Source organism: Rhodococcus sp. NPDC057529, from assembly GCF_042802055.1.
Classification (GTDB): domain Bacteria; phylum Actinomycetota; class Actinomycetes; order Mycobacteriales; family Mycobacteriaceae; genus Rhodococcus_F.
Genome location: NZ_JBHVEY010000032.1, coordinates 1 through 92,192, shown reverse-complemented (window position 1 = coordinate 92,192; position 92,192 = coordinate 1). Strand labels below are relative to the sequence as shown.

General features: G+C 67.7%; 78 protein-coding genes. 43 read left to right on the top strand and 35 right to left on the bottom strand.

The features are described from left to right. Positions 1-89: 89 nt before the first annotated feature. Entirely contained in the window at positions 90-833 is a 744-nt protein-coding gene (locus tag ACFU5V_RS38860) for a DUF429 domain-containing protein (RefSeq protein ID WP_378706220.1), read from the bottom strand. A 126-nt stretch (positions 834-959) separates the two neighbouring features. On the opposite strand from ACFU5V_RS38860, the gene ACFU5V_RS38855 reads away from it, so the two are divergent. After that, positions 960-1,373 carry a VOC family protein gene (locus ACFU5V_RS38855; protein ID WP_378441994.1) on the top strand — a complete coding sequence of 138 codons (414 nt, stop codon included), beginning with the start codon at positions 960-962 and terminating at the stop codon, positions 1,371-1,373. Here ACFU5V_RS38855 and ACFU5V_RS38850 read toward each other — a convergent pair. The 5 genes from ACFU5V_RS38850 to ACFU5V_RS38830 are packed head-to-tail and all read right to left on the bottom strand — an operon-like array spanning position 1,370 to position 5,679. Then, a complete protein-coding gene (locus ACFU5V_RS38850) occupies positions 1,370-2,527 on the bottom strand; it encodes a M20 family metallopeptidase (protein WP_378706218.1) in 1,158 nt (385 codons plus the stop codon). The two genes, ACFU5V_RS38855 and ACFU5V_RS38850, sit on opposite strands and share 4 nt — an antisense overlap. Next, positions 2,524-3,195: a DUF1028 domain-containing protein gene (locus ACFU5V_RS38845; RefSeq protein ID WP_378706215.1), complete on the bottom strand. Its 672-nt coding sequence runs from the start codon at positions 3,193-3,195 to the stop codon at positions 2,524-2,526. The genes ACFU5V_RS38850 and ACFU5V_RS38845 overlap by 4 nt, the downstream gene beginning before the upstream one ends. After that, positions 3,192-3,605: a RidA family protein gene (locus tag ACFU5V_RS38840; protein WP_378706213.1), complete on the bottom strand. Its 414-nt coding sequence runs from the start codon at positions 3,603-3,605 to the stop codon at positions 3,192-3,194. Before ACFU5V_RS38840 ends, ACFU5V_RS38845 begins: the two co-directional genes overlap by 4 nt. Beyond that, the gene (locus ACFU5V_RS38835) at positions 3,602-5,062 is read right to left on the bottom strand and encodes a 4-hydroxyphenylacetate 3-hydroxylase family protein (protein ID WP_378706211.1); all 1,461 of its coding nucleotides are present in this window, start codon (positions 5,060-5,062) and stop codon (positions 3,602-3,604) included. The genes ACFU5V_RS38840 and ACFU5V_RS38835 overlap by 4 nt, the downstream gene beginning before the upstream one ends. Beyond that, entirely contained in the window at positions 5,059-5,679 is a 621-nt protein-coding gene (locus ACFU5V_RS38830; RefSeq protein WP_378706209.1) for a flavin reductase family protein, read from the bottom strand. Before ACFU5V_RS38830 ends, ACFU5V_RS38835 begins: the two co-directional genes overlap by 4 nt. A gap of 192 nt (positions 5,680-5,871) precedes the next feature. On the opposite strand from ACFU5V_RS38830, the gene ACFU5V_RS38825 reads away from it, so the two are divergent. Then, positions 5,872-6,780, top strand: a complete 909-nt coding sequence (locus tag ACFU5V_RS38825) for a dienelactone hydrolase family protein (protein WP_378435701.1) — start codon at positions 5,872-5,874, stop codon at positions 6,778-6,780. Here the strand turns inward: ACFU5V_RS38825 and ACFU5V_RS38820 are convergent. Beyond that, positions 6,738-7,415, bottom strand: a complete 678-nt coding sequence (locus ACFU5V_RS38820; protein WP_378435703.1) for a hypothetical protein — start codon at positions 7,413-7,415, stop codon at positions 6,738-6,740. The two genes, ACFU5V_RS38825 and ACFU5V_RS38820, sit on opposite strands and share 43 nt — an antisense overlap. 119 nt (positions 7,416-7,534) lie before the next feature. On the opposite strand from ACFU5V_RS38820, the gene ACFU5V_RS38815 reads away from it, so the two are divergent. Further along, positions 7,535-8,740 carry an enhanced intracellular survival protein Eis gene (locus ACFU5V_RS38815; RefSeq protein ID WP_378706207.1) on the top strand — a complete coding sequence of 402 codons (1,206 nt, stop codon included), beginning with the start codon at positions 7,535-7,537 and terminating at the stop codon, positions 8,738-8,740. On the opposite strand, the gene ACFU5V_RS38810 is transcribed toward ACFU5V_RS38815, so the two are convergent. The 3 genes from ACFU5V_RS38810 to ACFU5V_RS38800 form a co-directional block, all read right to left on the bottom strand. Beyond that, positions 8,737-9,663 (bottom strand): LysR family transcriptional regulator, encoded by a 927-nt coding sequence (locus tag ACFU5V_RS38810; RefSeq protein ID WP_378435707.1) that lies wholly within the window; start codon positions 9,661-9,663, stop codon positions 8,737-8,739. The two genes, ACFU5V_RS38815 and ACFU5V_RS38810, sit on opposite strands and share 4 nt — an antisense overlap. A gap of 85 nt (positions 9,664-9,748) precedes the next feature. Next, on the bottom strand, positions 9,749-11,290 hold the full coding sequence (locus ACFU5V_RS38805) for an APC family permease (RefSeq protein ID WP_378706205.1): 1,542 nt from the start codon (positions 11,288-11,290) through the stop codon (positions 9,749-9,751). A gap of 200 nt (positions 11,291-11,490) precedes the next feature. Further along, complete coding sequence (locus ACFU5V_RS38800; RefSeq protein WP_378706203.1) at positions 11,491-12,108, bottom strand: TetR/AcrR family transcriptional regulator; 618 nt, start codon at positions 12,106-12,108, stop codon at positions 11,491-11,493. Between the two features lie 209 nt (positions 12,109-12,317). Between ACFU5V_RS38800 and ACFU5V_RS38795 the strand changes: the two genes are divergently transcribed. The 9 genes from ACFU5V_RS38795 (at position 12,318) to ACFU5V_RS38755 (ending at position 27,613) form a co-directional block, all read left to right on the top strand. Continuing rightward, positions 12,318-14,435: an FAD-dependent oxidoreductase gene (locus ACFU5V_RS38795; RefSeq protein WP_378706201.1), complete on the top strand. Its 2,118-nt coding sequence runs from the start codon at positions 12,318-12,320 to the stop codon at positions 14,433-14,435. 11 nt (positions 14,436-14,446) lie between these two features. After that, positions 14,447-14,812: a cupin domain-containing protein gene (locus ACFU5V_RS38790; protein ID WP_378706199.1), complete on the top strand. Its 366-nt coding sequence runs from the start codon at positions 14,447-14,449 to the stop codon at positions 14,810-14,812. Between the two features lie 27 nt (positions 14,813-14,839). After that, entirely contained in the window at positions 14,840-16,336 is a 1,497-nt protein-coding gene (locus ACFU5V_RS38785; RefSeq protein WP_378706197.1) for an aldehyde dehydrogenase, read from the top strand. Positions 16,337-16,469: 133 nt separating this feature from the next. Beyond that, positions 16,470-17,456 (top strand): isopenicillin N synthase family dioxygenase, encoded by a 987-nt coding sequence (locus ACFU5V_RS38780; RefSeq protein WP_378706195.1) that lies wholly within the window; start codon positions 16,470-16,472, stop codon positions 17,454-17,456. Positions 17,457-17,647: 191 nt separating this feature from the next. After that, the gene (locus tag ACFU5V_RS38775; RefSeq protein ID WP_378706193.1) at positions 17,648-19,030 is read left to right on the top strand and encodes a dicarboxylate/amino acid:cation symporter; all 1,383 of its coding nucleotides are present in this window, start codon (positions 17,648-17,650) and stop codon (positions 19,028-19,030) included. Between the two features lie 43 nt (positions 19,031-19,073). Next, complete coding sequence (locus ACFU5V_RS38770) at positions 19,074-19,469, top strand: nitroreductase/quinone reductase family protein (RefSeq protein ID WP_378435725.1); 396 nt, start codon at positions 19,074-19,076, stop codon at positions 19,467-19,469. Positions 19,470-19,870: 401 nt separating this feature from the next. Continuing rightward, on the top strand, positions 19,871-25,363 hold the full coding sequence (locus ACFU5V_RS38765; protein WP_378706191.1) for a glutamate synthase-related protein: 5,493 nt from the start codon (positions 19,871-19,873) through the stop codon (positions 25,361-25,363). Beyond that, positions 25,360-27,129 carry a sulfite reductase subunit alpha gene (locus tag ACFU5V_RS38760; RefSeq protein WP_378434602.1) on the top strand — a complete coding sequence of 590 codons (1,770 nt, stop codon included), beginning with the start codon at positions 25,360-25,362 and terminating at the stop codon, positions 27,127-27,129. The genes ACFU5V_RS38765 and ACFU5V_RS38760 overlap by 4 nt, the downstream gene beginning before the upstream one ends. 34 nt (positions 27,130-27,163) lie before the next feature. Then, positions 27,164-27,613 (top strand): flavodoxin domain-containing protein, encoded by a 450-nt coding sequence (locus ACFU5V_RS38755; protein WP_378434604.1) that lies wholly within the window; start codon positions 27,164-27,166, stop codon positions 27,611-27,613. Positions 27,614-27,617: 4 nt separating this feature from the next. On the opposite strand, the gene ACFU5V_RS38750 is transcribed toward ACFU5V_RS38755, so the two are convergent. The 7 genes from ACFU5V_RS38750 to ACFU5V_RS38720 all read right to left on the bottom strand — a co-directional run bounded on the left by ACFU5V_RS38750 (position 27,618) and on the right by ACFU5V_RS38720 (position 35,513). Beyond that, positions 27,618-28,481: a PaaX family transcriptional regulator C-terminal domain-containing protein gene (locus ACFU5V_RS38750; protein WP_378706189.1), complete on the bottom strand. Its 864-nt coding sequence runs from the start codon at positions 28,479-28,481 to the stop codon at positions 27,618-27,620. Beyond that, positions 28,465-29,700 (bottom strand): kynureninase, encoded by a 1,236-nt coding sequence (locus ACFU5V_RS38745; protein ID WP_378434608.1) that lies wholly within the window; start codon positions 29,698-29,700, stop codon positions 28,465-28,467. Before ACFU5V_RS38745 ends, ACFU5V_RS38750 begins: the two co-directional genes overlap by 17 nt. Beyond that, positions 29,697-30,551: a tryptophan 2,3-dioxygenase gene (locus tag ACFU5V_RS38740; RefSeq protein WP_378706187.1), complete on the bottom strand. Its 855-nt coding sequence runs from the start codon at positions 30,549-30,551 to the stop codon at positions 29,697-29,699. Before ACFU5V_RS38740 ends, ACFU5V_RS38745 begins: the two co-directional genes overlap by 4 nt. Positions 30,552-30,680: 129 nt before the next feature. Continuing rightward, a complete protein-coding gene (locus ACFU5V_RS38735; protein WP_378706186.1) occupies positions 30,681-31,901 on the bottom strand; it encodes an MFS transporter in 1,221 nt (406 codons plus the stop codon). 37 nt (positions 31,902-31,938) lie between these two features. Then, positions 31,939-32,892: an NADP-dependent oxidoreductase gene (locus ACFU5V_RS38730; RefSeq protein WP_378706184.1), complete on the bottom strand. Its 954-nt coding sequence runs from the start codon at positions 32,890-32,892 to the stop codon at positions 31,939-31,941. A gap of 193 nt (positions 32,893-33,085) precedes the next feature. Further along, positions 33,086-34,510, bottom strand: coding sequence for a PLP-dependent aminotransferase family protein (locus tag ACFU5V_RS38725; RefSeq protein WP_378706222.1), 1,425 nt, complete (start codon positions 34,508-34,510; stop codon positions 33,086-33,088). A 91-nt stretch (positions 34,511-34,601) separates the two neighbouring features. Further along, positions 34,602-35,513 carry an AraC family transcriptional regulator gene (locus ACFU5V_RS38720; RefSeq protein ID WP_378434637.1) on the bottom strand — a complete coding sequence of 304 codons (912 nt, stop codon included), beginning with the start codon at positions 35,511-35,513 and terminating at the stop codon, positions 34,602-34,604. 278 nt (positions 35,514-35,791) lie between these two features. Between ACFU5V_RS38720 and ACFU5V_RS38715 the strand changes: the two genes are divergently transcribed. From ACFU5V_RS38715 to ACFU5V_RS38675, 9 genes are all read left to right on the top strand, one after another. Then, entirely contained in the window at positions 35,792-38,113 is a 2,322-nt protein-coding gene (locus ACFU5V_RS38715) for an ATP-binding protein (protein WP_378706182.1), read from the top strand. A 294-nt stretch (positions 38,114-38,407) separates the two neighbouring features. Further along, the gene (locus tag ACFU5V_RS38710; RefSeq protein WP_378434617.1) at positions 38,408-39,424 is read left to right on the top strand and encodes a PDR/VanB family oxidoreductase; all 1,017 of its coding nucleotides are present in this window, start codon (positions 38,408-38,410) and stop codon (positions 39,422-39,424) included. A 24-nt stretch (positions 39,425-39,448) separates the two neighbouring features. Continuing rightward, complete coding sequence (locus tag ACFU5V_RS38705; RefSeq protein WP_378706180.1) at positions 39,449-40,711, top strand: cytochrome P450; 1,263 nt, start codon at positions 39,449-39,451, stop codon at positions 40,709-40,711. Between the two features lie 63 nt (positions 40,712-40,774). After that, complete coding sequence (locus tag ACFU5V_RS38700; protein ID WP_378706178.1) at positions 40,775-41,596, top strand: MoaF C-terminal domain-containing protein; 822 nt, start codon at positions 40,775-40,777, stop codon at positions 41,594-41,596. Between the two features lie 12 nt (positions 41,597-41,608). Continuing rightward, positions 41,609-42,019, top strand: coding sequence for a cupin domain-containing protein (locus tag ACFU5V_RS38695; RefSeq protein WP_378434622.1), 411 nt, complete (start codon positions 41,609-41,611; stop codon positions 42,017-42,019). Between the two features lie 47 nt (positions 42,020-42,066). After that, the gene (locus ACFU5V_RS38690) at positions 42,067-42,975 is read left to right on the top strand and encodes an alpha/beta hydrolase (RefSeq protein ID WP_378434624.1); all 909 of its coding nucleotides are present in this window, start codon (positions 42,067-42,069) and stop codon (positions 42,973-42,975) included. 47 nt (positions 42,976-43,022) lie between these two features. Beyond that, a complete protein-coding gene (locus ACFU5V_RS38685; protein ID WP_378434626.1) occupies positions 43,023-43,460 on the top strand; it encodes a carboxymuconolactone decarboxylase family protein in 438 nt (145 codons plus the stop codon). A gap of 32 nt (positions 43,461-43,492) precedes the next feature. Then, positions 43,493-44,029, top strand: coding sequence for a hypothetical protein (locus ACFU5V_RS38680; protein WP_378706175.1), 537 nt, complete (start codon positions 43,493-43,495; stop codon positions 44,027-44,029). A gap of 67 nt (positions 44,030-44,096) precedes the next feature. Beyond that, the gene (locus tag ACFU5V_RS38675; protein ID WP_378706173.1) at positions 44,097-45,296 is read left to right on the top strand and encodes an NADP-dependent malic enzyme; all 1,200 of its coding nucleotides are present in this window, start codon (positions 44,097-44,099) and stop codon (positions 45,294-45,296) included. A 165-nt stretch (positions 45,297-45,461) separates the two neighbouring features. On the opposite strand, the gene ACFU5V_RS38670 is transcribed toward ACFU5V_RS38675, so the two are convergent. Further along, positions 45,462-46,424, bottom strand: a complete 963-nt coding sequence (locus tag ACFU5V_RS38670) for an LLM class F420-dependent oxidoreductase (RefSeq protein ID WP_378706171.1) — start codon at positions 46,422-46,424, stop codon at positions 45,462-45,464. A gap of 95 nt (positions 46,425-46,519) precedes the next feature. Here ACFU5V_RS38670 and ACFU5V_RS38665 point away from each other — a divergent pair, with 95 nt between their 5' ends. Continuing rightward, complete coding sequence (locus ACFU5V_RS38665; RefSeq protein ID WP_378441378.1) at positions 46,520-47,368, top strand: helix-turn-helix transcriptional regulator; 849 nt, start codon at positions 46,520-46,522, stop codon at positions 47,366-47,368. Positions 47,369-47,398: 30 nt separating this feature from the next. Then, positions 47,399-47,944 carry a dihydrofolate reductase family protein gene (locus ACFU5V_RS38660; protein ID WP_378441376.1) on the top strand — a complete coding sequence of 182 codons (546 nt, stop codon included), beginning with the start codon at positions 47,399-47,401 and terminating at the stop codon, positions 47,942-47,944. 31 nt (positions 47,945-47,975) lie between these two features. Here the strand turns inward: ACFU5V_RS38660 and ACFU5V_RS38655 are convergent, their stop codons facing one another. The 4 genes from ACFU5V_RS38655 to ACFU5V_RS38640 all read right to left on the bottom strand — a co-directional run bounded on the left by ACFU5V_RS38655 (position 47,976) and on the right by ACFU5V_RS38640 (position 50,980). After that, positions 47,976-48,260 (bottom strand): type II toxin-antitoxin system Phd/YefM family antitoxin, encoded by a 285-nt coding sequence (locus ACFU5V_RS38655; protein ID WP_378441374.1) that lies wholly within the window; start codon positions 48,258-48,260, stop codon positions 47,976-47,978. A gap of 29 nt (positions 48,261-48,289) precedes the next feature. Next, positions 48,290-48,808, bottom strand: a complete 519-nt coding sequence (locus tag ACFU5V_RS38650) for a hypothetical protein (RefSeq protein ID WP_378706169.1) — start codon at positions 48,806-48,808, stop codon at positions 48,290-48,292. Positions 48,809-48,826: 18 nt separating this feature from the next. Beyond that, positions 48,827-49,828: a DUF2207 family protein gene (locus ACFU5V_RS38645; protein ID WP_378706167.1), complete on the bottom strand. Its 1,002-nt coding sequence runs from the start codon at positions 49,826-49,828 to the stop codon at positions 48,827-48,829. 279 nt (positions 49,829-50,107) lie between these two features. Then, positions 50,108-50,980, bottom strand: a complete 873-nt coding sequence (locus tag ACFU5V_RS38640) for an LLM class F420-dependent oxidoreductase (protein ID WP_378706165.1) — start codon at positions 50,978-50,980, stop codon at positions 50,108-50,110. A gap of 100 nt (positions 50,981-51,080) precedes the next feature. Between ACFU5V_RS38640 and ACFU5V_RS38635 the strand changes: the two genes are divergently transcribed. After that, positions 51,081-52,184 carry an alpha/beta hydrolase family protein gene (locus tag ACFU5V_RS38635; protein ID WP_378706163.1) on the top strand — a complete coding sequence of 368 codons (1,104 nt, stop codon included), beginning with the start codon at positions 51,081-51,083 and terminating at the stop codon, positions 52,182-52,184. Here the strand turns inward: ACFU5V_RS38635 and ACFU5V_RS38630 are convergent. The 6 genes from ACFU5V_RS38630 to ACFU5V_RS38605 all read right to left on the bottom strand — a co-directional run bounded on the left by ACFU5V_RS38630 (position 52,165) and on the right by ACFU5V_RS38605 (position 60,894). After that, positions 52,165-53,787, bottom strand: coding sequence for a GMC family oxidoreductase (locus ACFU5V_RS38630; protein WP_378706161.1), 1,623 nt, complete (start codon positions 53,785-53,787; stop codon positions 52,165-52,167). The genes ACFU5V_RS38635 and ACFU5V_RS38630 overlap by 20 nt on opposite strands. Further along, a complete protein-coding gene (locus tag ACFU5V_RS38625) occupies positions 53,784-55,352 on the bottom strand; it encodes an APC family permease (RefSeq protein ID WP_378706159.1) in 1,569 nt (522 codons plus the stop codon). The genes ACFU5V_RS38630 and ACFU5V_RS38625 overlap by 4 nt, the downstream gene beginning before the upstream one ends. A gap of 56 nt (positions 55,353-55,408) precedes the next feature. Continuing rightward, a complete protein-coding gene (locus ACFU5V_RS38620; RefSeq protein ID WP_378706157.1) occupies positions 55,409-56,929 on the bottom strand; it encodes an aldehyde dehydrogenase family protein in 1,521 nt (506 codons plus the stop codon). After that, the gene (locus ACFU5V_RS38615) at positions 56,926-58,545 is read right to left on the bottom strand and encodes a BCCT family transporter (protein WP_378706155.1); all 1,620 of its coding nucleotides are present in this window, start codon (positions 58,543-58,545) and stop codon (positions 56,926-56,928) included. The genes ACFU5V_RS38620 and ACFU5V_RS38615 overlap by 4 nt, the downstream gene beginning before the upstream one ends. Continuing rightward, positions 58,542-59,702 (bottom strand): aromatic ring-hydroxylating dioxygenase subunit alpha, encoded by a 1,161-nt coding sequence (locus ACFU5V_RS38610; RefSeq protein WP_378706154.1) that lies wholly within the window; start codon positions 59,700-59,702, stop codon positions 58,542-58,544. The genes ACFU5V_RS38615 and ACFU5V_RS38610 overlap by 4 nt, the downstream gene beginning before the upstream one ends. 379 nt (positions 59,703-60,081) lie before the next feature. Beyond that, positions 60,082-60,894 carry an IclR family transcriptional regulator gene (locus ACFU5V_RS38605; protein WP_378706152.1) on the bottom strand — a complete coding sequence of 271 codons (813 nt, stop codon included), beginning with the start codon at positions 60,892-60,894 and terminating at the stop codon, positions 60,082-60,084. Between the two features lie 199 nt (positions 60,895-61,093). On the opposite strand from ACFU5V_RS38605, the gene ACFU5V_RS38600 reads away from it, so the two are divergent. Beyond that, a complete protein-coding gene (locus ACFU5V_RS38600; RefSeq protein ID WP_378437793.1) occupies positions 61,094-61,438 on the top strand; it encodes a bifunctional 3-phenylpropionate/cinnamic acid dioxygenase ferredoxin subunit in 345 nt (114 codons plus the stop codon). Next, on the top strand, positions 61,435-62,613 hold the full coding sequence (locus ACFU5V_RS38595; protein ID WP_378706150.1) for an NAD(P)/FAD-dependent oxidoreductase: 1,179 nt from the start codon (positions 61,435-61,437) through the stop codon (positions 62,611-62,613). The genes ACFU5V_RS38600 and ACFU5V_RS38595 overlap by 4 nt, the downstream gene beginning before the upstream one ends. Positions 62,614-62,621: 8 nt before the next feature. On the opposite strand, the gene ACFU5V_RS38590 is transcribed toward ACFU5V_RS38595, so the two are convergent. Next, positions 62,622-63,422 (bottom strand): IclR family transcriptional regulator, encoded by an 801-nt coding sequence (locus tag ACFU5V_RS38590; RefSeq protein WP_378437797.1) that lies wholly within the window; start codon positions 63,420-63,422, stop codon positions 62,622-62,624. 362 nt (positions 63,423-63,784) lie between these two features. Between ACFU5V_RS38590 and ACFU5V_RS38585 the strand changes: the two genes are divergently transcribed. The 4 genes from ACFU5V_RS38585 to purU all read left to right on the top strand — a co-directional run bounded on the left by ACFU5V_RS38585 (position 63,785) and on the right by purU (position 68,759). Continuing rightward, positions 63,785-66,247: an FAD-dependent oxidoreductase gene (locus ACFU5V_RS38585; protein ID WP_378706148.1), complete on the top strand. Its 2,463-nt coding sequence runs from the start codon at positions 63,785-63,787 to the stop codon at positions 66,245-66,247. Beyond that, entirely contained in the window at positions 66,244-66,870 is a 627-nt protein-coding gene (locus tag ACFU5V_RS38580; RefSeq protein WP_378706146.1) for a cyclodeaminase/cyclohydrolase family protein, read from the top strand. The genes ACFU5V_RS38585 and ACFU5V_RS38580 overlap by 4 nt, the downstream gene beginning before the upstream one ends. Beyond that, positions 66,867-67,796 carry a bifunctional 5,10-methylenetetrahydrofolate dehydrogenase/5,10-methenyltetrahydrofolate cyclohydrolase gene (locus ACFU5V_RS38575; RefSeq protein WP_378706144.1) on the top strand — a complete coding sequence of 310 codons (930 nt, stop codon included), beginning with the start codon at positions 66,867-66,869 and terminating at the stop codon, positions 67,794-67,796. The genes ACFU5V_RS38580 and ACFU5V_RS38575 overlap by 4 nt, the downstream gene beginning before the upstream one ends. A 114-nt stretch (positions 67,797-67,910) precedes the next feature. Continuing rightward, the gene (purU, locus tag ACFU5V_RS38570) at positions 67,911-68,759 is read left to right on the top strand and encodes a formyltetrahydrofolate deformylase (protein WP_378442377.1); all 849 of its coding nucleotides are present in this window, start codon (positions 67,911-67,913) and stop codon (positions 68,757-68,759) included. Positions 68,760-68,828: 69 nt separating this feature from the next. Here the strand turns inward: purU and ACFU5V_RS38565 are convergent, their stop codons facing one another. Beyond that, positions 68,829-69,500, bottom strand: a complete 672-nt coding sequence (locus ACFU5V_RS38565; RefSeq protein ID WP_276136052.1) for a GntR family transcriptional regulator — start codon at positions 69,498-69,500, stop codon at positions 68,829-68,831. 113 nt (positions 69,501-69,613) lie between these two features. Here ACFU5V_RS38565 and glyA point away from each other — a divergent pair, with 113 nt between their 5' ends. The 10 genes from glyA (at position 69,614) to ACFU5V_RS38515 (ending at position 80,197) form a co-directional block, all read left to right on the top strand. Next, a complete protein-coding gene (gene glyA, locus ACFU5V_RS38560) occupies positions 69,614-70,939 on the top strand; it encodes a serine hydroxymethyltransferase (protein ID WP_378439368.1) in 1,326 nt (441 codons plus the stop codon). Then, positions 70,939-72,174, top strand: coding sequence for a sarcosine oxidase subunit beta family protein (locus ACFU5V_RS38555; protein ID WP_159924938.1), 1,236 nt, complete (start codon positions 70,939-70,941; stop codon positions 72,172-72,174). The genes glyA and ACFU5V_RS38555 overlap by 1 nt, the downstream gene beginning before the upstream one ends. 12 nt (positions 72,175-72,186) lie before the next feature. Continuing rightward, the gene (locus ACFU5V_RS38550) at positions 72,187-72,465 is read left to right on the top strand and encodes a sarcosine oxidase subunit delta (protein ID WP_124389817.1); all 279 of its coding nucleotides are present in this window, start codon (positions 72,187-72,189) and stop codon (positions 72,463-72,465) included. Continuing rightward, the gene (locus ACFU5V_RS38545; RefSeq protein ID WP_378706141.1) at positions 72,462-75,323 is read left to right on the top strand and encodes a 2Fe-2S iron-sulfur cluster-binding protein; all 2,862 of its coding nucleotides are present in this window, start codon (positions 72,462-72,464) and stop codon (positions 75,321-75,323) included. The genes ACFU5V_RS38550 and ACFU5V_RS38545 overlap by 4 nt, the downstream gene beginning before the upstream one ends. Continuing rightward, the gene (locus ACFU5V_RS38540) at positions 75,316-75,909 is read left to right on the top strand and encodes a sarcosine oxidase subunit gamma (RefSeq protein ID WP_378706139.1); all 594 of its coding nucleotides are present in this window, start codon (positions 75,316-75,318) and stop codon (positions 75,907-75,909) included. The genes ACFU5V_RS38545 and ACFU5V_RS38540 overlap by 8 nt, the downstream gene beginning before the upstream one ends. A 75-nt stretch (positions 75,910-75,984) precedes the next feature. Further along, the gene (gene folP, locus ACFU5V_RS38535) at positions 75,985-76,893 is read left to right on the top strand and encodes a dihydropteroate synthase (protein WP_378706137.1); all 909 of its coding nucleotides are present in this window, start codon (positions 75,985-75,987) and stop codon (positions 76,891-76,893) included. After that, a complete protein-coding gene (locus ACFU5V_RS38530; RefSeq protein ID WP_378706135.1) occupies positions 76,890-77,549 on the top strand; it encodes an aminotransferase class IV in 660 nt (219 codons plus the stop codon). The genes folP and ACFU5V_RS38530 overlap by 4 nt, the downstream gene beginning before the upstream one ends. Before the next feature lie 153 nt (positions 77,550-77,702). Then, positions 77,703-78,116 (top strand): glycine cleavage system protein H, encoded by a 414-nt coding sequence (locus ACFU5V_RS38525; RefSeq protein WP_378706133.1) that lies wholly within the window; start codon positions 77,703-77,705, stop codon positions 78,114-78,116. Positions 78,117-78,120: 4 nt separating this feature from the next. Beyond that, positions 78,121-79,503, top strand: a complete 1,383-nt coding sequence (locus ACFU5V_RS38520) for an L-serine ammonia-lyase (protein WP_378706130.1) — start codon at positions 78,121-78,123, stop codon at positions 79,501-79,503. A 1-nt stretch (position 79,504) separates the two neighbouring features. After that, the gene (locus ACFU5V_RS38515; protein ID WP_378706128.1) at positions 79,505-80,197 is read left to right on the top strand and encodes a hypothetical protein; all 693 of its coding nucleotides are present in this window, start codon (positions 79,505-79,507) and stop codon (positions 80,195-80,197) included. Here ACFU5V_RS38515 and ACFU5V_RS38510 read toward each other — a convergent pair. The 5 genes from ACFU5V_RS38510 to ACFU5V_RS38490 form a co-directional block, all read right to left on the bottom strand. Further along, positions 80,166-83,594, bottom strand: coding sequence for a protein kinase (locus ACFU5V_RS38510; RefSeq protein ID WP_378706126.1), 3,429 nt, complete (start codon positions 83,592-83,594; stop codon positions 80,166-80,168). The genes ACFU5V_RS38515 and ACFU5V_RS38510 overlap by 32 nt on opposite strands. A 66-nt stretch (positions 83,595-83,660) precedes the next feature. Beyond that, positions 83,661-84,470, bottom strand: a complete 810-nt coding sequence (locus ACFU5V_RS38505; protein ID WP_378706125.1) for an IclR family transcriptional regulator — start codon at positions 84,468-84,470, stop codon at positions 83,661-83,663. A gap of 74 nt (positions 84,471-84,544) precedes the next feature. After that, the gene (locus tag ACFU5V_RS38500; RefSeq protein ID WP_378438342.1) at positions 84,545-85,765 is read right to left on the bottom strand and encodes a M24 family metallopeptidase; all 1,221 of its coding nucleotides are present in this window, start codon (positions 85,763-85,765) and stop codon (positions 84,545-84,547) included. Between the two features lie 65 nt (positions 85,766-85,830). Further along, positions 85,831-87,165, bottom strand: a complete 1,335-nt coding sequence (locus ACFU5V_RS38495) for an MFS transporter (RefSeq protein ID WP_378706123.1) — start codon at positions 87,163-87,165, stop codon at positions 85,831-85,833. A gap of 274 nt (positions 87,166-87,439) precedes the next feature. Continuing rightward, a complete protein-coding gene (locus ACFU5V_RS38490) occupies positions 87,440-88,951 on the bottom strand; it encodes a PucR family transcriptional regulator (protein WP_378706121.1) in 1,512 nt (503 codons plus the stop codon). Between the two features lie 108 nt (positions 88,952-89,059). On the opposite strand from ACFU5V_RS38490, the gene ACFU5V_RS38485 reads away from it, so the two are divergent. The 3 genes from ACFU5V_RS38485 (at position 89,060) to ACFU5V_RS38475 (ending at position 92,031) form a co-directional block, all read left to right on the top strand. Then, positions 89,060-90,553, top strand: coding sequence for a purine-cytosine permease family protein (locus ACFU5V_RS38485; RefSeq protein WP_378706119.1), 1,494 nt, complete (start codon positions 89,060-89,062; stop codon positions 90,551-90,553). 22 nt (positions 90,554-90,575) lie between these two features. Next, entirely contained in the window at positions 90,576-91,496 is a 921-nt protein-coding gene (locus tag ACFU5V_RS38480) for a polysaccharide deacetylase (protein ID WP_378706117.1), read from the top strand. Between the two features lie 145 nt (positions 91,497-91,641). Beyond that, entirely contained in the window at positions 91,642-92,031 is a 390-nt protein-coding gene (locus ACFU5V_RS38475; RefSeq protein WP_378706115.1) for an excalibur calcium-binding domain-containing protein, read from the top strand. Positions 92,032-92,192 lie beyond the last annotated feature (161 nt).

Here is a 92,192-nt window from a genome sequence, read left to right as displayed (position 1 = left end):
TCACCGGTCAACACAAACTCGCCATCACGCCCGAAATCCGCCACTACAACACCATAGGTAATTACAGCGATAATTTCCGGACCGACACACTAGGGCCGCAGCGACTGCAGGCCGGCCGTCGGCACGTGAATCCACCCCTCCCGCTCGGCGACGACGCGGTCGCCACACTCGGGTAGTGCCGTGCAGCCGAGGGCCGCGGCCCGCGCGATGACAGCGGCAAGCACTGCGTCTAGCGCGTCGTCCGATTCACGGCAGATCGTCTGGAATGCACCGAGTTCCATCCAGTCCGCGGCCGCGAGGAACGCGTCGACCAACTCTCCCAACGTCACCCGGTTCTGCACGCTCTTGTACCCGCGTGACACCAGCCCCCAGGTGTGCAGCGCTGCCGCCGGATACGCCTCCACCACCCGCCCGTCGACGCGGCCGACGTCGACGCCCAGGTCGCCGAGTTCGGCGAGGATGCCGGCGCAGCGCAAGGCGACGTGGGCGATGAGGTCCGCCGACACGCTGAGCGGCGCTATTCCCGTCGCGGCCTGCACCACGAGGTCGGTGCGCCGCTTGGTCAGCGGACGACGCCCCTCGCGGTTGGCGAGACCGACGGTCGCGGGCAGTCGGCCGGCGTGGTGCTCGGACACCATCCGGACGAACGCGTCGGGCCAGCCGAACGGTGCGTCGATACCGGCCCTGTCGCACGCCAGGACAGCCTCGGCGATGGCATCGTTGCCGACTCCCAGCCGGATCGACTCGACGCGGGCCACGCCGTCGGACCAGTCGACGACGGCCAGGGCCGTCTTCCTCGGCTCGGCCGCAAGGTCGACTCCCACCGTGCGCACCGGACCAGGCTACGTCCGACGCGGTGGTGGAGCCTCGTCGCGTTCGTCGTTGTCCACCACCCGGCAGTGCCGGCTCGCTAGGGTCGAAAGAAGAGACCGATTCACCGGAGCAGAGAGTAGTCGCAGATGTCCAGTTTCCCGGGCCTCACCCACGTCGCGATCACCGTGTCCGACCTGGCGGCCAGCACCGCCTGGTACACAGCATTGTTCGGTTCGGCGCCCGTCCTGGACGAGGACGAGGAATCGGGGACGTTCCACCACACGGTGTTCGCCCTCGACGGGGGCATGCTCTTCGGCCTGCACACCCATCCCGACAGCGGCGCACCTACGAGGTTCGACGAACGGCAGGTCGGGCTCGACCACATCGCGTTCGCCTGTTCCCTCGACGCACTGCCCGGGTGGGTGGAGCGGCTCGACGCACTCGGAATCGAGCACGGGGGCATCAAGACGGCGCACTACGGGTCCGGAATTTCGTTCCGCGACCCCGACAACATTGCGCTGGAGTTCTTTGCGCCTCCGGCACCCGTGAGTACTTCCTAACGTCGGGCGGTTAACAAGTACTCACGGGTGGCGGAGCCGCGGGCGGCGTCGTGGAGGGTCAGGGCCAGCGCGAGGGCGCCGTCGACGGCGGCGCGGTCGGCGGCGGGTGCGGCGCTGGCCGCAGCGAACTCGGCCTGATGGTTGACGGCGGGTGCCGAGTCGATGCCGATGTAGGGGTGGATCGCGGGTATCACCTGCGAGACGTTGCCCATGTCGGTGGAGGCCCGGTTCATCAGCGAGTCCGGGCCGGTGCGGAACACGCGGCCGAGGCCCTCCGCGTGCCGGACGTACGACGCGAGCAGCGCTTCGTCGGTGCGGAACTCCGAGTACGGTTCGCTTTCCGGGGCGATGGTGAGTTCGCAGCCGGTGGCGACGGCGCCGGCCTCGAAGCAGCGGGCGACCCGGGGTTCGATGCGGGCCAGCTCGTCCAGGGTCTCGGCGCGCACGTACCAGCGGCCTTCGGTGCGCTGGGGGATGGCGTTGGGCGCTTCTCCCCCGCGCGTCATCATCCCGTGCACGCGCGCGCTCGACGGTAGCTGTTGCCGGAGCAGCCCGATGGCGACCTGGGCGACGGTGAACGCGTCGGCCGCGTTGACGCCGCGCTCGGGGTACGCCGCCGCGTGCGCGGCCTTGCCGTCGTACCGGATGTGGCTGTGGGACACCGCGTACGGCTCGGCACGGGCCACGTCGACGGGTCCGGGGTGGGCCATGACGGCGGCGTGGACGCCCTCGAACGCCCCGCGTCGCAGCATCTCGATCTTGCCGCCCCCGCCCTCCTCGGCGGGGGTGCCGAGCACCGACAGGGTGATGCCGAGGTCGTCGGCGAGCGGCGCGAGGGCCAGCGCCGTCCCCACCGAGATGGCGGAGATGACGTTGTGCCCGCACGCGTGGCCGAGGCCGGGGAGCGCGTCGTATTCCGCGCACACCGCGAGGTGCAGCGGCCCGGTGCCGACGTGCGCGCGGAACGCAGTGGCCAGCCCGACGTACTGCTGCTCCACCGTGAAACCGGCGTCCGAGAGCACGCCGGCGACCCGGACGCACGAGCGTTCCTCCTCCCACGCGACCTCCGGGTGGGTGTGCAGGTCGTGCGACAGCGCCAGGATCCGGTCTTCGGCGCGCCTGGCCCCGTCGCGAATCACTTTGTCGGCGTTCACAGGTCACCCGGAACGCCGTAGGACGGGGCGGCCGTGGGGTCGACGCCCCGCACCCGGTAGTCCCGCTTCTGCGGTTCCCACACCGTCCACAGCCGGCGCAGTTCGCCGACCGGGTCGTCGTGCCAGTCGACGCGCAGATCGGTGACGGCCCACGGGACGTCCTCGACCACCTGCATTCCGGCGGAGTGCACGGGTCCGGCCTCGCCGCCTGCGGTGACCGCGGCGGTGAGACCGTCGAGCAATCGGCCTTCGAACGTCGGGGCCGTGCTCGACACGTAGCCGAACAGCAGCGACCGGATGACGCCTTCGTCGCGGAGCATGTTGCCCGCGACGGCGGCGCCGCTACCCTGCGCGCTGCTGTGGATGCCCAGCGTCTGCGCACCCGAGTGCACCGCGGTGCCGCCGTCCGCATCCACCACGACGATCTGCCGGTACTCCGGGAACTGCTCCTGCGCGAGTGCCGATTTCAGCGCGGCCTCCGCATTCTCGCCCGACGCGAGCGCGTCGAGTCCTCTCGGTCCCAGCTGCGGATTGGTGACGTTCTGGGAGGCGACGACGCCGACACCGGACCGCACGTGCAGGCAGCGCGACGCCACGGCGGGGCTGGAGGAGCAGACGACCATCCCGAACGCGCCCCCGGGGTCACGGGCGACGAGTGAGAACGTCATGAGCTGATCACTGCCGTCGCGTCGATCTCGACGAGCCATTCGGGCCGGGCCAGGGCGTCGACGACGATGCCGGTGGACACCGGGTGCACCCCCTTCAGCCAGCGCCCGACCACCCGGTAGACGGTCTCCCGGTACCGGACGTCGACGAGGTAGATGGTGACCTTGACGACGTCCTCGAGGCGGCTGCCCGATTCCTTCAGCAGCATCGCGATGTTCGCCATCGCCTTCTCGGCCTGGGCCTCGACGTCACCGATTCCGACGGACGCCCTCGTGTCGAGGTCCTGGCCGATCTGCCCGCGCAGGTACACGACGCCGCCGGCGACGACGGCCTGCGCGAGATCGTTGTCGAGGTTCTGTTCCGGGTACGTCTCGCGGGTGTTGAACGGGCGGATGCGGGTGTGGGTGGTCATGCCGCACCTCCGTCGACGTTGTCCGACAGTCCCGCCGCGGCCTTGACGAGGCCGAGCGGCCCGTCGAAGTCGAAGTTGCGGTACACGGCGGCGAGCTGCGCGAACGGCGGCGACTGGGCGAAGAGCTGGAACGTCAGCCGGTGTCCGGCGTAGTCGCTGTTGAGCAGGTCGCGGGCGAACGCGAGGAGTTTGCGACGGTCGTCGGCCACCCAGTTGTCGTTGATGGAGTAGAACTTCTCCAGCCACGGCGCGACGTCCGGGTCGGCGAACGTGGCGGCGTCCGGGGTGATGCAGATCTGGCCGCCGCAGAGTTCGCGGGCGATGTGCATCATCGCGGGCAGTTGGCTGAGCGCCATCACCCTGCCGGTGTAGAGGAGGGACTGGTTGGGCATGAGCAGACCGCCGGGGCTGGGCTCGGCCAGCGAGATCGCGGCGGTGAGGTGGGCGTTGATCGTCTCCCGGTAGCAGGCGAGCTGGGCGAGTTTCTCCTGCACGGCCTGCTGCTTCTCGAGCCCGCTCTGCTGGACGTTCCACAGTGCCGATCCGATCATGAGGTCGGCGAGGTGCAGGGTGCGCTGCACGAACGGGAACGCGCTGTAGCGGTGCAGGGTGGAGCGGATGAATGTCGCGGCCCGGGTGTGCCGGTAGAACAGCACGTCTTCCCAGGGGATCTCGACGTTGTCGAACACGACGAGGGACTCGACCTCGTCGACCCGGTTGGCGAGCGGGTAGTCGGCGGCCGGTGCGCGGCCGGCGAACCCGTTGCGGGAGATGTACTTCAACCCCGGCGCACCCATGTCGAGCACGAATCCGACGGCGTAGTCGGACAGTTCACTGTTGCCCCAGTTCGCGATGGTCGGCTTGGTGAACGCCTGGTTGGAATACGCGGCTGCGGTCTCGTACTTGGCGCCGCGCACGACGATGCCGTTGTCGGTCTCCTTCACGACGTGCAGCAGCATGTCGGGATCCTGGTCCTGCGGGGCCTTGGACCGGTCGCCCTTGGGATCGGTGTTCGCCGACACGTGGAACGGATCCTCCCGGACCGACCGCTCGAGATGGCGGCGGATGTTCTCCGAGAAGCGCGGGTCCACCTCGTTGAGGACGTCCTGCCCGTCGAACAGCGACCACATCTCACCGATGGTCTCGTCGCCGACGCGGGTGACCACGCCTCGGGTGTCGTCGAGCACCAGGTCGACGGCGGCGCGCTTGTCGAGCCAGTCCTGCTGGGTGCGGGGCAACTTGTTGGCGACGGCGTTGCGTTCACCGGAGTCGGGGTCGACGTAGGTCATCGCGTCCTGCGTGGCTTCGTCGTGCGCGAGGTCGTAGATGCGGGCCCGGACGTCGACGATCGGTTTGAACATGGGATGGTCGGCGACGTCCTTGACGCGTTCCCCGTCGACCCAGACCTCACGGCCGTCCCTGATGGACTCCCTGTATTCGTCACCGGTGCGGATCATGTCGTGCTCCTGGTCCTGGACGCGGGGTGCGCGTCCGGGTAGTCGGGAAAGGTGGAAGGTTCGAATTCTGCGGGCTTGCTGTAGGTGCGGGACGCATAGACGAGCGGTTCCCCGGGGTGCGACTCCACGGCGGCGACACGCCCGATGTAGACGCGGTGGGTGCCGGCGTCGACGACCTCGTGGACGGCGCAGTCGAACGACGCGATCGCGTCGTGCACGCGCGGTGAACCGGATGCGGCGACGGTCCAGTGCCCGCAGGTGAAGTCCCACCGCTCCTTGCCGGGCCACGGACGGCCCGCGAACGTGTCGGCGACGTGATCATGCTGGGTGGCAAGCACATTGACGCAGAAGACGCCATTCTCGGAGATCGCGTCGTTGACGGGGCTCCGTCCGTGGAGGCAGACCAGCACCAGCGCGGGGTCGGCCGACACGGAGCACATCGCGCTCACGGTCTGCGCGGCGCGGCCGCCGGGACCGTCGGTCGCGACGACGGTGACCCCGGTCGCGACGGCGCCCATGGCCGTGACGAAGTTCGCGGTCGAGTTGTCCGGCACCGGTGGGGCCACCGATGTTCGGGCCGTCGTTTCGACGGCTGAGTGGGGGTCGGCGATCGGCATGACGGGCTCCTTTCTGTGTGCGGTGAGCGAGGAGTTCGTGCCGTGGAACCAATCTTGAAGTCCACGGCGAAATCTGTACAACACAGATAAGTGGAGCAGTGCATAACGAAAATCGATGCAGCGCGAACGGGTGACCCGCAGCGTTCGGACCAGCGATAATTCCTACATCAGCCGATGCGGACGGGGACAGCCATGACGCCACTGCAGCGCTACATCGCCGAAGAGATCGCGATCGACCACGCCGACGGGCTGCTGACGCGCCGGGAGGCGCTGCGCAGGCTCGGACTCGTCGGCCTCGGTGTGGCGGCGGCGACCTCCCTGCTCGCCGCGTGCTCCAGCGGCAGCGACGAGCAGTCGTCGACGTCGGCGCCTGCGACACCCGGTGGAGCGACACCCCCGCCGCCCGGAACGGCCGACGCCGTGGGCACCGAGGCCGTGACGTTCGCAGGCCCGGACGGACGGGTCCTGCAGGGCGCCTGGGCCGAAGCGGCCACGCCCCGCGGAACGGTGCTCGTGATCCACGAGAACAAGGGTCTCACCGACCACATCCGTTCGGTGGCGGGCCGATTCGCCGGTGCCGGCTACTCGGCGCTCGCCGTCGACCTGCTGTCGGAGGAGGGCGGGACGGCGACGTTCACCGACCAGGCCCAGGCCACCGCCGCACTGGCCACCGTGCCGCCGGAACGCTTCGTCGCCGACATGAAGTCCGGGGTCGACGAACTCGGCCGCCGGGTACCGGACAAGAAGGCGGCGGCTGTCGGGTTCTGCTTCGGCGGTGGGATGGTGTGGCAACTCCTCGCATCCGGCGAACCGCGACTGGCCGCGGCCGTCCCCTTCTACGGTCCCCTACCCGAGGGCGCGGACTTCTCCGGGTCGAAGGCCGCGGTCCTCGCCATCTACGCGGAACAGGACGCGAGGGTGAACGCCTCCCGCGACGCCGCCGCCGCGGCACTCGCGAAGGCGGGGCTGCCGCACGAGATCGTCACCGTTCCGGGCGCCGATCACGCGTTCTTCAACGACACCGGGCCTCGGTACAACGCGACCGCGGCGGCGGAGGCCTACGAAAGAGTCCTCGCCTGGTTCGGCGAATACCTGGGGTGAGGCGGGCGCATCAGCAGCGCCGCCACCAGGAAGCAGACGGCTCCCACGAACGTCCCCAGGTCCGCGACCGTCGCATTCTTCAGCACGCCCGTGCCCGGCACGATGTACGCGCCGACCGCGGACACCCCGAACGCCACCGACCCGATCATGTTCAGCCAGGTGCTGCGCCAGTTGCGGGCGTGCGGATCCCACAGCTTGTCGGTTTCGGTGGTGGCCACCACCGCCAGACCGCTGGCGACCAGGAACGCCGTCGACCCGAAGAGGTCGGGCCGCCACCCCCACACCCGGTCCTGTTCGGCGGTGAGCCCCTGGATCAGAGCGACCGCCGTACTCACGTTGAACAGGAGGGTGCCGACGAACTGGATCAGTGCGGCCCACCAGTCGTAGCGTTCCACCCGGTGCGATTCCGCTCCGGGCACCGGTCGGCCGCTGAGCGACAACTGGATGAATCCGGCGGCGGTGAAGAACAACGATCCGACGAAGTAGGTGATGTTGTCGAGTTGCGGGCCGACCGCGTCGCCGTACACCCGCGTGGCCGCGAGTCCGAACAGGAAGGAGCCGATGACGAATCCCCAGGACTCCCGGCGCAGGCGCAGCACCCGGCGCGGCGCGGACGAGGTGCGGTCCTTCGACATCGTGACGTCCCCCTCACCCGTCGGCCCGGGTTCTCAGACTCTCCGAAGTCCCGGGCCCGGTCAAGGCCGGGCGCGGAAATTCGGCTGCGAGTCCACGCGGGGTGTGCCAGTGTCGAAACATGACGAGCATCGGCGGAATCACGATCAGAACTGCGACCGAGCAGGACTGGCCGAAGATCGTCGTGCTCAACGAGATCTGCTTCGTGACACCGCAGACGGAGGAATTCACCGCCCACTGGAGGCAGCTCGTCAGCGGCGAACCACCGGTGATCGCACTGGACGGGGACGAGGTCGTCGGCGCGACGATGGACATTCCCATGACCGTCACCGTTCCCGGCGGCGGCAGCGTCGCGGCGGCGGGCGTCACCGCGGTCACGGTCGCGCCCACCCATCGTCGGCGCGGCGTTCTCCGCGCGCTGTACACCGAACACCACGCACGGATCCGGGCGTCGGGCGTGCCGCTGTCGATTCTCACCGCCAGCGAGGGCGGCATCTACGGACGGTTCGGGTACGGACCCGCGACGGTCGAGTCGACGGTGAGCATCGACCGCCGGTTCGCCGTCCCGCACCCGAAGGCGCCGGACCCCGGCGGTGTGCGGATGGTCCATCCCGCGGAGGCCCGGCCTGCATTCACGGACGTCTACCACCGCTGGCAGCAGGTGACGCCCGGTGCGCAGGTGCGGCCGGAGATCGTGTGGAACCGGATCTTCGCCGACCGCGAGAGCGAGCGCGGTGGCGGCACAGCCTTGTTCGGGCTGGTCCACGACGACGGCTACGTGCTGTACCGCCGCGCCTCCGGCGACAACGGATCGTTCGCCCGGGTGGAGGAGATCCGCACGGTCACCGGCGACGCGCACGCCGCTCTGTGGCGGGCGATGCTCGGCCTCGACCTCGTGCGCCGCATCGAAGCGAACCTCACCCCCGAGGATCCGCTGCCCTATCTGCTCACCGACGGCCGGCTCGTGCGCACCTCCTCGCGTCACGACGAGTTGTGGGTGCGGATCATGGACGTCCCCGCCGCGCTGGAGGCCCGCACGTTCCGCGGCGACCTCGACGTGGTGGTGCAGGTCGACGACGGGTTCCTGGACGCCGGCGGCACATTCGCCCTCACCGTCCGGGACGGCAAGGCCGTGTGCACACGGACCGACGCCGCACCGCACATGGTCCTCGACCTCGACGTGCTCGGCAGCCTGTACCTCGGGGCACACCGGGCGCGGACGCTCGCGGCCGCGAACCGGCTGTGGGCCGCCGATGCCGACGTCCTCGACCGGTTCGAGCACGCGTTCGGCTCCGACCGCGACGCCCAGATGGGCTGGGGGTTCTAGCCCGCGGTCCGTGCCTGTTTCGCGAACACGGCCCGCGCCCGCTCGGCGACGGCCCGGGCCCTCGCCGTGCTCCGGACCCCTTTGAGCCGGGCGAGGACGACGGGGAGTCCGGGAACGTCGTCGGCGATCGGCAGTGTCGCGACCCTCCCGCCGTCGTACGTCCGGCCCTCGGCGGGCCGCTGGTTCAGGATCGAGAAGCCGTGGCCGCGGGCGACGAGCCCCCGCACCGTTTCGTAGCTCGCCGACCGGTAGCGGACCATCGGGGTGACCCCCGACCCCGACAGCATGGCGAGGAAGTAGTCGCGGCTGCTCGGCAGGTCCAGCAGCACCATCGGTTCGCCCTCGAGGTCGGCGAGCGCGATCGCGTCGTGGCCGGCCAGCCGGTGGTCCGGCGGCAGGACGACGTGCGGCCTCGCGACGCCCAGCGTCTCCGTCTCCATGTCTTCGCCCAGCGCGAGGTCGTAGGTGAGGGCCAGTTCCGCGGTGCCGTTCCGCAACGCCGCCCGCACCGCCTCCGCCTGCGTCTCGACGACCTCCACCTCCAGGTCGGGATGCTGATCGCGCAGGTCCGAGATGAGCGTCGGGAGGATGAACGGGGTGAGCGTGACGAAGCAGGCCAGGCGCACCGTTCCCCGGACGGTGTCCTCGTGGCCGCGCGCCGCGTCGAGGACCTCCCCGAGATGGGCGAGGACGCTGCGGGTGTCGCGGAGCATCTCCTCCCCCGCCGCCGTGAGAACGAGCCCGCGGGACCGTTGCCGGATGAACAGCTGGGTGCCGATCTGGTGCTCGAGTTGGGAGATCGCCGACGAGACCGCCGACTGCGCGACCATCAGTTCGTCGGCGGCCTTCGTCATGCTGGAGAAGTTCGCGGCCTCGACGAAATACCTGAGCTGGGTGAACGTCACGTCGGGTCGTCGTTGCATGCGCGCTCCTCGGGATCTGAGGCCACCAGGATCGCAGGTCTCCGACCGGGGAGCCACCACGGCACCCGGGGTGGCCGCGACGCCGTCAGCGGACGTCAGCCTTCACGAGGCCGGGGTCCGGCTCCGATCCGGGGCCGTCCTCCCGCGCGGTGCGCGGGCCGCTCGCGGACCGCACCGACGCGCCCCGCACGTAGCCGACCGCCCCGAGGAGCGCCAGCACGGCCAGCGTCCCGAGGGTGAACAGTTCGAACGTCCCCTGGCTCACGCCCCAGATCTCCGTGAAGTCGTAGTCCAGGCCGAACACCGATTCCAGCGTGCCGGGGAACACCGCCACCCAGGAACCGAGCAGCACCCAGGCGAAGCAGAGGCCGCCGAGGATGCGGAAGCCGACGTTCCCGGTGGGCACCCGGAAGGGCCGCGCGACGTCCGGGAACCGGGTGCGCAGCCGGACCGCGGACGGGATGACGATCAGGTAGCTGAGCAGGAACGTCGAGATCGAAATCGTCAGCACCACCGCGAAGATGGAACCGCCGGACCCGGTGATCTGCATCGCCGCGATCATGAAGACGGTGGCGACGACTCCGGACAGGAAGTTGACGCGCACCGGCGTTCCGAGGCGGGGATGGAATCGGCCGAAGAACCCGCCGAAGAAGGCGCCGTCGGCCGCGGCCATCGCCTGCATGCGGTCGCTGATGATCATCCACGCCGCCCCTTGGGTCATCAGGATCACGGCGAAGATCACCCCGGTGACGGTCAGCATGGCGGGCGCGGCGGGTCCGTACACGCTGTACACGGTCGCGACCGCCTCGAGGAGGCCGCCGACACCGGTGATGTCGTCCGCGGGCACGACGAGGAGGATCGCGAAGATCGGCAGCAGGTAGGACGCGGCGGCGATGCCGCAGGCGCGGGCGATCGAGATCGGGACGTCTCGGGCGGGGTTCTTCATCTCCCCGGCGGCGCTGTTCCCGGATTCGAAACCGAGGTAGGAGAACAGCAGCAGCGGTGTCACCCCGAGGAGCCCGGTGAGGGTGGGGCGGAAGTCGCCGGCGGAGATGCCGGCGAAACCGTTCTTCGCGGCATAGATCCCGGTGGTGACGAGGAAGAACAACAGGAAGACGATCTTCAGGAACGCGCCGACCGTCGGAATCCATTTGCCCCGTGCGAGACTCACCACGGCAGCGAGCACCGTCAGCCAGATGAAGACGAGCTTGAACAGGTAGTCCGTCACCGACCCCTCCTCGAACGCTGTGACGTAGTGGTTCCACGTCTCGGCGGCGATGAACGCCATCGACCCTCCGACCCACACCGGCTGCGTCACCCACGTCAGCAGCGACGCGAGGGCCGCGAGCGGCCGGCCGAACGCTCGCCGGACCCACACGTAGACGCCGCCCTCACCGGTGAACGTGCTGCCGATCTCGGCGAAGATCAGGCCGTACGGCAGCAGGAAGAACACCGCGAGAACCAGTGCCCAGGTGAAGGTCTCCGCGCCGAACGTGGAGACCTGACCGAGAACCTCGACCGACACCACCGCCGCGACGATGAGGAAGACGATGTCGAAACGGCCGAGGGACTTCTTCAGGTGTCGTGTCTGTTCGTCCGCCAGGGCGGTCGGGGTGTTGTCGCTCATCGATGTACCTCGTTGCTGGAGTCGATAGGAAAGTGCTTGCGCGTTACCGTGTTTCGGCCGGAACGGTGTCGGCCTTCGGCGGCAACGGTGCAGTGATGCCGGTCACTACTCTCGTCCGCACCCGGCAAATCTGTACAACACAAAGATCCGAGGTAGTGCATCAGTTCTGCAGATGCCAAGACTCCGGTGAATCCCTGCGACTAGTCCGCGGCGAACTCGGCGATCGAGCACGACAGCACGGTCTCGAGGTAGCGGAGGACGCTGTTCCGCGCGGTCCACGGCTCGACGCGCCGGTTCCGCGCGATGATGTGCAGGCCGTAGGCATCCTCGAGGCTCACCGCGGTGCGGGCGATCTCCTCAGTGGGCATCGACGGCGTGAACACACCCTGGGACCGGCCGATCTCGAGCACCGTGCTGTACAGCGACACCTCCAGGTCGAACAGCGTCGACAGCAGCGCGGAGTGCGTCGCGTTGCGGCTCGCGTGGAGATGCAGTTCGTAGAGGACCGTGCACAACGGATCGTCGGCGGCATCGGGGATACCCAGCCGCACCGTGGTGCGCAGCCGCTCGACCGGATCGGCGAGATCCTGCACCGCGTCGTGCCTGCGCCGGTAGAACCGGTCGACCGCGTGCTCGTGCACCTCGACGAGCAGGTCCTCGAGTGACGGGTAGTAGTAGCTGACCAGACCCGCCGACAGTCCCGCCTCCTCCGCGACGTCCTTGATGCGCAGCCCGGTCATGCCCCGCTTGGTGATCGCGGTGGTGGCCGCCGAGACCATCTCACTGCGCCGGACTCCCTGCCTCTTCGGACGTGCCATGACCACCATTATTGATGAACTTCATCAATAAACAAGTCACGATCGGGGCTGTATTTCTCCCACCGAGCCTGGACTTTCACAACCCCATCGGCAATTATTTGAGACAGATCGCAAAGAATCGCCGTCTCGGCGACAGTGGAACGGCCGGCCAGCCGAGCGCGCAGGCCACCACAGCGAGCCCACTCCCCGTCTCCAGTCAGGAATTCACCGTGCGTGATCCGCGATACGACATCCTGTTCGAACCGGTTCAGATCGGACCGGTCACCGCCCGCAACCGGTTCTTCCAGGTCCCCCACTGCAACGGCATGGGTTACCGCGACCCCTCCGGCGAGGCCTACATGCGGCGGGTCAAGGCCGAGGGCGGCTGGGCGGTCGTCTGCACCGAGCAGGTCGAGATCCACCCCACCTCGGACATCGGCCCGTTCATCGAACTGCGCCTGTGGGACGACCAGGACCTGCCCGCCCTCACCAGGATCTCCGAGAAGATCCACGAAGGCGGTTCTCTCGCCGGCATCGAACTCGCCCACAACGGCCTCAACAGCCCCAACCTGATCAGCCGCGAGACCCCGCTCGGCCCGCAGAATCTGCCCGTCGTCTCCTGGAACTACGACCCCGTCCAGGCCAGGGCGATGACCAAGTCGGACATCGCCGACCTGCGGCACTGGCACAAGGAGGCGGTGCGCCGGTCGTTGAAGGCCGAATACGACATCGTCTACGTGTACGCCGGGCACGCGATCGGCGGCCTGCACCACTTCCTGTCCCGTCGCTACAACAACCGGACCGACGAGTACGGCGGCAGCCTCACCAACCGCGTGCGCCTGCTCCGCGAGATCCTCGAGGATTCCCGCGAGGTCGCCGACGGCACGGCCGCGGTCGCGTGCCGCATCTCCGTCGACGAACTCCTCGGCGACGAGGGCATCACGCGCAGCGAGATCGAGGACGTGATCGGCCTGCTCGGCGAGACCCCGGACCTGTGGGACTTCGTGCTCGGCAGCTGGGAGGACGACTCCGTCACCTCACGGTTCGGACCCGAGGCGGAGCAGGAACCGTATGTTCGGGGACTGAAGCAACTCACCACCAAACCCGTCGTCGGTGTCGGCCGCTTCACCTCGCCCGACACGATGCTGCACCAGGTCAAGAGCGGCATCCTCGACTTCATCGGGGCGGCTCGCCCGTCGATCGCCGACCCGTTCCTTCCCCGCAAGATCGAGGAGGGGAACCTCGAGGACATCCGGGAGTGCATCGGCTGCAACATCTGCGTGTCCGGTGACTTCACGATGTCTCCGATCCGCTGCACCCAGAATCCGACGATGGGCGAGGAGTTTCGTCGCGGCTGGCACCCGGAGCGGATCAAGGTCCGGTCGAGCGAGTCGAACGTGCTCGTGGTCGGGGCGGGTCCCGCCGGCCTCGAGGCCGCACGTGCCCTCGGGCAACGCGGTTACGCCGTGAGCCTCGCCGAGGCCGGCAGGCAACTCGGTGGCCGGGTGACCCGGGAGTCGAAGTTGCCCGGACTGTCCGCCTGGATCCGGGTGGTGGACTACCGGCAGCAGCAACTCCGCAAGCTGTCCAACGTGGACGTGTTCATGGAGAGCGAGATGACCGCCGACGACGTCATCGACAACGACTTCCACCACGTGGTCGTCGCCACCGGTTCGAGTTGGCGCCGCGACGGCGTCGGCCGGTGGCACACCCACGCCGTTCCCGTCGACGACCACGCCGACGTCCTCACACCGGACGACGTGATGGCGGGGCTGCGACCCGCGGGCAACAAGGTGGTGCTCTTCGACGACGACCACTACTACCTCGGGGCGGTCGTCGCCGAACTCCTGGCGAAGGAGGGATTCGACGTCACCCTGGTCACTCCGGCCGCGCACGTGTCGCAGTGGACGACGAACACCATGGAAGTGCTCCGGATCCGCAAGCGAATCATCAAGGCCGGGGTCCACGTTCAGGTGAACCGCGCCGTCACCGCGATCACCCCCGAAGGTGTCCGCACGGTGTGCGCGTTCACCGGCGACGAACAGTTCTTCGACGCGGACGGCGTCGTCCTCGTCACCGCCCGGCTCCCGCACGACGGACTGTTCCACGACCTGCAGTCGCGCGAATCCGAGTGGGCCGCCGCCGACCTGCGCAGCGTCCGCGGCATCGGCGACGCCTGGGCGCCGTCCACCATCGCAGCGGCCGTCTGGTCCGGGCACCGGCACGCCGAGGAACTCGACGAACCGCCCGCGCCGGGCCCCGTCGCCTTCCGCCGGGAAGTCACCGGCCTGTCGATCGAACCCGTCAGCACACTGACGATCCCCCCGTTCGCCAACGCACAGAATTGAGGAACACCGCCATGACCGCAGTACACCCGATCCCCACCGACGCCGAGAACGTCGCGGCGATGACCCCCAGCGCCTACGTCACCGCTGAGACGCTCCGGGCGGGCGATCCGCAGGAACACGAAATGGTCCACCTGAGCAGCGGCGACGAGAAGTTCACCGTCGGCTCGTGGCGCGCCGAGCCCTACCGCGAGTTCATCGAGTCCTACCCGGGCGACGAATACACCCGGGTCCTGGAGGGCTCCGTGACCTTGACGGCGGACGACGGGGTCGCCCACACCTTCGGCCCCGGCGACGCGTTCACCCTGACCAGGGGGTGGCGCGGGGAGTACCGCGTCGACGCACCGCTGCTCAAGCAGTTCGCCATCTACGTTCCCTGACCACCACTTTCGAGCACGAGGATGACGATGCCTGATCCGACCACACTCGACGACTGGACAGCACTCGCCGCGACCATCACGCCGCGCCGCGAACTGTTCGTCGACGGCGCGTTCCGTCCCGCGAAATCGGACGAGACGTTCGATTCGATCAACCCGGCGACCGGTGAACTGCTCGCCCGGGTGTCCGCCGCGGACGCCCTCGACGTCGACGCGGCGGTCCGGTCCGCGCGGGAGGCGTTCGACTCGGGCATCTGGTCGCGCAGTCCGGCGTCCCACCGCAAACGGGTCCTGCTCCGGCTCGCCGAGCTGATCCTCGAGCACCGCCACGAGCTCGCCCTGCTCGACTCCCTCGACATGGGGAAGCTCGTGGCGGAGGCGCTGACCGTCGACGTCCCCTCGGCCGCCGCACTTTTCACGTTCTACGCCGAAGCTCTCGACAAGATCGGCGGGGAGATCGCGCCCACCGATCCGGGAAGCCTCGCGCTCGTCTCCCGCGAACCGCTCGGCGTCGTCGCCGCCGTGGTGCCGTGGAACTTTCCGCTCGATCTCGCGGTGTGGAAGCTGGCGCCCGCCCTCGCCGCCGGAAACAGCGTCATCGTCAAACCCGCCGAGCAGGCCCCGCTGTCGGTGCTGCGTCTGGCCGAACTCGCGACCGAGGCGGGCCTCCCGGACGGCGTCCTGGGCGTTCTTCCCGGGCTCGGCGCCGCCGCCGGCGCCTCGCTGGGCCTGCATCCCGACGTCGACGTCGTCGCCTTCACCGGCTCCACCGAGACCGGGAAGAGGTTCCTCCGGTACGCGGCGGACTCGAATCTGAAGCAGGTCTGGCTCGAATGCGGCGGCAAGAGCCCGAATCTCGTGTTCGCCGACGCCGATCTCGACGAGGCCGTCGAGAAGGCCGTGTTCGGCGCCTTCTACAACCAGGGGGCGGTGTGCTCCGCCAACTCCCGGTTGCTGGTGCAGGAGTCGGTCGCCGAGCAGGTCACCGACGCCCTCGTCCGCCGGGCGTCGTCGATCCGGCCGGGCAACCCGCTCGACCCCGGGTCCACGCTGGGTGCCATCGTCGACGAGAGGCACACCCGGACGGTCGCCGGTGTCATCGAACGCGCCCGCCCGGGCAGCCGGGTGTTACTCGGCGGCAACAGGACCACCGTCGACGGCCGCGGATGCTTCCTCGAACCGACGATCCTCGGCGACGTCGCCGCGACCGCCGAGGTCGTGACGCAGGAGGTGTTCGGACCGGTCCTCACCGTCCAGACGTTCACCGACGAGTCCGACGCCATCCGCATGGCCAATGACAGCATCTACGGGCTGGCGGCGTCGGTGTGGACGGAGAACCTGAATCGGGCCCACCGCGTCTCCTCCGCGCTGCGGGCGGGGACCGTCTCGGTCAACACCGTCGACGCCATCAGCGCGCAGACCCCGTTCGGCGGGTTCAAACAGTCCGGTTTCGGGCGCGACCTGTCCCTGCACGCGATGGACAAGTACACCGGGCTGAAGACGACGTGGATCCGGTTGCGGCCGTAGCGAGCCCGGCGGGCGAATGTACCGTTCGGCGCTCCCGAGGCGTCGAGGGGTACATTCGCCCCCGAATCGTGGCACCTGCTCGAGCGCCGCCGGGACGCCTGACACGGCAGCGCCCCGGGGATACCGTGGAGGAATGCTCCCCATCGTGGATCTCGCCGAACTCGACGCACCGGCCGGGCGGGAACGGTTGCGGGAAATCACCCACCACGTAGGTTTCTTCTATCTCGACGGGCACGGCGTGGACCGGGAGTTGCTCGACCGCGTGTTCACGGTCGCACGGGAGTTCTTCGCACTGCCCGAGGACTCCAAACAGTCCATCGCGATGCTGAACAGCCCGCACTTCCGCGGCTACAACCGCCTCGGCGGCGAGCTGACCAACGGTGAGACCGACTGGCGCGAGCAGATCGACATCGGGCCGGAACGGCCACCGATCCCCGGCGCCGCCGACTACCTGCGCCTGCAGGGGCCCAATCAGTGGCCCGGCGACCTTCCCGACCTGGAGAAGACGATCGAGGCGCTGGACGCCGCGCTCGCCGACGTCGGGATGCGACTGCTGCGGCACTGGGCCGCGTCGCTCGACGCCGATCCCGCGACCTTCGACGACGCGTTCGCGCACGCCCCCGCCACCCTGATCAAGGTGGTCCGCTACCCGGCGCGGCCGAGCGCGGACCACACCGGCGAGCAGGGAGTGGGCGCCCACAAGGACTCGGGGGTACTGACGATGCTGCTCCTCGAACCGGGGTCGTCGGGCCTGCAGGTGGAGACCGAGGACGGCGACTGGATCGACGCGCCCGCCCGGGCGGGGTCGTTCGTCGTGAACATCGGCGAACTGCTCGAGGTCGCGACCGGGGGCTACCTCCGGGCCACCCGGCATCGGGTGCTCACACCCGCCGGCGCGCCCGAGCGGCTGTCGGTCCCGTACTTCCTCAATCCCGCTCTCGACGCCACGGTCCCGGTGATCACCCTGCCGCCGCATCTCGCCCTGCGAGCCCGCGGAATCGAGATGGACCCGTCGAACCCGCTCTACAACACGTACGGCGAGAACGCGTGGAAGAGCCGCACCCGCGCCCACCCCGACGTCTACGCACGCTGGTATCCGGACGAGGCGGAACCGGGGTAAAACTCCCGCCACCACCGGGAGTAATGTTCCCGCAGTGTTGCTCCTGACCTCTCGGCGTTACGTCGACCTCCGCCTGCAGGCGAGTGCCATCTGTCCGCGCTCGCGCTGACGCACCGCATCACTCAGGACTCTCTCTCGCCGTAACCGCCCCACCGGGCGCAGTCTCACGGCCCCATGCGAAAGGCACACCCATGCCCAGCCCCGCGCTGTCCACGCGCGCCGAGACCACCTCTCGGCGCCGACTCCCCCAGCGGGCCACGTCGTTCGGCCCCCAGATCGTCACCGGACTCGTCGTCGGCGTCGTCCTCGGTCTCGTCGCCCGCGCCATGCCCGTCGCCGCCGACGGCAACGAGAACTGGCTCGTCGGAACCGTCCACACGATCGGTTCCAGCTATGTGAAATTGCTTACCGTCGCGGTGATTCCGCTGGTGTTCACGGCCATCGTCAGCTCGATCGCCAACCTGCGCGAGGTGGCCAACGCCGCCCGCCTGGCCGTGCAGACGCTGCTGTGGTTCGCGATCACCGCGTTCATCGCCGTGATCATCGGGATCGTCGTCGGGTCGATCACCCAGCCCGGAGCCCGCACCGGCGTCAGCGCCGCCACCGAGAAGGCGCCCGGCACCACCGGTTCGTGGTGGGCGTTCATCACCGGACTGGTCCCCAGCAACTTCCTCGGACTGAACGCGAAGACCACCGTCGCCGACGGCGCGGCCAGCACGTCGCTGAGCTTCAACGTGCTGCAACTGCTCGTCGTCGCGGCCGCGATCGGCATCGCCGCCCTGAAGGTCGGGGCGAAAGCCGAACCGTTCCTGCAGTTCAACGCATCGCTCCTCGCCATCGTGCAGAAGGTGCTGTGGTGGATCATCCGTCTCGCACCGATCGGGACCGCGGCACTGATCGCGAACGCCGTCGCCACGTACGGCTGGGACGCCATCGGCTCGCTCGGCTGGTTCACCGCCGCCGTGTACGCCGGCCTGGCCGTCGTGTTCTTCGTCGTCTACCCCGTCCTGATCCGCGCGCACGGACTGTCCGTGCGCGCCTTCTACTCCGGCGTGTGGCCCGCCACACAACTCGGCTTCGTGTCGCGGTCGTCGATCGGCACCCTGCCCCTCACCGAGCGGGTCACCGAACGCAATCTCGGTGTCCCCCGCGAGTACGCGTCGTTCGCCGTGCCGCTCGGGTCGACCACCAAGATGGACGGCTGCGCCGCGATCTACCCGGCGATCGCAGCGATCTTCGTCGCCGAGTTCTACGGTGTGCCTTTGTCGTTCACCGACTACCTCCTGATCGTCGTCGTGTCGGTCATCGGTTCCGCCGCCACCGCGGGCACCACCGGAGCCACGGTCATGCTGACGCTCACGCTGTCGACGCTGGGGCTCCCCCTCGCCGGTGTCGGCCTGCTGCTCGCGGTCGAGCCGATCGTCGACATGGGCCGCACCGCGGTGAACGTCACCGGCCAGGCGCTCGTCCCCACCATCGTCGCCAAGCGGGAGGGCATCCTCGACGAAGCCCGCTACAACGCCGAGCGCACCGGCGACCCGTTCGAGGACGACGACACGGTCGCCGCGGCGTAGCGAACGCTCGACGAGAGCCTTCCCCACATGGAAGGCTCTCGTCATGGCCGACCTCAGCGCGATCAAACGACGGCTCGTCATGCAGTTCCAGCGGCACGTCGCCAACCCGCTCACCGCGCGACTGTCGAGCCAGACCCTGCTCGAGACCACCGGCCGGGTGAGCGGCCGGCCCCGCGTCACACCGATCGGCGGCCGGCGAACGGGCACCGAGTTCTGGCTGGTGTCCGAGTTCGGGGAGAAGTCGAACTACATCCGCAACATCCGTGCGAACAATGCCGTTCGCCTGCGGATCCACGGCCGGTGGCACACCGGCACGGCGACACTGCTGCCCGACGACGACACGAGGGCGCGGCTGGCCCAGCTGCCCCGGATGAACAGCACCGCCGTCCGCGCGGTCGGCACCGACCTCCTGACGGTCCGGATCGATCTCACCGACTGAGCGGCCGAGACGCCCACCGAATTGCCATCCGCGGACGCAATAGCGTCAGCGTCTGACCAAACTCTGTGCATCTACGGACCAGTCAGTCCGAACGGCCGTTCGGGTATGCACGTTTTGCGGCCTGGCCAGGTGTGATGTTCACAACTACGCGTTCGGCCTGCACGCCGGGCGCGGATTTGCTACCGCTCGTCGCGCTGGAGCCGAGCAGCTTGCAGATCGGACTTAGCCTCGGCTAATCTGCGGTTTCGCGTGGACATGCCAAAGTCCGCATTTCAGACAACGACGTCTGCCTCACCGGCGCATCGGTACGGGGCCGGTTCTCTGCCGTGATCCTCTCGCCGACGCCACCCGTGCGCCCAGCACGGACCCCTATTCGGCGAGTATCGCGAGGAGACAGTCGGTTGAACACGAGTGCCACCGAGTCCGGCCTGTACGACAGGACACTCGACAAGAGCAGCTGCGGCGTGGGCTTCATTACCCGCAAGGACGGCATTCAGACCCACGACGTCCTCCTCCGCGGCCACGAGGCCCTGTGTGCCGTTCCTCACCGCGGTGGCATGTCCGCCGAGGGTGTCGGCGACGGCGCCGGCGTGTGCGTCGACCTGTCGGTGCCGTTCTTCCGGGCCCTCACCGGTGACGGTGACCTCGAGGCGGGCCGCTTCGGGGTGGGCAACTTCTTCCTCCCCACCGACGTCGCGTTCCACGGCGACGCGGAGGCCGTCATCGAGCGGGCTCTCGCCGAGCAGGGGTTCCGGGTGCTGCTCGAGCGCGACGTGCCCGTCGACGCCACCGTGCTCCGGCCCGCCGCGATCCGGCACCAGCTGCCGATCCGGCAGTGGGTGTTCACCGCACCCGACGCGTGCGCCGACGAGGCCGAGTTCGACCGCCGCATCCACGACGCCCTGCTCGCGATCGAGGCCGTCGCGTACACCCAGCCGGATCTGGCCGGGCTGTACCCGCTGTCGCTCAGCGCGCGCACGCAGGTGCTCAAGGGCCGCCTCAACTCGAACGAGGTGATGCCCTACTTCCAGGACCTCGTCGATCCGGCCCACGCCATCCACACCCTGTACTTCCACACCCGGTTCTCCACCAACACCGACCCGCATCCGACGATGGCGCAGCCGTTCCGTCTGATGGCGCACAACGGTGAGCTCAACACCGACAAGAAGAACCGCCTGTCCGAGACGGCGCTGGCCCGTGCCCGCAACCGGGAGATCGTCCGCCCGCACGGTCAGTCGGACAGTTGCCGCCTCGACCAGACGCTGCAGAGCCGCGTCGTGGAGGACGGTCTCGACCTGGTGACCGCCGTCGTGTCGATGATGCCGCCGGCGTGGGAGAACGATTCCACGCTGTCGCCCGAGGTGCGGGCGATGCTCGAGTTCTTCTCGCTGTACGAGGAGAAGAACGACGGTCCGGCCGCGTTGATCTTCGGCGACGGCACCGTCGTCGGCGCCCGGCTCGACCGGCTCGGTCTGCGTCCGCTGCGTTCAGTGGAGACGGACGAGTACCTGTGCGTCACGTCGGAGGCCGGGCAGATCGACTTCGACCCCGCCACCGTGCTGCACCGCGGGCGCATCGAGGCCGGCGGCATGCTGTACTTCGACCACCGCGTGGGCCGCTCGTACTCCACCGACGAGGCGCTCGAACTGCTCGCCGCCCGCAGCGACTACCCGACGCTCGTCGCGGAAGCGCGCCGGACCATCGAGGCGCTGCCCGAGGTCGAAGCCGAGCCGGGTCCGTTGCGCTACAACGGCGACCTGGAGCGCACCCAGCGGTACGTCGCGTACTCGCACAACCAGGAAAGCTTCAAGTTCATGATGGACCCGATGCTCGCGTCGGGTCAGGAGAAGATCTCCGCGATGGGCTACGGCAACGCCATCAACGCCCTCTCCGATCAGGAGGGTGGTGTCGCGAAGTACTTCTCGCAGCGTTTCGCGCAGGTGACCAACCCGTCGCTGGACAGCATCCGTGAGGCCGACGGCATGACACTGCGCGTCGCGCTGGGCGCCAAGCCGAACAGTGGCGCGCAGTCGGCCCCGCAGATCGTGGTGCCCTCGCCGATCCTCACCCACATGGACATGCTGCGGATCCGCAAGCAGTCCGAGACGCCGGTGCAGCGGTTCCCCATGCTGTACACCCCGGTGCACGGTGACTCCACCGCCAATGCGGCGGCGCTCGAGGCCGCGGTCGACGGGCTCTGCGACGACGTCGAGGCGTTCGCCCGCGAGCAGGGCGGCATCGCGATCCTCACCGACCGACACGTGGCCACCGACCGCGCCGCGCTGCCGATGATCGTGGCGATCTCCGCGGTCAACCAGCGGCTGATCGAGGAGGGCCTGCGCCTGCGGGTCTCCGTCGTCGCCGAGAGCGGTCAGATCTCGTCCTCGCATCACGTCGCCGCCGCCCTCGGATTCGGCGCGGCCGCGATCTACCCGCTCGCCGTCCGTCTGCGCGCCGAGGAGAAGTTCGCCGACGACGCCGACCAGGCGTTCAAGCGGTTCGCGAAGGCCGCCGAGAAGTCGCTGATGAAGACGATGGGCCGGGTCGGCCTGTGCACCGCCGAGAGCTACATCGGCGGCGAGTTCTTCGAACCCAACTACCTCGACACCGACGATCGGGTGCTGCGCCGCTACTTCGCGAACGTGAAGACGCCGGTCGGCGGTGTCGGGTTCGCCGTCATCGCGCAAGCCGTCGCCGACTGGCACCAGCGCGCGCTGACGGTCACCGGGGAGAAGGACGTCCCGCTGCTCGGCCTGTTCAAGGAGCGCGCGGAGGGCGCAGGCCACTCGTACGGCACGGCGGCCGTGCGCGGCTTCGTCGACCTCACCGAGGAACCCATCGCGTTCGACACGGCGGGCACGCAGGACCACACGGAGTCGCTGCGACTGCTGCCGCTGAACCGGCTCGAGGACGCGTTCGGTCTCGACGACGACGCATACCGCAACGCCGGTTTCCAGACGCTGACACCCGAGGCGATCGACCGCTTCGAGATCACCCCCGGCTACCGTGCGTTCGCGCGGACGATGGCCGACGAGCGCACCCGTCGCCCCGCCGCGCTCCGCGACGTGCTGGATCTGCCCGCCGACGTCACGTTCCTCACCACGGCGGCGGAGTTCCGCAAGCAAATGGGCCGCTTCTCCCGCAAGGGCAACAACAGCTTCGCGGTGCGCGGACTCGCCTCCGAGGCCGTCGGCGACGACGGGTTTCGGCTCCGGCTCACCGGACCGCACGCGGGCGAGGCCTCCGTGCTCGCGGCGCTCGGCGAATCGCTGGTGATGCGCTTCGGCGACGACCTCCGCGAGCACCGTGTCGACGGCGACGCCCTCGTGGTGCGCACGTCCGGTGAGGCGCTGCGATGTCTGTCGCTGCTGCGCACCGCTCCGGCGAGCCTGCCGATCGACCGGGTGCAGAAGGCCAGCGACATCACCCCGTTCCTCACGTCCGGCGCCATGAGCCACGGCGCGCTGAACTCCAACGCGCACGAGGCCGTCGCGCACGGCACCAACATGGTCGGCGGCATGTCGAACAGCGGCGAGGGCGGCGAGCACATCTCCCGCTACGGCACCATCCGCGGCTCGCGGATCAAGCAGTTCGCGTCCGGCCGCTTCGGTGTGTGGGCCGGCTACCTCGCCGACCCGATGCTCGAGGAACTCGAGATCAAGATCGCGCAGGGCGCCAAGCCCGGCGAGGGCGGGCAGCTGCCCGCACCCAAGGTCACGGTCGAGATCGCGGCCGCGCGCGGCGGCACTCCCGGCGTCGAACTCGTCTCTCCCCCACCGCATCACGACACGTACTCCATCGAGGACCTCGCGCAGCTGATCCACGACTGCAAGGCGGCGCGGGTCCGCGTCATCGTCAAGCTCGTGTCCTCGGAGGGCATCGGCACCATCGCGGTGGGTGTCGCGAAGGCCGGCGCCGACGTCATCAACGTGGCCGGCAACACCGGCGGCACCGGCGCCGCCGCGGTGACGAGCCTCAAGTACGCGGGACGTTCGGCGGAGATCGGCGTCGCCGAGGTCCATCAGGCGTTGTGCGCCAACGGTTTGCGGCAGAAGGTGCTGCTCCGGTGCTCCGGCGCGCACCAGACGGCGAGCGACGTCGTGAAGTCGGCGCTACTCGGCGCCGACAGCTTCGAGTTCGGCACCACCGCCCTGATGATGCTCAAGTGCGTCATGGCCAAGAACTGCAACATCAAGTGCCCCGCAGGCCTGACCACCAACCCCGAACTGTTCGACGGCGACCCGCGGGCGATGGCGCAGTACCTGCTCAACATCGCGCACGAGACCCGTGAGGTGTTGGCGGAGCTGGGCATGTCCTCGCTGCGCGAGGCCCGGGGACGCTCGGATCTGCTGCAGCTGCTGGACCACCCGTCCAGCGTCGGCCAGCTCGACCTGCGCGCGATGCTCGCCGTGGTCGACGAGGTCACCATCGGCGATCCGGTGTACCTGGAGAAGGACTACACGCTCGACGACGGCTGGCTCGTGCAGCTGCGTGCCGCGCTGATCGAGCAGGGCGAGGCCACGGTCGAACTCGGCGACGGCGTGCACCTGAGCAACCGCAACAAGAGCGTCGGCGCCCAGCTGGCGGTCGACATCGAGCGGATGCTCAATCACGAGCTCACCGAGGTCGCGCTGCCCGCGGTGCTCCGCGACGAACGCGGCCGCGGCTACCTGCGCGACGGCAGCGTCCGGATCGCGACGTCCGGGTCCGCGGGCCTGTCGTACGGCGCGTTCTGCAACGACGGCATGGCCCTGGTCCACACCGGCACCGCCAACGACGGCGTCGGCAAGGGCGCGAACGGCGGCAGCATCGTCGTCCGCTCCCCCGGTGGCGGCTCGGATCGCCACGGCGGCAACGTGCTGATCGGAAACTTCGCGCTGTTCGGCGCCACCGGTGGCCGCACGTTCGTCGAGGGCCAGGCGGGTGACCGCTTCGCCGTGCGCAATTCGGGTGCCACCGCGGTGGTCGAGGGTGTCGGCGACTTCGCCTGCGAGTACATGACCAACGGCGCCGTCCTCAACCTCGGCGGCTTCGGCAAGGGCGTCGGCAACGGCATGAGCGGTGGCTTCGTCTACCAGTACGACCCCGAGAACGAGTTGCCCGGCAAGGCCAGCGCCGACTCGATCCTGCTCGGCTCGATCACCGGCGACGACGAGCACGCCGCACTGCACCGTCAGGCCGTGCACGTGCTGCTCGGGTGGCACCTCGAGGCCACCGGCTCCGCCAAGGCGGCGTGGCTGCTGGCGAACTGGGAGACCGAGCAGCACCACTTCGTGTACGGCATGCCGCGCGCGCTGCTGCAGTACCAGGACAGCGACGAGATCCTGAAGGCCAAGCCCCGCAAGGACCTGGCCGACGAACTCGCCGCCGCACTGGTCGGGCACCAGGTGCGCAAGTTCAAGCTGGACTACCGGGACGGTCACGCCGTGCTGGACGGCGCCGTGCCCGGCTACGCCGAGGCCGACACCGAGGCGATGTTCGCACTGCTGAATAACTACACCGTGCTGAACGCGGCGCAGGAGATGGCGCTGTCCAAGCTGCCCGGTGTCACGGATCCGTCCGACCCGGCCGTCGACAAGGCCGTCCGCAACCTGTTGCTCACCGAAGACTTCTTCCTCATGCAGCGGTTGCAGCGGTACGCACGGGAAGCGTTGAAGGACTACAGCGACGAAGATCTGGCCGTGATGGTGGCGGCCAAGCGACTCGCCGACTACAAGGATGCGCTGCGCCGCCGCAACGTCCGGTCCATCGACGCCCCCGGCACGTACGGCTGGATCCTGCACCAGGATGCGAAGAACGTCGACAAGATCGGCCGGCTGCCCGGTTTCGAGGAGCTGTTCGCGCAGCACGCCCTCCCCGATCTGATCCCCACGAGAGACGTGGTGCCCTCATGAAATTGCCCTACATCCCCCAGGACGCCCCGTTCAGCGAGGACCAGCGCGTCTGGCTCACCGGCTTCCTCGCCGGAATGAGTTCGCGTCTGGTCGCCGGCGGCTCCGACGCGCCCGCCGCGGCGGCCGGTGGGCAGCTGCCCGCCATGCACGTGCTGTACGGCAGCCAGACCGGGAACGCCGAGGGTGTCGCGGAAGATGCTGCGGCCGCGGCACGTTCGCACGGCTTCGCACCCGTCGTGAGCGCCCTCGACGACGTCGACACGGACGCACTCGCCGCGATGCAGCGCGTCCTCGTCGTCACCTCCACCTACGGTGAGGGCGAGATGCCCGACAACGCCGAACTGTTCTGGCAGGCGCTGGCCGCGGAGACCGCACCGCGGCTCGAGACCACCGACTTCGCGGTGCTCGCACTCGGCGACACCGGGTACGACGGGTACTGCCAGGCGGGCAAGATGATCGACACCCGGCTCGAGCAGCTCGGGGCCCACCGCGTGACGCCGCGCGTCGACTGCGACGTCGACTACGAGGACGCCGCCGCCGCGTGGGTCGCCGACACGCTGCCGCTGTTCGCGGCCGTCGAGGGCATTCGCGGCGAGTCCGCCGTCGCCGACGTCGCCGAGCCGGTGACGAAGCCGGCCCGCACACGGTCGCAGTGGAACCGCAAGAACCCCTACAGTTCCACGCTGTCCGTGAACCGGCGGCTGTCGAGCGAGGAATCCGCGAAGGAGATCCGCCACTACGAGTTCGCGCTCGCCGACAGCGGTCTCGAATACGAGGCCGGTGACGCGCTCGGTGTGATGCCGATCAACGATCCCGCCCTCGTCGACGCCCTCGTCGCCCGGCTGGGCATCCCCGCGGACGCCGCCGTCACCGGCAAGGAGCGGCCGCTGCGCGACCTGCTGCTGCACGGGTACGAGATCTCTACGCCGAGCCACGAATTCATCGACGAGATCGAGAAGCGGGCGGGCGACGAGGAGCTGAGTCACGTGCTGCGGCACGGCGACAAGGAAGCTCTCGACGCGTGGTTGTGGGGCAAGGACGTGCTCGACCTGCTGCTCCTCGAACCGTCGGTGACGCTGACGGCGGACGAGTTCGTCGGGCTGCTGAAGCCGTTGCAGCACCGCGCGTACTCCATCTCCTCCAGCCCGTTGGCCAACCCGGGCAGCGTGCACCTGACCGTCGCCAGCGTCCGCCACAGCTCGGCCGGACGCGACCGCGGCGGCGTGTGCTCCACCTTCCTCGCCGATCGGATCGCCGACGGCGGCAACGGCGGGATCTTCGTGTCGAAGAACAAGTCGTTCCGCGTGCCCGCGAACGACGACGCGCCGATGATCATGGTCGGCCCCGGCACCGGCATCGCGCCGTTCCGCGCGTTCCTGCAGGAGCGGCAGGCGCGGGGCGCGTCGGGACGCAACTGGCTGTTCTTCGGCGACCAGCACCGCGCGTCGGACTACATCTACGAGGAGGAGATCGCCGCGATGAGCGACAGCGGTCTGCTCACCCGCCTCGACCTCGCCTTCTCCCGCGACCAGGCGGAGAAGATCTACGTGCAGAACCGGATGATCGAGAACGGCGCCGAGTTGTTCGCCTGGCTCGAGGACGGCGGCCACTTCTACGTGTGCGGCGACGCCACCCGCATGGCGAAGGACGTCGACCGGGCACTGCACGACGTCATCGCCGCTCATGGCAGTCTTTCCACCGAGCAGGCCGCCGACTACGTGACCACGCTCAAGAAGGAAAAGCGCTACCTGCGCGACGTGTACTGACCACGTCGGCAGCAACTCACGAGGAGCAAGAACAATGGCAGTGGTGATTCTGTACGGCAGCGAGGGCGGGACCTCCGAACTGGTGGCCGACAACATCGCCGACGTGCTCGGCGACTACGGCGACACGTCCCTGTACGACATGATGGAATTCGATGCGGGCGATCTCGACCCCGAGAACTTCCACGTCATCGTGTGCTCCACGTACGGTGAGGGCGAGCTGCCCACCGGCGCGGAACCCTTCTTCGAGGGCCTCGAGGAGGACGAACCCGACCTCACCGGCATGCAGTTCGCGCTGTTCGGCCTCGGCGACAAGGTGTACGAGGAGACGTACAACCGCGGTGGCGAGATCATCGCCGAGAAGCTGATCTCCCTCGGCGCGGTCCAGGTCGGCGAACACGGTCGGCACGACGGCTCCAGCTCCATCCGCCCGAAGGATCAGGCCGAGGAATGGGCCAAGAACATCGGCGAGGAATTCCTGGGATAGCGCCTCACACCGGGAGCCGCGCCTGCACACTGCGCACCCAGTCGCGGCTCCCGGCGAGGTAGCGGTCCCGAGCCTCCGCGAACAGGTGAACGCTGTCGGCGCCGGGCCAATCCGCAGGCAGCATCCCTTCCGGCAGGCCCGGGTCGATGTACGGGATGATGCGCCATTCGTCGAGCAGCGGCACGAAACGCACGAACGCCTCGCGCGGCGACACCTCCCCCGCGGCGGACAGAGCGACGCGGTGGTGGTCCAGGAAGTCGCGGTGCCGCGAGGCGATGCCGCCCAGATCCCACCACCGGGCGGCCGCGTCCCCCATCGAATCGGGGACGAACACCGACGTCGACACGAACGTGGTCACGTACTGGGACAGGCCCAGCGCGTCGACGATGTCCCCGACCTCGCGGGCGAGGTATTCGGGGGCGATCCACAGTCCCGGTGACACGGTCCCGCACCCGATCCAGCCGAGCCGTCGACGCAACTGGTGCCGCGCCGCCCGTTGCGATTCGGGGATGGTGAACGAGATCAGCCGCCACGGATCGGTGTCCGACATCTGACGGAAACCGAAGATCCGCGGATCGCCGCGGGTGAACATCGCCTCGGCCTGCTCGGTCACCTCGTACCCGCTGCGGCCGTCGCGGGCGCGCGGTCGGAGCACCCCCTTCTTTTTCAGGCGGGCGACCGCGATCCGCGTCGATTCGGGTGGGATACCGACCGCCTGCATCACTTCTACGAAATCGGCGATCGCCACCCACCCGCCGACGTCACGCACGTACGCGCCGAGCACGGTTCGGATCAGGGACGTGGCACTGCCCGGTCGCGAATCGAAGTCGTCGAGGATCGCGCTCGCCGGTTCAGTCGGCGAGTTCATCACGGATCGCGAATATTCCGGCGCACACCTCGCCGAAGCTCGTGCTCAGTGGGCTCAGGCCGAGACGCAACCCCTGCGGGGCACGGAAATCGGGGATGACGCCCTTCGTCCACAGTCGCTGAACGACGGCCTCGAACCGTGGGTGGTCGATGATGACGTGACCACCCCGCTCGGCGGAATCCGCCGGCGATCCGATTTCCACGCCCAGCGGAATCAGCACCTCGCGCACGAGGTCGAGTGCGTACTCGGTCAGGGCGATCGACTTGGCCCGCACGGCGTCCATCCCGACCTCACCCAGGAGGTCCAGGGTGTCCTGCAGTGCGATCATGCCGAGTACCGACGGCGTTCCGCTGATCACGCGCCGGATGCCGGGCGCCGGCTCGTAACCCTGCGCCATCGCGAACGGGTCGTCGCGCCCCATCCAGCCCCAGATCGGCTGCACGAAGTCCTGCTGGTGGTCGGCCCGGACGTACGCGAACGCCGGTGAGCCGGGTCCGCCGTTCAAGTACTTGTACGTGCACCCGACCGCGAGGTCGACCCCCCACGCGTCGAGTTCGAGGGGAACCGAGCCGACGGAGTGGCACAGGTCGAGCAGCAGGAGCGCGCCCGCCTCGTGCACCACCCGGGCGGCCCCGGCCGCGTCCACCAGGTAACCGGAGCGGTACGCGACGTGGCTGAGAACGACGAGCGCGGTGTGTTCGGACACCACCGACTGCAGGTCGTCGACGGTGACGCCACCCCGGGTGTCCGATTCGATCCACCGGAGCGTGAGCCCGAGTTCCCCGGCAATGGACTCGAGCACGTACCGGTCCGTCGGAAAGTTGTCGCGGTCCACGACGATCTCGGTGCGACCCGGCCGCAACGCGAGCGCACCGCGCGCGAGTTTGTACAGCAGGACCGTCGTCGAGTCGCCGATGGTGGTCTGCCCGGCGGCCGCGCCCAGCGACACCCGCGCGAGGGTGTCACCGATCGTGATCGGCAGTTCGTACCACTCCTCGTCCCACCCGCGGATCAGCCGGCCGCCCCACGACCGGGTGACGAACGCGGTGATCCGCTCGGCGCTCGCCTTGGTGGGCCTGCCCAGCGAGTTCCCGTCGAGGTAGGCGGGCACCGAGGGGTCGTCGGCGCCGATGAACAGGTTGCGGTACGCGCGCAGCGGGTCCGCGGCGTCGAGTTCCGCGGCCCGGGCTGCCAGCACCTCCGTCGACGCGGTCATCATCGTCCGATCTCGGTGCGCACGGCCAGCAGCTCCGGGAAGAACGTCAGTTCGAGGGCCTTCTGCAGGAACCCGACACCGCTGGATCCTCCCGTTCCGGACTTCATCCCGATGGTCCGCAGCACCGTGCGCATGTGACGGAAGCGCCACAGCTGAAAGTTCTCCTCGAGGTCGACGAACTCCTCGAACGCCTCGTAGACGGCCCAGTGCTCCTCGGAATTCTCGTACACGAACTTGATCAGCGGCATCAGGTCGTCGTTCGAGCTGTAGGCGGCGGTCACGTCGCGGTGCAGCGCGGATGCCGGCACGTCGTACCCCAGCCGCGACAGGCACTGCCAGAACGCGTCGTACAGACTCGGCTCGCGGAGCAGCCGGTCGAGTAGTTCGTGGGCGGCGGGATCGGCCTCGAACACCGTCAGCATTCCGGCGTTCTTGTTGCCGAGCACGAACTCGACGGCGCGATACTGATAGGACTGGAACCCGGACGAATTGCCGAGGAACTGCCGGAACTCGGAGTACTCGGTCGGCGTCAGCGTGGCCAGCACCGACCACTGCTCGGTCAGCGTCTTCTGGATGTGCTTGACGCGCGCCACGCACTTGAGCGCCCTGCCGATGTCGTCCGCATCGAAAGCGTCCCGGGCCGCGAGGGTTTCGTGTAGGACGAGCTTCAGCCAGAGTTCGGTGGTCTGGTGCTGGATGATGAACAGCAGTTCGTCGTGATGCTCGGGCCTGCTCACCGGTTTCTGCGCGCTCAGCAGGGTGTCGAGGTCCAGGTACGAGCCGTAACTCATCCGCTCGCTGAAATCGGTGACGATCTCTTTCTCGATCGCTCTGGTATTGGCCTGCACGCCCATGGCCGTCCTTACTGCTGGTGTTCGAGTACCGGGCTCCACCCTCCATATTACACAATCGTGGCGGCCGCTACGATCGTCGAATACACGCCTCGCGGCACTGAGCGAGAGGAGCCTCGACCCGAGTGCGGGCTACTCGGCCGTCTGGGATACCGCGACCGCGGAGTTCGGGACGGCGGCGCGCTGGGGTTGAGCGACGAGGATCAGTACCAGGGACAGGACCAGTCCTGCGACGCTGACCGCGATGAGCGTGCCGTACCCCCCAGCGCTTTCGACGAGGCGTCCACCCATCAGCGGGCCGAGTGCGAATCCGCCGCCGATCGCGAGGTTCGCCAGGTTCACCAGCTGCCCGGACCGATCCAACCCGGAGAGGGTGGCCATGAGGTAGGGAAGGATGAAAGTCCAGGTGAACTTGAAGAGCAACGCGGCCAAGGTGAATCGGAGAACCCCGGGTACTCCCGCCAGCAGAGCGACCGACAGGGTCATCGCGAGGTAGCCCACGAGGAGATTGATTCGGGTGCTCGGGCGTGCACCCAGAACGGTGGCCCCGACCGATCCTGCGATGCCGAGCACGGTGGCGATCGACAGGATCACGCTCGAGGTTTCGTTGCCGATCATCGACGCGCCCGCGATGCCACCGAGGAAGGTCCAGATGCCGCTGAGGCTGACGTAGAAGGCAAGCAGCGCAATCAGGCCCAGGGTCGCACGGAGAGCGTAGTTCGGTGCGGCCACCGAGTCTTCGTCGCCGGCGCGGCCCGCGAAGGTGTGGTGTTGCGGCAGAAAGCGGACGAGAGGGAGGACGACCATCATGAGAATGGCGAGAACCCAGTATGCGATGCCGATCCCGAAGGTGTCGAAGAACTTCGGGAGTACGGCCAGTCCGATCGCACCGAAGCAGAGTTGTCCCATGAGCCACAGGCCGTAGACACGGTTGCGGTCCCTGGTCTGGGCTGCGAGTGACATGCACAGGACCATCAGCGATCCGCCCGCAAGGGAGGTCAGGAATCGAACCGCAACAAGAGTCCCATAGTCGCCGATGTAGGCCGAGCCGATATTGCCGATGATGAAGATCGTCCCGAAGATCGTGGACGTCGTGCGGAGGTTGTACTTCTTCATCCACCACAGCGCGGGAATCGACGCGATACTCATCGCACCGAGCTCGGCAGCGAACAGATCACCCGTCTGCGACGGACTCAATGCGAGCTGCAGTTGCAGTTGGCTTGCCGCGGCAGGTGCCATGAGAAGGAGCATGGCGACAACGGCCGAAAACAGGACGATGACGGCTACTCGTCCCGTGGAGTTGGGGTCGGTGTTGTCGGATGCGACGCGTCGACCGTCGAGCAACTGGGGCATCGAATGTTCCTTCGTGAAAGGGGAAGGCGGATAGCCGTCAATGTCCTTCTGCCCATGCTCCGATGCGCCCCGGATCATGTGCTGCTATCTGGATGACCGGCTTGCCCGCACCGTGCTGGGAATCGAAGGCAGCGACAGCTTCGGAGAGAGGCAGCACGCGTGTTGCCGGTGGCCGCAGACGACCGTCACGGACCCGGCGCTCGAGGCGGACCAGGCACTCACGATCGGATTCGACGACGAAGAATGTCGCCCGGCCCTGCTCGGGCATCACCCGAGGAGGTTCCGCGATGGTGACGAGGACACCACCGGGACGCACCAGTTTCGCTGAACGGTCGAGTGTTTCGCCGCCTATGACATCGAGTACCACGTCGACCTCGTCGAGATCTTCGAGCCTGTGCCGATCCAGATCCACGAAAGCGTGGGCGCCGAGACCGAGAACCGTGTCACCGTGCCGAGCACGACCGGTGCCGATGACCCGGGCGCCCGCCTCGAGCGCCAGTTGCACTGCCATCGAACCGACCGCGCCGGCCGCACCATGGATCAGTACGGTCTGACCCGCGGCGAGTCGCCCGTGATCGAACAGCGCTTGCCACGCGGTGAGCCCGGAGATCGGCAGGGCGGCGGCCACGGTGTGATCGACTCCGCCAGACAGCGGCGCCAGGTTTCGGGCCTCGACCGCGACGTACTCTGCGAGTGTACCGTTGCGGGTCCAGTCGGCGACCCCGAACACGCGCTGACCGATTGTCAGACCGGTCGTGCCATAACCTAATTCAGCGACGACTCCGGAGACTTCATGTCCGGGAATGGATGGTGCCCGGTCGCGCCCCGCACGGTCGGACCAGGTGCCGGGCCAGTCGAGCTCGCCGGGTGTGAAGCTCGCGGCGTGTACGCGGACGATGACGTCGTTCTCTGCCGCATGGGGGTACGGAACTTCCGCCACCGACAGTCCACTGACACCGGATTTGTGGTCGGATGCGATGACCGCTTGCATCAAGAACCTCACTTCGTTTCGTTTCGATTGCGCGACGTGGAGTCGCGGCGGCGCTCAGGCCTGGTGCTGACGTGCGTTGGGGTGGCGCAGAGCAGGTCGGTGACCTCGACGTTTGCTGTATTCAGCATGCTCTGAGGCTAGTACGGCAGCGAGCCGCCGCATGGGCCACTTGCACACCGAATTCGGGGTCCACTCACGGGAGTTGCCGAACCAATGCCTCCACGGCGGCAGGCCATGCGCTCTGCGCAGGCGCGGCGAAGCCGACGACCAGACCGTCGCGGTCGACGTCGATTTCGGGATGGCGGTAGAGCGCGAGGCCTTCGACAGCGAGATTCCGCCACGCCCGTTCTTGCGCGGCGGCGCTCTCGTTGCCGTCGGCCAGGTGCAGCAGCACGTGCAGGCCCGCAGGCAGACCGGTCACGCGATTGGCAGGCGACGACCGGCCGACCGCGTCGACCAGTTGCTCCCGCCGGCGGCGGTACTGCGCGCGCATCGCGCGAATGTGCTTGTCGTAATCTCCTGTTCGGATGAACTCGGCCATCGCCAGCTGGTCGACGAAGCCGCAGGTGGTCTCGGTCTCGCCCTTCTGGCGGGCCACCGTCTCGACGAGCCGGTCCGGAAGGACCAGCCAGCCGAGCCGAAGGCCCGGGGCAAGGGACTTGCTCGTGGTGCCCATGTACACCACCCGTTCCGGGTCGACACCCTGAAGCGCGCCGACGGGGCTCCGGTCATAGCGGAATTCCCCGTCGTAGTCGTCCTCGATGATCACACCGCCGGTTCTGCGTGCCCAGTCGACGACGGCCGCGCGCCGGTCGGAGCGCAGCGGTACGCCGGTCGGGAACTGGTGTGACGGGGTGAGCAGCACGCCGCCCACCTCCTGCATGCCGTCGAGCGCGGCGACGTCGGCGCCACCGGCGTCGACGGCCAGCGGTGGACAGTGCAACCCTGCGGTGCGCAGTGCTTCGCGGTGCGTCGGCAACCCGTAGGACTCGACCGCCAGGGAGGCAACTCCGGCACCGGCCAGCGCGCGGGCCAACAGCGTCAGCCCCTCGGCGGCACCGCAGCAGACGATGATGTTGTCGGGCCTGCAGACGACGCCGCGGGCCCGCGCGAGGTACTCGGTAAGCGCCAGGCGCAGTTCGGGACGGCCGTACGGGTCCGCGTAACCGAATGCCTCGGACGAGACTGTGTGGAGCGCCTGCTTGACGGCGCGGCTCCACTGCCCGCGCGGGAACGACGACAGGTCGGGCTGGCCCGGTCGCAGATCGTGATCCGGGCGGCGCGCCGGCAGCCTCCGCACGCGAAACCCCTCGGCCCGCACGGCCCCCGCGGCACGGCGGGACACCGTCGTGCCGGAGCCGTGTTGTGACGTCAGCCAACCTTCCTCTACGAGTTCCGAGTACGCCCGCGCTACCGTGTTCCGCGCGATGCCCAGGTCCGCGGCGAACGCGCGACTCGACGGCAGCCGAGTGCCCGGGGGCAGCCGGCCCGAACGGATGGCGTCACGCAGAGCGTCCATCACGCTGTCGCGGACCCGGCCGGCGGGCCGCTCGAGGTGCAGATCCAACCCGGCCCTCGGGGCCGGTGGTGAATCGGTGTCCGTGGTGTCGGCGGACACCCCTTCGTCGGCGCTCAGCACATCCTCCAGTTGACGGGAAGACCTGACCAGGAGCTTACGCCGGTGCGGGCATCTCGCCGCGGATGACGAGTCAATGCAACAACGACGAGGGTGGCACACCGTAGCGCTGCCGAAACGCGGCGGCGAACCGGCCGAAATGAGTGAACCCCCATTTCAGCGCAACGTCGGTCACCGAACGGGCCGAGCCCGAGGCGAGTTCGGATCGGACGCCGGCAAGGCGGATCTCGGTCAGGCATTCACGGGGAGTCTTGCCGAGGTAGATGCGAAAGCCCTCCTGCAGACGCCGTACGCTGACACCGGCTACGTCGGCCATGTCCGCTGCGGTCCACAGCCGGTCGGGCTCGGCGTTGATGGCATCGATCACGCGAGTGACGATCCGTGGTCGGACAGCGTGGCGATCGCCGGTCTCGTCCGGGACGGCAGCGAGCAGGAAACCATCGGTGAGCGATGCCGCCAGTCCCTGTGCCACATGCGGATTGGCCAGCAGCGCGTCATCGACGGGTTGATCGACAATGCTGCTCAGCAGTCGAAACCAGCTGGCAGCAGCGGGCCTGCTCAAATCGATCTGATCGGGGATCACGGCATCGGCGCGGCCTGTCACGCGCCACAACTCGCGTTGGACGAAGTCCCGATCGATCTTGACGCCGAGAATCGTGCAGGCACCGGGCCACCGCGTGATATCGGCCGGCGTGTCAGCGGGGTTGACCGTGGCGAAGCCCGGGGTGGACACGACGAGCCGCCCCCTGATCCGGGTCTCGAGTTCGCCGTGAAGCGGGATGTTGATGCCGACGGCGCCCGGATGCTCACTGTGAACGGCAACATCGGCGCCCCAATTGATTCGGACAATGTGCAGCGGGCCGAGGTGCAGGGCCGACACCCCGGGCGACGTGGCAGGGCCGGAAGCGACCAGGGGCATGAGCTCATGCGGAAAATAGGCGTCGGATACGGCATGGGATGCCGCATCCCAATCGGGGTGCCGTATGCCACCCCCGGGGTGCTCGCCGCCTGACTGGGTGCCGGAAAAGCTCTCGCGCAATGTAATCGACCTCTGGTTAACGGATCGCCACGCGACGTGTCCGTGCCTCTCTTCTATCACACGCGGTGGAGAACCAGAAGGGAGCGCGGACAGGACGGTGCGACGCGGACCCCCGCCCGGCGGGGCACGGGCGACGCCGTCTTCGAACAAAGTTTCGGCATTCCGACGTCACTCCGCCCGGGGTTGCGATACTCTGACTGCGTCTGCCGCAATGTGGAGGTGTCGTGTCGAAGGCGAGAACTCGCAGCGGCAACGTTCCGTCTACCGCGACCAGCTTCGTCGGTCGGCGTCAGCAGCGCAAGGAGATCCGCGACCGCCTGGCGAGCGGACGGCTGGTGAGCTTGATCGGGCCGGGCGGAGTCGGCAAGACCCGATTGGCGTTGCAAGTCGCCGACGAGATGAACCACCTTGTCGAAGACGGGGTGTATTTCGTCGAATTGGCGTCCGTCTCGGACGGAGGCGACGTTCCGGCTGCAGTCATTCACACACTGGGAATTGTCGATCAGTCGAATCGTGACGCCACAGCGAAGCTGATCGAATATCTTCGCGATCGCGAGATACTGCTCATCCTCGACAATTGCGAACACGTACTCCCCGGGTCGGTCGCACTGGTCAGCGAAATTCTGCGATATGCGCCGTCGACGCGAGTTCTTGTCACTACCCGCACGTCACTGATGGTGACCGAAGAATTCATTTATCCAGTGCCTCCACTCACCGTTCCCGAGGACGCTGCGCCGGTCACCGTTGAATCCCTGCCGCAATTCGAGTCGATCCGACTACTCCAGGAACGTGCAGAGGCCGCCTCCCCCGGCTTCGTCCTCGACGAGCACAATGCTGCCGCAGCGGCGCGTTTGTGTATTCAGCTGGAGGGAATTCCGCTCGCAATCGAGCTCGCGGTCGCCCGAATGCGCATTCTTTCGCTCGACCAGATCCTGGAACGACTGCCGGACCGATTCGGGTTGCTCACAATGGGAAGTCGATCGGCCGCACCGCGCCAACAGACCCTCCGATCGCTCGTCGATTGGAGTTTTGCACTCTGCACGGAACCGGAACGTCATCTGTGGGCGCGCCTCTCCGTTTTCGCAGGCAGTTTCGACCTGACGTCGGCCGAAGGCGTGTGCGGCGACGGATACGCCGAAGGCGGCCACCCGAAGACAACCACGCTCGATCTCCTGAATTCCCTGGTTAATCAGTCCGTCCTCGGAGTCGAGGACCAAGAATCGACGATGCGCTTCCGGATGCTGGAAACCATCCGGGCGTACGGCGCAGAGATACTCGCGCTGACAGGAGACTCCGAGAGATTCCGCAGCCGCCACCGTCAGTACTTTCTCGACGTGGTCACAGGCCTGGAACGTTCCTGGTGCGGGCCCGGCCAAGCCGCCTCGGCCAAGTGGATGCGCGTCGAGCGGGAAAATCTCCGAGCCGCGCTGGACACCGCCGCCCCGGGCGACAACTATCAACTCGAGTTGATCGGCGGACTGCGATACCGCTGGTACGCCGATGGATACATTGCCGAGGGTCGCAGGTGGGCGGACGAAGCGCTCGACGCACCCGCGGGTGACCGGACACCCACGCCGGCCCGGGCAAAAGCGCTCTGGGTCGCTGCCAGGGTGTGCCTTCTCCAAGGCGACCACGAGGCGGCCGCACTGCGCCTCGACGAATGCGAAGCAGCGGCGACGCAACTTCACCTTGCTGATGCGGCGGCCCACTGCCTCGGCCTGCGGGGACTCGCCGCACAGCTTCGCGGCGACCTTGCCGAGGCCGAGAGCTATCTCGAGGTCGCGCTGCGAGAGTTGGCCGACGTCGGCGAGACCGCCGAATGGCTGATGGCGTCGTTCGAGTACGCCGTCGTACTTTCGCTCGACGGTCGCAGCGCGGAGGCATCGGCCGTCAGCACGTCGGCGCTGGCCGTGTGCCGACAGCGCGGTGAACGATGGGCGCGCTCGTACCTGAAGTGGAGCCAAGGCCTCGACCACTGGCTGCAAGGCGACTTCACCGCGGCACACGCGACCGCGCTCGACGCGCTTCGTGATCACCGCGTCTTCGATCCGTCCCTGGGCACCGCCCTGATGACCGAGCTTCTGGCCTGGATAGCGGGATCAACCGGTCAGTTCGAGCACGCGGCACAACTCATCGGGGCCTCTCGAATCCTGTGGCGACGCACCGGAACGGAATTGGTGGCATTCGGGCCGAAACTCACGGGCTATCACTCCGCCTGCCGCGGTCTGCTCGAGCAGGCCATGGCACCCCGGGCGCTGTCGGCAGCTCTACAGGCCGGCTCGAAGCGGTCCCCGACGGGAATCATCGCCTATGCATTGGCGGAACAGGTCGCCGGTTCGATTCCCGGGGATGAACCACCCGCGCTCACCAGTCGGCAGCAAGAGATCGCAGCCTTGATAGCGAAGGGGCTGACCAGCCCACAGATCGCGACGGCTCTGGTGATCTCCGTGCGCACCGTGGAGAGCCACATCGAGAACATCATGACGCGCCTCGGGTTCGTCTCACGCAGCCAGATCGCCTCGTGGTACGTCGGACAGTCCCGCTGAGCGGACAACGAACTCGCAGGTCAGAACCGTTTCGCCGCGTTCGCCACTGAACGCACCCGGTACGCACTTCCGCAACTTCCGTACCCCCTACCGTGATCTGCCCCATGTGCGTAATCGCACGGTGCGGCAGATTACGACGGGCCACACGTTGTGACCCATCCCATGCAAGTAGCCCCACAGCGCGGCCGATCACAGCGGGTCAATCGACCACGCGCGAGTCCAACGCGTCGCCGACGTGGCTCGGTGCAACACAGTCCACGCCGGGGCATCCGGCCGAAATTCGAAGGAGTCCCCATGGCATCGCAGTTCGAGGCCCGACACTCCAGCCAGCAGCCTCGGCGAGCGGACACCGAGAATCAGGCACGCGAGGACCTCGCGATGGAGATCAAGGCCAAGACGCCGATCACCGACACCGTCACCCAATTGACCCTGGTCCGCGCCGACGGTCGAGACCTCCCCGACTGGACGCCGGGTTCACACATCGACGTCGTACTCGGACCGGACATGGTGCGGCAGTACTCCCTGTGCGGGGAACCCAGCGACCGTCGTTCGTGGCAGGTGAGCGTCCTGTATCAACCGGACGGCCGAGGCGGATCCACACGCCTTCATCACGAATTGCGCGAAGGCGAAAGTATCACCGTCCGTGGGCCTCGCAACAACTTTCACCTCGTCGACGCACCCCGGTATCTGTTCATTGCCGGAGGAATCGGAATCACCCCGTTCCTCCCGATGATCACGTCAGTCGATCGCGCGGGAGCCGAATGGTCCTTGATCTATGGAGGCCGTAGTCGACGCAACATGGCGTTCGCAGACGACCTGAAACAGGCTCACCGCGACCGCGTGACCTTGGTTCCGGCAGACATCCACGGGCGCATCGATCTCGCTCGCATCCTTGCGGGTGTCACTCCCGATACCGCGGTATACGTGTGCGGACCGGAGAGTCTGCTGTGTGCTGTGGAGGCGATGGGCGCCGAACTCGACAATATCGGCAATATTCACCTGGAGCGGTTCACTCCGAAGACTCCGACGGACGCGCCCGTCCTCGATGAATTCGAAGTCGAATTCGTGCGGAGCGGAATCACCGTCTCGGTCGGATCGGATCAATCAATTCTCGACGTCGCACGGTCCGCCGGCATACCCGCACCATTCTCCTGCTCCGAGGGAACGTGCGGGACCTGCGAAACAAATATCGTGTCGGGCCTGGCCGACCATCGTGATTCAGTTCTCAGCCCTGCAGAGCAGGAAGAAAACAGCACCTTGATGATCTGCATCAGTAGGGCCGCGTGTCCAAAGATAACACTCGACCTCTGACAGCCCACCGAAGAGAGGAAAACAATGACTGGATGCCCGGTCGCCCATACCGCCGCCACATTCTCGTTCTTCGACCGCGAATATCAGGAGAATCCGGGAGCCTCGCTGGCGTGGGCTCGCGAGAGCCAGCCGGTGTTCTACAACGACGACTCGGACTACTGGGTCGTCACGCGGCACGAAGACGTGAAATCGGTCTTCAGCCAATTCAATCAGTTCTCTGCGGCCATCACCCTGACGCCAGTCACCCCTCCCTCCGAGGAGGCGGGCGCGCAGCTCGGCAAGTACAACTTCGCACCCTGCCCCGTCCTCGCGGATTCCGACCCGCCCATGCATCGGCAGTACCGCCGGCTGAACGCTCCGGCATTCATGCCAGACCGGATCGACTCTCTTACTCCCTACATTCGGGACACGACGAACGCCTACATCGATCGATTCGTCGATCGGGGTCATGCCGATCTCGTCGCCGATATGCTCTGGGACATACCCTGTTTGGTCGCTCTGCAGTTCTTGGGGATTCCCGAGGAGGACGTCGACACCGTACGCAAACTGGCCACGTCCATGACCGAATTCGTGTGGGGACGGCCTACTCCCGAGGAGCAGATCCGTGCCGCCGACGGATTGGGCCAGTTCTGGGAGATGGGTGAGCGCGTCATCGGGAAGCTCAAGGAACTCGACGATCCACCGGGGTGGTTGGGCCACGCGATCACGATGCAGCGCGAGCACCCGGACGTCATCTCCGACACGTGGCTGCAGACGAACGTCATGGGCGGCGCGATGGCGGCCCACGAGACCACGACCAATGCCACCGCGAACGCGGTCGTCACTCTGTTGAGGAACCGCGACCAGTGGGATCGCCTGTGTGCGGACCCATCTCTGATCCCCGCGGCGGTCGAGGAGTGCTTGCGACTCAACCCCTCGGTGGCCGCCTGGCGCCGAGTCGCGAAGCAAGACGTGCAGGTCGGCGACGTGACGATTCCCGCGGGAGGCAAAATCCTCATGGTGATCGCGTCGGCGAACCAGGACGGCTCCGTCTTCGACGATCCCGAACGATTCGACATCGACCGAGACGCCAAGGCACACATCGCATTCGGCGCTGGCACGCACATGTGCCTGGGTAACCATCTCGCCCGGCTGGAGATGGTCATCTATCTGGAGGAGCTGACACGACGCCTGCCCCACATGACTCTCGACCACCAGGAGTTCCACTACGTTCCGAACACCTCGTTTCGGGGCCCGGAGTCGCTGCACGTCAGTTGGGACGTCGAGAAGAACCCGACCCTCACCTGAGCGGCGCCTCGCGCGCCGAGCGCTCTCGAGCACTCCCGAACGCTACGAACGGAGAAAGCACGCATGACCACCAACTCCATCGACTTCTCCGATACCAGGACCTGGCCGCCACTGGACGGGCTCGCGCCAGGATTCGACGGCAACAAAGCCGTCAGGTCGAGCAGTGTGGCCGGCCGCGACATCGTGTTCACCAACTCCCATGGCAGCCGGGTGTCGCATCGTTTCGGCACGGCCACCGTCGAATGGAGCTACGAGCCCGGGCCCGGCGACCCGCACCCAGTCATCTCCGGAAGGGACGACTACGAGGCCTTCGACGTCGCAGAAGGGTTGGTGTACACACAATTCCATCACCGTGACGACGTGCCGAATACAGCAGTCAGCCTCGTCCTCGACTTCGACCACGGACGCAGCCTGGCCATCGTGAGCACGATCGGAGATCCGGCCGGAGGCCGGACCCGGGTGCAGCACACCTTCCTGCAGGGCCGCATCGAGGGACTGGAGACGCGCGGACCGGAGCCGGCACCCACGACCGCACTCCTGGGTCGGCGAGTGCTGTGGACCTACAGCGACGAGCACAGCTACGAGCACGTCTACCTCGGACCGCACTCGTATACGTGGCACTGCCTGGCCGGGCCCGCGGCCGGTCTTGCGGACACCGAAGAGTGCACGACCTATCAACTACGCCCTGGAATCTACGTCTTTGCCTCGCGGGAAAAGGTGACCCCCTGCGCGTCGGTCACCATTGCCGATCACCGCGACATCACGTCTCTGCGATCGTACGGAGCCCTCTTCGGGCTGGACGCGACAGGTGAATTGCCGACGCACTTCACCTTCGGCGCAGTAGGCGAGCTACTCAGTCACACCGTACGAAACACCCACTCCTGAAAGGACACGCCCATGTTGGCTAAAGGAAACGTCAAGGTCACCGACCTGCTCTGCGCCACCCCGCCCGCCATTCCCGAGGGTTCGCACGCGATGACACAACTCGTCGAACTCCCACCGGCCGACCCCGGACTCGCGCCGCATCGCCACTCCGGACCGGTGTTCGGTTACGTACTGGAGGGCAGCATCTTCTTCGAGTTGGAAGGCGAAGAACCCAGGCTGATTGCTGCGGGCGAGGCATTCTGGGAACCTGGCGGTGACGTCGTGCACTACCAGGTCTCCAATCCCGATCCAGAGGCCTGGAGCCGGTTTGTCGCCGTGTGCATCTGCGCTCCCGACGTGGACATGATCACCATGCTCGAACCGGAAGAGATCATCGCCCGCGATCATCTGCGCCACCCCAGCGCACGTCAGCACCAGGGCTGAGCGCGGCTGCGACCCCACGTCGCGCACTCGAAACGAAATGAGGATTCATGTCAATACTGTCGCGACGGGCGGTGGCCGACATCATTGCCCGCCGGTTCGCCGCCAAGATCAACTCTGCGATCCACCCCGCCGGCGAACCCCGGTTCCCTGAAATCACCATTCGCACAACTGACGTCAGCATAGAGACGCGCCACGGTCCGGTCACTGCGACCATCTATCCCCCGCAGTCGCCGACAGGCAACCCCGGGGTTTATGTGAATGCTCACGGCGGCGGATTCGTGGTGGGACACCGAGAACAGGACGACGCATGGTGCCGCTTCCTGGCCGCCCATGCCAATGTCTATGTGCTCAACACGGATTACGCGTTGGCGCCGCACAAGCGGTTTCCCACGCCCGCCGAACAGTTCTACGACGTAGTCCAGTGGGCATCAGCACCGGAGCGTGACTGGGACGGCACGCGGTTGTGCGTCGGCGGCCAGAGCGCAGGAGGCAATCTGTCAGCAGCCGTATCGCGGATGTCGCTGGAAAACGACGGCCCCGCCATCTCGTTGCAGATTCTGCACTACCCGCCGCTCGACATCGTGACGCCTCCCTCCCACAAGCCGTCACCGCTGGGCTCGAAAGCCGTCCTGCAGCCCTGGTTGTGTGAGGTGTTCGACACCGCCTACACGCCCGATCGCGCGCAGCGTAGCCACCGGTTCGTCTCGCCGGCATGGGGAGACAACGCCAACGGCATCGCAGGTATCGCACCGGCATTGGTCATCACCGCGGAGTTCGACCGACTGCGCAATGAAGCCAAGCGATACGCGGACAAGCTCGAGGCGGTCGGCGCGCTCGCCGAATACGTCGAGGTGCGTGGTGTCGACCACGGTTACGACATCATGACCGACGAGACCGAGATAACACGGCGGATGTACGAGGTGATCGTCGCTCACGTCAACCGGGCGATCGACTGAAACGTTCTGTCCTACAACCGTTCGACAACCTACCCAAGAGGAACATCATGAGCAGCGTAAATATCGGCAAGCAGCACCCGACCGTCTACAAAAGCCTGGTGAAGCTGGACGCGGAGGTGAAGTCCGCTCTGGACCTGGCGGGCGTGGATCCGCTTCTGGTGGAGTTGGTGAAGATCCGTGTCTCCCAGCTGAACGGCTGTGCCTTCTGCCTCCGCATGCACACCCGCGACTCTCTGGCCAAGGGAGAGAAGGCAGATCGGCTCGCGGTCGTCGCGGCGTGGTGGGAGGCGCAGTACTTCAGCGACCAGGAGCGTGCCGCGTTCGCTCTCGCCGAACAGGTCACCGGTCTCGCCGTTCCGGAACGGCGCACCTGGGACGACGGCTCCCTCACAGAGGACCAGGTGTCGGCGATCAGCTGGCTCGCGATCGTGATGAACGCCTGGAACCGGGTTGCCATCACCAGCCACTACCCAGTGGCGCCGTAGAGCGTGCATTCTGCCGGTCGCTGAGTGTAACGATGTTCGATATCCCAGTCGCGCACGCGGCGATGTTCGTCGGAGCGGTCGGGGCTCTCGTCCCGATGTGGCGGGCGCACGGATCGGACTGCCGGGTCCGGATCGGGCACGGCGCGATGGCGGTGTCCATGGTCGCGATGATGATCCCCGCTGTGCCGGCCGGGATTCACCTGCTGGGGGGTGCCGTCCTCATCGCGCTCGCCGTGTTCGTCACCGGTGAGACCATGCACCGCCGGACCGCGGTTCCCTGCGCGGTCGATCTCACGGCGATGGGGGTGCTGCTGCTCCTGGCCCCGATGTCCGCTCCCGCCCCGGCGGCCCCGGCGGCCCCGGCGGCGGCGCCGGGGCCCTCCGGCCACCGTCACGGTGGCGCAGGAATCTCGACGGGCTGGCTTCCCCTCGTCGTGCTCGTGTGCTGGGCACTGCTGACCCTGCACCTCTTCCGCTCCACCCCGCGCCGCGACCGCCGTTCCGGCGTCAAGACCGCGGCTGCGGGTTCCGCACTGATGATCGTGGGCATGGCTCCGATGGTCGTCTGACACCACAGAGGGGTACCGAGCAGAGTCCTCGCCCACTTCGCAAAGTCGTACAGAGAAAAGAGTTTCCGTGCCCCTCGTGTCCGAACCCACCACACCGCAGAAGATCAAACTGTCCGACGAGGAAATCTTCGCCGGCCACATCGGGGGAAAGCTGTCCGTGGAATTGACGACCCCGCTGGACAACCAGCGCGCCCTGTCCATCGCTTACACGCCCGGCGTCGCGCAGGTCTCCCGCGCCATTCACGCCGACGAGACCCTCGCCGACCGCTACACCTGGACCAACCGGCTGGTGGTCGTCGTCTCCGACGGCTCCGCGGTCCTCGGCCTGGGTGACATCGGTCCGCGTGCTTCCCTTCCGGTGATGGAGGGCAAGTCCGCGCTGTTCAAGAACTTCGCCGGGTTGAACTCGATCCCGCTGGTCCTGGGCACCCAGGATCCGGATGAGATCGTCGAGACCCTGATCCGGCTGCGCCCGAGCTTCGGCGCGGTGAATTTGGAGGACATCTCCGCGCCGCGGTGCTTCGAGATCGAACAGCGGGTCATCGAGGCGTTGGACTGCCCGGTGATGCACGACGACCAGCACGGCACCGCGATCGTCGTCCTCGCGGCGTTGAAGGGTGCGGTGAAGGTCCAGGACCGGGACATCCACGACCTGCGGGTGGTGATTTCCGGTGCCGGCGCCGCCGGTGTGGCGTGCGCGAACATCCTGCTCGCCGCCGGCATCGCGGACGTGACGGTGCTCGACTCGAAGGGCATCGTCTCGGCCGACCGGCAGGATCTCAACGAGATCAAGATCGATCTGGCCGCGCGCACCAACCCGGCAGGTCGCCGCGGCGGGGTCGTCGAAGCCCTCGACGGGGCGGACGTGTTCCTCGGCGTGTCCGCGGGCACGGTGCCTGAGGAGCTGATCGCGACGATGGCCGATGACTCGATCGTGTTCGCGCTGTCGAACCCGGATCCGGAGATCCACCCCGACGTCGCCCGCCGGCATGCGGCGATCGTCGCCACCGGACGCAGCGATTTCCCGAATCAGATCAACAATGTGCTGGCCTTCCCCGGTGTGTTCAAGGGTGCCCTGGACGCCGGTGCCCGGCGGATCACCGAGGGCATGAAGCTCGCCGCCGCCGAGGCAATCCTCTCGGTCGTCGGTGATGAGTTGGCTGTGGACAAGATCGTTCCCAGCCCGCTCGATCCTCGCGTCGCCCCCGCTGTCGCGGAGGCAGTCGCCGCCGCTGCGCGGGCGGATCGCGTCACCGCATGGCACTGACGACCGTCCCGGTGTCTCACGATCGACCGACAGTGGCTTGACCGAATGGGAACGAAAAGAGATTCTCGAACGATCCAGCGCATCGTGACGAGGGCGACCGGTCCAGGTGACGCGCATGAACGCCGAATCGTCAGGCGCGTCACCCACCGGCGGGCGGGCTCGGACTCAGATTCCCGCCGCCGAGACGAACTCCCGAATCTCGAGAGCCTTGTCCAGCATCTGACGTGTGTTCCGCCACCAGTCCTGCAGGTGCAGGTCGAGGATCAACTCGTCTGCGCCTGCACTTGCCACGGAGGCGATGTCATCGAGGATCTGCGCGGTCGTGCCCGAAAAGCCGATCCGATCGTCGCCGAGCGGAGTCTCCGAGAACGCCACGTTCCCCACCACGATCATTTCCATCGCGGACGGGTCCCGCCCCGCGGCGGCCGCGGACTGGCGTATCAGGTCCCACGCCGTGCGAAGCTTGTCAGCACCGGCTGCGCCAGGGGTCGGGAAGAGCGGCATCCAGCCGTCGGAACGTCGGGCAATCCGTTCCAGCACACGTGCATTGGGACCTCCTGCCGAGCTGACATCGACATCGCCGGCCAAGATGACGGGGATCGGCGACGCCGGCTTCGGCAGGACGTAGGCGTTGTCGATGAGCGTGTGGGGCCCGCGGTAATTCACTGGATCCGGACCCCACGCTGCGTCGAAGACGGCGAGGGTCTCGTCGAGGAGTCGGCCGCGGTCGGACTTCGCCATCCCGACAGCCTCGAACTCGTCTACTGCCCATCCTGTTCCCAACCCCGCGATCACACGCCCGCCACTGATCTGGTCGAGCGTCGCGAATCTCTTCGCAAGTTGGAGGGGCTGGTGAAGGCCGGCGACTACCACGCTGGTGCCCAGTCGGACTCGCTCCGTTACCACTGCTGCGGCAGTGAGGACTATCAGCGGATCAGCCGCTTGCCGATACGCGGACGGCCACGGCGCGCCCGGGGTGAAGGAATCGCGGGGCGCCACCGGAAACAACAGTCTCTCCCAGGCCCAGACACTGTCGAACCCGGCACGTTCGGCAGCGCCGGCTACTTCCGTGATGTCGTGGCCCAAATCAGTGCCGATCCGCTGGGGCAGTCGAAGTCCAAGTCTCATAAGTCAAGAGTGAACGATCGTCGTCCTGGTGCAAGGAGTGAATTCATCCTGGTATTCACGCCACCTGGATCGTCGTCCTCCCAGGTTCGGCTTCCATGAAGAATGTGAACGCACGTCCCGAAGTCCGTGCCCGTCGCGGCGAGTTCGGCGCATTCCTGAAGAGTCGACGCGCCCGCATCACGCCGGAGCAGGTCGGCCTGCCCACCGGGGGGCGCCGCCGGACCCCGGGACTGCGACGGGAGGAGATTGCCCAGCTGGCCGGCGTCGGAGTCACTTGGTACACGTGGCTCGAACAGGGTCGCGACATCAAGGCATCCGAGCACGTGCTTGCGGCGATCTCGCGGACGCTACGGCTGGATCTGCACGAGCACGCACATTTGCTGACGCTGGCGGGCGTGACAGAACCGTCGAGCGCGACGGAGTGCAATGCCGTTACGCCTTCGATGAAGGCAATGATGGCCAGGCTCGACCCGTATCCGGTGATAGTGAGCAATGCGCGCTACGACGTCCTTGCCTATAACCGGGGCTACTGCTGGCTGATGGGCGACCTGGACGCCGTTCCGTCCGGGGAGCGCAATCTTCTCGTCCAAAATCTGCTCAACCCTGAGTGGCGGGGGCGCATTGTCGGCTGGGAGGAGCACATTCCCCGGATCGTGGCGGGCTTCCGTGCCGCGTGGGCGGAGCACCTCGGCGAGCCGACGTGGACATCCTTGGTGAAGCGACTGACTGCCGAGTCGCCACTGTTCGAGCAGCTGTGGAAGCGATGCGACGTGACCCGAGTGCCCGTCACTGATCGGCGCTTCGAGCACCCCACGGCCGGGCCGCTGACGTTCCACGTGACCCACCTGAACGCCGGCGTTCATTCGGAGATCACGATGTCCACCTTCACACCTGCCGACGAGGCCACGACATCGAGGCTGCCGACCGCGACCGGCCGGCGATGACTTTGCGGTCGTGGCGGTGTCAGTACTCGTATGAGAACACTCGCGATTACCCAGAACATCACCCTCGACGGCTCGATCGAGATGCTCGGCGACTGGTTCGACCCGGCGGACCAGGATCCGCAGTTGCTGGAGGCGACCAACCGGCAGTCCGAGCGCGCGGACGCCATGTTGCTGGGTCGGCAGACGTTCGAGGACTTCCGCAGCTACTGGCCCCGGCAGACCGACGACCAGACCGGGATCACCGATGAGCTGAACCAGATTCAGAAGTACGTCGTCTCCTCGACCATGTCCGACCCCGAGTGGCGGAACTCGACCGTGCTCACGGGCGACTGGATCGCCCAGGTGCGGACCCTGAAGGGGCAGGATGGCCGCGACATCGTCGTCACGGGCAGCATCACGCTGACCCATGCCCTGATCGAGTCCGGCCTGGTCGACGAGTACCGGCTGTTCGTGTACCCCGTCGTCCAGGGTCGGGGACGCCGGCTGTTCCCCGACGGGTACGAGACGCCGAGGCTGCAGCTGGTCGAGGCCCGTGGCTTCCGGAACGGCGTCTCCCTGCTGCACTACACCGTCTGACGACTCCACCGATACCGGTCGACTGGCTCGCTCACTCCTCGGACGACCGAGCGTCGCGCATCAGCCGCACCAACTCCTGCGCATCAACGACGTCCCTGCCCTCGACCTCGGCCCGACCGGCGAGATGCGCCGCCAGCAGATCCGTGTCCGACAGCACCGCGATCGTTTCCCGCAACGCGTCGTAGTCGTCGGCGCCCAGCAGAATCGCGGCGCGGTGCCCGTCGCGGGTTATCTCGAACCGTTCGTGGGTGCGCTCGGCCACATCGACCAGCCGGGACAGCTGCGCCCGGGCTTCGGCAACAGGAAGAGTCCTCATGTACCTATTCAAGCCCAAAATGTGGGCACCTACCGCTCCGCGTCAGCTGGAGCTGTGAGCGTGGTGGTGGTCGTCGGTGTGGGTCTCTTCGTCCGCGTCGGGAGCTCTGGTGGTGGCGGCAGCAAAAAAGTGGTGGTCGGCTCCGACGAGCGTGTCACGGGGAGCACCTCGAACGTCGTCTGCACCACCATCGACGGAATCGGCACGCACCGCAGCCCGGCCACCTGGAAACCGCGACTGCCGCGGTTCGGCACCGTCGCGCGGAAGTCCGCGACGCTGCCGACCTGACGGGTCTCGCCCAGGACCCGATCGCCGAACTCCACCGACCACGGCCCACCGCAGGTCGGAAGATTCGTCGCGTGGTACTGGATGCGGTCGCCCGGCTGCCCGCTCGGCGGAGTGACGAAGAGGACCGGCTCAGTGGGATCGAGCATGCGCGTCGCTTCCATGTCGGGCTCGCTCGACGCACCGCCAACGGTGTGGACTGCGAGCAGGACAGCAACGGACCCGACGAATGCCGTCGCCGCCAACCAGGGTGTCTGTCGCACCGGTCTCACCTCGCACCCTCAATTATGCGGCTTCGCCGCCCACTGCAGGCCGGTCTCGTCGTCGTACAGCGTGGGCGACGGGTACCAGTCGGGGTGCGGGGCGGCCCGTCCGGTCACGCGGTGGTACTGCGCCGACCACCGGTCGGCGACACCGAAGGCGAAGGCGTAGGGGACGGCGGCGAGGAAGCACTCACGGACCGCGGCGGACCCGATCGTCGTCGACCGGCCCGACAGCACGCGTTCGAACCCGGCGGCGCCCGCCCACACCTGCCGCCCCGTCGGCGTGTGCCGCAGACCCGTGCCCGCCGCGAACACGCCGACGGAGCCGGCGACGAACGCGACGAACGGAGCCCCGAGAAGCGTGGGACCCAGTACGCCGAGGAGCCCGAGCGCAGCGAGAACGGTGCACAGGCATGCCATTGCCCGCCCGATCCACGTCCTGACCGAGACCACCAGCAGTTCCTCGCGCGCCGACCACGATCGGCATGCGTCCGACATGGCACGCATGCCCTCTCGCACCGCGTAGCCGGATGTCGGCGAGCCGTCGGCGACGAATACCGCACCCGGCGAACGGATTCCGAGGGCATCGGCCAGGACCCGGGAAATGGGGTCGATCTGTCTCCACCGTTGCGGGGTGCCGATGCCCTCGATCTGCCACAGACCGTCGTCGACCGAGGTCAACCGGACCACCGACTGCTCGGCCAGGTGGAGCAGTGTCGCCGTCGGCGCGCTGTCGCCGATCCACTTCCGCACGACGTATTCGGTCTGCGCAGGCCCGAGACCGGGCACGGGTCCGTACCGCACCGGCGCCTCGGGGAGTTTCTCGCGGGCACTTCGCGACCACAGAAGACCCACACCCCATGCGACGACCGACAGACCGACGGCGACCGCGGCGAGCACGAACGAGTCCCCGACGATCGCGGCGAGCCCACGCGTATTCGACGTCGGCCCCCACACCAGGGGAAACAGCAGTCCTGTGCACGCCGAGACACCGAGGAGTACGGCAACGGCAACGTGCATCCTCGCCGCATCCGACGCGCGACCTTGCGCCGCGCTGCGGACCTCCCCGCGGGAATCGGGCTGGTATTCATCGCCGTTGCCGTGCATTCGCTGACCTCATCGCCGGGGATATTCGCTGATAACGCAATCCTCGGCACACCCGCCGCCGTCAACCAGACGACACAGGGACTACCAACCCCACCTCGAGGTGTATGACTCCTCACCCCTGAGGGGGCGACGCTTCCACGGACGATGTGTTGCGTCGACACCTCCGCCCGATCACGTGACGGCTGACGCGATTCACCAGTCCGCGATCACCGGGACGACGCGTTCACCCAGGATCTCGAGGGGCGTGATCGACGCGACCTGCGGCACCCATCCGTGAACGTGGGTTATGCCGAGCTTCGACAGGTCCTCGAGCTGACCGAGCAAGGTGTCCACATTCTGTCCGTCCGCACCCGGGTCGAACGGGAACATCACGGTCTTCTCGATGGCGTCGTAGTCGGTACCGAGTGCGGTGCAATGATCCCTCAGCACGTCCAGCTTGTGGGAGACCTCGGGTCCACCGAACAAATTGCAGGCCTGCGCGTACTGCGCGACCATCCGAAGCGTCTTCTTCTCACCCCCGCCGCCGATGAGGATGGGCGGGTGTGGGCGCCGTAGCGGCTGCGGCACGTTCATGGTGCGGCCGAGCCGGTAGTGCTTTCCCTCGAACGGTCCGTCGTTCTCGCTCCACATCTGCAGGCAGATCTGCAGTGTCTCCTCGAGTCGCTCGAAGCGTTCGGCCGTCGGCGGGAAGTGCAGGCCGAGTCCGACACTCTCGTCCTCGTTCCAGGCGGCGCCGATCCCGAGGTACGCGCGCCCCTTCGACAGGACGTCGAGCGTGCTCACGGCCTTGGCGAGGAGGCCCGGCTCGCGATAGACGGTGGCCGTGACCCAGGCCAGCAAGTCCACCTTCTCGGTGACGGCAGCGAGGAAGCCGAGGGTGGTATACGCCTCGAGCATCTCGGTGTCGATCGGTCCGACCGGTTCGATCTGCCAGAGATGATCCATGACGCTGAGCTTGGAGAAACCCGCGTCCTCGGCGGTGACGGCAATGCGGCGCAGGTCGTCCGAGAGGTTCGACGGTCCGCCTGGAAAGGTGAAGTCGGCGATGTGTAGTCCAAGTTCCATAGCTCTCCACGCTAAACCTGTTGCCGCCTGCTACCCAGGGATCGTCAGTACCACCCAAGTGCCCTCGCCAGATGTCCTCACGGGTACGTACGGTGACCTGATGACCGAACCCGCTCGCCGACTCCATGTCGTCTTCGCACCCGGGACCGTCGCGCACAGGGGAACGGTCGCGGAACTCCTCGGGCGGGCGCTGGATGCGCGCGGCCTTACCGGCGAGGTGACGTTCGCCGCGGACACCGCGGATCTGCAGCGCGCCGTGCGGACGGCGGCGGGCCGGGGCGAGTTCGTCGTCGTACCCGGCGCTCGGGCCTCGTTCACCGCCCCGGCCTGCGGGGTGATCCGCGTCGATTTCGGGGAGTGCGAGCAGGACCGCTCCGACGGCATCCGGGCCCACATCCGCGGGCGCGGGCTCGACGGACTCCGGTTCGCGGTCGACAGCTGGTACCACCACCGCTTCCACCCCGGGACGATCGTCCGCTACGGTGACCACCCCGATCAGCGTGCCGGACTCCGGATCCCGGACGGCACCGGACCGTTCCCCGTCGCCGTGCTGATCCACGGCGGATATTGGCGTCCCCGTTGGGAGTTCGACCTGATGGATGGCCTGGCGGTGGACCTGACGGCGCGCGGGTACGTGACGTGGAACGTCGAGTACCGGCGCCCTGCCGAGGACCGATGGGCGGCGATGACGTCCGACGTCGCCGCCGCCCTGCAGGCCGCCGGGACCGTCCCGGACGTCGATCCGGGGCGCGTCGTGATCCTCGGCCACTCGGCCGGCGGTCAGCTCGCCCTGCGCGCCGCCGCCGATGCCGCCGCCGACGAGGCGGCGGTACGTCCTGCGCTGGCGGTCAGCCTCGCCGGGGTGCTGAATCTGCGACTCGCCGACGAACGCCGACTCGGCGAGGGCGCGGTCGCGAACGCCGTCGGTGGCCGCTGGGCCGAAGACCGGGCGACGTACGAGCGGTCGTCACCGCTCCATCGGCTGCCGCTCGGCGTCCCGCAACTCGTCGCGTGCGCCGTGGGCGACGAACCGGATCTGCTCGAGACGAGCAGGGAATACCACGCGACCGCGGCGGAGACTCCCGACGACGTCGCCCTGATCGAGGGCCCCGGCGATCACTTCGCCGTCATCGATCCCACGAGCGAGATCTGGCGAAGGATCGCCGGGGCCATCGATGCCCGGATCAGACCTCGGACAGCGTAGACACCGCCGACCGCAGCCCGGCCCCCGCGCGACCGCGCAGCAGGTCCGCGCAACGCTCGGCCATCGTCATGACCGTGATGTTCGGGTTGACGTGCGGAAGTTTCGGCATCGCCGACGCATCGACCACCCGCAGTCCCCGCACCCCCTTGACTCGCAGTTCCGGATCGAGCACCGCCATCGGATCGTCGACACCGCCCATGCGGGCCGTGCCCGCCGGGTGATACACCGTGTTGTGGGTCTTGTGGATGTAGTCGAGGATCTCGTCGTCGGTCACCGCATCCGGTCCCGGCGCCAGTTCACGGGCGATCCACCCGCGCAGCGCCTTCTGCTCCGCGATCGTGCGGGCCAGCTTCACCCCGGACAGCATCACCCGGTCGTCGTGACCGTCGCTGTCGGTGAAGTACCGGGGATCGACCTTGGCGCGGTCGCGGAAGTCGCGCGAGCGCAGCCGCACCGTGCCCCGGGAGAGTCCCTGCGTGACGTTCGGTGTCAGGCAGAAACCGTTGTCCGTGGTGGGGTAGCCCCACCGGAGGGTGTTCATGTCGAACGGCACGCTGCCGTAGTGCATCATCAGGTCCGGATGGTTCAGCCCCTCCTCGGTGGTGGCGAACAGGCCGATCTCCCACCACTGCGTCGACTCGGTGACCATCGGCCGGGACGCCTCCCAGAACACGAGGCCCTCCACGTGGTCGTCGAGGTTCGATCCGACCCCGGGCGAATCGACGCGGACGGGAATGCCGAACTCCGCGAGATGCTCTGCCGGACCGATACCCGAGAGCATCAGCAACTTCGGGGTGTCGATGGCCCCGGCGGTGACGATCACCTCGCGGCGCGCCGACACCGTGTCGTATCCGGTGAGGTCGGGACGCTGGTAGCGCACGCCCGTCGCCGTTTGCTGTTCGTCGAACAGGATCTCGCTCACCCAGCAGCCGGTGCGCACGTCGAGGTTGGGGCGGGTGCCGAGAATCGGGTGCAGGTAGGCGTGCGACGACGACATCCGGGTGCCGTCCTCGGACGCGTTGATCTGGAACCAGCCGGCGCCGTTCAGCACCGTTCCGCCGCGGTTGAACGCGACGGTCGGCAGACCGACCTTCGCCGCAGCCTCGAGCAGGGCGACCCCGCAGGGGTCGTTCGGCGGGACGTCACGCAGCCGCACCGGGCCGCTGCGGCCGTGGCCGTCACCGGGGGCGTCGTTGTTCTCCAGCCGGCCGACGTACGGCAGGATGTCGCGTGCACCCCACCCCGACGCCCCCATCGCCTCCCAGTCGTCGAGCACCTCGGCCGGCGGCCAGAACGCGATACACGAATTGTGCGACGAGCAGCCACCGAGCACCTTGGCCCTGGCGTGCCGCATGAAGCTGTTGCCCCGCTCCTGCGGCTCGACCGGGTAGTCCCAGTCGTACCCGGAGTCGAGCAGGTGCATCCACTGCGACAACTCGAGGATGTTGCGGTCACCGACGTCCGACGGTCCCGCTTCGAGGAGGCACACCGTCACCGACGGGTCCTCGCTCAGGCGGGCCGCGAGGACGCACCCCGCACTGCCGCCACCCGCGATCACGTAGTCGAATTCCAGTGCAGTGCCTCGCAGTTCACTTTCGGTCATCGGGCAAGCTCCTTGTCGATCGGTTCGGATTGCGGTGCGGCCGGTGCGGCGGCCACGGAGTGGGATGTCAACGTTCCGATGTGGTGCCGGCCGGTGGTGAGGTACCACAGCAGTCCGAGCCCGAGGATGACGCCGATGTAGACGAAGGCACCCCAGGTGTTGTACCAAGGCTCCCCGTACACGGCTTCGCGCGGCCAGGCGAGGTTGACGGCCATGCCGATTCCCCACACCACGGCGACGATGTTGACGGGCAGACCCCATCTGCCCATCGTGAAGTAGCCGCCCTCCTTCAGGTCCCGCGGCGGCCACTGGCCGCGCAGCCTCCGCTTCAGCATCGGGCCGGTCACCATCAGGTACGCGAGGTAGATCATGATGATCGCGATCGAGGTCAGCACGGTGAAGATGTGCGGTTGGCCGATGTTGACCACCAGGATCAGCGCGGCCACCACTCCGATCGTCACCGCGGGCACGACGGGTGTCCGCGTCTTCGGGTGAACGCGGGCAAGCCGCTCACCGAACGGGAGTGCGTTGTCGCGGGCCATGGCGAAGGTCAGCCGGATGGCGGCGGTGTGCACCGCCAGCGAGCACACCGTCACGGCGATCACGATGCAGATCAGGAAGATGGTGCCCAGCGGCCCCCACATCACCTGCTCCACGATGTACTGCAGGCTGCCGTCGGATGCGCCGATCTTCGGATCGTCGAGGTCGGGGGCCGCCATCACGGCGAACACGAGGATCGCGCCGCCGATCACGAACGAGGCGAGGATCGCACGGAGGATCGCCTTGGGGGCGGTGCGGCGGGGTTCGACCGTCTCCTCGCCCAGCGAGCTCGCGGTGTCGAAGCCGTACATCACGTATCCCGACGCGAGAGTGGCCACCAGGAACGCACCGAGATAGCCTCCGCTTTCACCGGCGCCGTAGCCGTGGGTGGAGAAGAATACCTGCGGGCCGCGGGTCGCGTTGGCGGCGAGGATGATCGCGATCAGCACCGCGGCGATGAGTTCGATGAACACCCCGGCGCTGTTGATCATCGCCATGAGGCGGACACCGAGCGCGTTGACGACGGTGGTGAAGCCGATCATCACGGTCCCGAGGAGGACGGCGTTGGTGGCGAAGTCGTGTTCCCCGGTGCCGTCGCCGACGATCTGGAAGCCGCTCCACAGCCGCGGCAGATTGAGCTGCAGCGCCAGCACAACGGCCGACAGGGTGACGATCGACGCGGTGAGCATCAGCCAGCCCGCCGACCACGCCACCACTCTGCTGCCGAGCGTTTTCGCCCAGTTGTACACCGAGCCGGCGATCGGATACTTGGCGGCGAGCTCCATGAAGCACAGTGCCACCGAGAGCTGGCCGAGGAACACCAGCGGCCACGACCACAAATATGCGGGGCCGGCCGTACCGAAACCGAAGTAGAACAATTGGAAAGTGCCGGTCAGAATGGAAATGTAACTGACGCCCGCGGCAAAACTCGCGAACTTGCCGATACTGCGATCGAGGGACTCCTTGTATCCGAAATCCTCGAGTCCACTGTCCTGATCGCCGGTCGTGTTGTCGGGTCTGGTCATTCGATCACTTCCTGAGAAGTCGAGGGGGTCTGCTCGCGCGCCCTGCCGAGTGCACGTCAGGTCGCGGTGAACCACCCCGCGAGAGGTGAGGTCGTGTTGTTCCAGATGTGTTTGACTTCCTGGTATTCGGAGAGCCCGGCGGGTCCGAGTTCGCGTCCGTTGCCGGACTTCTTGAATCCGCCCCACTCCGCCGCCGCCGTGTAGTAGCCGAAGTCGTTGAGCCACACCGTTCCGTGACGCAGACGGCGCACCACCCTCTCGCCGCGGGCGGCGTCCGACGTCCGGACCCCGGCGGCGAGGCCGTACTCGGTGTCGTTGCCGAGTCGGACCGCGTCCTCCTCGGTGGTGAACCGCTCGACGGTGAGGATGGGCCCGAACGTTTCCTCCTGCACGATCCGCATCGTGCGGTCGCAGTGGTCGAAGATGGTGGGCAGGTAGTAGCTGCCGCCGTCCAGCGCGGGATCGGCGGGCCGGGAGCCGCCCGTCCGGAGCGTCGCTCCCTCGGCGATACCCAGTGCCACATAGGCTTCGATCTTGTCGCGCTGCGCCGCCGACACGAGGGGTCCGGTCTCGCTGGCCGGGTCGAGTCCCGGGCCGACGCGGATGGCCTCGGCGCGCGAGACGAGCGCGGCGACGAACTCGTCGGCGATCGACTCCTCGACGATCAGGCGCGTCCCGGCCGAGCACACCTGCCCCGAATGCAGGAAGACTCCGGTGAGCACCTGGTCGACCGACGACTCCCAGTCGGCGTCCGCGAAGACGAGGTGCGGATTCTTACCGCCGAGTTCCACGGCGACCTTCGTGACGTTCTTCGCGGCCGTCTCCAGGATGGTGGTGCCGGTCGCGAGTCCGCCCGTGAACGAGATGAAGTCCACGTCGCCGGTGTCGGTGAGGGCGGGTCCGAGGTCGGCGCCGCTGCCCTGCACGAGGTTGACCACCCCGGCGGGCACACCGGCCTCCTCGATCAGCCGGGTGAACGCGATCGTGCTCAGCGGCGTCACTTCACTGGGCTTGAGCACCATCGTGCAGCCGGCAGCGAGTGCGGGTGCCACCTTCCAGGAGATCTGCAGCAGAGGGTAGTTCCACGGTGCGATGAGGACGCAGACCCCGATCGGTTCGCGGACGACCCGGGAGACGACGGCGGGGTCACCCACGTCGACGACGCGGTCGCTCGAGACGAGGGCCAGCCGGGCGTAGTACCGGAAGACGGAGACTACGTCGTCGATGTCGATTCGACTCTCCACCAGCGTCTTACCGGTGTCGACCGTCTCGATGCGCGCCAGCTCCTCCTTGTCGCGCTCGAGGAGATCGGCGATACGCGACAGCAGCGACGATCGCGTGGCGACCGGGGTTTCCGGCCAGTCCCCGGCGTCGAAGGCCGCCCGGGCCGCCCGTAGTGCTCGCCCGGCATCTTCGGGCGACGCCTCGTCGACGGTGGCGATCACGTTCCCGGTTGCCGGGTCGATGCAGTCGCGGGTGCGTCCCGATGTCGCAGCCACCCACTCCCCCGCGATGAAATTCACCGTGCCGAACAATTTCTGGACGTCGAGATCAGCGGATAGCGCCGACATCTTCATAGTGTGTCCGAAACCCTTTCGTGTGCAGATTCTTTCGTTGGGCCGACGATGAGCGGATCACGGGAGACGTCCCGGTACAGCGAGACGCACAGTCCGATCATGACCAGCAGGAACGGTGCGGCCGCGATGATCGTCATCGTCTGCAGCCCCTGAAGGGCGTCCGAGCCTCCGGTCCAGAGGATGAGCGCCGCGGTGCCGCCGGTGAGCGTGCCCCACAACACGACGATCCGCTTGCTCGGGTGCCGGGTCCCTCGCTCCGACAGGGTGCCCATCACGAGCGATGCCGCGTCGGCGCCGGAGACGAAGAACAATGCCACCAGCACCATGACCAGCACGGTGGAGACACCGGCGAGCGGCAGGTGGTCGAGCATTCCGAACAACTGTCCCTCGGTCGACGACTGGGACGCCACATCGGTGCCGTCACGTTGCACCCCGATGGCGGATCCTCCGAATACCGCGAACCACACGAGGCTGACCGAGGTGGGGATGACGATCACACCGATGACGAACTGCCGGATGGTGCGGCCACGGCTGATCCGGGCCAGGAACATGCCGACGAACGGGGTCCAGGACACCCACCACGCCCAGTAGAAGATCGTCCACGACGACAGCCACGACGCGGTGTCGTCGCCGGCACTCGCGGCGGTGCGACCCGACATCGTCGCGAGTTGCGCGCTGTAGTCGGCGATGGTGGTGGGCAGCAGATTGAGGATCAGCACAGTGGGGCCGAGGACGAACACGAAGACCGCCAGCACGATGGCCAGCACCATGTTGATGTTGGACAACCAGTGGATTCCCCGCGCCACGCCGGACACCGCCGAGGCAACGAACGCGAACGTCAGCAATCCGACGAGGGCCACCAGGGCGAACGTGCCGACCTCGCCCATCCAGCCGATGATCTCGAGCCCGGACCCGATCTGGAGGGCACCGAGGCCGAGCGACGCGGCGGTGCCGAACATCGTCGCGATGATCGCGAGCACATCGATCACCTTGCCCGCCGCCCCCTCGGCGCGACGGCCGAGGAGCGGAACGAACGCAGAGCTGATGAGTTGCTTGCGGCCCCGCCGGTAGGAGCCGTAGGCGATCGACAATCCGACCACCGCGTAGATCGCCCACGGGTGCAGCCCCCAGTGGTACATCGTCGTGGCCATCGCCGACCCGGCGCTGCCGTCGGTCCCGGGCGGCGGACTCACCATGTGTGCGAGGGGTTCGGCGACGCCGTAGAACATCAGCCCGATCCCCATGCCGGCGCTGAACATCATCGCGATCCAGCTGACCGTCCGGAATTCCGGCTTCTCCCCGTCCTTGCCGAGCGGAATCCGGCCGTACCGCGACAACGCCAGGAACAGCGAGAACAGCACGAACCCGGTGGCCGCGGTGATGAACAACCACCCCAGGTCGGCGACGAGCCACCCGAGGGCCGCGTTCGACACGAGCGCGAGGTTCTCCGGCGCCAGCAGGCCCCACAGGATGATGCCCACCCCGACTCCCGCCGCGGCGCCGAACACCACCTTGTCGACCCCACGCCGCGCCGGGGCGTGAGCGGGACGCTCCGGTTCCGGCGCCTGCACGTCGGGAGGGTCGATCACCCTCGGTTGCTCGCCGGCGTACGTCATTTCGCGTCCCCACCCAGCCGGGTCAGTAACCAGTCGTGGAATTCGCCGATGTGATGCTCCGCGGGCACCAGCACACCACCGTCGCGGTAGGCCTTCGACGACATCGTCGGCTGCGTCCGCTCGCACGCGTCGAAGTCCTGCTGATTGACGCGGTGGAACAGTTCGACCGAGCGGGAGACGTCGCGTCCCGACGCCGTGACGTCCGGCGCGTACAGCCAGTCGCATTCCACGATGGTGCGGTCCGCGGACATGGGGTACATGCGGTGGAAGATGACGTGGTCGGGCACGAGGTTCACGAACACCTGCGGCCGGACGGTGATGGCATAGTACTTGCGGTCCTGGTCGTCGCTGATGCCGGACAACGCCTCGAATCCGCCGCTTCCGTCGATGGTGAAGCCCTCGACCTCGTCCCCGAAGGCGGCACCGTGCCCCACGAAGTACTGTGCGGCAAGGCCGTCCGCGAACTCCGGAAGCACCTCGGTGAGTTCCGGGTGAATGGTGGCGCAGTGGTAGCACTCCATGAAGTTCTCGATGATCAGCTTCCAGTTGGCCGCGACGTCGTAGGTGATCCGGCGGCCGAGCTCCAGGGTTCCGATCGCGTACCGATCGATGGCGGCCGGATCGCCGAGCCGTTCGGTGACGGAGCCGATGACCTCGTCCTCGAACGACGGCGGCTCGTCCGCGAGGCACACCCAGGCGTAACCCAGCCACTCGCGCAGCGCGACCGGCACCAGTCCGTACCGCACCCGGTCGATGTCGGCTCCGGTCTCGTCGCGCAGCGCGGCCATGTTCGGTGCGGCGACCAGTTTGCCGTCGAATCCGTACGTCCACGCGTGGTACGGGCACTGGAGGTTCCGCCGGACCTGACCTTCGTCCTCCGTGCAGAGCATGGCGCCGCGGTGCCGGCAGATGTTGAGGAACGCCCGCAGGGCGCCGTCCCGGCCGCGGACGACGAGGACGCTCTCCCTGCCGACGGTGACCTTCTTGAACGCGCCGGCGTCGGCGAGATCAGCGGTGCGGGCGGCGCAGAACCACATCGCCTCGAAGACGTTCTCCTGCTCGCTCACGAAAATGTCGGGGTCGGTGTAGTAGCGACCCCCCAGAGTGGGGATCAGTGCCGGGGCGGGCGCGGGGGCTTGGACGTCCGGAGCGGACATAGATGTCACCGTTCTTTCGTTACGGGAAAGATGCGTTCGGTCGGGGCTGTGACCTGGTGTCTGTGTGCGAATGGGGCGCAGATCGCAAGGGCGTCGTTGCCGAGTGTGACGACATGGGTGCCCGATCCGCGACGATCGTTCGAACAGCGGACAGCTGTTCCCGCCGAGTCGTCGCGGCGTCAGCATTGTTGCGTCATCAGCAACGCTATGCGATTTAGACAACTTAAACCGTCGCCGGCGGACGTGTCAAACATCACATTCGACACTTCTTTCGCACACGCGACACGACCGAAACACCGCGTTAACCACGCGGCGCCGAAACCCGGGCAAACCGGACTATCGGTTCGTCCTGCGTTGAGGGAGAGCCACTTCCGGGCCGTCAGTCACCCGCGTCGACGGATTGCTGCGCTTCGATCCGCGCCACCGCGTCGGCGATTTCGAGCGCAACCGCCTCGAACTGATCGGGCGCCAGCCGGTATTCCGGGCCGGACACACAGATCGACGCGACGATCCGGTTGGTGACCCTGCTTCGCACCGGCACAGCGATGGAATTGAGCCCCGCTTCGAGTTCCTCGGCCGTGGACGCCCACCCCCGCGACCGCACGTGCTCGAGCTCGACGTCGAACGCACGGAAGTCGGTGATGGTGTTGGGCGTGAGCGCGCTCAATCGCGGGCCCAGCCTGCTGCGGAGCTGGCCCGACGTCATCTCCGAGACCAGGACCTTGCCGGTCGCGGTCGCGTGCGCCGGGGTGACCTGACCCACCCACGTGCGGAGCGCGACGTGGCGATCACTGCGAGCCTCGAGCACGTTGAGCGTTGCCGCACCGTCCAGCACCGCGAGGTTGACCGTCTCGCCGAACGCGTCGGCCAGGCGGTCGCACTCGGGCTGCGCGACCTCGACGAGGCCGCTCTGCGCGACCGTGGCCTCGGCCAATCGCACCACCGCGAATCCGAGCTGGTATTTGCCGCGGACGCCCGCTTCCTCGACGAATCCGCGTTGCTGCAGCGATGCGATGAGGCGTGAGACGGTCGATTTGTGCACGCCGAGGCGCACGGCGATCTCCGTGGCCCCGACCCGGCCCTCCGCCGCAACGATCTCGAGCACGTCGATGGCACGTTCCACGGCGTGCACGGTCTTCGCCTTCCCTTCCGCGCCCTGGGCCGCCGATGCCGTCGCCTCGGATTCACTCATGCCCCCGAGGTTATGCCCACCGACTTCCGGAACGCAGTTTTTACACGCGAATGCTTGACACCGCGGGGCAGCACCGGAGAGCATTGTGTTGCACAGCTTGCAAGTCGTCGCGCATAGCGCAACAACTGCTCCACAACTTGCCCCTCCTTCCCGACGCATCCGGAGGTATCGAGTGATTCTCGATAACGATTCCCCAGTTGTGACCCACCCCGGCACCACACCGTTCGCCGTGTGCGAACTCATCACCCTGCCCGTGGGCGAAGTAGTCACGGTGACGCCGCCGGGAATGGCTCCCATCTCCGTCTTCCACACCTCCGACGGTCTGTACGCCGTCGACGACACCTGCACCCATCAGGACGCCTCCCTCGCCGACGGCTGGGTCGAGGGCTGCACGGTCGAGTGCCCGCTCCACGAGGCATGCTTCGACCTCCGCACCGGAGTGCCGTCGGGCCCGCCGGCCAAAATCGCAGTCCGCACCCACGACGTGTCGATCGTCGACGGCACCGTGCTGCTCCATCTCGAACAGAAGGGCGACACAAGATGAACACTGTCCCGAATTCCATTGTGGTACTGGGCGCTTCACTCGCCGGACTGTCGGCGGTGCGCGCGCTGCGCGAGAAGGGATACACCGGCCGCCTCGTCGTGGCAGGCAGTGAACAGTCCCTGCCCTACGACCGGCCACCCCTGTCGAAGGAATTCCTCACCGGCGAAGTGACGGACGAGGACCTGCTGTTGATGAACAGCGACGACGACACCCTCGACGTCGAATGGCGGATGAACAGCACGGCCACCGGCCTCGTTCGCTCCCCCGACGGGCTCCACCGCGTCACCTTCGACGACGGGTCCCACCTCGACGCCGATGCCGTGGTCGTCGCGACCGGCGCGCGTGCCCGGACCCTGCCCGGGCACCTCGGTCTCGCCGGCGTCCACACGCTCAGATCCGTCGACGACGCGCGCGCCCTGCGCGATTCGCTGTCACGGGCGCAGAATCTGGTGATCGTGGGAGCCGGTTTCATCGGAGCGGAAGTGGCCTCCAGTGCGGCCGGAATGAGCCTGCACGTCACGGTCGTCGAGGCCTCGCCGACACCCCTTGCCGGTCCACTCGGCATCGAGCTCGGGGCGATCTGCGCAGGACAGCACGCCGCACACGGTGTCCGGCTTCTCACCGGGTCGGTCGTCGACGCACTGCTGGGCGACGACGCGGTCGAGGCCGTCCGGCTCAGCGACGGAACAGTCCTGCCTGCGGACGTCGTGGTGGTCGGAATCGGGGCCGTCCCCAACGTCGAGTGGGCGTGCGACTCGGAACTGATGATCGACGACGGCTTCCTCACCGACTCGTCATGCCGCACGAATCTCCCCGGTGTGTACGCGATCGGCGACTGCGCAAGGACTTTCGACGACACCCACCAGGTCCATCACCGGAGTGAGCACTGGAGCAACGCCGTCGCCCAGGCGGCCACCGTGGCCGACACCATCATGGCCACCCCGTCCGGGCCCGCGGCGATCCCGTACTTCTGGTCCCACCAGTACGGCAAGATGCTGCAGTTCGCCGGAACGAGGCACAGCACCGACGAGGTCCGCTTCGTCGACGGCGACCCCGGAACCGGCACGTTCGTGGCCACCTACGACCGCGACGGCGACACCGTCGGCGTCTTCGCGATGAACAATCCCCGGCTGTTCACTCGGTACAAGAAGCAACTCGCCAGGTCGCGGGCCTGATGCCGGCGCTACGTGACCGCGTAGCCCAGGCGGTTGCTGATCTTGTGGGAGGTGTCGAGCGCGGCGCGTGCGACGTCCTCGAACCGTTCCGGCAGCAGTCGGTAGGCGGGGCCGGACACACTCAGGGCCGCAATCATTTTCGCCGTGTAGTCGCGAATCGGGACGGACACCGCATTCAACCCGAGTTCGAGTTCCTCCTCGGACTCCGCCCAGCCCCGTTCGCGGATGGAATTCAGCGATTCCACGAGGGCAGACACATCGGTGAGCGTCTCGGTCGTGAGAGCGATCGGACTTTCTCCCACACGCTCCGCGATTTCGCTGTCGGACAATTCCGTCAGCAACAGTTTTCCGCTCGCCGTCGCGTGTGCCGGGCTGCTCTGCCCCACCCACGTATTGGTACCGACGCCGGACGGGCCGTCCGCTTTGACGATGCTCACCGAGCGATTGCCGTCGAGTATCGACACATTGACGCTCTCGCCGACAGTTTCCGCCAGTTCGGCACACAATTCCTGACTCTGCCGCACCAGATCGCCGTCCGGCGTCGCAGTGCGGGCCAGGCGGACGATCGAATTCCCGAGCTGGAACTTCCCCCGGTTCTTCAATTGCGAAACATAGCCCCGCGAGTCCAGGACAGCGACGAGGCGCGACGCGGTCGACTTGTGGACGCCCAGCTCCTCGGCGATTTCCGTGACGCCGGCGGTACCGAGCCTGGCGAGGATTTCGAGTACTGCCAGAGCGCGGTCCACTGACTGCACAGCGCCGGCCGGCCGGCTCCGATCGCCGTTCGAGTTCTCGTCCAATTCAGTCATCGCGACTTCAGGATAGGCGACATCATCGTGCGACGGTTATCTCCCTCCACACCCTGTTCCGCGCCACCGCCGGCCGCTCCGGTGCGCATTTCTCCGAAAAGTCGGGGATTATTCGCCGTTTCCCTACTCGATCATCAAGGAGTTACCCGCAATTCGGGGTTGACCCCCTTACTCTGCCGGACCTAATGTGTTGATATATCAGTTGCCGATAATGGTTCCGATCGGCCGATCCGTTTCGCAATTCACAGTTCTCTCCGGCGCCGTTCGAGCCCGCGCCGAAACTCGAATCTCCCGCCCGCCGCGACAGCGGCAGCACCCGTACCTCGCCACACACAGGCACCCACCCAATCAGGAGGACCATCATGGGGTCACCGCGCGTAGTGATCATCGGAGCCGGCATCGTCGGCGCGAATTTGGCCGACGAGCTCACCGCTCGGGGCTGGGATCGGATCACGGTCCTCGATCAGGGACCGCTGCCGCTCACCGGAGGATCCACGTCACACGCACCGGGCCTGGTGTTCCAGACGAACGCGTCCAAGACGATGACAGAGTTCGCCCGGTACACCGTCGAGAAGTTCGTCGGACTCGACGTGGACGGCGAGTGGTGCTTCAACCAGCTCGGCGGACTCGAGGTGGCCACCACTCCCGAGCGCCTCGCCGACCTGCACCGCAAGCAGGGCTGGGCCACATCCTGGGGCATCGAGGGCGCCGTCCTCGACCCGGCCGAGTGCGCGAAGCTGCACCCGCTGCTTGACGAGAAGCGAGTGCTCGGCGGACTGTACGTCGAAACGGACGGCCTCGCGAAGGCGTCCCGTGTCGTCGTCGCGCTGGCCCGGCGCGCCGAGACCCGTGGCGCCGTGTTCCAGGGTTCGACGAAGGTGATCGGCATCGAGCAGAGCGGCGGCAAGGTCACCGGCGTCGCGACCGCGGACGGCGTGATCCCCGCCGACATCGTGGTGTCCTGCGCAGGCTTCTGGGGTCCCGACATCGGCGCGATGGTGGGCATGGACGTCCCGCTGCTGCCCCTGGCGCACCAGTACGCGAAAACCGAGCAGATCCCCGAACTCGTCGGACGGAACACCGAACTCGCCGAGGCGGGTTTCCCGATCCTGCGCCATCAGGATCAGGATCTGTACTTCCGCGAGCATGTCGACCGTCTCGGCATCGGCACGTACGCCCACCGCCCGATGCCGGTGAACCTGCGCGACCTGGACGAGAGCGACGACGTCTCCGCATCCGACATGCCGTCGATGCTGCCGTTCACGGAAGAGGACTTCGCGCCGTCGTGGGAGCAGTCCAAGCTGCTGTTGCCGTGCCTCGAATCCGCGAAACTGGAAGCCGGATTCAACGGGGTCTTCTCGTTCACCCCGGACGGCGGACCGCTCATCGGCGAGTCCCCGGACGTCGCCGGGTTCTGGATCGCCGAGGCAGTGTGGGTGACGCACTCCGCCGGTGTCGGCCGGGCGGTCGCGCAGCTGCTCGTCGACGGCCGCTCCGAGGTCGAACTGCACGGTTGCGACGTGCACCGGTTCGAGGAGATCCAGCTCGCGCCCGACTACGTCAGTGAGACGTCGCAGCAGAATTTCGTCGAGATCTACGACGTGCTACACCCGCTGCAGCCCAAGGAGTCTCCCCGCGATCTGCGGGTGAGTCCCTTCCACGCTCGCCAGAAGGAACTCGGCGCCGTGTTCCTGGAGAGCTCCGGCTGGGAGCGCCCGCACTGGTTCGAGGCCAACGCCCATCTGGTGCAGGACCTTCCGGCCGAGTGGCAGCCACCGGCCCGTGAGCCGTGGGCGGCGATGTTCCACTCGCCGATCGCAGCGGCCGAGGCCTGGAAGACCCGCACGTCGGTGGCGATGTACGACATGACACCGCTGAAGCGGCTCGAGATCAGTGGCGCCGGCGCGCTGGCCCTGCTCGATCGGCTGACGACCGGCAAGATGGACAAGTCCGTCGGATCCGTGACCTACACGCTGGCACTCGACGACGCCGGCGGCGTGCGCAGCGACCTCACCGTCACGCGGCTGTCCGACACCGTCTTCCAGGTCGGCGCGAACGGCAACCTCGACCTCGACTACTTCCGCCGGCAGTCCCCGGACGACGGCAGTGTGCAGATCCGGGACGTCACCGGCGGGACGTGCGGGATCGGGCTGTGGGGTCCGCGCGCCCGGGATCTGGTGCAGGCGCTCAGCTCCGACGACTTCTCGAACGAGAACTTCAAGTACTTCCGCGCGAAGCAGGTCCGGATCGGCGGGGTGCCCGTCACCGCGATGCGGCTGTCGTACGTGGGCGAACTCGGCTGGGAGCTGTACACGTCCGCCGACAACGGTCTGCGCCTGTGGGATCTGCTGTGGGCGGAGGGGCAGAAGCACGGCGTCATCGCCGCCGGCCGCGCCGCGTTCAACAGCCTCCGGATGGAGAAGGGCTACCGCTCGTGGGGCAGCGACATGACCACCGAGCACAACCCGTACGAGGCCGGTCTCGGTTTCGCGGTCCGGCTGCAGAAGGGCGACTTCCGTGGGCGTGACGCGCTCGACGGAGTCTCCGACGAGACGGTGGAGCGGCGCCTGGCGTGCCTCATGATCGACGACCGTACGTCGGTGGTCCTGGGCCACGAGCCGGTGTTCGTCGACGGACAACCCGCGGGGTACGTCACGAGTGCCGCGTTCGGTCACACGGTCGGGGCGCCGATCGCCTACGCCTGGCTTCCCGCGACCGCGACCGTGGACACCGCGGTGGAGATCGGATACTTCGGACGGCGCATCGCGGCCACCGTCGTGGCAGAACCGCTCGTCGACCCCGAGATGAAGAAGATCCGGTCATGAGCATCCGGCACGACACGGTCACCGGGTTCCTGGACTCGCTCGCCGATCGAACCCCCGCGCCCGGCGGCGGCGCGACCGGCGCACTCCATCTCGGCCAGGCCGCGGCGCTGGTCTCGATGGTCGCCCGCTACACCACCGGCAAGAGGTACGCCGACCACGGGATACTCGTCGAACGCATCTGCGCGTCCGCGGATGCGTTCCGAGAGAAGGCACTGCAGTTCGCCGAGGACGACATGGCGGCGTTCACGGCCGTCATCGACGCCTACCGTCTCCCCCGGGAAACCGAGGAAGAATCGGGGGCGCGTACAGCGGCGATCGCGACCGCACTCGCCGGCGCGGCCGCGGTGCCCGCCGAGGTGGTGGTCGCGGCGGGCGACGTCGTCGCACTCGCCGACGTCCTGCTGCCGGTGGCGAACCCCACCGTCGTCAGCGACGTCGCGGCCGCCGCCGAGGCCGCCCGCGCCGCCGCCACCACCGCCCGGGTCAACATCGAGGTGAACCTGCCCGGTATCACCGATGCAGACACCCGCCGGTCCCTCACCGAATGCCTGGCCGGCGTCGACACGATCGTCGAGCGCGCCGAGGCAGTCACCACCCGAGTACGAAAGCAGCTGAGTTCATGACCAGAAGCCTCGGTGGCGCCGAACTCGCCACCACCATCCGAGACGACGCATCCGCCGCCGCCGCCGCTCTCGCCGACCTCGGAATCCGGCCCAGGCTGGCAGTCGTCCTGGCCACCGACGACGAATCGACCGCCTGGTACGTGCGCTCCATCGCGGCGGCCGCGAAACGCACCGGAATCTTGTGTGACATCGTGGATCTCGGTGCGTCGGCGACCACGGGGCAGATCCACGGCACGCTCGTCGAACTCGGCCACGACCCGGACGTCCACGGAATCATCCTGCAGACGCCCCTGCCGGACGGAACCGACCTCGACGCGCTGCGGGAGGCGATCAACCCCGCAAAGGACATCGACGGCGCGAACCCGGTCAGCCTCGGCCGCCTCGTCGCGCGTCTGCCCGCTTTCGCGCCCGCCACCGCACGGGCCGTGATCGCGCTGCTCGATCACCACGGAATCTCCCCGCACGGCAGGACCGCCGCGGTGGTCGGCAGATCCACGGTGGTCGGAAGTCCGGTCGCGAACCTCCTCGTGCAGCGCAACGCGACGGTGACCGTCTGCCACCGGCACACCACCGACCTGGCTGCAGGCACCCGTGACGCCGACATTCTCGTCGTCGCCGTCGGCATTCCCGGACTGGTCACCGCCGAGCACGTCGCCGACGGCGCCGTCGTCATCGACGTCGGGACCACAGCGACCACCGACGGCCGGCTGCTCGGTGACGTCGACGCCCAGGCCGTGGACGGCCGGGCCGGTGCGCTCACCCCGGTCCCCGGAGGGGTGGGACCGGTGACCACCGCGTTACTGATCGCCCACACGGTCGATGCCGCCGCCGCCCAGCACGCCCAGCACGCCCAGCACGCCCAGCACGCCCAGCACGCCCAGACCCGATCGGACTCGGTGCTCGCCGGATTCCGAAGCGGCGTCTGACTTTCGCCTCCAGCCCTTGACCACCCGTCCCGCCTGAAATAGCATCGACCATGCTGATATATCAGTTTGCTCGGACTAATACCTCAATTTGATTCCGGCATCGAGGAGACCCACATGACCCAAACCTTCACCCTGACGCTCAGCTGCGCTCAGCGTCCCGGGATCGTTCACGCCGTCAGTTCCTTTCTCTTCGAGCAGAACTGCGATATCGCCGAGCATCAGCAGTTCGACGACACCCGGAGCGACGCGTTCTTCCTCCGCACCTCATTCGTGTCAGCGGGTGACGTCGACATCGAGCACTTGACCGCCCAATTCGCCGACGTGGCCGCGAGATTCGGCATGACGTTCAACTTCAACGGCAGTGACCTACCCCGCGTGATCGTGATGGTCTCCAAGATGGGCCACTGCCTCAACGACCTCATCTTCCGCTGGCGAGCGGGCAACCTCGGCGCCGAACTCGTCGCCGTCGTGTCCAACCACGAGGTGCTGCGCCCGATGGCCGAGGCCGCCGGCCTGCCGTTCGTCCACGTCCCCGTCACGCCGACCACCAAGCCGGAGGCCGAGGCCCGGCTACTCGAACTCGTCGAGGAATTCGACGCGGATCTCGTGGTTCTCGCGCGGTACATGCAGGTGCTGTCGGACGACGCGTGCCGCGCACTGCGCGGACGCGCGATCAACATCCACCACTCGTTCCTGCCCGGCTTCAAGGGCGCCAAGCCCTACCACCAGGCGTTCGATCGCGGAGTCAAGCAAGTCGGCGCCACCGCCCACTACGTGACACCCGACCTGGACGAGGGGCCCATCATCGAGCAGGAAGTCATCCGCATCGACCACTCCTTCGACCCGGCGCGACTCGCCACGGTCGGGCAGGACGCCGAGGCCCTCGCGCTGTCCCGGGCCGTGCGCTGGCACTGCGAGAACCGGGTCCTGCTGCACGGGCACCGAACGGTCGTCTTCAGCTGAGGCGGCTCCGCCGCCCGTGAGTGGTTAACGAGTCCAGAGACTCGTTAACCACTCACGGGCGCGAAGCGCCTAGAGCAGGTCGCGGATGGCCCGCTCGAACCCCGCGACATGCGACAACGTGAGCGCGGACGCGGTGTCCTCGTCGCCGTCGACGATGGCCCGGAGCAGGGCGACGTGCTCGCGGACGTGGGCGGCGACGTCCGGCAGCCGGTCGAGGAAGAGGCACCAGATGCGCGTGGCGTGGGCGTCGAGGCTGACGAGGATGTCTTCGAGGTGCGGATTGCCGGACGTCCGGTAGATCTCGCGGTGAACCCGCACGTCCTTGCGCAGGACGTCGCGCGGGTCCTCGCTGTCGTCGATCTCCGCGATCTCGTCGGCGAGCGCGGACAGCCGGGCTCGTGCGTCCTGCGACGCCGTGCGCGCCGCCCGGGCGGCGGCCGTGGGTTCGAGTTGCTTGCGGATCTCGGAGATGTCGGCGAGGTCGGTCATGTCGACGGCGGTGGCGAACGTGCCACGACGGGGGTAGGCGATGACGAGACGCTCCCGTTCGAGGCGCTTGAGCGCTTCCCGCACGGGCGTCCGGCCGAATCCGAGTTCCTCGGCGAGGCGGTCGTCGTTGATCGGCTCGCCCGGACGGATGTCGAGCATGACCAGGCGTTCGCGCACGATCTCGTACGCGCGGTCGGCGTTGGTGCCGCCGTTCGATGCCGTGTCCGCGACCGATGAATGCGCCAGGCTCATGTTCCGTCTCCCTGATTCTCCGGAGCTATTGACCTTTGTCCGGTACTGACCTTACGCTACTTTCCAGTTGATATATCAGTTCCAGTTCAACTGACCTTCCAGAAAGGCGAACCATGACCGTGGACACCGCACATCTCACCGAGGTGGCAGCAGCGAACCCGACGCTGACTCATTCGCTCGCCGATCTCGATCCCGCCGTGCACCGGGCGATCGCGGCCGAACTGGAGCGACAGCAGGGCACCCTGGAGATGATCGCCAGTGAGAACTTCGCCCCGCTCGCGGTGATGCAGGCGCAGGGGTCGGTGCTGACCAACAAGTACGCCGAGGGTTACCCCGGACGCCGCTACTACGGTGGTTGCGAGCACGTCGACGTCATCGAGCAGCTCGCGATCGACCGCCTGACGTCACTGTTCGGCGCCGAGTTCGCGAACGTGCAACCGCATTCGGGGGCGCAGGCCAACGCCGCGGCAATGGCGGCGCTGCTGCAGCCCGGCGACGGCATCCTCGGACTGGACCTCGCCCACGGCGGTCACCTCACCCACGGGATGAAGCTGAACTTCTCCGGCAAGCTGTACGACGTCGCCGCCTACCACGTCCGCGAGGACGACCACCTCGTCGACATGGACGAGGTCGAGCGCCTCGCCCGCGAGCACCGCCCCAAGCTGATCATGGCCGGCTGGTCCGCATACCCCCGCCAGCTCGACTTCGCACGGTTCCGTGCGATCGCCGACGAGGTCGGCGCCTACCTGATGGTCGACATGGCGCACTTCGCCGGATTGGTCGCCGCCGGACTGCATCCCTCCCCCGTCCCGCATGCGCACGTGGTGACGTCGACGACGCACAAGACGCTCGGCGGTCCCCGCGGCGGCGTCATTCTCACCAACGACGCGGCGCTGGCGAAGAAGTTCAACTCCTCCGTCTTCCCCGGACAGCAGGGTGGCCCGCTCGAGCACGTGATCGCAGGCAAGGCCGTCTCGTTCAAGCTCGCCGCCGAACCCGAGTTCCGCGAACGTCAGGAGCGCACCCTGGCCGGTGCGAAGATCCTCGCCGACCGCCTGCTGCAAGCAGATTCGCGAGCCGCCGGTATCAACGTCGTCTCCGGCGGCACCGACGTCCACCTCGTCCTGGTGGACCTGCGCGAGTCCGAACTCGACGGCAAGCAGGCCGAGGACCGGCTGCACCGCGTGGGAATCACGGTGAACCGCAATGCCGTCCCGTTCGACCCCCGCCCGCCGATGGTGTCCTCCGGGGTGCGGATCGGTACCCCCGCTCTCGCCACCCGCGGTTTCGACGAGGCCGCGTTCACCGAGGTCGCCGACATCATCAGCCACGCGCTGCGCCCCGCCACCGACGAGGCCGGACTCGACGACCTGCGTACCCGGGTCGACGCCCTCGCCGCCGCGTTCCCGCTCTACCCCGACCTCACGGAGGCGAACTGATGAGTGCCACCCAGCCACCCGGCGCGCACCTGCCCGACCACCCGGATTTCCTGTGGCGTAACCCGGAACCGAAGAAGTCCTACGACGTCGTGATCGTCGGCGGCGGCGGACACGGTCTCGCCACCGCGCACTACCTCGCCAAGAACCACGGCATCACCAACGTCGCCGTCCTGGAGAAGGGCTGGCTCGCGGGCGGGAACATGGCCCGCAACACCACGCTGATCCGCTCGAACTACCTGTGGGACGAGAGCGCCAAGATCTACGAGCACGCCCTGAAGTTGTGGGAGGGTCTCGAGGACGACCTCGACTACCCGATCCTGTTCAGCCAGCGCGGCGTCCTCAACCTCGCGCACAGCCTCCAGGATGTCCGCGACAGCGTCCGCCGGGTCGAGGCGAACAAGCTCAACGGCATCGACGCCGAATGGGTCGGACCCGACGAGGTCAAGAAGCTGTGTCCGCTGGTGAACATCTCGAGCGATATCCGCTACCCGGTGCTCGGTGCCACCTATCAGCCGCGGGCCGGCATCGCGAAGCACGACTACGTGGCGTGGGGGTTCGCGCGCCGCGCCGACGAGGCCGGCATCGACATCATCCAGAACTGTGAGGTCACCGGCTTCGTGACCGACGGCAACAAGGTCACCGGGGTCCGCACCACCCGCGGCGACATCGCCGCCGGGCAGGTCGCGCTCTGCGCGGCCGGGCATACCTCCACCCTCACCGACATGCTCGGCATCCGCACCCCCGTGCAGTCCCACCCGCTCCAGGCCCTGGTGTCCGAACTGCTCGAGCCGGTGCACCCGACGATCGTGATGTCCAACGCCATCCATGTGTACGTCTCCCAGGCCCACAAGGGCGAACTGGTGATGGGCGCCGGGGTCGACTCCTACAACGGGTACGGCCAGCGCGGCGCGTTCCACATCATCGAACGCCAGATGGCGGCCGCGGTGGAATTGTTCCCCGTGTTCGCCCGGGCGCATCTGCTGCGCACCTGGGGCGGCATCGTCGACGTGTGTCCCGACGCCTCCCCGATCGTCGGCCGCACCCCCTACGACAACGTGTATCTCAACTGCGGATGGGGCACCGGCGGATTCAAGGCCACCCCGGGATTGGGCTGGTGCCTGGCGGACACCATCGCGAACGACGAACCGCACGAGTTCATCGCGCCGTTCAGCCTCGACCGGTTCGTCACCGGCGCCCTCGTCGACGAGCACGGCGCCGCCGCCGTCGCCCACTAGCCAGGAGCCACAATGCAACTCATCGAATGCCCGTGGTGCGGGTCCCGTGAGGAAACCGAGTTCCACTACGGAGGCGAAGCCCACGTCGTGTACCCGGAAGACCCGCAGTCGCTGACCGACGAGGAATGGGCGCACTTCGTATTCTTCCGCGCGAACCCGAAAGGTCTTTTCGCCGAACGGTGGAACCACAGCGCCGGCTGCAGGCGCTGGTTCAACGCCGTACGAGACACTGCCACCTACCGATTCCACAGCGTCTACCGCTTGGACGAGCAGAAGCCGACGATATCGTGAACGCACCCTTCCGCACCCGCCAGGGCGGTCGCCTCGACCGCGACACCTCCTACACCTTCACGTTCGACGGCAAAGAGTTGACCGGTCATCCCGGTGACACGCTCGGCTCGGCCCTGCTCGCGAACGGCGTCCACCAGGTCACCACCAGCATCAAACTCGGCCGCCCCCGCGGCATCACCGCCGCCTGGGCCGAGGACACCGGCGGACTCGTGCAGATCGAGGAACCCTTCCCCGAGCCGATGCTGCTCGCCACCACCATCGAGTTGTTCGACGGCCTCGTCGCCCGCGGCATCCCCGGTCAGGGACGCCTCGCGACCATCGCCGATTCGGCGAAGTACGACGCCAAGCACGTGCACACCGACCTTCTGGTCGCCGGCGCCGGACCGGCCGGTCTCGCCGCCGCGCTCACCGCGGCCCGGGCCGGTGCGCGTGTCGTCCTCGTCGACGAGCAGAGCGAAGCCGGCGGTGACCTTCTCGGCAGCACGGATCTGATCGACGGCGCCCCCGCCCTCGACTGGGTCACCGCCGCGGTCGCCGAACTCGCCACCTATCCGGACGTGCTGCACCTGCAGCGCACCACCGCGTTCGGCAACTACGACGACGGCTTCGTCCTCGCCCTGGAGCGTCGCACCGACCACCTCGGTGTCGAAGCCCCGGCCGCCCTGAGTCGCCAGCGTGTCTGGCGGATCCGGGCCCGGCACATCCTTGTCGCCGCCGGAGCGCACGAGCGTCCCGTCGTCTTCACCGACAACGACCGCCCCGGCATCATGCTGGCGCACGGCGCCCGCACCTTCCTGCACCGGTACGGCGTCAAGGTCGGCGAGCAGGCCGTCGTGTTCACCACCAACGACAGCGCGTACGAGGCGGCGATCGACCTGCACGACGCCGGTGTCCGCATCAACGCGATCGTCGAGGCCCGCGACACCGCCCCCGCCCACCGACTGGCCGAATGCGAGGCGCGCGGGATCCCCGTCCGCACCGGATCCGTCGTCTGCGGCACCCGCGGCAACGGCCGGGTCAGCCACGCCCTCGTCACCTCCCGCGACGACGACACCGGCACCGCGGTTCCGCTCGCCTGCGACGCACTGCTCGTCAGCGGCGGCTGGAACCCGGCCGTGCACCTGTTCTCCCAGGCCCGCGGCAAGCTCCGCTACGAGGAGAACCTGGGCGCGTTCGTGCCCGGCGAAACCCTCGACGGAGTCTCCGTCGCCGGCTCCGCCAACGGCATCTTCGACCTGGCGGGGTGTCTGCACGACGGCGAGCGGGCGGGCCGGGAAATTCTGAGCGCGTTGAACTTCGACGCCCCCGCCCCCGGCGCGGACACCGACACCTCCGCCGCACCCGAGTCGACGAAGCCCCTGGTGCTCTGGCGGGTCCCCGATGTCGCGGGGCAGGACACCCAGTTCGTCGACGTCCAACGCGACGCGACGGTTGCCGACCTCGCCCGCGCGGTCGGCGCCGGCATGACGTCGATGGAGCACATCAAGCGCTACACCACCATCGGCACCGCCCACGACCAGGGCAAGACGTCGGGTGTCATCTCTTCCGGCATCACCGCCGAACTCCTCGGCCGCCCGATCGAGACCCTGGGCACCACCACGTTCCGCCCCCCGTACACCCCGGTCGCGTTCGCCGCCCTCGCCGGCCGCAGTCGCGGCGCCCTCTTCGACCCCGAACGGGTGACGGCCCTGCACGATTGGCACGTCGGCCGCGGTGCGGTGTTCGAGGATGTCGGCCAGTGGAAGCGTCCCCGCTACTACCCGCTGCCCGGGGAGGACATGGACGCGGCGGTGCTGCGCGAATGCGCCGCCGTCCGCCGCAGCATCGGCATCCTCGACGGCTCGACCCTCGGCAAGATCGACGTCCAGGGCCGTGACGCCGGTGTGCTGCTCGACATGCTCTACACGAACATGATGAGCACCCTCAAGGTCGGCATGGTCCGTTACGGCGTCATGTGCGGCGTCGACGGCATGGTCATCGACGACGGCACCGTGATGCGTCTGGCCGACGACCGGTACCAGGTGTTCACCACCACCGGCGGCGCCGCGAAGATCCTCGACTGGATGGAGGAATGGCTCCAGACCGAATGGCCCCACCTGCAGGTGAGGCTCACCTCCGTCACCGAACAATGGGCCACCTTCCCCGTCGTCGGACCGAAATCGCGTGACGTGATCGGTGAGGTCTTCCCCGACCTCGACGTCACCAACGACGCGTTTCCGTTCATGGCCTGGCGCGACACCGCCCTCGGCGACCTGCACGTGCGGGTGGCCCGGGTCAGCTTCTCCGGCGAACTCGCCTACGAGGTCAACGTCAATGGCTGGCACGCCCCCGCGGTCTGGGCGCGCCTGATCGCCGCCGGGGAAAAGTTCGACATCACCCCGTACGGCACCGAGACCATGCACGTCCTGCGCGCCGAGAAGGGCTACCCGATCATCGGGCAGGACACCGACGGCACCGTCACCCCCCAGGACCTCGGGATGAGCTGGGCGGTGTCGAAGAAGAAGGTCGACTTCGTCGGCAAGCGCTCCTTCAGCCGGCAGGAGAACCAGAACCCGCTGCGCAAACAGTTCGTCGGGCTGCTGCCCCTCGACAAGCAGACCGTGCTGCCCGAGGGCGCGCAGATCATCGAGGAGGTACTGGACGGGACCCTGCCACCCGCGCCGGTCCCGATGCTCGGGCACGTCACCTCCAGCTACCTCAGCGCCGAACTCGGCCGCCCGTTCGGTCTCGCCCTCGTCAAGGGCGGCCGAGCCCGAGTCGGTGACACCCTGCACGTCCCGGTGGACGGCCGTCTGGTGGCCGTGGAGGTCACCGGTTCCGTTCTCGTCGATCCCGAAGGAGCACGTCGCGATGGCTGACACCCTCGTTCCGCTCAGCCCCCTGCACGGCTGGGACCAGAAGTTCTCGGCGCTCCCCGAGTCGGTGCGGATCACCGAGGAACCGTTCGTCTCGATGGTCGACCTGTGGGTGGACCCGAGCGGCCCCGGTGGAGCGGCGGCGGGCGCCGCACTCGGTGTGGACCTGCCCACGACACCGTCGACCCGCGTGGACGGCAGCGCAGTCACCGCGGTCTGGCTCGGTCCGCAGGAGTGGCTGATCACCACGCGATCCCAGTCCCCCGAAGAGCTCGAGGGGACGCTGCGCACCGCGGTGACCCCACACGGCGGCGCCGCGATCGACGTTTCCGGGCAGCGCACGACGATCCGGCTCACCGGAGCGCACGCCCGCGACATCCTCGCCAAGGGCTGCTCGATCGATTTGCACCCCAAGGTGTTCCGTCCGGGATCGGCCGTGCAGACGATGCTCGGTCTCGCCGGTGTCGTGCTGATCGCGCTCGACGACAGCGGCACCGACTACCGAATCCTGGTGCGGTCATCCTTCGCCCGGTACCTCGCGGCGTGGCTGATCGATGCCGCCGAGGAATTCGGCGTCGATCCCGTGTAACGCGACAGTTTTCGGTCCGGGGGGCGACATGACGGCGTCCCCCCCCGGGCCGGTCTCTGCAAGGAGGTTCGCACCATGCGCCACCGTTCGATAGTGCACGCGCCCCCGACGGCCGGCGCCGAGCGACTGCTCGGCGCGCTCGCACGCGACATTCCTCTGGTCTGCGGAATCGTCAACGCGACCCCGGATTCGTTCTCGGACGGGGCCCGGCACTCTGACACCACGGCCGCGGTCGAACACGCGTTGGCCCTGGTCGCCGAGGGCGCCGACCTCCTCGACGTCGGCGGCGAATCCACCCGCCCGGGATCCCGCCCGCCGTCCGTCGTGGAGGAGATGGGCCGAGTGGTGCCGGTCGTCGCGACCCTCGCCCGGCGCACGTCGGTCCCGATCTCGGTCGACACCTCACGTCCCGAGGTGATGCGCGAGGCGGTCGCCGCCGGCGCGTCGATGATCAACGACGTTCGCGCCCTGCGGCTCCCCGGCGCTCTGCAGGCTGCCGCCGACCTGCAGGTCCCGGTCTGCCTGATGCACATGCTCGGGGATCCGGCGACGATGCAGGACGCACCGCGATATCGGGACGTCGTGCACGAGGTACGACAGTTCCTCGTCGCCCGCCTCGAGTCGTGTCTCGCGGCCGGGATCCCGCGTGAGCACATCCTGCTCGATCCGGGCTTCGGATTCGGCAAGACCTTGGCACACAACCTCCGGCTGCTGTCCGAACTCCGGCAGATCACCGAGATCGGACTTCCGGTCATGGCGGGCCTGTCGAGAAAGGGCATGCTCGGAGCCATCACCGGCCGCGACGTCGACCACCGCCAGGCCGCTTCGGTGGCCGCCGCGATGATCGCCGCCCAGAACGGCGCCGCCGTCCTCCGCGTCCATGACGTCGCCGCCACCGTGGACGCGGTATCGGTATACCGTGCGCTCGTATATCGTGGTCCCGCCAACTCCAGTCACGCACCGAATCGAGACCCCGCCCTGTGAACACTTCCGTGTCCGCCGCAGCGGGGCTCGCGACGATCGACACAGCTGACGTTCAGCTGATGGAGACGATGTATCACGATCCCCGCACGGGCTTGCGGCATCTCGACCGTCACCTGTCGCGCCTCGCCCATTCGGCGGCGGTCCTCGGGTACGAATTCGGGGAACGAGAGGTCCGGCGCCACCTCGCACACCAGCTGTCGTGCGCCGGAGCCGCCCGGGTCCGGGTTCGCCTGCACCGCGACGGCGAGGTGGACGTGGACGTCTTCGCGCCCCCGGTCGCGCCTGCCTGCGTATCCCTGGTCCTGGACGACGAGCCCGTCGACTCCCTCGACATCCTCCTCGGGCACAAGACGACGCTCCGCGAGCGGTACGACCGCCGGCGTCGCCGCAACCCCGATGCCGACGACGTCGTGCTCGTCAACGAACTCGGGCACGTCACCGAGACCACGATCGCGAACCTCGCCGCCCGGATCGACGGCACCTGGTGGACGCCGCCGTTGTCGTCGGGATGCCTGCCGGGTGTCGAGCGGTCGTGGCAGCTCGACCGCGGTGTGATGCGCGAGCGGATCCTCACGCCGAGCGACCTCCTGGCCGCCGAGGCACTGGCCGTGACGAGTTCGCTCAAGGGCGTGCTGCCCGCCACCCTCCGGCCGTAGCCGCTCCGCTTCCGAACCTTCCCCGGATCACCTCTTGACCCACCTCAATGCCTGACCTACCGTTATCACCAATACTGATATATCAATATCCGACCTGTTTGACTACCAGCGAGACGTCCGCGACCCCAACGCCCTACTGTCAAAGGAAAAGGCATGAGAGCTCGAAAGATTCCCTCGGATCGACGGTTCACGGCCACGCACAGCTGGGTGGCCCTCGCACCGGGACAGAACTTCTCCGACTTTCCGCTCCGCGCGGGCGTCACCGACACGGCCCTCGACGACGTCGAGGCGGTCCGGCTGGAACTTCCGGCAGTACGCAGCACGATCGAGGCCGGCGCCCCCTGCGCCCTCGTCTGGACGTCCGCGCGGAGCGCCGTCACCGTGCACGCGCCGATCAGCGGGCTCGTCACGATGACGAACGCCGACGCCGTCGCGAATCCGCAACTCGTCGCCGACGATCCGTTTCACCGTGGCTGGCTGTTCGCGATCCTGCCCCTGCCGACGTCGTCCGCCTACGGACTCCTCACACCCGCGCAGTACGCGACCGAACTCAGCGAGGCGGTGTAATCCGATGACCATCAGCGTGTTCGACCTGTTCTCCGTCGGTGTCGGCCCCTCGAGTTCACATACCGTGGGACCCATGCGCGCGGCCGCGCGATTCGTGTCCGACCTGCGCACGCTCGGCGCGTTCGACGACGTCACCGATGTCCGCGTCGACCTGTACGGATCGCTCGCCGCGACCGGCGCCGGGCACGGGACGATGTCCGCGGTCCTGCTCGGTCTCGAGGGGTACCGGCCCGAGGCGATCGAGACCGAGGAAATGGAGCAGCGGCTCGAGGCGATGCGGACCACGCGGCGCATCGCGCTCGGCGGTTCGCACCACATCGCGCTGGCCGAGGACGAGATCGTGCTTCATCCGCTGACGATCCTGCCGTTCCACCCGAACGGGATGACGGTGACGGCCTATGCGGCCGGGAACGTGGAAATCCATCGGGAGACGTATTTCTCGATCGGTGGCGGGTTCGTCGTCACCGAAGCCGAGAGCACGGAACATCGGCCTGCGCCGGCGAGTGGGTCGTCGTTCGGGTCCGCGAAGGAACTCCTCGACATCTGCGCGCGGCACGGATACCGCGTCAGCCAGGTCATGCTCGAGTTCGAGAGCGAAACCCGGTCGGCCGCGGAGATCCGCGACCGGCTCCTCCATATCCGCGACGTCATGGTCGAGTGCGAGCGGCGCGGCATCTCCCGCGACGGGCTCCTTCCCGGTGCGCTGCGCGTCCGGCGCCGCGCCCGGGACTGGTATCTCCGGCTCGATCAGGAAGACCCGCACCGTGATCCCGCGTTCGCGGAGGACTGGGTCAACCTCGTCGCGCTCGCGGTCAACGAGGAGAACGCCTCGGGTGGCCGGATCGTCACCGCGCCCACCAACGGCGCCGCGGGCATCATCCCCGCCGTCCTGCACTACGCCGTCCACTACACGCCCGCCGGCCGGGCCGACCCCGACGAGACCGCGGTCCGGTTCCTCCTCGCGGCCGGCGCCGTCGGGTCGCTGTACAAGGAGCGGGCGTCGATCTCCGGCGCCGAAGTCGGCTGCCAGGGCGAGGTGGGTTCGGCGGCGTCGATGGCCGCGGCAGGACTGGCCGAGATCCTCGGCGGCACACCGGAACAGGTGGAGAACGCCGCCGAGATCGCCATGGAACACAGCCTCGGCCTCACGTGCGATCCCATCGAAGGCCTCGTCCAGATTCCGTGCATCGAGAGGAACGCGATCTCGGCAGGCAAGGCCATCAACGCCGCCCGGATGGCCCTGCGCGGCGACGGGACCCACCGCGTCAGCCTGGACCAGGTGATCGAGACGATGCGCTCGACCGGCGCCGACATGCTGTCGAAGTACAAGGAGACGTCCACCGGTGGTCTCGCCGTCAACGTCCCCGTCAACTACGTCGAGTGCTGACATGATCACCGACGAACTCCGACTTCTCCCGGCCCGCGCCGCTCATTTCATCCGGCAGCACCCGGTTCCGGCGCGCGGCGCGTACGCGCCGGAGACCCGACTGTCGGTGCTCGACATTCTCGTGCACTGCGCGTGGGTGCGCGGCGACGCGTTCGTGGCATTCCAGTTACTGAGCCGAAGCGCCCTGCCGGACTCGTACCTTCTCCGCCTCGACGTGCTGGACGACGCGCTGGCCGCCCTCGACTCGTTCACCGTGACCGAGGACGAATGCGAACAGGCCTTCGGTCCGAACTGGGAGGACGTGGTGCGGCACGCCGTCGATGCGGCAGCACTCGTCGACGAACGGTTCGGAGCACTGACGCGGACGAGCAGCGCCGTCGACGGCCGCCGGCGGCTCGGCGCCTGGATCTGCGCACGTGACGCGGCGTCGGAAGCGGGCCGGATCAGGTCCTGGTACCGCGCCCAGGACGCCGCGTGGGAACGCCACTACATGGACGGGGTGACCCTGCGCGAGGACGAGCGGATGTGTGCCGATCTCGCGACCGCCGTGCGCGACGCGGCGGCTGCGCACGCGGTGTCGGATCTCGTCGGAACACACGATTTCACCAGGGCGCACTACGAAACCCTGCTGGAACCGTGGCGCCTCTGTTCACCGGAGGGCGCTAGTGGACTGCCGCGAGCACTGCATCGGTGAACGTCCGCGGCAGGCTCTGATGACCGCTCTCCCGCAGCGCCGACAGCGCTGCGACGACGTTCGGGCCGCCGTCGGGTAGGAACCGGATCAGTTCGTGCCGAGCGCACTCCACAGCCGCAGGAAGAAGCGCCGCCTGCGCTTCGTCACGACGTCCGGCCGCCCAGAGACACGACACCAGCAACCGGACCGCCTGCAGCCTGGCCCGGCGTCGCCCGGTGCCGTCGAGTTCCCGCACCCACGCGTCCGCCCATGCGCACGCCCGGTCCGCCGCATCCGGATCGCCCTGCGCCTCGAGCAACCTGATGGCCGCCTCCTCCTCGAGTTGCGCCGTCGCCAGTCCGAGGCCGTCGGCGGGGGTTCGGCGGGCCTCGCGGGTGACGGCGACGAATTCGGGCGACGGGGGCAGCCCGATCCGCACCCGCTCGTTGTCGACGGCGGCCCGCAGACGCGGCAGGGAGAACGTCTCGGCGGTCCGGACTCCCTCCGTGAGCTGTCGCTCCGCGGCGTCGAGATCGCCGCGCACCGCCATGATCCGCGCCCTGAGGCAGTAGTGCCGGATCATGAAATCGGTTGCGCCACCGAGCGCGGCGGCATCGAAGGTCTCGATGAGCAGTTCGTCCGCTTCGTCGATCCGGCCCTGCTCGTAATGCACCTCGGCGAGAAGGGCGCGGGTGAGCCGCGCGTGCTGCGACTGCGTGTTCTCCGCCTCCCGAACCAGCTGTAACGCCTTGCGGTACAGCTCCATCGCACCACCGACGTCGAGCTGCTCGAACTTCGCGAGTCCGGCGAAACAGTATCCGTAGGCGACGGAGTACGGCCCCGTGTTCTGCCGGTGGTACGGGGCCGCCCAACTCTGCCTGCGGTAGGCGTCCTCGAACCGGAATTCACACGTGTCCACGAACGTCGCGATGAGAGCGGCCATCGACACCACGAACGGGTGATACTCCGCCGGACGGGCGAGGCATTCGGAGACGAGTTCCCGCACCCCCGCGATACGGTCGGCGGTCACCTCGATATCGCCTTGCAGGACATCCGCTTCCACCCGGAGTTGCGCGGCGTGCTGCTCGGACATCTCGCCACCGGCGATCTGCTCGAGCGCCCGCGTTCGGGCTGCTCGAGCGAGTTCGAGGCGCTGGAGTTCGCAGTTCGCCCACCCGATCGTGAGTTGCAGACGCGGACTGGCGGCCACCAGATCGGCGGGCAGTTTCCCGATCAGGCAGAGCAGCGTCGACATCTGCGATCGATCGAGGAGGTAGAGATCATCCTCCTCCAGCAGTTCCACGGCGCGCTGCGGTTCGCCGGCCGCGAGAATGTGGTCGACGGCCTCCCCCAGCAGATGCCGCTCCCGGAACCAGTCGTAGGACCGGCGGTGCAGGTCGATGATGCGTCCGGGATGATCCCGTTCGAGACGCTGATGGAGGATCTGGGCGAACAGGTGATGGTAGCGATACCACTGACGGTCGTCCCCCGTCCTGCCGAGGAACAGATCGCGTGCGGCGACCTGTTCGAGTCGCGCCTGCCCGTCCCGCACACCCGCCAGCGCCGACGCCAGGTCGCCGCACACCGTGCCGGGGACCGAGGTGGCGAGCATGAAGTCGAGCATGTCCGGCTCGAGGGCGTCGAGCACGTTCTCGGCGAGATACTCGCCGATGGCGTCGGTCCCGGTCCGCAGCTGGTCGATCAGGTTCTCCGGACTCCCGGCCTCCCGCAACGACAACGAGGCCAACTGCAGTGCCGCGATCCAGCCGTCTGTCGATTCCCGGAGTTGCTCGATCTCGGTGTCCTTCAGCGGAACCTGCACCCGGTCCGACAGGAAGTTCTGTGATTCACCGAAGTCGAAACACAGTTCTGCGGAGGCTATTTCGTTGAGTTCGTCGAGCACCCGCATCCGGCTCAGGGGCAGCCCCGACCTGTTCCTGCTCGCGACGACGAATTTCAGGTGGTGACACCCGTTGTCGAGGAGGAACGTCATCGCCTCGATCGGTCCGGAGTCGGAGATGCGATGCCAGTCGTCGATCACGACGACGAGCGCGTCCGCGCTGTCGTGAAGCCGGTTGATCAGCGACGTGAGGACGAACCGTTCGACCGCTTCCCCGTGCTCTTCCAGGGATTGCCCCAGGTCGGTGACGACGTCCGGGCGGACCCGCCGGATCGCCTCGACCAGATGGGAGAGGAACCACACCACGTTGTTGTCGTCCCGGTCCACGGTCAGCCACGCCACCGCGGTCCCGGCCTCGACCAGGTCGTCGCGCCACTGGGCGACGAGACTGCTCTTGCCGAACCCGGCAGGCGCGTGGACGAGAGTCAGCCTGCGGTCCCGTCCCGCGCGCAAAGCGGCGAGCAGCCGGCGGCGCGGCACGAGCTGCCGGGTGGTCGTGGGTGGGCGGAACTTCGTCACCGGCGCGGGCGGGGTCGGCGGCGTCCGCACGTTGTACGGGAGCCCAGGTCGCCGAGACGGGGTGGATTCGCCGGCATGATCGTGCGGCTGCTCGGGTGCCCGTCGAATCGGGATGTACATGTCGTCGACGGTCACACCGTTGCGACGCTCGACCGTGCGGAGCTCGTTGCCGAAGTCGGCGGCACCGCCCGGCCTGTCCTCGACCGCGCGGGACATGGCATGTTCGACGGCGCTGCACACGTCGCCGGGGATTCCGGCGTCCCGCAGATCGGGTACCGCCTGCGTGGAAATCCGCAGGAACTGACCGACGACCTGTTCACCGCTGCGGCGCTCGTACGCGGCATGACCGGTCAGCGCGCAGAACAGCGTGGACCCGAGGCTGTAGACGTCCGACTCGACCGTCGGCGGCCTGCCTTCGAGTACCTCGGGAGCAGTGAACGCCGGGGAGCCGGTGATGGACCCTGCCGTCGTCTCGAATCCACCCGAGACGCGGGCGATGCCGAAGTCCGTCAACTGCGGTTCGTCGTATTCGGTGAGCAGGATGTTCGCCGGTTTGACGTCGCGGTGCAGCATCCCACCGCGATGCGCGGTCTCGAGGGCGCCGGAGATTTTGATCCCGAGCCGCAGGACCTCCTGCCACCCGAGAGGGCCCGAACGACGGATCTGCGCGTCGAGGGAACCGAACGAGTGGTACGGCATGACGAGAAACGGGCGACCGCTCCGGGTGACCCCGACCTGGTAGATCGCGACGATGTTCGGGTGCCCGGACGTCCGGCCCATCGCCCGTTGCTCCCGCACGAACCTCGTCACGTTGTCGGGATCGAGGTTCGACGTCAGGACTTTGACGGCGACCGTGCGATCGAGGTCTTCCTGCAGGCAGCGATACACGACCCCGAACCCGCCGCGGCCGATCTCCACGGCATCGTCGAATCCTGCCGCTGCCAGCTCGGACGTGATCTCCGGCTGACGCTGGGTTGCCCACGGATCGTCGTTCGCCATCGGCCTGCACCACCTCCGACACGCTCCACCCAGGATAGTCCGCGGGGGCACCCGGAGATCGGGTCGTCAGTCGCGCGTCGCAGGTGCACCGAGCCGCGCGGCCACCGTGCGGGCCGATTCGGCGACGGTGCGGCCGAGCGAGTCGAGCATGGTGTGGGGAACCCGGAAACGGGGTGCCGACAGCATCACCGCGCCGACGAGGACGCCGCGGTGGTCGTGGACCGGCGCCGAGATGCCGACCTCCTCGATCGACGTCCGGCCGTCGTTGACGGCGTATCCGCGATCGCGGATCTCACCCAGTTCGTCGAGGTACTCGCCCACGGAGTCGGCGTCGTCCGGCCCCAGCAGCAGCCGCCGTTCGAACAGCCGCTCCACCTCGGCGCGCGGCATGTCGGACAGGAAGACCTGGACCGACGAACTCGCATACGTGTCGTATCGAGTGCCGACCGCGGCCGTGTGCTTGACCTGCTTGGGACTCGGAACCTGTTCGACGACGACGGATTCGTGGCCGTTCCACACCATCAGGGCACTCGTCTCCTCGGTCCGGCGCGTCAGACCTTCAAGTTCGGGCAGGGCCACCCGCCGAACGTCGAGGTTCGCCAGCAGCGGCCCGGCCAGGCCGATCACGCCGAGACCGAGCCGGTACCGCCCGGTCCCCTCCTCCCGTTCGACGTATCCCGCTTTCTCGAGGGTCGCGAGCATCCGGGACACACTGCTCTTGTGTAGATCGACCTTCCGCGCGATCTCGGTGACGCCGAGCACCGGTTCGTTGATCGAGAACGCCTCCAGAACGCGCAGCCCGTTGAGCAGAACCGACGGCGACGGCTTCGTGTCACCGTTCTGATCGCCGAGTTGATCGACGTCGTCCACACTCATGTCCGCTGCGCTCCTTCGACTCGGCTGGTACCTCTGCCGACCCTGCCACACCCGCGGCAGGGTCGGCGTACCGGTCAGACGCCGAGGATGTTGTGTTCGGGTCCGAACGGGAACCGGGTGATGTTCTCCGCGTCGTCCTCGCCGACGACCAGGATGTCGTGTTCACGGTAGCCACCGGCACCGGGCATTCCCTCGGGAACCATGATCATCGGCTCCATCGACACGACCATGCCGGGTTCGAGGACGGTGTCGATGTCCTCGCGCAGCTCGAGGCCCGCCTCGCGCCCGTAGTAGTGCGAGAGCACGCCGAAGGAGTGCCCGTATCCGAACGTGCGGTTCGGCAGCAGACCCTCGGCCTCGTAGATCTCGTTCAGCTCAGCGGCGATGTCCTTGCAGACCGCGCCCGGCTTGATGAGCTCGAGGCCGCGGCGATGGACCTTGACGTTGACCTCCCACAGTCGTAGATGTTCCGCCGACGGCTCACCGTAGAACAGCGTGCGCTCGAGCGCCGTGTAGTAGCCGGCAATCATCGGGAAACAGTTCAGCGACAGGATGTCTCCGCGCTCGACGCGACGGCTGGTAGCCCAGTTGTGGGCACCGTCGGTGTTGACACCCGACTGGAACCACACCCACGTGTCGCGCAGTTCGGCGTGCGGGAAGGTGGCCGCGATCTCCCGGATCATCGCGTTCGACCCGGCGATCGCCACCTCGTACTCCGGAACACCCTCCCTGACGGCGTCGCGGATGGCCTCGCCGCCCAGGTCGCCGATCCGGGCGCCGTGTTTGATCAGTTCGATCTCCTCGGGCGACTTCACCATGCGCTGCCGCATCGTGGCCTTGGCGACATCGGCGAACGTCATTCCCGGCAGGACCGCGGCGACGCGGGACCGCAGGTCTGGGGTGAGGTGGTCGTCCTCGACACCGAGCATGCCGCGCGAGATGCCCTGGTTCGCCAGCACCTGCTGCACGGCGTACTCGAAGTTGTCGCGGCGCCAGTCGGTGTAGACGACGTTCTCGCCGAACGTGCGCCGCCACGGCATGCCGGCGTCGATGTTCGCGGACACGGTGGTCGAGCTGTCCTGGGTGACGACGAGGGCGTAGGGGCGGCCGAACGCGGTGTAGAGGAAGTCGGAGTAGTAGTTGATGTTGTGGTAGCTGGTGAACAGCACGGCGACAACCCCGTTGTCCGCCATGTGCTTACGCAGCGCGACGAGCCTGCGGTCCATTTCCACCGGGGAGAACGTGGGAACGACCTTCTCGCCGTTCGGGATGTTCTTGATGCGCTCCAAGTTCATGATGTTCCTTTCGAATTGGCGGCGGCATCGCGGGATGCCGCATTTCTGTGGGAGATACGGGTGGGTCAGACGTCGGCCAGGGGTCTACGGGAGGTTTCGCGAGCCATCAGCATCGAGCCCATGGCGACGAGGGCCGCGGCGACGAGGTACCAGGCGGGCGCCAGTGTGCTGCCGGTGATCTCGATCAGCAGGGTGGCGACGAACGGTGCGGTCCCGCCGAACAGGGCATTGGCGGTGTTGAAGCTGAACGCGAAGCCGCTGTAGCGGACCTGGGTGGGGAAGATCTCGGACAGGAAGGTCGGGAGCGTGCCGTCGTTCATGGTGAGGAACGCGCACAACACGATCTGGATGACGACGACACCGACGATCCCGACTGCTCCGAGCGCACTGAACAGCGGGACGGTGAACACGGCGAAGCAGATCGACGCGCCGACGAGAACTCGCTTGCGGCCGAATCGATCCGAGAGCGCACCCATCCCGAAGATGAACACGATGTAGCAGGCGAGGGCGATCGACGCGGCGACGAACGAGGCCGTCTGCCCGACATGCAGCACCTCCGACAGGTAGGTCGGCATGTAGCTGAGGATCAGGTAGAAGCCGACCGCGTTGAGGCACGTGACTCCGAACGCGATGACGATTGCGCGTCGATGATGAGTGAACAGGATCGACAGCGGCGCGTTGTCCTCCACTTTCTGTTCCATTTCCTGGAACTTCGGGGTGTCCTCGAGCTTCAACCGGATGTAACGGCCGATCAGACCCATCGGCGCCGCGAGCAGGAACGGCAACCGCCAGCCCCACCCGTTGAGCTGTTCCGTCGACAGCGCCGCGGTGAGCAGTGCCGCGATCAACGATCCGAACAGAAGTCCGGCAGCCGTGGACGCGGGCACCACGCTGGTGAACAGGCCGCGCTTGCGGTCCGGGGCGTACTCGGCGAGGAACGCCGAGGCACCCGCGTACTCACCGGCGGCCGAGAATCCCTGCACCATGCGGACGAGTAGAAGCAGGACCGGTGCGAGGTACCCGATCTGATCGAAGCTGGGGATCAGGCCGATACAGAATGTCGACGCCGACATGATGAGGATCGACAGCGACAACGCGGTGCGGCGGCCGATCTTGTCCCCGAAGTGACCCCAGACCAGGCCGCCGATCGGGCGGATGACGAACGAGATGGCGAACACCGCGAACGTGGCCAGTAGGCCCGTCGTGGGCGCCGTCTCGGGGAAGAAGACCACCGCGATAACCGTTGCGAGATAACCGTATACGGCGTAATCGAACCATTCGACGAAGTTGCCGACGAAACTCGCCGCGACGACGCGCCGGAGAACTCCGGGCGAGGGGTTCACCGCGCCGGCCTCGTCCGAGTGCGGCGCAGCTGAGGGGGAATTGAGGTTTTGGGCCATGCCCACTCCTTCTCGGGGCGTCGGCGCCTGCCGACTGCGACGAATAGCACTTGTTGCCGTCAGTGCAACTGCGATTCGATTAGTGACGATATTGTGCGCACCGTCACATGTCAACGGGTCGCGTCGCCATAGCAATCGAATCACGGTTGCAGTGAATGAATAGGGACTGAAATCGCAGTAAACACGGCAGTTCGGCGGTCACACCATCCCAGATCGCCAATCCCGACGATGTTCACAGGAATGCAACATCGTTGCAATTACCGAGCCGAGGGGGTTACAACGCTGTCGTGTCGACCACACCACCGAGGTAGAGGCGCGTCGCGAGGTGCAGGGCAGCGAGCCGCGGCGAACCCGTCGGATCCTCGCCGAGCAGTGCGAAGATCTGCTCGAGCCGCTGGTACAGCGTCTGGCGCTGAACGTGCAGCCGGGCCGCCGCCTCGGTCTTGTTGCACCCGCACTGCAGGTAGACGTCCAACGTGTCGATCAGGCGGCGACCACGCTCCACACCCACCGCGAGCAGCGGCCCGAGAATCTCCCGGACGAACATGGCCAGCAGGGCAGGATCGTCGATCCGCCGGACCAGGCGTTCGAGAACGAGGCCCGCGGCGACCACCACGGTGTCGGCGATGCCCAGATCGCCCGCGAGGTCGAGCACGAACCGCGCCTCCGCCAGCGTCCAAGGCAATCCGGTCAGACCGGCGACCACCGGCCCCACCGCCACCCGGGCCTGCTCCGCCCCGGACGCCGTGCGCAACGACTCGACCAGAGCAGTACACGACCCGGACCGGTCGTCGGCCCGGACAACGATGATCGCGCGCACCTCGTCACCGGCCACGGACGACACCGTTCCGGCCGAGTACCGATGCAGCGCCGCGTCGACAGCGGCGAGAGCCACCGACCCGTCGAGCGAACGGCCGACGACCCCGACGTACGACACGCCGTCGGCCAGCCCCGCCGCGCGGGCCGCCGCAAGGACACGCTCGGGCGCAGGATTCGGCTGGCCGGCGATCCGCAGCAACGCCTGCGCGGCGCGGACCGCGGCCGACGGCGGAAAGGATCGCAGGAGCGAGATCGCCAGCGCTGCCGGCGCTCGCTCGACGATGGCCTCCGCGGTGACGTGATCGGCCGGGTCGTCCGGAGACACCACGAGCGTCGCGACACTTACACCGTGAACCGCCACCGGTACCGAGAACAGCCCCGAATCTGCAGCGGGAGAGGCGATCTCGTTCCCGAGGGCCGCGATCACGTCGCCGGCCGCGTCGAACAGGGTCACGTCGCCGGGCAGAAGTCGCGCGAGCACCGCAAGCAACTCGTCCGGACCGCCGCCGCGCGCCAGTTCCTCCGACAACGCGTGCGCAACGGTGTCACCACGACGCAGTCGCTGCACCGATTCGTTGACCAGCAGGCCGTTGATCGCCTCGGCCACCTCGACGAACGGCACGACCCCTCGCAATTCCACCACCGGCAACCCCGCCACCGACGCCTCCTCGACCAGTTCCGTGGGGATCTGCGGCAGTTGCGTCCCGGTCTCGATGGCCACTCCGGCGACGCGGCGAGCCGACAATTCACGCACGTACCGCCGCAGCCGGTCCGGATCGGCGGATGCGAGCGCGAAACCGGCGGTCAGCAGCAACTCGCCGCCGCGAAGAAGGTGCGCGATGTCGATGACCTCACTCGAATGCACCCAGCGCACCGGTTGCGTCAGCAGCTGGGCGCCAACGCGAACGAGGGGGCGTCCGGCAGCCAGGCTCGGGTGTGCGAGGACGTCGGCTAACGACAGTGACATGACATTCCGTTCGTTGACGACCCGATTTTATTGGCAAAGTGTAAATGGTGTGATGTGGGTCACGCACCGGAAGATGGGAAGTCCACATGGCCTCACCAAGGGAGTCCGATGGTCAAGAACATTCCCACCGACAGTCCGCACGTCCACGACTTCGAAGAAGTACTGCAGCCCATCCCCGAGGAAGCACGCACGACGCGCGTCTCCGGCCAGTTCTGGATCTGGGCGGGGGCGAATATCGCGCCCATCAACTGGGTTCTCGGCGCTCTCGGCATCGGCCTCGGACTCGGTCTCCGCGACACGCTCATCGTTCTTGTCGCCGGAAACATCGTCGGTATGGCACTTTTCGGCGTTTTCGTTCTCATCGGCCAGCGTACCGGCGTCACCGGCATGGTGTTGTCGCGGGCGGCGTTCGGCCGGCGCGGCGCGTATCTGCCGGCCGCGATCCAGGCCTGCCTGGCGGTCGGGTGGTGCGCCGTGAACACCTGGATCGTCCTCGACCTGGTCATGGCACTGCTCGGCAAACTGGATCTCGTCGACCCGCACGAGCGGAACCTGGCGGCGAAGATCCTCGTCGGCGCGGTCATCATGACGATCCAGGTGACCATCGCGTGGTTCGGGTACCGCGTCATCGCCGCCTTCGAGCGGTGGACGGTTCCCCCGACGCTGGCGGTACTGGTTCTGATGTCCGTCGTCGCCTGGTTCCACCTCGACATCGACTGGTCGTACGCCGGGCCCACCGGTGAAGTCCTGCAGGGCGGCGCCCGGATCGCGGCCATGTCGACGGTGATGACCGTGATCGGAATCGGCTGGGGAATCACGTGGTTCACCTACGCCTGCGACTACTCACGGTTCGTGAGCCGGACGGTGTCGCGGCGCAAGCTCTATCTCACCAGCACGCTCGGCCAGTTCGTTCCCGTGGTGTGGCTCGGAGTGCTCGGCGCGAGCCTCGCCACGACCAACGGTTCCGTGGATCCGGGCGAACTGATCGTGTCGAACTTCGGCGCGCTGGCGCTGCCGGTGCTGTTCCTCGTCATTCACGGGCCGATCGCCACCAACATCCTCAACATCTACACGTTCTCGGTCGCCGCACAAGCCCTCGACATCAAGGCGCACCGCCGGAAGCTGAACCTGCTGGTCGGCATGTTCGCCCTCGTCGTGGTCGTCTTCTTCATCTTCCAATCCAGCCTGGCCACCGTGCTGGAGACGTGGCTGGCGGCGATCGTGGCCTGGATCGCGAGCTGGGCAGGCATCATGCTCGTCCACTACTTCCGGGTCGAGAAACGACAGATCGACGCCCGCCGGCTCTTCGACCCGATCGGATCTCGCCGACTGCCCGACGTCAACTGGACCACGATGGGATGCTTCGTCGCCGGGATCGCCGCGACGTGGCTGTTCATGTACGGCGCCACGAGCCTCACACAGGGCTTCGCGGCACGCGCCCTCGGCGGGCTCGACCTGTCCTGGCTGGCAGGTGGCGGAGTCGCCGCCACCCTCTATTCAGTCCTCGGCCCCCGCGCGCACCGCCCCTACCGCATGACCGGTCAGTCCCCGACACGATCGGCCGCGACCGCCGACTCCCCCGACGTCCTCACCGGCAACTGACCCCCTAACACCAGGAGCACTCGTGAACAACGACTTCACATGGCCGCAGGGCCACACCGCAGCCGCCGCCTTCACCTTCGACGTCGATGCCGAATCCTGCGTCCTCGCCCACGATCCCACCGCGGCGAACCGAATGTCGCTGATGAGCCACCAGTCCTACGGCCCCCGCGTCGGAGTCCCCCGCATTCTGCGACTGCTCGAGCGCCAGGGCGTGCGCGCGACGTTCTTCGTGCCGGGCTTCACCGCCGAGTGTTATCCCGACACGGTTCGCGCCATCCTCGACGGCGGGCACGAGATCGGGCACCACGGATATCTGCACGAACCCATGAAAGGCCTCGACGCCGCCACCGAGGCGCGCTACCTCGACCGAGGGCTCGACGCGCTCGAAGAGGTCGCAGGCATCCGTCCCGTCGGCTATCGCGCACCCTGGTGGGAAATGAACTGGCACACACCCGAACTCCTCGCCGACCGAGGTTTCGTCTACGACTCCAGCCTGCTCGACGGCGACGCACCCTACCTGATGGCGACCAGCCCGGAATCGGGGCGAACCCTGATCGAGATTCCCGTCGACTGGGCACTCGACGACTGGGAACAGTACGCGTTCTACCCGGGTGTCACCGGCAGCGGCGTCATCGAAAGTCCCGCCAAGGTCCTCGAGATGTGGACCCTGGAGGCGGAGGCCCAGCACACCGACGGTGGGTGTTTCGTCCTCACGAACCACCCGTTCATCTCCGGACGGCCCTCCAAAGCAGCAGCACTCGAACGACTCGTCGAGAACGTCACGGCAATGGCCGGAATGTGGGTGACCACCCTCGGCGAGATCGCCGCACACGCCCAGCGCGTCTGCACCGAACCCTTCACGCACACCCGATTCGAGATCCCCACCTTCCCCGACGTGCAAATCCGGCGGACTCCCCCGGCCCCCGTTGTGTCATTCGAATGAATGACACAGAGGTCCATTGCGCTTCAACGACTTTCGTAGACCGTTACCCGTTGGCTACTATTCCCGCTACACCGAATGGATTGGCCGTCGCGGCCTTTCTCGACCATTCCGTGAAAGCCCTGCCCCACCCCTGAACGAGGTAAACATGAACGCTCGACGGCTAGTTCTCGGCATCCTCGGCTGTGCCGCCATCTCGATGGCGGCCGCACCGTCCGCGCAGGCGGCGACGATCTTCGATTTCCTTCCCCCGGAGATCGCGTCCCTGATTCCGAGCGGCTCGGCCGACGCCGTGAACCCGCTCCTGCCGCCCGCACCCGCCGCTCCGGCAGCACCCGCTCCCGCACCGCAGGTCGCACCGGCTCCGCAGGCAGCCCCCGCGCCGCAGGTGGCTCCGGCACCGCCGGCCCCTGCACCGCGGGCGGGCTACAAGAACTGCACCGAGGCCCGCAATGCCGGCGTCACTCCGATCTACCGCGGGCAGGACGGCTACGCCTCGCACCTCGACCGCGACAACGACGGCATCGCCTGCGAGTAGCCGACCACCGACCGCTCCACCCGCAGGCGCACCCCTTCTGCGCAGACGCACCCCTTTTCGAGCCCCAAACGGAAGTTGTCAACCTGTCTGAGACACGTTGGTGTTGATTCCCGTCGGTCCGGGAAGGGCTGGTGCTACCGGTCTGGCCCGGAACCGTTCGG

Coding starts and splice junctions, on each gene's coding strand:
- ACFU5V_RS38585 (WP_378706148.1), top strand. CDS start 63,785: ATGGGGTCACCGCGCGTAGTGATCATCGGAGCCGGCATCGTCGGCGCG.
- ACFU5V_RS38750 (WP_378706189.1), bottom strand. CDS start 28,481: ATGAACTCGCCGACTGAACCGGCGAGCGCGATCCTCGACGACTTCGAT.
- ACFU5V_RS38825 (WP_378435701.1), top strand. CDS start 5,872: ATGACGCCACTGCAGCGCTACATCGCCGAAGAGATCGCGATCGACCAC.
- ACFU5V_RS38820 (WP_378435703.1), bottom strand. CDS start 7,415: ATGTCGAAGGACCGCACCTCGTCCGCGCCGCGCCGGGTGCTGCGCCTG.
- ACFU5V_RS38790 (WP_378706199.1), top strand. CDS start 14,447: ATGACCGCAGTACACCCGATCCCCACCGACGCCGAGAACGTCGCGGCG.
- ACFU5V_RS38710 (WP_378434617.1), top strand. CDS start 38,408: ATGGCATCGCAGTTCGAGGCCCGACACTCCAGCCAGCAGCCTCGGCGA.
- ACFU5V_RS38785 (WP_378706197.1), top strand. CDS start 14,840: ATGCCTGATCCGACCACACTCGACGACTGGACAGCACTCGCCGCGACC.
- ACFU5V_RS38660 (WP_378441376.1), top strand. CDS start 47,399: ATGAGAACACTCGCGATTACCCAGAACATCACCCTCGACGGCTCGATC.
- ACFU5V_RS38595 (WP_378706150.1), top strand. CDS start 61,435: ATGAACACTGTCCCGAATTCCATTGTGGTACTGGGCGCTTCACTCGCC.
- ACFU5V_RS38775 (WP_378706193.1), top strand. CDS start 17,648: ATGCCCAGCCCCGCGCTGTCCACGCGCGCCGAGACCACCTCTCGGCGC.
- ACFU5V_RS38755 (WP_378434604.1), top strand. CDS start 27,164: ATGGCAGTGGTGATTCTGTACGGCAGCGAGGGCGGGACCTCCGAACTG.
- ACFU5V_RS38745 (WP_378434608.1), bottom strand. CDS start 29,700: ATGATGACCGCGTCGACGGAGGTGCTGGCAGCCCGGGCCGCGGAACTC.
- ACFU5V_RS38805 (WP_378706205.1), bottom strand. CDS start 11,290: ATGAGCGACAACACCCCGACCGCCCTGGCGGACGAACAGACACGACAC.
- ACFU5V_RS38685 (WP_378434626.1), top strand. CDS start 43,023: ATGAGCAGCGTAAATATCGGCAAGCAGCACCCGACCGTCTACAAAAGC.
- ACFU5V_RS38645 (WP_378706167.1), bottom strand. CDS start 49,828: ATGCACGTTGCCGTTGCCGTACTCCTCGGTGTCTCGGCGTGCACAGGA.
- ACFU5V_RS38615 (WP_378706155.1), bottom strand. CDS start 58,545: ATGACGTACGCCGGCGAGCAACCGAGGGTGATCGACCCTCCCGACGTG.
- ACFU5V_RS38510 (WP_378706126.1), bottom strand. CDS start 83,594: ATGGCGAACGACGATCCGTGGGCAACCCAGCGTCAGCCGGAGATCACG.
- purU (WP_378442377.1), top strand. CDS start 67,911: ATGACCCAAACCTTCACCCTGACGCTCAGCTGCGCTCAGCGTCCCGGG.
- ACFU5V_RS38670 (WP_378706171.1), bottom strand. CDS start 46,424: ATGAGACTTGGACTTCGACTGCCCCAGCGGATCGGCACTGATTTGGGC.
- ACFU5V_RS38640 (WP_378706165.1), bottom strand. CDS start 50,980: ATGGAACTTGGACTACACATCGCCGACTTCACCTTTCCAGGCGGACCG.
- ACFU5V_RS38610 (WP_378706154.1), bottom strand. CDS start 59,702: ATGTCCGCTCCGGACGTCCAAGCCCCCGCGCCCGCCCCGGCACTGATC.
- ACFU5V_RS38520 (WP_378706130.1), top strand. CDS start 78,121: ATGACCATCAGCGTGTTCGACCTGTTCTCCGTCGGTGTCGGCCCCTCG.
- ACFU5V_RS38760 (WP_378434602.1), top strand. CDS start 25,360: ATGAAATTGCCCTACATCCCCCAGGACGCCCCGTTCAGCGAGGACCAG.
- ACFU5V_RS38525 (WP_378706133.1), top strand. CDS start 77,703: ATGAGAGCTCGAAAGATTCCCTCGGATCGACGGTTCACGGCCACGCAC.
- ACFU5V_RS38605 (WP_378706152.1), bottom strand. CDS start 60,894: ATGAGTGAATCCGAGGCGACGGCATCGGCGGCCCAGGGCGCGGAAGGG.
- ACFU5V_RS38700 (WP_378706178.1), top strand. CDS start 40,775: ATGACCACCAACTCCATCGACTTCTCCGATACCAGGACCTGGCCGCCA.
- ACFU5V_RS38770 (WP_378435725.1), top strand. CDS start 19,074: ATGGCCGACCTCAGCGCGATCAAACGACGGCTCGTCATGCAGTTCCAG.
- ACFU5V_RS38565 (WP_276136052.1), bottom strand. CDS start 69,500: ATGAGCCTGGCGCATTCATCGGTCGCGGACACGGCATCGAACGGCGGC.
- ACFU5V_RS38800 (WP_378706203.1), bottom strand. CDS start 12,108: ATGGCACGTCCGAAGAGGCAGGGAGTCCGGCGCAGTGAGATGGTCTCG.
- ACFU5V_RS38740 (WP_378706187.1), bottom strand. CDS start 30,551: ATGGGCGTGCAGGCCAATACCAGAGCGATCGAGAAAGAGATCGTCACC.
- ACFU5V_RS38575 (WP_378706144.1), top strand. CDS start 66,867: ATGACCAGAAGCCTCGGTGGCGCCGAACTCGCCACCACCATCCGAGAC.
- ACFU5V_RS38735 (WP_378706186.1), bottom strand. CDS start 31,901: ATGCCCCAGTTGCTCGACGGTCGACGCGTCGCATCCGACAACACCGAC.
- ACFU5V_RS38830 (WP_378706209.1), bottom strand. CDS start 5,679: ATGCCGATCGCCGACCCCCACTCAGCCGTCGAAACGACGGCCCGAACA.
- ACFU5V_RS38655 (WP_378441374.1), bottom strand. CDS start 48,260: ATGAGGACTCTTCCTGTTGCCGAAGCCCGGGCGCAGCTGTCCCGGCTG.
- ACFU5V_RS38495 (WP_378706123.1), bottom strand. CDS start 87,165: ATGGCCCAAAACCTCAATTCCCCCTCAGCTGCGCCGCACTCGGACGAG.
- ACFU5V_RS38680 (WP_378706175.1), top strand. CDS start 43,493: ATGTTCGATATCCCAGTCGCGCACGCGGCGATGTTCGTCGGAGCGGTC.
- ACFU5V_RS38810 (WP_378435707.1), bottom strand. CDS start 9,663: ATGCAACGACGACCCGACGTGACGTTCACCCAGCTCAGGTATTTCGTC.
- ACFU5V_RS38540 (WP_378706139.1), top strand. CDS start 75,316: ATGGCTGACACCCTCGTTCCGCTCAGCCCCCTGCACGGCTGGGACCAG.
- ACFU5V_RS38625 (WP_378706159.1), bottom strand. CDS start 55,352: ATGACCAGACCCGACAACACGACCGGCGATCAGGACAGTGGACTCGAG.
- ACFU5V_RS38505 (WP_378706125.1), bottom strand. CDS start 84,470: ATGAGTGTGGACGACGTCGATCAACTCGGCGATCAGAACGGTGACACG.
- ACFU5V_RS38580 (WP_378706146.1), top strand. CDS start 66,244: ATGAGCATCCGGCACGACACGGTCACCGGGTTCCTGGACTCGCTCGCC.
- ACFU5V_RS38840 (WP_378706213.1), bottom strand. CDS start 3,605: ATGACCACCCACACCCGCATCCGCCCGTTCAACACCCGCGAGACGTAC.
- ACFU5V_RS38665 (WP_378441378.1), top strand. CDS start 46,520: ATGAAGAATGTGAACGCACGTCCCGAAGTCCGTGCCCGTCGCGGCGAG.
- ACFU5V_RS38475 (WP_378706115.1), top strand. CDS start 91,642: ATGAACGCTCGACGGCTAGTTCTCGGCATCCTCGGCTGTGCCGCCATC.
- ACFU5V_RS38835 (WP_378706211.1), bottom strand. CDS start 5,062: ATGATCCGCACCGGTGACGAATACAGGGAGTCCATCAGGGACGGCCGT.
- ACFU5V_RS38635 (WP_378706163.1), top strand. CDS start 51,081: ATGACCGAACCCGCTCGCCGACTCCATGTCGTCTTCGCACCCGGGACC.
- folP (WP_378706137.1), top strand. CDS start 75,985: ATGCGCCACCGTTCGATAGTGCACGCGCCCCCGACGGCCGGCGCCGAG.
- ACFU5V_RS38705 (WP_378706180.1), top strand. CDS start 39,449: ATGACTGGATGCCCGGTCGCCCATACCGCCGCCACATTCTCGTTCTTC.
- ACFU5V_RS38620 (WP_378706157.1), bottom strand. CDS start 56,929: ATGAAGATGTCGGCGCTATCCGCTGATCTCGACGTCCAGAAATTGTTC.
- ACFU5V_RS38630 (WP_378706161.1), bottom strand. CDS start 53,787: ATGACCGAAAGTGAACTGCGAGGCACTGCACTGGAATTCGACTACGTG.
- ACFU5V_RS38500 (WP_378438342.1), bottom strand. CDS start 85,765: ATGAACTTGGAGCGCATCAAGAACATCCCGAACGGCGAGAAGGTCGTT.
- ACFU5V_RS38690 (WP_378434624.1), top strand. CDS start 42,067: ATGTCAATACTGTCGCGACGGGCGGTGGCCGACATCATTGCCCGCCGG.
- ACFU5V_RS38485 (WP_378706119.1), top strand. CDS start 89,060: ATGGTCAAGAACATTCCCACCGACAGTCCGCACGTCCACGACTTCGAA.
- ACFU5V_RS38550 (WP_124389817.1), top strand. CDS start 72,187: ATGCAACTCATCGAATGCCCGTGGTGCGGGTCCCGTGAGGAAACCGAG.
- ACFU5V_RS38845 (WP_378706215.1), bottom strand. CDS start 3,195: ATGACGTTCTCACTCGTCGCCCGTGACCCCGGGGGCGCGTTCGGGATG.
- glyA (WP_378439368.1), top strand. CDS start 69,614: ATGACCGTGGACACCGCACATCTCACCGAGGTGGCAGCAGCGAACCCG.
- ACFU5V_RS38730 (WP_378706184.1), bottom strand. CDS start 32,892: ATGCAAGCGGTCATCGCATCCGACCACAAATCCGGTGTCAGTGGACTG.
- ACFU5V_RS38555 (WP_159924938.1), top strand. CDS start 70,939: ATGAGTGCCACCCAGCCACCCGGCGCGCACCTGCCCGACCACCCGGAT.
- ACFU5V_RS38490 (WP_378706121.1), bottom strand. CDS start 88,951: ATGTCACTGTCGTTAGCCGACGTCCTCGCACACCCGAGCCTGGCTGCC.
- ACFU5V_RS38590 (WP_378437797.1), bottom strand. CDS start 63,422: ATGACTGAATTGGACGAGAACTCGAACGGCGATCGGAGCCGGCCGGCC.
- ACFU5V_RS38695 (WP_378434622.1), top strand. CDS start 41,609: ATGTTGGCTAAAGGAAACGTCAAGGTCACCGACCTGCTCTGCGCCACC.
- ACFU5V_RS38515 (WP_378706128.1), top strand. CDS start 79,505: ATGATCACCGACGAACTCCGACTTCTCCCGGCCCGCGCCGCTCATTTC.
- ACFU5V_RS38780 (WP_378706195.1), top strand. CDS start 16,470: ATGCTCCCCATCGTGGATCTCGCCGAACTCGACGCACCGGCCGGGCGG.
- ACFU5V_RS38855 (WP_378441994.1), top strand. CDS start 960: ATGTCCAGTTTCCCGGGCCTCACCCACGTCGCGATCACCGTGTCCGAC.
- ACFU5V_RS38815 (WP_378706207.1), top strand. CDS start 7,535: ATGACGAGCATCGGCGGAATCACGATCAGAACTGCGACCGAGCAGGAC.